The organism is Streptomyces sp. NPDC098101 (genome assembly GCF_044760185.1).
Classification (GTDB): Bacteria; Actinomycetota; Actinomycetes; order Streptomycetales; family Streptomycetaceae; genus Streptomyces.
Genome location: NZ_JBIWAS010000010.1, coordinates 1 through 111,372, shown reverse-complemented (window position 1 = coordinate 111,372; position 111,372 = coordinate 1). Strand labels below are relative to the sequence as shown.

General features: G+C 73.5%; 105 protein-coding genes (1 of these 105 only partly in view). 39 read left to right on the top strand and 66 right to left on the bottom strand.

Translation table 11 applies throughout. From position 1 onward, the window contains the following. From ACIQVI_RS31680 to ACIQVI_RS31665, 4 genes are all read right to left on the bottom strand, one after another. Window positions 1-480 carry the 5' portion of an ABC transporter ATP-binding protein gene (locus ACIQVI_RS31680; protein ID WP_403602207.1) on the bottom strand. It extends 378 nt beyond the left edge of the window, so only the first 480 of its 858 coding nucleotides appear in the window; the start codon lies at window positions 478-480; its stop codon lies beyond the left edge, outside the window. Then, entirely contained in the window at window positions 477-869 is a 393-nt protein-coding gene (locus ACIQVI_RS31675; protein ID WP_403602204.1) for a GntR family transcriptional regulator, read from the bottom strand. Before ACIQVI_RS31675 ends, ACIQVI_RS31680 begins: the two co-directional genes overlap by 4 nt. A gap of 648 nt (window positions 870-1,517) precedes the next feature. After that, window positions 1,518-1,751: a hypothetical protein gene (locus ACIQVI_RS31670; RefSeq protein ID WP_403602201.1), complete on the bottom strand. Its 234-nt coding sequence runs from the start codon at window positions 1,749-1,751 to the stop codon at window positions 1,518-1,520. A 562-nt stretch (window positions 1,752-2,313) separates the two neighbouring features. Continuing rightward, window positions 2,314-3,213 (bottom strand): LysR family transcriptional regulator, encoded by a 900-nt coding sequence (locus tag ACIQVI_RS31665; RefSeq protein ID WP_403602198.1) that lies wholly within the window; start codon window positions 3,211-3,213, stop codon window positions 2,314-2,316. 150 nt (window positions 3,214-3,363) lie between these two features. Here ACIQVI_RS31665 and ACIQVI_RS31660 point away from each other — a divergent pair, with 150 nt between their 5' ends. Together ACIQVI_RS31660 and ACIQVI_RS31655 are read left to right on the top strand one after the other, a co-directional pair. After that, window positions 3,364-4,191, top strand: coding sequence for an inositol monophosphatase family protein (locus ACIQVI_RS31660; RefSeq protein WP_403602195.1), 828 nt, complete (start codon window positions 3,364-3,366; stop codon window positions 4,189-4,191). Window positions 4,192-4,258: 67 nt separating this feature from the next. Beyond that, window positions 4,259-4,855 carry an NADPH-dependent F420 reductase gene (locus ACIQVI_RS31655; RefSeq protein ID WP_403602192.1) on the top strand — a complete coding sequence of 199 codons (597 nt, stop codon included), beginning with the start codon at window positions 4,259-4,261 and terminating at the stop codon, window positions 4,853-4,855. A gap of 189 nt (window positions 4,856-5,044) precedes the next feature. Here ACIQVI_RS31655 and ACIQVI_RS31650 read toward each other — a convergent pair whose 3' ends face one another. Further along, window positions 5,045-5,455, bottom strand: coding sequence for a RidA family protein (locus ACIQVI_RS31650; protein ID WP_403602189.1), 411 nt, complete (start codon window positions 5,453-5,455; stop codon window positions 5,045-5,047). Window positions 5,456-5,532: 77 nt separating this feature from the next. Between ACIQVI_RS31650 and ACIQVI_RS31645 the strand changes: the two genes are divergently transcribed. The 3 genes from ACIQVI_RS31645 (at window position 5,533) to ACIQVI_RS31635 (ending at window position 8,080) form a co-directional block, all read left to right on the top strand. After that, on the top strand, window positions 5,533-5,904 hold the full coding sequence (locus ACIQVI_RS31645) for a winged helix-turn-helix transcriptional regulator (RefSeq protein ID WP_403602186.1): 372 nt from the start codon (window positions 5,533-5,535) through the stop codon (window positions 5,902-5,904). Window positions 5,905-6,741: 837 nt separating this feature from the next. Next, entirely contained in the window at window positions 6,742-6,912 is a 171-nt protein-coding gene (rpmF, locus tag ACIQVI_RS31640) for a 50S ribosomal protein L32 (RefSeq protein ID WP_403602183.1), read from the top strand. Between the two features lie 7 nt (window positions 6,913-6,919). After that, window positions 6,920-8,080, top strand: a complete 1,161-nt coding sequence (locus tag ACIQVI_RS31635) for a GTP-binding protein (RefSeq protein WP_403602180.1) — start codon at window positions 6,920-6,922, stop codon at window positions 8,078-8,080. Window positions 8,081-9,116: 1,036 nt separating this feature from the next. Here ACIQVI_RS31635 and ACIQVI_RS31630 read toward each other — a convergent pair. The 11 genes from ACIQVI_RS31630 to ACIQVI_RS31580 form a co-directional block, all read right to left on the bottom strand. Further along, window positions 9,117-10,913 carry an ABC transporter ATP-binding protein gene (locus tag ACIQVI_RS31630; RefSeq protein ID WP_403602177.1) on the bottom strand — a complete coding sequence of 599 codons (1,797 nt, stop codon included), beginning with the start codon at window positions 10,911-10,913 and terminating at the stop codon, window positions 9,117-9,119. After that, entirely contained in the window at window positions 10,910-12,649 is a 1,740-nt protein-coding gene (locus ACIQVI_RS31625) for an ABC transporter ATP-binding protein/permease (RefSeq protein ID WP_403602174.1), read from the bottom strand. The genes ACIQVI_RS31630 and ACIQVI_RS31625 overlap by 4 nt, the downstream gene beginning before the upstream one ends. Beyond that, complete coding sequence (locus ACIQVI_RS31620; RefSeq protein ID WP_403602171.1) at window positions 12,646-13,953, bottom strand: SagB/ThcOx family dehydrogenase; 1,308 nt, start codon at window positions 13,951-13,953, stop codon at window positions 12,646-12,648. The genes ACIQVI_RS31625 and ACIQVI_RS31620 overlap by 4 nt, the downstream gene beginning before the upstream one ends. An 8-nt stretch (window positions 13,954-13,961) precedes the next feature. Then, window positions 13,962-15,341, bottom strand: coding sequence for a YcaO-like family protein (locus ACIQVI_RS31615; RefSeq protein ID WP_403602168.1), 1,380 nt, complete (start codon window positions 15,339-15,341; stop codon window positions 13,962-13,964). Further along, the gene (locus ACIQVI_RS31610; protein WP_403602164.1) at window positions 15,338-16,819 is read right to left on the bottom strand and encodes a CocE/NonD family hydrolase; all 1,482 of its coding nucleotides are present in this window, start codon (window positions 16,817-16,819) and stop codon (window positions 15,338-15,340) included. The genes ACIQVI_RS31615 and ACIQVI_RS31610 overlap by 4 nt, the downstream gene beginning before the upstream one ends. Further along, window positions 16,816-17,733 carry a hypothetical protein gene (locus ACIQVI_RS31605; RefSeq protein ID WP_403602161.1) on the bottom strand — a complete coding sequence of 306 codons (918 nt, stop codon included), beginning with the start codon at window positions 17,731-17,733 and terminating at the stop codon, window positions 16,816-16,818. Before ACIQVI_RS31605 ends, ACIQVI_RS31610 begins: the two co-directional genes overlap by 4 nt. 92 nt (window positions 17,734-17,825) lie before the next feature. Further along, window positions 17,826-17,939: a streptamidine family RiPP gene (gene amiA, locus ACIQVI_RS31600; protein ID WP_403602158.1), complete on the bottom strand. Its 114-nt coding sequence runs from the start codon at window positions 17,937-17,939 to the stop codon at window positions 17,826-17,828. Window positions 17,940-17,997: 58 nt separating this feature from the next. Then, window positions 17,998-18,819 carry an ABC transporter ATP-binding protein gene (locus ACIQVI_RS31595; protein WP_403602155.1) on the bottom strand — a complete coding sequence of 274 codons (822 nt, stop codon included), beginning with the start codon at window positions 18,817-18,819 and terminating at the stop codon, window positions 17,998-18,000. A 19-nt stretch (window positions 18,820-18,838) separates the two neighbouring features. Further along, complete coding sequence (locus tag ACIQVI_RS31590; protein WP_403602152.1) at window positions 18,839-19,846, bottom strand: FecCD family ABC transporter permease; 1,008 nt, start codon at window positions 19,844-19,846, stop codon at window positions 18,839-18,841. Window positions 19,847-19,857: 11 nt separating this feature from the next. Next, window positions 19,858-20,934 (bottom strand): FecCD family ABC transporter permease, encoded by a 1,077-nt coding sequence (locus ACIQVI_RS31585; RefSeq protein ID WP_403602254.1) that lies wholly within the window; start codon window positions 20,932-20,934, stop codon window positions 19,858-19,860. Between the two features lie 86 nt (window positions 20,935-21,020). Then, the gene (locus tag ACIQVI_RS31580; RefSeq protein WP_403602149.1) at window positions 21,021-21,998 is read right to left on the bottom strand and encodes an ABC transporter substrate-binding protein; all 978 of its coding nucleotides are present in this window, start codon (window positions 21,996-21,998) and stop codon (window positions 21,021-21,023) included. Window positions 21,999-22,080: 82 nt separating this feature from the next. Here ACIQVI_RS31580 and ACIQVI_RS31575 point away from each other — a divergent pair, with 82 nt between their 5' ends. After that, entirely contained in the window at window positions 22,081-23,280 is a 1,200-nt protein-coding gene (locus ACIQVI_RS31575; RefSeq protein WP_403602146.1) for a hypothetical protein, read from the top strand. Between the two features lie 150 nt (window positions 23,281-23,430). On the opposite strand, the gene ACIQVI_RS31570 is transcribed toward ACIQVI_RS31575, so the two are convergent. From ACIQVI_RS31570 to ACIQVI_RS31555, 4 genes are all read right to left on the bottom strand, one after another. After that, window positions 23,431-25,026: a phosphodiester glycosidase family protein gene (locus ACIQVI_RS31570; protein ID WP_403602143.1), complete on the bottom strand. Its 1,596-nt coding sequence runs from the start codon at window positions 25,024-25,026 to the stop codon at window positions 23,431-23,433. Further along, window positions 25,023-25,730 carry a peptidase inhibitor family I36 protein gene (locus ACIQVI_RS31565; RefSeq protein ID WP_403602140.1) on the bottom strand — a complete coding sequence of 236 codons (708 nt, stop codon included), beginning with the start codon at window positions 25,728-25,730 and terminating at the stop codon, window positions 25,023-25,025. The genes ACIQVI_RS31570 and ACIQVI_RS31565 overlap by 4 nt, the downstream gene beginning before the upstream one ends. A gap of 757 nt (window positions 25,731-26,487) precedes the next feature. Continuing rightward, on the bottom strand, window positions 26,488-26,919 hold the full coding sequence (locus ACIQVI_RS31560) for a hypothetical protein (protein WP_403602137.1): 432 nt from the start codon (window positions 26,917-26,919) through the stop codon (window positions 26,488-26,490). 383 nt (window positions 26,920-27,302) lie between these two features. Beyond that, the gene (locus tag ACIQVI_RS31555) at window positions 27,303-27,452 is read right to left on the bottom strand and encodes a hypothetical protein (protein WP_403602134.1); all 150 of its coding nucleotides are present in this window, start codon (window positions 27,450-27,452) and stop codon (window positions 27,303-27,305) included. Between the two features lie 94 nt (window positions 27,453-27,546). Between ACIQVI_RS31555 and ACIQVI_RS31550 the strand changes: the two genes are divergently transcribed. Continuing rightward, entirely contained in the window at window positions 27,547-27,777 is a 231-nt protein-coding gene (locus ACIQVI_RS31550) for a hypothetical protein (protein WP_351972373.1), read from the top strand. A 1,391-nt stretch (window positions 27,778-29,168) separates the two neighbouring features. Here the strand turns inward: ACIQVI_RS31550 and ACIQVI_RS31545 are convergent. The 3 genes from ACIQVI_RS31545 to ACIQVI_RS31535 all read right to left on the bottom strand — a co-directional run bounded on the left by ACIQVI_RS31545 (window position 29,169) and on the right by ACIQVI_RS31535 (window position 31,324). Beyond that, the gene (locus tag ACIQVI_RS31545) at window positions 29,169-29,375 is read right to left on the bottom strand and encodes a hypothetical protein (RefSeq protein ID WP_403602130.1); all 207 of its coding nucleotides are present in this window, start codon (window positions 29,373-29,375) and stop codon (window positions 29,169-29,171) included. Between the two features lie 67 nt (window positions 29,376-29,442). Next, window positions 29,443-30,012 (bottom strand): EF-hand domain-containing protein, encoded by a 570-nt coding sequence (locus ACIQVI_RS31540; protein ID WP_403602127.1) that lies wholly within the window; start codon window positions 30,010-30,012, stop codon window positions 29,443-29,445. A gap of 574 nt (window positions 30,013-30,586) precedes the next feature. Continuing rightward, the gene (locus ACIQVI_RS31535) at window positions 30,587-31,324 is read right to left on the bottom strand and encodes an ATP-grasp domain-containing protein (RefSeq protein WP_403602251.1); all 738 of its coding nucleotides are present in this window, start codon (window positions 31,322-31,324) and stop codon (window positions 30,587-30,589) included. 787 nt (window positions 31,325-32,111) lie between these two features. Between ACIQVI_RS31535 and ACIQVI_RS31530 the strand changes: the two genes are divergently transcribed. Next, window positions 32,112-32,390 carry a hypothetical protein gene (locus ACIQVI_RS31530; RefSeq protein ID WP_403602124.1) on the top strand — a complete coding sequence of 93 codons (279 nt, stop codon included), beginning with the start codon at window positions 32,112-32,114 and terminating at the stop codon, window positions 32,388-32,390. 186 nt (window positions 32,391-32,576) lie between these two features. After that, window positions 32,577-32,846: a GlsB/YeaQ/YmgE family stress response membrane protein gene (locus tag ACIQVI_RS31525; protein ID WP_351972370.1), complete on the top strand. Its 270-nt coding sequence runs from the start codon at window positions 32,577-32,579 to the stop codon at window positions 32,844-32,846. 178 nt (window positions 32,847-33,024) lie between these two features. On the opposite strand, the gene ACIQVI_RS31520 is transcribed toward ACIQVI_RS31525, so the two are convergent. Next, window positions 33,025-34,236, bottom strand: a complete 1,212-nt coding sequence (locus ACIQVI_RS31520; RefSeq protein ID WP_403602120.1) for a saccharopine dehydrogenase family protein — start codon at window positions 34,234-34,236, stop codon at window positions 33,025-33,027. A gap of 117 nt (window positions 34,237-34,353) precedes the next feature. Here ACIQVI_RS31520 and ACIQVI_RS31515 point away from each other — a divergent pair, with 117 nt between their 5' ends. Next, window positions 34,354-35,055, top strand: a complete 702-nt coding sequence (locus ACIQVI_RS31515; protein ID WP_403602117.1) for a TetR/AcrR family transcriptional regulator — start codon at window positions 34,354-34,356, stop codon at window positions 35,053-35,055. A gap of 133 nt (window positions 35,056-35,188) precedes the next feature. Here the strand turns inward: ACIQVI_RS31515 and ACIQVI_RS31510 are convergent, their stop codons facing one another. Continuing rightward, the gene (locus ACIQVI_RS31510) at window positions 35,189-36,664 is read right to left on the bottom strand and encodes a protein kinase (RefSeq protein WP_403602114.1); all 1,476 of its coding nucleotides are present in this window, start codon (window positions 36,662-36,664) and stop codon (window positions 35,189-35,191) included. A 217-nt stretch (window positions 36,665-36,881) separates the two neighbouring features. Here ACIQVI_RS31510 and ACIQVI_RS31505 point away from each other — a divergent pair, with 217 nt between their 5' ends. Further along, window positions 36,882-37,316, top strand: a complete 435-nt coding sequence (locus ACIQVI_RS31505; protein WP_403602111.1) for a DUF6892 domain-containing protein — start codon at window positions 36,882-36,884, stop codon at window positions 37,314-37,316. A 100-nt stretch (window positions 37,317-37,416) separates the two neighbouring features. On the opposite strand, the gene ACIQVI_RS31500 is transcribed toward ACIQVI_RS31505, so the two are convergent. From ACIQVI_RS31500 to ACIQVI_RS31490, 3 genes are all read right to left on the bottom strand, one after another. Continuing rightward, the gene (locus tag ACIQVI_RS31500; protein WP_351974150.1) at window positions 37,417-37,968 is read right to left on the bottom strand and encodes a Clp protease N-terminal domain-containing protein; all 552 of its coding nucleotides are present in this window, start codon (window positions 37,966-37,968) and stop codon (window positions 37,417-37,419) included. After that, a complete protein-coding gene (locus tag ACIQVI_RS31495; protein ID WP_078968169.1) occupies window positions 37,968-38,177 on the bottom strand; it encodes a helix-turn-helix domain-containing protein in 210 nt (69 codons plus the stop codon). The genes ACIQVI_RS31500 and ACIQVI_RS31495 overlap by 1 nt, the downstream gene beginning before the upstream one ends. Window positions 38,178-38,300: 123 nt before the next feature. After that, window positions 38,301-39,212, bottom strand: coding sequence for a S1 family peptidase (locus ACIQVI_RS31490; protein WP_403602107.1), 912 nt, complete (start codon window positions 39,210-39,212; stop codon window positions 38,301-38,303). A 796-nt stretch (window positions 39,213-40,008) separates the two neighbouring features. Here ACIQVI_RS31490 and ACIQVI_RS31485 point away from each other — a divergent pair. Continuing rightward, window positions 40,009-40,812, top strand: a complete 804-nt coding sequence (locus ACIQVI_RS31485; RefSeq protein WP_403602104.1) for an SGNH/GDSL hydrolase family protein — start codon at window positions 40,009-40,011, stop codon at window positions 40,810-40,812. Between the two features lie 152 nt (window positions 40,813-40,964). On the opposite strand, the gene ACIQVI_RS31480 is transcribed toward ACIQVI_RS31485, so the two are convergent. Then, on the bottom strand, window positions 40,965-41,396 hold the full coding sequence (locus ACIQVI_RS31480) for a hypothetical protein (RefSeq protein WP_403602101.1): 432 nt from the start codon (window positions 41,394-41,396) through the stop codon (window positions 40,965-40,967). A gap of 204 nt (window positions 41,397-41,600) precedes the next feature. Beyond that, window positions 41,601-41,723 (bottom strand): hypothetical protein, encoded by a 123-nt coding sequence (locus ACIQVI_RS31475; RefSeq protein WP_403602098.1) that lies wholly within the window; start codon window positions 41,721-41,723, stop codon window positions 41,601-41,603. Window positions 41,724-41,831: 108 nt separating this feature from the next. Here ACIQVI_RS31475 and wecB point away from each other — a divergent pair, with 108 nt between their 5' ends. The 5 genes from wecB to ACIQVI_RS31450 all read left to right on the top strand — a co-directional run bounded on the left by wecB (window position 41,832) and on the right by ACIQVI_RS31450 (window position 46,068). Continuing rightward, a complete protein-coding gene (gene wecB / locus ACIQVI_RS31470) occupies window positions 41,832-42,971 on the top strand; it encodes a non-hydrolyzing UDP-N-acetylglucosamine 2-epimerase (protein WP_403602095.1) in 1,140 nt (379 codons plus the stop codon). Between the two features lie 89 nt (window positions 42,972-43,060). Further along, window positions 43,061-43,234 (top strand): hypothetical protein, encoded by a 174-nt coding sequence (locus tag ACIQVI_RS31465; RefSeq protein WP_403602092.1) that lies wholly within the window; start codon window positions 43,061-43,063, stop codon window positions 43,232-43,234. Between the two features lie 88 nt (window positions 43,235-43,322). Beyond that, on the top strand, window positions 43,323-44,702 hold the full coding sequence (locus tag ACIQVI_RS31460) for a glycosyltransferase (RefSeq protein ID WP_403602089.1): 1,380 nt from the start codon (window positions 43,323-43,325) through the stop codon (window positions 44,700-44,702). A 220-nt stretch (window positions 44,703-44,922) separates the two neighbouring features. After that, window positions 44,923-45,456, top strand: coding sequence for a DoxX family protein (locus ACIQVI_RS31455; RefSeq protein ID WP_351973609.1), 534 nt, complete (start codon window positions 44,923-44,925; stop codon window positions 45,454-45,456). Between the two features lie 135 nt (window positions 45,457-45,591). Further along, window positions 45,592-46,068 carry an NUDIX domain-containing protein gene (locus ACIQVI_RS31450; protein WP_351973610.1) on the top strand — a complete coding sequence of 159 codons (477 nt, stop codon included), beginning with the start codon at window positions 45,592-45,594 and terminating at the stop codon, window positions 46,066-46,068. A 45-nt stretch (window positions 46,069-46,113) separates the two neighbouring features. On the opposite strand, the gene ACIQVI_RS31445 is transcribed toward ACIQVI_RS31450, so the two are convergent. Further along, window positions 46,114-46,995, bottom strand: a complete 882-nt coding sequence (locus tag ACIQVI_RS31445; protein WP_403602084.1) for an aldo/keto reductase — start codon at window positions 46,993-46,995, stop codon at window positions 46,114-46,116. A gap of 208 nt (window positions 46,996-47,203) precedes the next feature. On the opposite strand from ACIQVI_RS31445, the gene ACIQVI_RS31440 reads away from it, so the two are divergent. Further along, window positions 47,204-48,460, top strand: a complete 1,257-nt coding sequence (locus tag ACIQVI_RS31440; protein ID WP_403602081.1) for an extracellular solute-binding protein — start codon at window positions 47,204-47,206, stop codon at window positions 48,458-48,460. 50 nt (window positions 48,461-48,510) lie between these two features. Next, window positions 48,511-48,912, top strand: coding sequence for an NTP pyrophosphohydrolase (locus ACIQVI_RS31435; RefSeq protein WP_121833108.1), 402 nt, complete (start codon window positions 48,511-48,513; stop codon window positions 48,910-48,912). A gap of 16 nt (window positions 48,913-48,928) precedes the next feature. Here ACIQVI_RS31435 and ACIQVI_RS31430 read toward each other — a convergent pair whose 3' ends face one another. Further along, a complete protein-coding gene (locus tag ACIQVI_RS31430; RefSeq protein ID WP_403602077.1) occupies window positions 48,929-49,630 on the bottom strand; it encodes a TetR family transcriptional regulator in 702 nt (233 codons plus the stop codon). Window positions 49,631-49,748: 118 nt separating this feature from the next. Here ACIQVI_RS31430 and ACIQVI_RS31425 point away from each other — a divergent pair, with 118 nt between their 5' ends. Both ACIQVI_RS31425 and ACIQVI_RS31420 read left to right on the top strand, forming a co-directional pair. After that, entirely contained in the window at window positions 49,749-50,942 is a 1,194-nt protein-coding gene (locus ACIQVI_RS31425; protein WP_351973614.1) for a cytochrome P450, read from the top strand. After that, window positions 50,939-51,163, top strand: a complete 225-nt coding sequence (locus ACIQVI_RS31420) for a ferredoxin (RefSeq protein ID WP_389667186.1) — start codon at window positions 50,939-50,941, stop codon at window positions 51,161-51,163. Before ACIQVI_RS31425 ends, ACIQVI_RS31420 begins: the two co-directional genes overlap by 4 nt. Before the next feature lie 208 nt (window positions 51,164-51,371). Here the strand turns inward: ACIQVI_RS31420 and ACIQVI_RS31415 are convergent, their stop codons facing one another. Further along, the gene (locus ACIQVI_RS31415) at window positions 51,372-51,746 is read right to left on the bottom strand and encodes a hypothetical protein (RefSeq protein WP_030207566.1); all 375 of its coding nucleotides are present in this window, start codon (window positions 51,744-51,746) and stop codon (window positions 51,372-51,374) included. Window positions 51,747-51,876: 130 nt separating this feature from the next. Next, complete coding sequence (locus ACIQVI_RS31410) at window positions 51,877-52,212, bottom strand: metalloregulator ArsR/SmtB family transcription factor (protein WP_351972621.1); 336 nt, start codon at window positions 52,210-52,212, stop codon at window positions 51,877-51,879. Between the two features lie 239 nt (window positions 52,213-52,451). On the opposite strand from ACIQVI_RS31410, the gene ACIQVI_RS31405 reads away from it, so the two are divergent. After that, window positions 52,452-53,369: an alpha/beta hydrolase gene (locus ACIQVI_RS31405; RefSeq protein WP_403602072.1), complete on the top strand. Its 918-nt coding sequence runs from the start codon at window positions 52,452-52,454 to the stop codon at window positions 53,367-53,369. 24 nt (window positions 53,370-53,393) lie between these two features. Here ACIQVI_RS31405 and ACIQVI_RS31400 read toward each other — a convergent pair whose 3' ends face one another. After that, window positions 53,394-53,939, bottom strand: coding sequence for an EF-hand domain-containing protein (locus ACIQVI_RS31400; RefSeq protein ID WP_403602069.1), 546 nt, complete (start codon window positions 53,937-53,939; stop codon window positions 53,394-53,396). 248 nt (window positions 53,940-54,187) lie between these two features. On the opposite strand from ACIQVI_RS31400, the gene ACIQVI_RS31395 reads away from it, so the two are divergent. The 3 genes from ACIQVI_RS31395 to ACIQVI_RS31385 all read left to right on the top strand — a co-directional run bounded on the left by ACIQVI_RS31395 (window position 54,188) and on the right by ACIQVI_RS31385 (window position 58,394). Then, a complete protein-coding gene (locus tag ACIQVI_RS31395; RefSeq protein ID WP_403602065.1) occupies window positions 54,188-55,636 on the top strand; it encodes a hypothetical protein in 1,449 nt (482 codons plus the stop codon). Window positions 55,637-55,743: 107 nt separating this feature from the next. Further along, window positions 55,744-57,030, top strand: coding sequence for an AAA family ATPase (locus ACIQVI_RS31390; protein WP_403602062.1), 1,287 nt, complete (start codon window positions 55,744-55,746; stop codon window positions 57,028-57,030). Between the two features lie 158 nt (window positions 57,031-57,188). After that, on the top strand, window positions 57,189-58,394 hold the full coding sequence (locus tag ACIQVI_RS31385) for a VWA-like domain-containing protein (protein WP_403602058.1): 1,206 nt from the start codon (window positions 57,189-57,191) through the stop codon (window positions 58,392-58,394). On the opposite strand, the gene ACIQVI_RS31380 is transcribed toward ACIQVI_RS31385, so the two are convergent. The 7 genes from ACIQVI_RS31380 to ACIQVI_RS31350 form a co-directional block, all read right to left on the bottom strand. Then, on the bottom strand, window positions 58,387-59,001 hold the full coding sequence (locus ACIQVI_RS31380) for a hypothetical protein (protein WP_403602055.1): 615 nt from the start codon (window positions 58,999-59,001) through the stop codon (window positions 58,387-58,389). The genes ACIQVI_RS31385 and ACIQVI_RS31380 overlap by 8 nt on opposite strands. 75 nt (window positions 59,002-59,076) lie before the next feature. Then, window positions 59,077-59,838: a hypothetical protein gene (locus ACIQVI_RS31375; protein WP_403602052.1), complete on the bottom strand. Its 762-nt coding sequence runs from the start codon at window positions 59,836-59,838 to the stop codon at window positions 59,077-59,079. A 52-nt stretch (window positions 59,839-59,890) separates the two neighbouring features. Then, window positions 59,891-60,250: a hypothetical protein gene (locus tag ACIQVI_RS31370; protein WP_403602049.1), complete on the bottom strand. Its 360-nt coding sequence runs from the start codon at window positions 60,248-60,250 to the stop codon at window positions 59,891-59,893. Between the two features lie 568 nt (window positions 60,251-60,818). After that, window positions 60,819-61,631: a universal stress protein gene (locus tag ACIQVI_RS31365; protein WP_351972620.1), complete on the bottom strand. Its 813-nt coding sequence runs from the start codon at window positions 61,629-61,631 to the stop codon at window positions 60,819-60,821. Between the two features lie 131 nt (window positions 61,632-61,762). Next, the gene (gene abc-f, locus ACIQVI_RS31360) at window positions 61,763-63,454 is read right to left on the bottom strand and encodes a ribosomal protection-like ABC-F family protein (RefSeq protein ID WP_403602045.1); all 1,692 of its coding nucleotides are present in this window, start codon (window positions 63,452-63,454) and stop codon (window positions 61,763-61,765) included. Window positions 63,455-63,613: 159 nt separating this feature from the next. Further along, on the bottom strand, window positions 63,614-64,816 hold the full coding sequence (locus ACIQVI_RS31355) for a serine hydrolase domain-containing protein (RefSeq protein ID WP_403602043.1): 1,203 nt from the start codon (window positions 64,814-64,816) through the stop codon (window positions 63,614-63,616). A gap of 180 nt (window positions 64,817-64,996) precedes the next feature. Beyond that, window positions 64,997-65,446: a subtilase-type protease inhibitor gene (locus ACIQVI_RS31350; protein WP_403602040.1), complete on the bottom strand. Its 450-nt coding sequence runs from the start codon at window positions 65,444-65,446 to the stop codon at window positions 64,997-64,999. A 413-nt stretch (window positions 65,447-65,859) separates the two neighbouring features. Between ACIQVI_RS31350 and ACIQVI_RS31345 the strand changes: the two genes are divergently transcribed. Next, entirely contained in the window at window positions 65,860-66,627 is a 768-nt protein-coding gene (locus ACIQVI_RS31345) for a hypothetical protein (protein WP_403602037.1), read from the top strand. A gap of 16 nt (window positions 66,628-66,643) precedes the next feature. Here the strand turns inward: ACIQVI_RS31345 and ACIQVI_RS31340 are convergent, their stop codons facing one another. From ACIQVI_RS31340 to ACIQVI_RS31290, 11 genes are all read right to left on the bottom strand, one after another. Further along, window positions 66,644-67,867, bottom strand: coding sequence for an ATP-grasp domain-containing protein (locus ACIQVI_RS31340; RefSeq protein ID WP_403602034.1), 1,224 nt, complete (start codon window positions 67,865-67,867; stop codon window positions 66,644-66,646). Next, on the bottom strand, window positions 67,864-69,399 hold the full coding sequence (locus tag ACIQVI_RS31335; RefSeq protein ID WP_351973390.1) for an amino acid adenylation domain-containing protein: 1,536 nt from the start codon (window positions 69,397-69,399) through the stop codon (window positions 67,864-67,866). The genes ACIQVI_RS31340 and ACIQVI_RS31335 overlap by 4 nt, the downstream gene beginning before the upstream one ends. Continuing rightward, window positions 69,399-71,123, bottom strand: a complete 1,725-nt coding sequence (locus ACIQVI_RS31330) for an ABC transporter substrate-binding protein (RefSeq protein WP_403602031.1) — start codon at window positions 71,121-71,123, stop codon at window positions 69,399-69,401. Before ACIQVI_RS31330 ends, ACIQVI_RS31335 begins: the two co-directional genes overlap by 1 nt. Window positions 71,124-71,244: 121 nt before the next feature. Continuing rightward, a complete protein-coding gene (locus tag ACIQVI_RS31325) occupies window positions 71,245-72,291 on the bottom strand; it encodes a MupA/Atu3671 family FMN-dependent luciferase-like monooxygenase (RefSeq protein WP_403602028.1) in 1,047 nt (348 codons plus the stop codon). Between the two features lie 28 nt (window positions 72,292-72,319). Continuing rightward, on the bottom strand, window positions 72,320-72,508 hold the full coding sequence (locus tag ACIQVI_RS31320; protein WP_403602025.1) for an MbtH family protein: 189 nt from the start codon (window positions 72,506-72,508) through the stop codon (window positions 72,320-72,322). Window positions 72,509-72,548: 40 nt separating this feature from the next. Next, a complete protein-coding gene (locus tag ACIQVI_RS31315; RefSeq protein WP_351973386.1) occupies window positions 72,549-73,844 on the bottom strand; it encodes an MFS transporter in 1,296 nt (431 codons plus the stop codon). Window positions 73,845-74,021: 177 nt separating this feature from the next. Beyond that, entirely contained in the window at window positions 74,022-77,954 is a 3,933-nt protein-coding gene (locus ACIQVI_RS31310) for an amino acid adenylation domain-containing protein (protein WP_403602021.1), read from the bottom strand. A gap of 33 nt (window positions 77,955-77,987) precedes the next feature. After that, complete coding sequence (locus tag ACIQVI_RS31305; protein ID WP_403602018.1) at window positions 77,988-84,509, bottom strand: amino acid adenylation domain-containing protein; 6,522 nt, start codon at window positions 84,507-84,509, stop codon at window positions 77,988-77,990. Then, window positions 84,506-87,550 carry an amino acid adenylation domain-containing protein gene (locus ACIQVI_RS31300; protein WP_403602015.1) on the bottom strand — a complete coding sequence of 1,015 codons (3,045 nt, stop codon included), beginning with the start codon at window positions 87,548-87,550 and terminating at the stop codon, window positions 84,506-84,508. The genes ACIQVI_RS31305 and ACIQVI_RS31300 overlap by 4 nt, the downstream gene beginning before the upstream one ends. A 35-nt stretch (window positions 87,551-87,585) precedes the next feature. Further along, the gene (locus tag ACIQVI_RS31295) at window positions 87,586-87,810 is read right to left on the bottom strand and encodes an acyl carrier protein (protein ID WP_351971360.1); all 225 of its coding nucleotides are present in this window, start codon (window positions 87,808-87,810) and stop codon (window positions 87,586-87,588) included. A gap of 230 nt (window positions 87,811-88,040) precedes the next feature. Next, the gene (locus ACIQVI_RS31290) at window positions 88,041-88,196 is read right to left on the bottom strand and encodes a hypothetical protein (protein ID WP_403602012.1); all 156 of its coding nucleotides are present in this window, start codon (window positions 88,194-88,196) and stop codon (window positions 88,041-88,043) included. Between the two features lie 176 nt (window positions 88,197-88,372). Between ACIQVI_RS31290 and ACIQVI_RS31285 the strand changes: the two genes are divergently transcribed. Both ACIQVI_RS31285 and ACIQVI_RS31280 read left to right on the top strand, forming a co-directional pair. Then, window positions 88,373-89,398 carry a helix-turn-helix domain-containing protein gene (locus ACIQVI_RS31285; protein WP_403602009.1) on the top strand — a complete coding sequence of 342 codons (1,026 nt, stop codon included), beginning with the start codon at window positions 88,373-88,375 and terminating at the stop codon, window positions 89,396-89,398. Between the two features lie 127 nt (window positions 89,399-89,525). After that, window positions 89,526-89,954 carry an SRPBCC family protein gene (locus ACIQVI_RS31280; protein WP_351971357.1) on the top strand — a complete coding sequence of 143 codons (429 nt, stop codon included), beginning with the start codon at window positions 89,526-89,528 and terminating at the stop codon, window positions 89,952-89,954. Between the two features lie 143 nt (window positions 89,955-90,097). Here ACIQVI_RS31280 and ACIQVI_RS31275 read toward each other — a convergent pair whose 3' ends face one another. Together ACIQVI_RS31275 and ACIQVI_RS31270 are read right to left on the bottom strand one after the other, a co-directional pair. Next, a complete protein-coding gene (locus tag ACIQVI_RS31275) occupies window positions 90,098-90,298 on the bottom strand; it encodes a cold-shock protein (RefSeq protein WP_121829160.1) in 201 nt (66 codons plus the stop codon). 173 nt (window positions 90,299-90,471) lie between these two features. Beyond that, window positions 90,472-90,705, bottom strand: coding sequence for a DUF5133 domain-containing protein (locus ACIQVI_RS31270; protein WP_403602005.1), 234 nt, complete (start codon window positions 90,703-90,705; stop codon window positions 90,472-90,474). Between the two features lie 272 nt (window positions 90,706-90,977). On the opposite strand from ACIQVI_RS31270, the gene ACIQVI_RS31265 reads away from it, so the two are divergent. Continuing rightward, window positions 90,978-91,637, top strand: coding sequence for a DedA family protein (locus ACIQVI_RS31265; RefSeq protein ID WP_403602002.1), 660 nt, complete (start codon window positions 90,978-90,980; stop codon window positions 91,635-91,637). A 111-nt stretch (window positions 91,638-91,748) separates the two neighbouring features. On the opposite strand, the gene ACIQVI_RS31260 is transcribed toward ACIQVI_RS31265, so the two are convergent. The 4 genes from ACIQVI_RS31260 to ACIQVI_RS31245 form a co-directional block, all read right to left on the bottom strand. After that, on the bottom strand, window positions 91,749-93,617 hold the full coding sequence (locus ACIQVI_RS31260) for a glycoside hydrolase family 18 chitinase (RefSeq protein ID WP_351971354.1): 1,869 nt from the start codon (window positions 93,615-93,617) through the stop codon (window positions 91,749-91,751). Between the two features lie 217 nt (window positions 93,618-93,834). Then, window positions 93,835-94,656 carry a response regulator transcription factor gene (locus tag ACIQVI_RS31255; RefSeq protein WP_403601999.1) on the bottom strand — a complete coding sequence of 274 codons (822 nt, stop codon included), beginning with the start codon at window positions 94,654-94,656 and terminating at the stop codon, window positions 93,835-93,837. Window positions 94,657-94,892: 236 nt separating this feature from the next. Next, complete coding sequence (locus ACIQVI_RS31250; RefSeq protein ID WP_403601997.1) at window positions 94,893-95,219, bottom strand: WhiB family transcriptional regulator; 327 nt, start codon at window positions 95,217-95,219, stop codon at window positions 94,893-94,895. Between the two features lie 141 nt (window positions 95,220-95,360). Beyond that, a complete protein-coding gene (locus tag ACIQVI_RS31245; protein ID WP_403601994.1) occupies window positions 95,361-95,960 on the bottom strand; it encodes a lytic transglycosylase domain-containing protein in 600 nt (199 codons plus the stop codon). A gap of 149 nt (window positions 95,961-96,109) precedes the next feature. On the opposite strand from ACIQVI_RS31245, the gene ACIQVI_RS31240 reads away from it, so the two are divergent. Next, window positions 96,110-96,667 carry a TspO/MBR family protein gene (locus tag ACIQVI_RS31240; RefSeq protein WP_403601991.1) on the top strand — a complete coding sequence of 186 codons (558 nt, stop codon included), beginning with the start codon at window positions 96,110-96,112 and terminating at the stop codon, window positions 96,665-96,667. Here the strand turns inward: ACIQVI_RS31240 and ACIQVI_RS31235 are convergent. After that, complete coding sequence (locus ACIQVI_RS31235; protein ID WP_403601989.1) at window positions 96,627-97,451, bottom strand: class I SAM-dependent methyltransferase; 825 nt, start codon at window positions 97,449-97,451, stop codon at window positions 96,627-96,629. The two genes, ACIQVI_RS31240 and ACIQVI_RS31235, sit on opposite strands and share 41 nt — an antisense overlap. 254 nt (window positions 97,452-97,705) lie before the next feature. Here ACIQVI_RS31235 and ACIQVI_RS31230 point away from each other — a divergent pair, with 254 nt between their 5' ends. Beyond that, on the top strand, window positions 97,706-97,930 hold the full coding sequence (locus tag ACIQVI_RS31230; protein ID WP_351973545.1) for an EF-hand domain-containing protein: 225 nt from the start codon (window positions 97,706-97,708) through the stop codon (window positions 97,928-97,930). Between the two features lie 28 nt (window positions 97,931-97,958). Here the strand turns inward: ACIQVI_RS31230 and ACIQVI_RS31225 are convergent, their stop codons facing one another. Both ACIQVI_RS31225 and ACIQVI_RS31220 read right to left on the bottom strand, forming a co-directional pair. Continuing rightward, on the bottom strand, window positions 97,959-98,267 hold the full coding sequence (locus ACIQVI_RS31225) for a hypothetical protein (RefSeq protein WP_121829170.1): 309 nt from the start codon (window positions 98,265-98,267) through the stop codon (window positions 97,959-97,961). Window positions 98,268-98,385: 118 nt separating this feature from the next. After that, entirely contained in the window at window positions 98,386-98,679 is a 294-nt protein-coding gene (locus tag ACIQVI_RS31220; protein WP_121829171.1) for a hypothetical protein, read from the bottom strand. 372 nt (window positions 98,680-99,051) lie between these two features. Here ACIQVI_RS31220 and ACIQVI_RS31215 point away from each other — a divergent pair, with 372 nt between their 5' ends. Beyond that, window positions 99,052-100,092, top strand: a complete 1,041-nt coding sequence (locus ACIQVI_RS31215) for a vWA domain-containing protein (RefSeq protein ID WP_403601984.1) — start codon at window positions 99,052-99,054, stop codon at window positions 100,090-100,092. Window positions 100,093-100,297: 205 nt separating this feature from the next. After that, a complete protein-coding gene (locus ACIQVI_RS31210) occupies window positions 100,298-101,485 on the top strand; it encodes a phosphatidylserine/phosphatidylglycerophosphate/cardiolipin synthase family protein (protein WP_403601981.1) in 1,188 nt (395 codons plus the stop codon). On the opposite strand, the gene ACIQVI_RS31205 is transcribed toward ACIQVI_RS31210, so the two are convergent. Continuing rightward, entirely contained in the window at window positions 101,482-101,877 is a 396-nt protein-coding gene (locus tag ACIQVI_RS31205) for an STAS domain-containing protein (protein WP_403601978.1), read from the bottom strand. The two genes, ACIQVI_RS31210 and ACIQVI_RS31205, sit on opposite strands and share 4 nt — an antisense overlap. Window positions 101,878-101,980: 103 nt before the next feature. Between ACIQVI_RS31205 and ACIQVI_RS31200 the strand changes: the two genes are divergently transcribed. Then, entirely contained in the window at window positions 101,981-102,307 is a 327-nt protein-coding gene (locus ACIQVI_RS31200) for a helix-turn-helix transcriptional regulator (RefSeq protein WP_403601975.1), read from the top strand. A gap of 12 nt (window positions 102,308-102,319) precedes the next feature. On the opposite strand, the gene ppk2 is transcribed toward ACIQVI_RS31200, so the two are convergent. Further along, entirely contained in the window at window positions 102,320-103,315 is a 996-nt protein-coding gene (ppk2, locus tag ACIQVI_RS31195; RefSeq protein WP_403601972.1) for a polyphosphate kinase 2, read from the bottom strand. A 92-nt stretch (window positions 103,316-103,407) separates the two neighbouring features. Continuing rightward, entirely contained in the window at window positions 103,408-104,262 is an 855-nt protein-coding gene (locus ACIQVI_RS31190) for a DMT family transporter (protein WP_403601969.1), read from the bottom strand. 166 nt (window positions 104,263-104,428) lie between these two features. Between ACIQVI_RS31190 and ACIQVI_RS31185 the strand changes: the two genes are divergently transcribed. From ACIQVI_RS31185 to ACIQVI_RS31165, 5 genes are all read left to right on the top strand, one after another. Beyond that, window positions 104,429-105,613 carry an AI-2E family transporter gene (locus ACIQVI_RS31185; protein WP_403601966.1) on the top strand — a complete coding sequence of 395 codons (1,185 nt, stop codon included), beginning with the start codon at window positions 104,429-104,431 and terminating at the stop codon, window positions 105,611-105,613. 391 nt (window positions 105,614-106,004) lie between these two features. After that, entirely contained in the window at window positions 106,005-106,757 is a 753-nt protein-coding gene (locus ACIQVI_RS31180) for a D-Ala-D-Ala carboxypeptidase family metallohydrolase (RefSeq protein ID WP_403601963.1), read from the top strand. 127 nt (window positions 106,758-106,884) lie between these two features. Beyond that, complete coding sequence (locus ACIQVI_RS31175) at window positions 106,885-108,615, top strand: diacylglycerol kinase family protein (RefSeq protein WP_403601961.1); 1,731 nt, start codon at window positions 106,885-106,887, stop codon at window positions 108,613-108,615. Further along, complete coding sequence (locus ACIQVI_RS31170; protein ID WP_351974087.1) at window positions 108,581-109,558, top strand: YihY/virulence factor BrkB family protein; 978 nt, start codon at window positions 108,581-108,583, stop codon at window positions 109,556-109,558. Before ACIQVI_RS31175 ends, ACIQVI_RS31170 begins: the two co-directional genes overlap by 35 nt. Before the next feature lie 48 nt (window positions 109,559-109,606). Next, window positions 109,607-110,401 carry a phosphatase PAP2 family protein gene (locus tag ACIQVI_RS31165; protein ID WP_403601958.1) on the top strand — a complete coding sequence of 265 codons (795 nt, stop codon included), beginning with the start codon at window positions 109,607-109,609 and terminating at the stop codon, window positions 110,399-110,401. On the opposite strand, the gene ACIQVI_RS31160 is transcribed toward ACIQVI_RS31165, so the two are convergent. Beyond that, complete coding sequence (locus ACIQVI_RS31160) at window positions 110,391-111,161, bottom strand: SDR family NAD(P)-dependent oxidoreductase (protein WP_403601955.1); 771 nt, start codon at window positions 111,159-111,161, stop codon at window positions 110,391-110,393. The two genes, ACIQVI_RS31165 and ACIQVI_RS31160, sit on opposite strands and share 11 nt — an antisense overlap. Window positions 111,162-111,372 lie beyond the last annotated feature (211 nt).

Here is a 111,372-nt window from a genome sequence, read left to right as displayed (position 1 = left end):
GACGGGTTCGTCCAGGACGAGCAGGCGGGGCTGTTTGGCCAGGGCGAGGGTGAGGGCGACCTGGGCCTGCTGGCCGCCGGAGAGACGGCCGGTCCTGCGCTCGAGCGGGATGCCGAGGTCGCGCAGCCGGCGCTCCGCGCCCGCCCGGTCGAAGCGGGCGTTCGTCCGGCGGCCGTAGCGCAGCATTTCGGCGACGGTGAACCCCCGGTAGAGGGGGTGGTCCTGGGCGACGAACCCGACCTGGGACAGGGTCTGCGGACGGCCCGGCCGCAGGGGCGTGCCCAGCAGGGAGACGGTGCCCTCGGTGGGCGGCACCAAGCCTATGGCCAGGTGCAGGAGAGTCGTCTTGCCCGCGCCGTTGGCGCCGACGAGGGCGATGACCCGGCCCGCGGGCAGGGAGAGCGTGCAGTCACGCAGCGCCCAGTGCCGGCGGTAGCGCTTGCCCACGCGATCGATCCGGACAGCGACGTCGGAACTCATGCCGTCTCCCTGCGCCGCTCGTCGTCCATGACCGCCTCGACCATCGCGCGCACCTGCTCCGGCGCCAGGCCCGCCCCGCGCGCGTCGGCCAGCCACTGCCGCAGCCTGCCCGACAGCCGGGCGTAAGCCGCGGCGGGCACCTGCTCGATACTCCCGGTCACGAACGTGCCCTGCCCCGCGCGCGCCACGGCCAGCCCCGCGTGCTCCAGCTCGCGGTACGCCTTGGCCACAGTGTTCGGATTGACCACCAGCCCGGCAGCCACCGCCCGCACCGCAGGCAGCTGATCGCCTTCCCGGAGGTGACCCAGCAGAAGGCCGCGGCGCACCTGATCGACCAGTTGCAGATAGGCCGGCACTCCCGACCGGTCGAGCATTCGGAATGCGAACACGGGCAACCTCCACCACACAGTGTCTCAATGTACTAGCGAGATGGTACACAGGTGTGGAGTGTCGTTTACGCGCGGTCGAGAACGGCAACGACGGGGCCCGCGACCGCCACTCCAACCGCAGGAGATCCGCAACGAAGGAGCCGGTGTGCGGCACGGAGGTCCCGGCCGGCGTTTCCCGGGGGTTCAGACCGCCGCCAAGAGCCTCGGCCGGCCTTGCCGTCCCGCCCGCGGTTGCTTGCGTCCGCCCCGGGAAACGGCTGTCCGGCACGGCCGGTGGGGGTGCGCGCAGGGGCGGAGAACAGCAGCGGGCCGGGACAGGGCTGTTCGCGCCCGGACCGGCGGGCGCCAGCCAGGCGATGATGCCCATCGGGCAGATCGCGGCCAACCCGAGGCGCAAGAGTGCGAAGAACGGCCCGGGCAAGGATCCGGAACGGGCCGCCGTACGGGCCACCCAGCCGACGGAGACCGGCCCAGACCCGGTAGTACCCCTGACCGCCGGACCGGCACCGGCACCACCGGCTCCTCACCAGCCCCGCCGACACCGACAGGCACCCGCCCCACGTCACAGGCAGCGCGGCCTACGACAGCGACGGTAACGGTACCGACACGCGGCTATGACGGCAGCAGAAACCGGGCACTCCGACACAACTACCACCCAAACAACCAGACACGGCCCGGGGCCGAACAAAAACGCAGCGCCTGTGCGGGCCAGAGCTTCAGCTCGGCGGCCACAGCGGCCATGAACAGCGCCCCGAACATGGCGGAGAGCCCCAGCGGGACAACGGGGCGGGGACGGCGCCGGACCGGGCACACGGACGCCGTCGGCACGGCGAAGCCGGTGATGAACAGGAGCAGCAGGACCAGGGTGACGGTCCTGGGCACGGAAGCCGCCCCTTGAGGACAGGCACGGGATTGCCCGCCAGCCGACGCGACGGCCCGCACCTAGCCCCGGTGGAGAGCTAGCCGCGCGGCCTTGGCGGACTCACCAACCTCAGACGCCCATTCCATAGGTCGCGGAGGATCCGGAACATGTCGGACGACTCGCGCCACCGGGCGGTGGTGCGAGCCGTCTGGCAACCCGAGAGCCGGCCGGTCAGGGCACGTCGCTCTCCCAGCTCCGGCGGGCCGGGGCCTCGGGGCGCGGTCGTCCACGGCACGCCCACCCGGCCCCCAGGAGCCGACCCCGGCGAACAGGGCGCCACCGCTATCGATCCACCCGCTCGCCCAGCCGGTGATGTCCCGGAGCACCCCGCCCATCGACCGAGCGGGCCCGCGCAGGCCCCTGTGGCGCACGAACGGGCCGCCGGGGGGCGTCTCTGGGGCAGGACAGTGCTCACGGCCGGCTGAAGAGATACGGGGCAATTGCTCTGTCGGCGAGCCCTTTTGGGACGCACAGGCGCTGTGGAGATGGCCAGGGCTCCCCACTTACCGCGAAGGCCCCGGGTCACGCCGAGGACTCCAAGGCGGTCCGGGCCAGGCCGCGCAGCCAGGTGTGCGCGGGGTCGGTGTCGTAGCGCTGATGCCACGACACGTACACGGAAGCCGGAAGCAGTTCGAGGGGCAGCGGAAGCAGGGTCAGACCGAGCGCACCGGCCGTCGCACGTGACGTCGAAACGGGGGCGGTGACGAGGAGGTCGGAGCCGCGCACGAACTCGAAGGCCGTCGCTTCCGTCGGCACGGTCGCCACGACCCGGCGGGTGAGACCCAGCCCCGCCAGGGCGTCGTCGAGGGCGCTGCCGAGATTTCCGCGCCGCGAGACGGCGACGTGCTCGGCCCTGGCATACCGCGCGGCGGTAACGGTCTCGGCCAGAGCGAGCGGATGTCCCTTGCGTACGACGATGACATGCCGCGTTTCCGCCACCCGCTCGGAGCGGATCCCGGGCGCGGCCGGACGGTTCGCGTTCGCCTCCAGGTCGATCTCTCCGCGACGCAACCCGGGGGTGTCACCGCTCGATTCCGCGACGAACCGCAGCCGCACGCCCGGCGCCTGCTCGCGGACGGCCGCGAGGAGGGCGGGGCCGCCGAGGGCGACGAGTCCCTCGTGCCAGCGGAGCGTGAAAGTGCGCTCGAGTGTCGCGAGATCGAGTTCACGGCTCGGTGCCAGAACGCCCCGGACCTGCTGGTGCAGCTCGTGCACCTGCGCCCGGACGGCGACGGCGTACGGCGTCGGGGTCATCGTGCGCCCGGTCCGCACCAGGATCTGATCCCCCGTCGCACGCCGGATCCGGCCGAGGCTCCGGCTCATCGCGGGAGCGGTGACGTGCAGCCGCTCGGCGGCCCCGGCCACACTCCCCTCCTCCAGGAGCGCGTCGAGGGCGGCGAGCAGATTCAAATCCAATTGCATGGCAGTCATGCTAGACGTTCCTGACATGCACTTGTCGTTAATCGTCCGGCTTCCTATCGTCGAGGCACGGAATACGGCCACGAAGGACACCACACCGCCGCCCCCGCCCGGTCCGCCATCCCCTGCGCCCTCTCACCCAGGAGAATCGCCATGCCCGAATCGACCCGGACCACCGCCACCGCCGCCGGTTCCGCGTCCGACGCCGAGTTGCTCGCCGGGACCGTGGAGGCCGTACGCGCCGCCGCCACGGTTCTGCGGGAGCGGCTCGGTGACGTGGTCCCCTACCGGACCCGCGAGGAACTGATGCGGGCACTGGCCGTCAACGACGAAGCGGCCCTCGGCGTTCTGCGCCCCCGCCTCTCCCTCCTGCGCCCGCAGGCACGCTTCGTGGAGGACGAACTCGCGGGCGGGGCTCTGCCGCCGGGCGAGTGGTGGGTCCTGGACCCGGCCGAGGGCAACGTCAATCATCTGCACGCCCTGCCGGAGTGGGCGGTGACCGCCACGCTCGTACGCGACAACCAGCCGGTGTTCACCGCGGTGCACGTGCCGTCGACCGGTGAGACCTACACCGCTCTCGCCGGGGCCGGCGCCGCACTCGACGGCCGCCCGCTGCACGTGTCCGGAGCCGACGACCTCGGTCTCGGCCTCGTGGCCACGAGCCAGGCCCGGCCGGACGAGGCCGACGAGGTCGTACGGCGCATCGGCTCCTCCATCACCGCGATGCTGTTCGACGCGCTCGTGGTGCGGACCTCCGTACCCGCCACCCTGCACCTGTTGCATGTGGCCGCCGGCCGGATCGACGCCTTCTGGCAGTACTCCGGGGCCCGCGCGGACCTGCTCCCCGGAGCACTGCTCGTCAGCGAGGCCGGAGGACGCGTCTCCGACACCGAGGGGCGCCCCTGGACCCCGGAGAGCGAAAGCTTCCTGGCCTCGGCGCCCGGCGTGCACGCCCAAGCCGTCACCACCCTCTCCCGCTGACCCCAAAGCCAGCACTGCCAGCACCAGTTCTCACGGCCATCGCATCCACCGGAAGGACCACATCACCATGACCAGGATCGCCGTTCTCGGAAACGGCCGCGTCGGCGGCAGCCTCGCGAAGGCCCTCACCCAGGCCGGCCACGAGGTGACCGTGGCGGACCGCACACCGGGCGCCGCGTCCTCCGCCGCACAGACGGCGGAGATCGTCATCAACGCCACCCCCGGTGCCGGATCGCTCGAACGGCTCACCGCACTGCGCCCGGAACTGGAGGGCCGCATCCTGGTGGACGTCTCCAACGCCGCCGTCGACGGGCCGGACGGACTGCCGGCCGGCCTGATCCACTCCGGCTCCAGCCTCGCCGAGCAGCTTCAGGACGCCCTCCCCCATACCCGCGTCGTCAAGACGCTCAACACGATGCTCCACACGGTGATGACCGCACCCGCCGCACTCGGCCAGGCCCCGACCGCCTTCCTCTCCGGCGAGGACCCGGAGGCCAAGCAGACGGTGAGCCGGATGCTGGGCGACCTCGGCTGGCAGCGGGAATGGATCACGGACCTCGGCGGGATCGAGACCGCCCGCGCCACCGAGGCCGCGATCCTGTTCGTACCGCACGTGATCCGGACCAGCGGGTTCGCCCCCTTCGCAATATCGATCGCCCGCTGATCCGCGCACGGCACACCCCTGCCGGGCTGACGCCCAGGACGGTCATCGCGGGTCGAGCCAGCCGGTCCGCAGCCAGAGCGCGTCCCCTCTGGTGCGGTCGGCGGAAGCACGTTGACGACGTGCGGCGACCGGTCGACCGGCCCCGTCCCGCCCGAGGCCGGAGGTCGTGCCGCTGTCAGCTGCCGGCTGTCAGTCCAGGAGTGCGGTTGCCTCGACCTCGACGAGCACATCCGGTTCGAAGAGGTAGTCGACGCCGATGAGCGAAGCCGGGGGCAAAGGGGTCGGGAGGCCGATCTCGGCAGCTACGGCTTCCACGCCGGCCATGAAGTCGCCGATCTTCTCCGGGGCCCATTGGGTCACGTAGAACGTCAGGCGCAGGACGTCCGAGAAGGTCGCGTCCGCACCGGCCAGTCCGATGGCGGTATTGCGCAGCGCCTGAGCGACCTGCCCGGTCAGATCACCGGGTGCGACAGGGGTACCGTCGGGTCGGCGCGCGATCTGGCCGCTGACGTGTACGTGCTTGGTCCCGGTGCCCACGGCAACATGGTGATACGGAACCTGCTGGAGCAGGCCTTGCGGAGTGAAGCGGTGAACAGCCATGGATGTCTCTCTTCCGTGCTAGGTATCGTGAAGCTACCTAATGTCAGAAAGACACTTCAACGAGACCAGGTTTCGCCATGGATACCGCCGACGAAGTCCGCATCGACGCCCCGCACCGTGAACTGCTCGACCAGATCCTCGACAAGTGGTCGCTCGCCGTCCTCAGCGAACTCTGCGAGCGGCCGTGCCGCTTCAACGAACTGCGCCGGGCCATCCCCCAGGTCACCCAGAAGTCACTGACCTCGACGCTACGACGCCTCGAACGCAATGGCGTGATCGACCGCGAAGTCGTCTCCACCCGCCCCGTGGCCGTCAGGTATCGCATCACGCCCCTCGGCAAGACCCTCCGGCATCCCATCGACATACTGCTGGCCTGGACCTCTCAGCACATGCCCGCCATCGAGCGCGCCCGCGAAGACTTCGACGACCACGGCGAAGCCCGGATCTGACGTCCCCGTCGATCCTGACGGAACAGCAGTGGACAGCGACCGGGCACGGCTCTGCCACCTCCGGCACCAGGCGGGGTTCAGAAGGATCGGCCGAGGTCAATCCGCGTGACCGGCAGGGCATGTGACTGGGGCGGCGGATCACCGGAGTGCCACGATCGGGACGAGGGCGGCAGTCCAGGCGTCCAGCGGCTCGGCCAAGCGCGGGTGTCGGTCGATCGGACATCGAAACCCACCCCGCATCCGGCCGGCCGGACGGTCCAGGCTGACCGGAGCACCCCTATTGAAAATGGGTACCATAAGCATTTATGGTCGCTCTCGTGCGCGTGCGGCACCCTGCGGGCCCGCGAGGGGGACCACGGGGAGCCGCACGCGGACGTTCCGCCTCCCATCCCGGGGCATCTTCGGCGTGAGACCTGAATCGAGGCGTTGCACGACGAGCGGCAAGGCGGGACCGAAAGGCGTGCCGAGCGCCTTTGTCGGCAAAACCCCTAGGTGCGTGGCGAGTTCACCCGTCGACACCCTCAGGAACGTCACGCTCGGCGCGCCGCGGAGCCGGGGACGCCCCCCGGCCCGCCAACATGCCCGACGCCGCCATTCACTGGCGGTCGGCCGCCCCCGCCTCGGCGCTCGCGCGTCCGGTCGGTGACTGGACGAGCCCGACGCACGCCCCCGGGAAGCCACCTTCACACAGCGTCAAGCCCAGACCAATTGACCGCAGGGCCTCTCGGTCCGGGCCGGGCGGCGTGAGCCTGTTGGCCGGCACATCCAGCCAGATTGATAATGGCATCCATTTTCATGTAGCTTCTTCGTGTCACTACCGCACCGAGGAGTCCCACGATGGCCGTCCCCAAACGGAAGACGTCCCGCAGCAACACCCGCCACCGCCGCGCCCAGTGGAAGGCGACCACCACGCGGCTCGTCCCCCTGACCGTGGACGGCTCGGTGTACCTCATGCCGCAGCGCCTGGTGAAGGCGTACGAGCGCGGCCTGATCCAGCCGGAGGGCTGAGCAACCCATGTCGTCCACCGATCGGCTTCCCGTGACCGTCCTCTCGGGGTTCCTCGGGGCCGGGAAGACCACCCTGCTCAACCACGTGCTCGGCAACCGCGAAGGGCTGCGGGTCGCGGTCATCGTCAACGACATGAGCGAGGTCAACATCGACGCGGCGCTCGTGCGCGGCGGCGGGGCAGCGCTCTCGCGCACCGAGGAGCGCCTGGTCGAGATGACCAATGGGTGCATCTGCTGCACCCTGCGCGACGACCTGCTCGAAGAGGTCGACCGGCTCGCCCGCGAGGGGCGGTTCGACTACCTGCTCATCGAGTCCAGCGGCATCTCCGAGCCGATGCCGGTGGCCGCGACGTTCTCCTTCCCCCGGGACGACGGCGCCACCCTCGGGGACCTCGCCCGCCTGGACACGATGGTGACCGTGGTGGACGCCGTCAACTTCCTGCCGGAACTCGGCGGCGGCGACGAACTCGTCGCCCGCGGCCTCGACCAGTACGAGGAGGACGAGCGCACCGTCAGCGACCTGCTCATGGACCAGGTCGAGTTCGCGGACGTCCTCGTGCTCAACAAGCTCGACCTGGTGGGACCGGACGAGGCACACCGGCTGCGCGCCGCACTGTCCCGGCTCAACCCGCAGGCGCGGATCGTTCCCGCCGTACGGGGCCGGGTCCCCCTCCCGCACGTCCTGGGCACCGGCCTGTTCGACGTGGAGAAAGCACAACAGGCCCCCGGCTGGGTCAAGGAGCTCAACGGCGACCACGTCCCGGAGACCGAGGAGTACGGCATCTCCTCGCTCGTGTTCCGCTCCGGCCGGCCCTTCCACCCCGGACGGCTGTGGACCTTCGTCACCAAGGGCCTCGACAGCGGCACCTTCGGGCGCGTCCTGCGCTCCAAGGGGTTCTTCTGGCTCGCCAGCCGGCCCCGGGTCACCGGCCTGTGGTCCCAGGCCGGCGCCGTCGCCCGCTTCGAGCCGTCCGGTGCACGCGGCCCGGAGACGACGCAGGGCCAGGAACTGGTCTTCATCGGTGCCGGTCTGCGCGCCGACGCCCTCCGTGCAGCCCTCGACGCCTGTCTGCTGACGCCGGACGAGGCCGTTCCCTCCGACGACGCCTTCCCCGTCTGGGAGACGTACGGCATCGAGGACGCCTGCGAACACGAGCGGGCGGCCTGAAACAACGGCTCCGCACACTCCGGGCCGGACGGTGGTCGCAGCCACGGCACCGTCCGGCCCGGCCTTTTTCACAGGCCCTGCGGGAGAGCCGCGTGCGGGCCGACTTCTCTCCGGCGTGGGGGCCACCCTGACGGTGGCTCCGCGCTGACGCCGCGCCCCCGACCCGAGGTCCGCGAGGCGGGCAGCGGGCGAAGCAGGCCGTTGGGCCGACGAGGACGGTGGAGCCCCCGTGTCCAGCAACACCCAGCGGTAGAGGGCAGAGGCAGGGGGCCGACGAGGTTCCAGACCGCCAGGACGGTGTCGGAGTCAGCCTCGCCCATGGCGGGGCCGGTGTGAGCGACGGCCAGTGCGGGGGCGTCGTTGTTCCGGAGTCCGTGGACGGCGGCAACCTTGTCCTGGAGCAGCGGGACGGCCCCGCACGTCGGTGATGCCGACTTCGGGGGCGTCACCGGTGACCAGGACCGGGGTGCAGACGGTCAGTTCGGTCAGTGCCCGTGTGGCGGTGGCGGGGTGGAGGCGGTCTGCGATCCCGAGCAGGCCGACCGGGTACCCGTCTAGGACGACCACCTCCGTACGCCCGCTCCCCTTACAGTCCGGCGGCCAGGATGGCGGCGTCGCCGTGACTCTCCAGGACCTCGCCACGCCGTCGCGGCTGTACGTCCCGGCCCGGCTCCGCGAAGGGCCCTCCCCGGGCGGCGAGCTCGCCGCCGCCGTCGGCCTGCTCCCGCCGGCTCCGTTTGCTCCGCGAACGCCATGGCCAGTCGATGGTTTACGCCCGTTCCGTACGACAATCACGTCGCCGGGCTCCTCGGCTCCTCGGCTCCTCGCTCAGGCGCTCCACCACGTCGAGCACCTGCGCACGTGCGTGCACGATCTGTCCGCCGGGCAGGTACCCGGGTGAGGCGGGCTCGTGCGGTGGGCCACGGGGCCTTCGCCGCCGAGGCGCACTCAGGGCAGCGGCGGGATCCCGTTCCCGTCCCGGGCGAGGATCACGTCGCCCGGGACGCCGGGTCCGCCGCCTCGTCAGCCGTACCGGTCAGACTCCGTCCTCGGGTGCGAGGTCGGCCAGGTTGCGGTTCAGGGCGCTGTCGGGGCGGCCGGTGAGTTCTTCCCAGGTGCCCTCCTCCGCGATGTGTCCGGCTTCGAGGACGGCGATGCGGTCGGCGCGGCGGATGGTGGCGCGGCGGTGGGCGACGACGACGGTCGTACGGCCTTCCTGGCGGAGGGCGGTGGCGAGTTGGGCGTCACCGGTGTTGTCGACGTGGGCGGTGGACTCGTCCAGTATCAGGACCCTCGGCTGCGCCAGCAGGGCGCGGGCGAGGGCGATGCGGGCCCGCTGGCCTCCGGAGACGGTGGATCCGCGCTCGCCGACCGGGGTGTCCAGGGGCCCGATCCGGTCGACGCCGCACAGGCGGGCCGTCGCGGTGAGCAGTTCGTCGTCGGCCTCGGGGGCGGCGAGCCGCAGGTTGTCGGCGAGGGTGCCGTGGAAGAGGGGCGTCTCCTGTCCGACCAGTGCGACGGCGTCCCGGAGTTCGGCGTCGTCGATCTGGCGTATGTCGATGGGCTCCCCGTCGGCGGGTAGCAGTTGAACCGCGCCCTCGGAGGGGTCCCAGAGGCGTGCCAGGAGGTGTGCGCAGGTCGACTTGCCGGCGCCCGAGGTGCCCACCAGGGCGAGCGTCTGCCCGGCGGGGACGTTCAGTTCGACGGCGGCGAGGACCGGGCCTGCGCCGTAGTCGAAGCTCACGCCGTGCAGCCGGACGCCCAGCGGGCCGGGGGGAAGCGTACGGGGGGCGGCGGGTGGCGGGGCGAGTGCGGGCGCCCGGACGGCGGCTCCGACGCGGGCGGCGGCGGCGCGAAGGGACACGGCCTGGCTCAGGGACCGGGCCGACTCGGCGACGGGGACGAGAACGGCCAGAGCCAGCGCCGTCGCCGCCGGGGCCCACGCGTCCTCAAGACGTCCCGCGGCCATGGACCGCGCGGCCGCGACCACCACGCCGAGGACGGCCAGGACGATGAGGAGATCGCGGAGCGCGGCAGTGGCGGCTTCCCACGTGGCTTCGGCCCGCTGGGCCCCGCCGACCTGCCGCCCGCGTCCGGCCAGCTGCCGCCGCCGTTCCGCGAGGGTGCCGAAGGCGAGCAGTTCGCGCAGTCCGTCCACGGTCTCCACCGCGTCCGCGGACAGTGCGGCGACGGCCGTACGGGTGCGTGCGCCGCGTACGGCCCGTCCGCGCGCGTCGACGAAGGGGGCCGCCGCGAGGAGGACCGCGACCGGCAGGACGGCCGCGAGCAGCCAGGGCTCCACCGCGGCGAGGACCACAGCGCCGCCGGTGAAGGCCGTCGTCGCCGCGAGGAGTTGGGCGGTGGTGTGGGCGTAGAAGAACTCCAGTGCCTCCACGTCGGCCATGGCGGTGGCCGCGAGGTCCCCGCTGCGCCGCCCGGCGACCCGGGCGGGCGCGCTGCGGGCGAGGCCGTCGAAGACCCGCACTCGCAGGGCGGCGAGGACCCGGTAGGCCAGGTCGTGGGAGAGGTCCATCTCGCGCCAGGTCGCCAGGGCCCGTACGAGGACCAGGGCGACGAGGACGGTGACGGTGCCGGACGACGGGGCCTTCGCCTCGATGACGGCGGTGCCGACGGTGTGGGCGGCCAGCGTGACCAGGGCGACGAGGGAGCCCTGCTCCAGGAGGGCGGCGGCGCAGGTACGGATCGTCATGGCCCGGTGGCCGGCGAGGGCGGGCAGCAGGGCGCGCAACGCACCCCGTTCGTGCCCGCCCGTCCCGGCGGTGACGGCGGTGACGGCGTCGTTGGTGGTGACGGCGTCGTTGGCGTGGCTCATGCGGCGAGTTCTCCTCGGTGGGTGCGGCCCGCCTCGACGAGCCGGGCATAGACGCCGCCGGCCTCGACCAGACGGGTGTGGTCGCCGGCGTCCTCCACCCGGCCCGCGTCGAGGACCACGATGTGGTCGGCGTGCCGGACGGCGGCGAGCCGGTGGGCGATCACCAGGACGGTGCGGTCGCCCGCGGCGTTCAGCAGCTCACGGACGATGCCCGCCTCGCGGCGTTCGTCGACCGAGCTCGTCGCCTCGTCCAGGACGAGCACGGGGGCGTCGGCCAGCAGGGCGCGGGCGAGGGCGAGCCGCTGCCGCTGTCCGCCGGACAGGGTGGCGCCGCGTTCGCCGAGGACGGTGGCGTAGCCGTCGGGGAGGGCGGCGATCTCGTCGTGGACGCCGGCGGTGCGCGCCGCCGCCGTCAGGTCGTCGTCCGTGGCGTCCGGCCGGGCCATGCGCAGGTTGTCGGCGATGGTGGCGTGGAAGAGGTAGGTGTGCTGCGAGACCACCGCGACGCCCTGCCTGAGGGCGTCGAGGGAGTACTCGGCGGTGCGGCGCCCGCCGAGGACGACGCGGCCCGCGTCCGGGTCGTGGTGGCGCAGGAGCAGGGCGAGCAGGGTCGACTTGCCGGCGCCGGAGGGGCCGACGATCGCGGTCGTGCGCCCCGCCGACACGGTGAAGGAGACGCCGTGGAGGGCCGGCGCCGGCGCGCCGGGATAGGTGAACCGGACGTCCTCGAAACGCAGTTCGGGCGGTGCGGGCCAGTCGGCGCGGGCCGTCCCGGTGTCGTGGACGGCGGGTTCGGCGGTGCGCAGCGCCGCGATCCCGTCCGCCGCCGACACGCCCAGGTATCCGGCGTGCCACTCGCGCGCGAGGTCGCGGACCGGCCGGAAGCATTCGGAGGCCAGCAGCAGGACCAGGTAGGTTCCGGTCGCCGTGGTGGAGCCGCTGACGGCGGACCAGCAGGCGAGGACGGCGGCCGCCGCGGTGCCGCCCTGGATGGCGAGATCGGTGATGCCGGTGTCGACCAGGGAGACGCGCAGTTTCGCCACGGTCGACCGGTGCAGCGCCGCCGAGCGCTCCTCCAGACGCGCGCGGGTGCGTCCGACGGCGCCGGCGGCCCGCAGGGCCGGCATCCCTTGCAACGCTTCCAGGTAGTCGGCGCCCAGCTCCTCGTACGTGTCCCAGTGCTCCTTCCCCCGGGCGGCGAGGAGGCGGTCCCAGGCACGCGGGCCGAAGAGCGCCAGGAGCAGGGCGGGGACGAGGCCGAGCAGCACCATTGTTTCCACCGCGGCCAGGGCGGTGAGCACCAGGGGCGGCACGGTCAGGGTGATCAGGAGCTGGGGCAGGTAGCGGGAGACGTAGGCGTCGACGCCCTCCACGCCGTCGACCAGAGTGGTGCGGACGGCTCCGGCGCGCGCGCCCGTCAGGTGCGCGGGGCCCAGGCGCCCGAGGTGGGCGAGGAGTTCGTCCCGCAACGCCACCCTGACCTCGGCTCCGGCGCGGGCGGCCGTGCGCCGCTGCCAGGTGCCGAGTGCGGCGCGGGCGGCGACGGCGGCGAGGACCCCGCTGAGCAGCCAGGAGAGCCGCGCCGTCCCGCCGCCGGCGAGATCGGCGAGGGCGAGGGCCAGCAGGGCCGCCTGTGCCAGATGGGTGAGGGTGACGGCGCCTTGCAGGACGGTGGCGGTGAGCAGGGGGCGCCGGGCGCGTCGCGCGGCCCGGCGCAGCTCGGGGTGGACGGTCATGGGGTGTTCTCCTCTTCGACGTGGAGGGTGCCGAGGGCCAGTGCGTGGACGATCCAGTCCCGGCCGGGCGGGGCACCGAGGGCGGCGCCGAGGTCCGCCTGCTGCCAGGAGCCCACGGGCCGGGCGGCCAGACCGTGGCGGCGGGCCGTGACGTGGGCGAGGTGGACGGCGAATCCGGCCCGCAGGTGGGTGCGGCGGATGTGGGGCGCGTCGGAGTCCGCGGGGCAGCCGTGGGCGAGCAGTACGGCGCCCGCGTCGGCGATCCAGGACTGACCCGCTGCCCAGGCGGCCAGCGTCGGCCGGGCCTCGCCGGCCGCACACCGGCGCAGTGCCGTGCCGTCCGGTGTCAGCTCCATGAGGCCGGGCCGTGGGCGGCCGACGGCGGCGCACCACCGCAGGTCGCCGGCACCCGCCCGCGTGGCGGTGGCGAGGACCGCCCGCAGGACGTCCGGGTCCGGAGTGCCCGGCAGCGGCGGCGGGGCGCTGCGCCGGGCCAGCAACTCCCCGGACGTGGGCGCGCTCTCCGGCCGGGTGCTCCGGGAGGCATCGAGGGGGCGCGCCGGGCCGGGTGGAGGAATCCGTACGGCGGCGAGCGGGCTCCCGGCGGCTCCGTCGAGCCGGAGTCCGGGCTCGCCGTGACCCAGCACACGGGCCGCCAGGAACAGCGCCGCTGCGGCGTGTCCGGTGTCGAGGAGGAGCAGCGGCCAGGCGCGGTGGCCGTAGTGGGAGACGGTGCGCCGGGCGGTGACGGAGAGTTCGGCGGTCAGGCCCGGGGGCGTCCCGGCGGGCTGCCGGCCGAGGCGGTGGACGCGGTGACGCAGGGGGTCGTAGCCGTAGCGGCCGGGCGGCAGGGAGCATCCGGTGCCGACGACGAGTTCGGTGTCCACCGGGTGCAGCGCCCCGGCGGAAGGGACCGGGCGCAGCCGTCCCGAGCCGTCCGATGCGGCCAGGGAGAGGCGCAGCAGGGCTCGTAGGTCGAGCCGGGTCGGGCCGGCCTGGGGAATCGGCAGCGGTGGTCCCGGCCAGGCCCGGACCGCCGGGCCCGCCGGGGTGTCGGGGCCGGGGTGCCGCGCGGAGCGGGCGTGCCGCAGAGCGGTGACGAGGTCCGCGGGAAGGCCTTCCCCCGGGCGGTACGTGTCTCCCGGGCGGCCCATGTCCGTCGGGTGGCCCGTGTCCGTCGGGCGGCTGTCACCGGGGTGTTTCGTGTCCGCCGGACGGCTGTCACCGAGGTGTTCGATGTCCGCCGGGCAGTCCTCGAAGCGGTGGTCTCCGCTTCTCTGGCGGTGGTGGTCGAGAGGCTCCATGGCGGTCCTCACATGTGGGGCGGAGGCGCCAGGGTGAAGTCCTCGGGGGCGCTCGGAGCCGTCGTCCGCCAGCCCCGTCGCACGGCAGCGTCGGCGAGCCGGGGGCAGCCGAAGTAGCCGAAGGCGGCGGGGGCGTTCGGCAGGAGGCCGGACACGAGGACCCGGGCCACCCGCAGGGACGTCTCGGCCACGTCCTCCGTGGTCAGGTCGAAGGTCATGAGGCGGTGGCCGCCCGCGTGCAGGGCCTGCTCCAGCCGTTCGCGGCTGCCGGGCTCGACGGCGTCGACGGGGACGGTCCCGAGGGCGGGGTCGGTGAAGCGCCGTGCCTCGCCCGCCATCCGTTCGTCCAGCCACACCTGCACGTGCGCGCCCAGGTCCCGCACGTGCTCGAACCGCTCGCCGCACGCGTCCAGGTACCGGCCGTCGGCGCGGTGCTCCAGGTAGAGCCCGCGGGCGAGCAGGCCGGCCTCGACGGCCTGGAAGACCCAGCCGTCGGGACCGGTCAGTCCCTGGGTGAAGACCCAGGTGTGGACGGCTTCGAGGACCGCCTTGCGGGCGGCTTCGGCCGGGTCGTACTTGCAGGCGAACCCGGCCGCGTACAGGCCCAGGCGCGGGTCGTGGACGAGGGCGGCCACGCACGGGGCGAACTCCGAGGGCATCTCGACGAGGTGGACGTCGAGCGCGGATCCGGCCAGGTCGTCCATGAGGCCGGGCACGCTGGCCGGGTCGATGCCGCGGGCCGGTCCGTCGAGGTGCCACCACAGTTCCAGGGCGTCGCGCTCGACGGTCTCCAGGAGGCCGCGTTCGACGGCGTCGTCGAAGCCCTGCCCCGTGGCGATGCCCGCGTAGTTGAGGTGGTGGGTGCGGGGCAGTCGGCGCAGGTCGCCCTGGCGCCAGTTGAGGTGGGTGAGGGCGACGGGCGCCCAGACCTCCGTGGTGCCCCCGGTGGGCAACCGCTCGGTACCGCGCGTCCACAGGGACGGGGTGTCGGCGGTGAGGCGGCGGTAGGGGAATCCGTCCCGGTCGTACTGCCACGGCGCGTACGCGGGGAGGTCGCCGGGGCCGTGGAGCCGCAGGCCCTTCTCGGTCAGTTCGGCGGCGGTGGCGCGCAGGGGTGCGTCGGGGTGGCCGGGCGGGGGGACGCGGTTGCCGCAGTACCGCTCTATCCCCTCGGCCACCGCGGCGAGGCGGGCCTGCCCGGGGTCGCCGAAGGTGGTGCCGAGGGAGACCCGGTCGGCCGGCCACAGGCCGAGTCTGCGGGCATCGGACACCTCGGCGGTGTACGCGGTGTAGCGGGGCGGGGCACCGGTGGGGTGTTCCACGGGCTCGACCTTGCGGACGATGCCGCAGACGGGGTCGACGAGTGCGTCGAGCGGCAGCGCCGTCATCGCAGGATCTCCTTGGCGGGGTCGATGGAATGGGGGCGGGAGGGCAGTACGTGCAGGGTCAGGGTCACGCTCGCCGGGTCGACTCTCCGCCGGGAGGCGAGCAGCCGGCCGGCCGTGACCGGGTCCTCACCGGTGTGGGGGTTGCGGGCGTGGGCCGGAAAATGGTGTCCGGCGATCTCGAGTCGCAGTCGCGTGCCGGCCGGCAGCCGACGTGTGAGCCGGCCCATTTCGACGGTGAACTCGTCGTCCGCCGGCTCCTCGCGCCGCAGGACGCCGAGGGCCAGCCGCTCGGCGGTCCCGTCGGGGGCGAGGGCGACGAGGCGGGCGGCCCAGTCGGCGGACGGGGTGTCGGCGGTGGCCCGCAGCCGTAGCCGTACGGGGCCGACGGCGTCGACCGGGCGCGGGAGCGGCGGGGTGGCCAGCAGGCAGCGGTCGGGTACTCCCCCGGTGGGGACGCCGAGGTCGTCGGAGCGGACGGGACGGTCGGGGTCGGCGGTGAACGCGGTGCCGTGCAGCAGCCGAAGCCGCCGCGTGTGCGGTTCCCCTTCGGTGCCCGCGGGCAGCCACAGGTCGCCGCTGCCGAGGGCGGACGCGCCGCGCCGACCGGGCGAGAGGCCGCCGGCCAGCGCCCGGTGGGCCCATCGCGCGTACAGCTCGCCGAGGACCAGCCGGTGGGCGGGGCCGGCGTCGGGGCCGGGCGTGGCGACGAGACCGTGCGCCCAGGGGCCGAGGAGGAGGCGGACCGAGGGCCCGCCCCAGGCGCGCCACAGGGCGAGGGTGTCTCCGGCGAAGTGGTCGTGGTGTCCCCCGACCGCGAGCAGGGGCACGTCGGCGTGCGCCGCCCGGGAGACGAGCCGGCCGCGCTCCCGCTGCTTCCACAGTCCGGTCCAGGAGGGGAGGCCGCGCCCCAGCCGCCCGGGGAGGCCGGTGAGGGGCAGCCGGGTGAGCAGGCCGGGATCCGCGGCGAGGGCCTTCTCCAGCGCGCCCTCTTCGCTGTCGCGTCGGTCGCCGTGGGCGGCCCACCAACCGGCGCGGGCCAGCAGCCGTTCCGCGCCGGAGGGTTCGCGGGCGGTGTCGGCGGCGCCGAGTGCGGGAACGGCGGCGATGACGGCGTCCGGCCGTGCCTCCGCCCCGCCCTCCGCCTCCAGGGCGAGGACGAGGGCGCAGTGGGCGGCGTAGGAGGCACCGACGGCGACGTACCGTCCGTCGCTCCACGGCTGTCGCCGGATCCAGCGGGCGGTCACCGCCCCGTCGGCGGCCTCGTTCTCGTACGGGCGCCACTCCCCCGCCGAGGCGAACCGGCCCCGCACGTCCTGGACGACGGCGGCGAAGCCCCGGCGGGCCCAGCCGCGCGCCTCGGCCGCGTGCCGGGTGCGGTCGTAGGGGGTGCGGATCAGGACGGCGGGGAAGGGGCCGGCCCCGTCGGGCAGGTACGCGTCCGTGGCCAGGCCTTTCACCGCTGTGGCGAAGGACGTCATCCGTCCTTCCTCGGTATCGGCGCGGCGGCGGGCACCGGAAGGACGGGGTGTTCGGTGACGCACGAGGTGCGCAGGTCCACGTGCCGGAGCCGGCGCCGGGCCGGGAAGCCGGCCGTGTCGGGGGTCCCGGTGGCCCACCGGCTGAGATCGTCGGCGAGGAGGGCCGCGAGGAGCGCGGCGGCGGGGACGGTGAGCCGGACCGGTTCGCCCGAGGTACGGGGCCCGTTCCAGTAGGCGGTCAGTTCGCGGTGGGCGGGGGTCGCCGCGAGCCGACGGGCGCGTACGTGAGCGGAGGTGACGTCGCCGGGGAGTGCGGCGAGGGGCTCGACGTACGCCTGCCAGCCCTCGCGGTGACAGCGCAGCCAGGCGACCCCGTGGTCGGGGAGTCGGTCGGCGGCGTCCCACAGTCCGTCGGGTACGGGGCCGTCGAGGCACCACACGACGGCGGCGGGGTTCCCGTCGAGGAGGTCCTCTATTCGCGTCGTCGCCCCGTCGGGTGCGGTCGCGGCGGGTGCGGTCACCGCGGGCGCGGTCCGGGGCTCGGCGCCCAGGGCGGCCAGGTGAGCGGCCAGCGGACGGGTCAGGACCGGGGTGCCGAGGAGACGGATGTCCCGGCGCTCTGCGGGCCACTGCGGACTCCGCGGCTCGGCCGCCAGGTAGCCCGCCTTCTCGAAAGCCGCCACGAGGCGGTGCAGTTCCTCCCCCGGACGGCCCTCCAGCCGGTCTTCCGGCAGGGCATCCGGCCGGTCCTCCGGCAAGTCGGAGTCTGCCCCGGTCAGCGCGGAGAGGAGGGTGTCGCCGTCCGTGTCGCGCGTCCTGATGCTGAGGAACTCTCCGTCGGCGGTACGGACGGCGAGACCCCGCCCGGGCACGTCGACGACTTCGACACCTGGTGCGAGCCGGCTGCGGGACACGGTGATCCTCCTGAGGGAAAGGGCTGTCACGGGCGTGGGCCCGCCCGTAAGGCAACGGGCGGGCCCACGGTCGAAGGCGGTGGGGCCTTCGCTTACTCCTCGGTGTCCTCGAAGGGGTTCTCGACGAGGGCGTTGGAGTGGGTGGCCGAGGCGTGGGCCAGCTGACCCGGGTCGGCGATCGGGGTGAAGATCTGCTCGTTCTCCATGAACTCTCCTTGTTTCAAAGGGAGATGAGGCGTTCGGTCGAGCGCCACAACTCGAACACTAATGGAACTGATTTTCATTTTCCAATGCCGGGAGAGGGTGATCTGGGTAACACACCGGCCAGCCGCCCTCGGGATCGACGCCGACGCGGCCGGCCACCTTCAGCACGTCTGCGAGCAGGCCCGGCGTGACCACGTCCTTCGGCGTTCCGTCCGCCACGACGAGGCCTTCGCGCAGGGCGACGATCCGTTCGGCGAAACGGGCGGCGTGCGCCAGGTCGTGCAGCACCATCACCACCGTGAGTCCGCGTTCTTCGCGCAGGCGGACCACCGTCCGGAGCACGTCGAGCTGGTGGTGCAGGTCCAGGTAGGTGGTCGGCTCGTCGAGCAGCAGGACGCGGGTGTCCTGGGCCAGCGCCATCGCCAGCCGCACTCGCTGCCGCTCGCCCCCGGACAGGTCGTCCACGTCCCGGTCGACCCACTGCTCCACCCCGACGTCGCGCAGCGCCCGGTGCACCACGGGATCGTCGCCCTCGCGCAACATGCCCAGGGGGCCGCGTGCCGCGTAGCGCCCCTGCCGCACCAGGTGCCGGACCGTCATTCCCGGTACGGCGGGCGCCGCCTGGTGCAGCAGCGCCACCCTGGCCGCCGTGGCGCGCCGGGACAGGGCGGCCAGGTCGTCCCCGCCGAGCAGCACCCGCCCCCGGTCGGGCCTCAGCAGTCCGGCGGCCAGGCGCAGCAGGGTCGACTTGCCGCACCCGTTGAGGCCGATGAGCGCGGTCAGCTCGCCCGGCCGGACCGTCAGGTCGACACCCCGCAGCACCGGTCGGGCGGGGTATCCGAAATGGACCCCCTGGACGTGTATCCCCATGGAGTCGGTCATGCTCGTGTCCTCCGTCGATTCAGAACGTGCGGCCCGGCGCGCGGCGCACGACGGCCAGCAGCAGGGCGGCGCCGAGACAGGCGGTGAGGGCTCCGACCGGGAGCGTGAGCCGGTCGGCGTCCAGCACCAGGGGCAGCAGCCGCGAAGACAGCTGCGCCGCGGCGTCCGCCCCGCAGACGACGACCGCTCCCAGCAGGGCGGTACCGGGAAGGCCGACCCGCAGGTCCGCGCCGAAGAGGGCCGTGGCGAGGTGCGGGACGAGCAGTCCCACGAAGCCGAGCGCCCCGACCGCCGCCACGGCCCCCGCGGTCAGCGCCACCGCGCACAGCAGGGCGAGGGTGCGGGCCGGACGGGCGGAGAGGCCCGCGGCCCGGGCGATGTCGTCACCGCAGCGCAGCAGGGTCAGCGGCCCCGCGAGGAGCCAGGCCGCCGTCCCCCAGGCCAGCGCCCACGGCCACAGGAGGTGCCAGTGTTCCCAGACCCTCCCCTCGGTGGTGCCGACCAGCCACTGCACGACGCTGCCGAGTTCTCCCGGCTCCACGAGCAGCACCATGGCGGTGAGTCCACCGAGCACCGCCGACACCAGGACTCCGTACACGGCCGTCTGCGCCGGGTCGCCGCCCGCCCGGCCGACGAGCAGCCACAGCAGCAGCGCTCCGGCGCAGCCGCCCGCGCAGGCGGCGAGCACCACGGCCAACGGAGAGTCCCACCCGGCGAGCCCCAGAGCCGTCGCGGTGACGGCCCCCAGTACCGCTCCGGGGGTCACACCGGTCACCTCCGGGCCGGCGAGCGGATTGCGCAGCGCGGATTGGAGGATCAGCCCCGCCACGGCGAGGGACGCGCCCGCCCCCAGGGCCACCAGCGTTCTGGGCAGCCTCAGTTGCCAGAAGATGTGGCGTTGCGTCGGGTCACCGCCGCCGCCCAGCACCTCCCAGACGGCGCTCGGGGACATGCCGCGCCCGGCCACCAGTTCCACCGCCGCGCAGACGACGGCCAGGGCCGCGAGGGCCGCGAAACGCCGGCTCACCACGCGTCCTCTCACCGTGCGTCCTCCGTTCCGTTGCTCCTCGCGGGAGGCGGGACGGCACCGGGAGTACCGGGTTCGTCGCGCCGGTCCGGCCCCGGCGCCGGGCCGCCGGAGCCGCGCCGGCCGCTCCGGCCACCAGGACCCGACCTCATCAGGGCGACCCCCGCCGGGACCCCCAACAGGGCCGTCCAGGCTCCGGCCGGGGTCTCCACCGGTGCCAGCGCCAGCCGGGCGGGGACGTCGGCGACCGCCACGACGACGGCGCCCCAGGCGGCGGACCACGGGAGCCAGCGCACCGCTCCCGCAGCCGGGTCGAACCACCGGGCGAGGTGCGGGGCGAGGAACCCCACCCAGGCGACGGGGCCGCACACGGCCGTGACCGGTCCGATCAGCACGACGGCGATGGCGAGCGCCGCCAGCCTGGCCCGGTGGACGCGCACGCCCAGCGCCTCGGCGTCCTCGTCGCCCAGCCGCATGACCGAAAGCACCGGAGCGCAGAGCACGAGGGCGGGCACCACGACGAGCAGCCACGGCCACAGCCCGGCGACGTCGTCCCAGGTGCGGGCGGAGAGGGACCCCAACAGGTAGCGGTAGATGAGCTGGAGGTCGAGCTGGTCCGCCATGACCATCAGTACGAGCAGTGCGGCCTGCAAAGCGGCGGCGACCGCCGCGCCCGTCAGCAGCACCGCGGACGGGCCGCGCCCGAGCCCGGCGGCGAGCAGGGTGAGCCCGCCGCCGAGCGCGGCGCCGCCGAGGGCCAGCGCGGGCTGCGCGGCGGCGGGCAGTGACAGGCTCAGCACCAGCGGCGCCGCCACGCCGAGCGCCGCCCCCGAGGACACGCCCAGCATTTCGGGCACCGCCAGGGGATTGCGCAGGGATTCCTGGAGCACGAGGCCCGCCGCGCCCAGACAGGCTCCGGCGATCAGGGCCAGCAGCAGTCGCGGGACGCGGAGTTCGGTGAGGACGATGCCGGCGAGCGTGGTGTCCCCGTCCATCATCGCGCCGGCAAGCCGGTGCGGCGGGAGATAGGGAGTACCGAGGCACAGCGTGCACACCGATGCGACGATCAGTGCCCCCGTCACCAGCAGGGGCTGCCATCCCCTCGCATCCGGCCGGGATCTCCGCGCCCTTCCGCCCGGGCCGTTGGCCGCGCCGGGCGTCGAGAAGGCCGCCTTCACCGCAGCGCGGCCGTGGCCTCGTCGAGGACGAGGCCCATGGAACGGGTGCCGCGTCCCTTGGCCCACACCTCCGGGTCCACCTCGTGGACGTCACCGTTCCTGACGGCCGGGATCTTGTTCCAGAGGGGGTTCTTCGTCAGCTTCTCCGACAGCTTTCCGTCCGGGCCGCCGAAGCTCATCGTCTCGACGAACAGGACGTCGACGTCCTTGGCGAGGATCTCTTCGAGGCTGTAGGCGCCCTCGACGCCGCGGGACTTCCAGGGGTAGTCGGTGATCCGGGGAAACAGGCTGGCCGTCACGTCGGCCTCCGGTGCGGCGACGCCGAAGTTCTCGTCGCTGCCGTAGATGATCAGGGCGGTCTTGTCGCTCGGAGCCTTCTCCGCCTTCGCGAGCTTGGTCCGGAAGGCCCGTTCGGCCTTCTCCCCTTCGGCGGTGCGGCCGGTGAGGGCCGCGGTGTCGCGCAGGTAGCCGACGCTGTCCTGCCACGTCTCGGGCTGCATGGCCCAGAAGGTGGTGGCGCCCTTCAGCGCGGGTGCCAGCTTGCCGTGGGTGTCCCCCAGGCCGATGACGAGGTCCGGCTTGTGGGAGAGGATCGCCTCGACTTCCGGGGCGATGAATCCACCGGGGACGACGCCGACCTTCTCGGCCCGCTCCTCCCCGAGGAAGGCGGGGTGGGCGAGCAGCGCGCTGTTGGTGGCGGCCGGGACGATGCCGAGTTCGGTCAGGATGTCGTCGCAGAGCGCGAACAGGCAGACGATGCGCTCCGGTCGCTTCCGCAGGGAGACCTCGACGCCGTTCACGTCGGTGATCTCCGTGGCCGCCTCGATGGGTTCGACGGTGACCCCGGTCTTCGCGTCCGGCCGCGCCTTGCCGGTCGCCGGCTCCTCCGCGGGTGAGCCGCAGCCGACCAGGACGGAGCCCACCACCGCCGCGGCAAGCCAACTACGAACGTACTTCGACGGTGCGCGCAGCATCGACGCCTCGCTTCTTCTCGAAAACTGGAACGCACCGAACATACATGATAATCGTTTTCACTAAACAGGCCTTGGAGGACCCATGACGGCTACCGCTTCCACACTCCTCGTGTCCGACCACGTGGACGGGTCCGTGTACGCGGCGAGCGTGCCGGACGGCACCGTCACGGCGCGCTTGACCGGGCGCCATCTCTCGGAGCACGCGGGGTTCCTGGCGCTGCCGGGAGGGCGGGCGGCATGTGTGGACGACCGTCGCGGGGAGCTGCTGATACTCGACCCGTTCGGTGACGAGCTCGTGGAGAACGCGATTCCGGTCGCGGTGCCGGCCGAGCACCTGGCCTGCGATCCGTCCGGTCGCCGGCTGGTCGTCACGACCGGCCTGGGCGAGAACGCGGAACCGTGGTCGGACCTCTTGACCGTCGTGGATCTGGCCACCGGGGAGGCCGCGCGGGTACGCACACGGGTCGGCGAACCGGGCGTGACGGTACTGGGCGGCGGCGATCCGCTCGTCGTACTGCGGCACAGGGAACCGGGCGCGCTGGCGGTCCACCGGTTCGCGGATCTCCTCGCGGCTCCGCCCGGCTGCCCCGTGGTCACGCCCCACGCGATCCTGGCGCTGCCGGGCGACGGGCACGGTGACGCGCAAGACCCCGGCTCGGGAAGGGTGTTCGCGGCCACGGGTGCGGGAGTGCACTCGGCCCGAAGGCGGGGGGACGCGCTCGTGGCCGGGCCGGTGATTCCCTGGGAGTCGCCCGCCCGGGGCTGGTACCTCCGTCTCGACACCCGTCGGCCGGCGCTGTGGACCACCCTGCGCGGGGGCGATCCGGACCCGCTGCGGTGGCCGGACTGGACCAACCGAGCATGGCGCCACGACCTGGAGACGGGCCGTACGTCCCTCACCGAGCTCGGTCCCGGCCTGGTGTTCCGGCTGGCTCTCGCCCGGAACGACACCGTCTTCACCCGCGTCCATCCCGACGGGGACGAACTGATCCTTCTGGGCTCCGACAACGCCCTCCGCCGCGTCCCGCTCCCCGCCATGAACGGCGCGCCGAGGCACGGCGGCACCCCCTGGGAGGGTGTGGAACGCCGTGCGGTCGCGGCGTCACCGGGGTCCGACTGGGCGGCCGTCACCCGGGGCGGTCACGGCGAAGTGCACCTGGTCGACGTGAGGACGGGACACGAGGCGACCCGGCTGCGGCTGAGCACCCCGCTGCACCACGGCGGCCACATGCTGCTGCTCAGCCGCGATGACGGCGCCGACGGTGATCCGGTGGGCCGTTGACGCGGCGCCGGTAGCCGACGTCGTCCGGACCCCTTTCCGGGACGCCCCCGACGACCGTGAACCGCACGTTCCGCGGCGAAAGCCCCCACCGGTGATCCGGTGGGGGCTGCACGCTGCTGAAAGGAGCAGGAAGGACGGAGGAAGAGGGCTTCAGCCGCCCGGGGTGACGACCTCTCCCCCGAGGCCCACGTACACGGTGTCGAAGACCGGACGGTGCTTGAGGTCCGTCAGGCCGCTGTAGCGGCGGTAGTTCGCCGCCGTGTCGGCCGGATTGTCGTTCTTCTGCCGGATGAGCAGGGTGGTGGAGCCGCCGCCGTCCAGGTTGATCGCGTCCATCACGCCCAGCTGCGTCAGCGGCTTGGTGACGTCCGCGAAGAAACCTCCGTCGAAGACCGCGATGTCGGCCTCGCCCGTCACGGGGTTCTCGTCACGGGGTCCGGTGAGGGTCGCGAGCACGGTGCGGCCCTGGGCGTCCACACCCACGACCGTCCGGGAGTCCTTGCAGATGATCTGCTCGCCCTGGCTCACCAGGCGCGCGCACGACGTCGGGTTGCCCTGGCCGTCACGGTCGCTCGGGAACTTGTTCACCCCGTTCATGATCAGGCGGTGACCGCCGGAGACGATGTCCACGGACTCGTCGAGCGGTATGTCACGGCCCTCGAACGTGTCGGTGACCTTCTGCTCCAGCGTGAGCTTGGCACCCGCGGCGTACATCTCCTTCAGCCACGCGGTCGGCTGTGTACCGACGACCTGGAGGACGTGCTTGCCCTTGGGAACGTCCTTGCCGCCGCGGACGGTGCTCCAGGTGGAGGGCCGGGTCAGACTGCCGTCCGGCTCGATGACGACCTCGAAGCCCTCGGAGTTGTCCGAGCCGATCGCGGGGTTCAGGTCCGGCTTCGGGGTCTTCATCCCGTACCGGTCGTTGAAGAGGACGAACTCCGTCGGGTCCTGGTAGGCGGTCATCGACCGGCCCTCGGAGTCCGTGTACTTGCGTCCCTCCGCGTCGTTCGGGTCGTTGGGGTCCTTGTCGCCGACCCCGTCCGTCTCGTCGCGCGGGCAGGCCAGTGCGCCGCCGGGGTTGCGGTTGACGTCGTCGACGACCTGCCGGACGGGTCCCCCGGCCGCCGGGGCCCGGTCGCTGGTGACGGCCATGCTCGTCGACACCTCCGTGATGTACGGGATGCCGTACTGGAGGACGAGGGACCGGCGGCTGGCCTTGTCGGGGTTGCAGGCCGCGCCCAGCAGGACTCCGTCCCGGACCGTCGCGCCGTAGCTCTGCACCGATTCCTCCTCCCCCGCGGCGGCTTGGGCGTGGCGGCCCTCGGGGGAGAAGAAGCTGCCGTTGATCCCGGCGACGGGGAGGTTCTTGTTGAGGTTGAGCTGGTCGCGGACGATCTCGGCATCGCCGGCGGCGCGTCCGTACGAGCTCTCGATCCGCAGGGCGCCCTTGGCGGGGTCGACGCGCAGGACGTTGAGTTCGCGGCGCGGCTTTCCGTGGCGGAGGTCGCCCGGCGGCGGGGTGGCCTCCCGGTAGCGGAAGTGCTCGACACCGGGGGCGAGGATCTTGTTGCCGTCCGTGTCGGTGATCGCTTCCCAGCCGACCAGCGGCGGTGCGGCCGTGGTGGCGACGGCGGCGAGCGGGCCGGGGAGGGTCACGACGAGCAGGGCGGTCGCCAGGGCGGTGGCACCGGCTAGCGCGGTACGGCGGGTGGCGCTCTGGGCGGTGCGGTGGAGGGCCGTGCTCACGAGCAGTCCTCCTTGGTGCTGAATCGGTGGGAGTTGAAGGTGTTGGCGTGGCTCCCGCTGATCGAGGTCGCGTCGCCCGGCAGCACGCGGAAGGGCCGGTCCGCCGCGGTGAGCTGGTCGAGGTGCTTGGTGTAGAAGCACGCCGTCTTGTCGGTACGGTTGACGACCGATTCGACCTGGTTGCCCCAGACGTCGGGGTGGTAGGCGCGGTAGTCCTGGGTGACGCCGGTCGTCCGGCCCCGGCCGGACGGCTCCTGGAAGAGGCACAGCGTGTCGTCGGCGCAGCGCTCGAACCCGGTGAAGCAGTGGCCCTGCGAGGGGGCCAGCTTGTGCGAGTTCACCTTGCCGCCGAGGTTCGGGGCGAGGGCCGCCAGGTTGCCCTTGGCCCCGGGCGCCACGGCCTTCACCTCGCCGCCGGAGCGGGAGTCGGCGTAGAGGCAGGCCCAGTAGGGCGAGTTGTTGTACAGGGACTCGGCGCGGTTGCTCCACGCGCCGTAGGACTGGGCATCGGCGTTCGCGGTCACTCCGTACGGGTGCACCGCATCGCCCTCGTCACTGACGCCGTCAGCGGCGCTGTAGAGGCAGAGGGAAGCGGTCGGGCAGGCTTCGTACCCGGCAGCACTCGCGGGCCAGGCCACGAGCGCCGATCCGAACAGCGCCAGGACGCTCGCCGTCAGGGCGGCGCGCAGTGTGGTGATCTTCAAGGTTCTCCTACGTGGGTTCCAAGGCGTTCGCACGGGCCGGGTCCGGCAGGACCCATGACGGGTCCCGGCGGCACTGCGGTGAGCCCCCAGCCACACTGGGGTGAGCAGCACGCGACATGTGGTCGCAGCGCACGTGGCAGGAACTGTGCGTACGCGGCCGGCGAAGCTGTGACATCGGCGACGAGGCGCGGCGCGGGCCGTGTGAACAGGCACATTGTCGTTCGCCCGGGCACCCGGAACAAGTGGCTTTGTCAAGGAGCGCTGCGCAGGGCCCAACGGGTCTGCCCGGGCGCGAGGGGCCTTTCGGAGGAGCTTGGCGATCCCGTACCGGTCCTGGCGGACTGCGCAACAGAAGAAGTCCCGCAGCAGGCGGGCCACTCGGATCTGTGCGGCCGTCTTCGGCCAGGTGGTCTCGGCCGCGTCAGGCAGGCTCTTCAGTCCGTCACAGACCGACGGCAGGACGTCGCCCGCGCCGCGGTTGCCGATCTATGCGAGGGCGTGTGTCCCGGGGGCCGTCGGCCAGGACCACCCGTCCGCCCCGCTTGGCGACGTCCCTCAGGTCGCGGTCCGGGGACAGGGCCCGAGCGGCGAGCAGTCCGACCAGCGTGTCGCGCCAGTGGCTGGCGGAGGGCTCGGGCACGTTGTCGCCGCCGGTCGTGTCGGCCGGGCGCCGATCGTGGCGCAGTGCGTCCCGGGAGGACCACTGCGATCCTTCCGGGCGGCAGAATCCGTCACCTGGACCGGATCGGCCCCGTCGCTAAAGCTCGTAGTCCTGCGCCAGTTCCTCCCAGCGAATACTGCGCAGCCCGAGGTCGGCGTTCTCGCCCGACGGGACGTCCAAGCCGGTCTGGAACCAGATCACGATGAGAGCGGAACGGTACAGCACCGGGTCGAGTTCGGAGGCGACCTCTGTCGAGTGGAAGGCCCCGACGCAGGCCACGGAAGGAAGTACCTCAACGGGGCCGAAGGCGCCGGCAGGCTGGTCGGGGTACTCGCGGGAAGGTGGAACCAGATGAGCCGGCGTGGAGGGAAAAGCACGCTCGGCCTGTAGCTGGAGACTCCTGACCTTCATGTCATTGATGAGCTTGCACGGGTAGCCCTCCAGCATCCCTCCGTAGGTCGAAGACATTCGCAGCTCGGTGAGCGCGATCGAACGTCCAGACAAGAGGTCTATGCGGCTCAATGACATGCCGACACCCTATGTCCAAGATTCACTTCCGATACACGTCCTGGCCGGTGATGTGCTGTTTCCGCAGGCGCGGTCAAGGAGCTCGTGGTTCAACAAGCAGTGCGACTGGGGTGTTCGTCAGATCTTTGGAGCCCGCAGACAGCGGCTTCGGCCGGCGCGGGTCGGTGGCCGCTTCCCGTCCGGCGGCAAGGGCGATCAGTGCGGTGGCGTTGCCCGTGTACGCGCGCGGTGGACGACGCCGTCGACCAGGCACTCGGCGAGTCGCACGGGTCACCGTTCAGGTAAGCGGCCAGGTCGTGATCGGCGAGGCTCGTAGCCGCCGTCGGAGGCGAGCAGCAGCCACTCCCCACGGTCGTCATGCCCGTGGCGGCACGACGACCGGTCTACGCACCGCCCCAGGTGTCACCGGAGTCCCCACCACCGCCGTGCCGCCACGGTTCCTCCGTCCCGAAGCGGACCCACAACAAGTAGGCACCGGTGCCCAGCGCCAGGAGACCGACCGGGATGGCAACTGCCAGCAATACGGTGACCACCACGTCCGCCTCCTTGACCGCGTCTCGGTAGTCCGCAGGGCGCACAATGGCCCTGCTGCCAACTTAACGGCACTGATCGGAGGTTGACCCGCTGATGCAATTCCTCATCGTCATCGGCGCGTTCGCAGGACTCCTGCTCATATCCCTCCTCCCGATGCTCGTCATCGGGGCACCCAAGGAGTGGTGCCGCACCTGCAAGCACCAGAGCTACGACCACAGGGACGGCACTGGAGAGTGCACGGGAGACGACTTCCCCGTAGGTGAGTTCACGCCGAGCGGCACCTGTCCGTGCGGGGAGTACGTGCCGAACAGAAAGCCTCGCTGACCGCGCTCAGCACAGTCGGCGCACACGCGTCATGAGATCGTCGGCGTGGTGCGCGCCGGCTCCGCCGTGGAGCGTGATGTGTGGCCGCCGTTCGTCCGCCTTCGCCTGTCAGTCGTCGTCGTCAGGGAACCCTACGGCTACGGCAGGCTGGAGGTAGTCCGCCGGGTCGAAGCCGCTGTCGTTCGGCTCCCGGGCGTTCATCCCCTCGTGGTGAACGAGCAGCAGCACACAATCGGCCGTGACAGCCGGGGGCAGTGCGTGCCCAGCCGTGGTACCGGAGGCGCAGCAGCGCCGGATACCGCGCGGAGACCAGGCCGGAGGGGGCGGCAGGTCTGTTCTGGAGGAGGGGGTGGTGCGGTCGAGGATGTCCCTCAGGTCGTGGGCGGATGCGGACAGCAGTATCGACTGGCACGGGTCGGTGTCCGTCTCCCATCCTGCGGTGAAAACTGGCGGGGTGTCCGTGAGTGGGAGCCTTCCCCGCGCGGACGGGGGCAACTGACGAAGGACAGTGGTGAGCCGGGCCCTGCCCAGTGAACAGGACGAGGCGATATCCGCGATCGTCGAGGCTTTCGGCACGACCGAGAAGAAGGCCGCCCGTACCCACCCCCCTCTGCTACGAACACCTCACCTGGAGCCGACCCTCCGGTTCTTCGGTCCGGTCCGGCTCGGCACAGGGGCGGTTCGCGACGACCGTGCCATCGGTATGCAACCTGCAATTGTCAGAAGTACCTGATGCTCGCGCATGTGCGTGAGATCCAACTCACCCGCCTGGCCGTCGGATCGAACCGGTCGGAGACCGCTTGCGGCAACCTGTTCCTGCCCGTACGGCGCGGCCTTGGCAGGGTCCTCCTGCCGAGGCCGGGCGTTCGTGCGGTGGGCGGCCGAGGCGGTCTGCGGCGTCATCACCGGCCCGGATGCGTTCGGCGTGCTCGGGTGGCATTGACGGTGCGAAGTGGCCTCGGATTTTCGGTCTCGAAGGGGCTGGCCATTGTGGATTGCGGGACTGCTGAGGTGGGGTCATGGGTCATGAGAGAGAATGCTGCGCATGACGACTTGAAGAGCACGAGCCGGTCGGCAGCAGTGGGCCAAGGTCGCGATCTGGGACACGGTCAGGGACGGTGATCGCCGAATCTGTGCTGCCTGCAGGACAGAAGTCCACTCCTACCAGTTTCGTCTCCATCCGCCCGAGTCTTCGATGTTTGAGCGGTGTATCGGCTTGGCATGGTGCTCCGGGTGCCGGATCTACTCCAGTGCGATGGTCCACATTCCCCGAGCACACGTCCTCGTCGACGCACTAGGGCCCCTGCCCGAGGACGAGTCTGCTCGACTGCGTCGCAGTGAGATCAGACTGGTCGATTACTTGGATCGCCAAGATCGCCAGCAGCCGTGATTCACATCCAGAAGGTGACGGTCATCCGTGAGGGCTGCTTCTTCGCCTCCTTCCCGGTCAGAACCTGGAACAACACCTCAGCGCCCCTCCGGTCAGACCTGAGACAGCCCGGCTCATCAACGCGGAGAAGATCGACACGCCCGTGACGGGCGATCGCCCTGGACAGCTGCTTCTCGTCCGCGACCTCGATGAACTTGGTGGCCAGCACATAGATGACATCCGGCCATGGCCGTGGTCGTCCCGATACCGATCAGAGGGGCGAGGTGGTCCGGTCGTCAGGTGAGGTCGGTTCCCGGGAGGCCGCCCGTCCACCAGTTTCCGGGAGCCTGCGGATCGCGGCTGCTCCAGTACTCGATCGTCGCCGTGATGAACTCCTCGGGCGAGAGCGTCCCGTCGCCGTCGCGGTCGAGGTGGCGGAAGGCCCTGTCCGAGGCCGCGCGGTCGAGACCGGGGAAGTGGCCGCGCTGGAAGGCGAAGAACTCGTCGGGGTCGACGCGCCCGTCGCCGTCCGCGTCCGCGAGGGACAGGAACGCCTCGGCGAGGGCTCCGACGGTGGCCCGCGCGGCGGCCGGGTCGTCGGCCAGCGCGGCGGTGGCGGTGATGAAGTCCGCGCGGTTGATCGCCTCGGCCCCCGGCGGAAGCGTGGGCAGGTGCAGGTCCCGCCAGATGGCGACGTACGCGGCGACGAGCCGGGCTTCCTCGGCCGATCCCTCCGGATGTCCGAGGGCACGCGCCGACGAACGGCCCATGAGGACGTGGTCGTCCTCGGTGAGCCGGCCGTCCCCGTCGACGTCGAGCCGGTCGAAGCCGTGGGCGATCTTGGTGATCAGCAGATCGTCGGACATCGGTTCCTCCTGAAGAGCGGGACAGTCGTCGGCATGGGTCTGCCACCGGTGCAACGAGCCATTGGGACGAACGGACACCGTCGGGCACGGTCCTCTTCTGCTTCGGACTCGGCCAGGCGGGCGGGCGGAACCAGCGTCCTTTGCCGGCCGCTCCGGGACGCGGTGGAGTTCTGTCACCTGTCACTTGCCACCTGTCCCGTGGCTCGCGGTCTGTCGGGGCGGACCGCGAGGGAGCCGTGCTTGTCGGGCAGTACCAGGAACTCCTCGTTCTGCCGCTCTTCACGGCTCTGCGTGGTCACAGGTGCCGGTACGGGGGTGGAGGGGCCGCTGCCGCAGCCCGGGACGGCCGCGCTCCCCGGCGGCGAGAGCACTCCAGATCCCTATCGACCAGTACGACGACGACGGCGAGCGTCAGGACGGCTCGAGCCGTACGCCGTCACCGCCTCGAACGAGATGCCGAGCGTGGTCGCCGCCCACTCTGCGGGGCGTCCCCCTCCCGTTCCTCCCCCAAGTTGCCGATACACCCCACGCCAGTGGCCGGGCCGTCCGCCGGGGCCTGGTTCGCGCGGGCCGATCAGTGTCGTTCGAACGGCAGATCTCGCGGCCGCACGTGTTCGCGTGGTCCCGCCGCCCGCAGGACCACGTCCAGTACCCGTGCCGGGTCGGCCGCGTAGGAGTGCGAGAACCACGCCATGTTCGCCTCCACCACGGCCCAGCGGTGGCCCGGGCGGTACGGGTCCAGGAGTTGTCCGACGTCCACGACGACGGCGCTCGGCAGCGTGTGGCCGACTGCGGCGGTCAGCCGGTCGGCGAACTCCGCGATCTGCGCCGCGGTGGCCCGGTCGGCTCGGTCCGTACCGAGCGGGCGGGGGTCGAGCCGGCCGAACACCGCGTACCGGCTCGCCGTGGCGATCCGGCCGTCCAGCAGGAACAGCCGGTACTCGGACGCGAAGGTCACCACGTCGGACAGGAGCACCGGTGCCGCCGGGTCCAGGGCGGAGGACAGCCGGGAGCCGTCGGTGTGGACATCGGGCGGGAAGGACTTGTCACGGGGCGGCTTGACGAACGTCGGCCGGTCGATCGCCCATGCGTCCGCGACGGTCCCCATCCGTATCCGGCGGCCGGTGAACTCCTCCGGCAGCTCGGCGAGCCAGTCGTCCGCCGGCTCCAGCAACGCGAACCCGAGCCGGCCGGCCAGCCGCGCACCCGCGACCGGTCCGCCGTACCAGTGCGCGGGGCCTGCCAGGCCGGGCTCCTCCGCCGCTCCGACCGGCATCCCTCGGCCCATCGCCTCGACGGCCAGCAGTTCCATCGTCGACGTCCGCCGTCCGGGCATGACCAGCACCGCGATTCCCTCCCGCACTCCGCAGAACCGTCACGCTAGCCCTACCGTGTCCGCTGCCGCAGCCGAGAATTCCCCGTGGCGGGTCCAGGGCAGGCCGGGTTACGACGAGCCGCGACTCAAGGTCTGGTTCACGCCCCGCACGTGTGACGGTGGCGGCGATGCGGCAAAGGGGCGCGCTGTTCCTGGTGGCGGCGGGGCCCGGCGGATGCCAGGCCGTGCAGCTCCCGCAGACTCGCTGCCGCCGGACGCTCGCTCGTACAGACGCCGGGTCGGAACATGTCGAACGGCCCGCACCATCACCCAGTGGTGCGGGCCGTTCGTTCACCCAAGGGCCTGTCGGAGGGGGAAAACCGGCAGGCCCTGCCCTTTTCGGAGCGGTCCCATGCGCTCCACCCCCGCCTGCCCCCGAACCCGGCTCCCACACCCCCTGATTTTCCAGGGGTCTGTCAGGGCAGGTCGCCGTCCCGCTCCCAGCGGCCGGAAGCACCGGCGCGGAGCGTACGGAGCACGTCCACCCGGCCCGAAGGAGCCGGGCTCGGTGACCAGCGCGACGCCGTCGTCGGTCCGCTCGCCCTCCCAGCCGGTGATGGGGCGAGGCGCACATCCGGGGCCGGCGCGGTGATGGGCCAGGAGGAATGGATCAGCTGCGTCTGAGCTGCGCTGATGCGGGTAGGCAGGGAAAACCGCCGCCCTTCAACGCGTGGAGTGCGGGAACCTACGGCCTCGCACCCAGCCGCACGAGGAGATGTACGTCATGAGCCCCAGCACGGTCCTGTCCCTCTCCCCCCGGCCGGTGCGTACGGCCGCCCGTGCGTCCGGCGCTCTTCCGGCCTCGGCGCTCGAGGCGATGCTGGACGCCGCCTATGAGACGCACCGGCGTTTTCGGCACGGCGCTTTCGCCGAGCCCTGTCCGACCTGCCACGTCCCGGCGGGCGAGCTCTGTCTGACGCGTCGCAGTGTGCACGCCGCCCGTCGGCTGGCGCACCGCGTTCGGGTGGCGTCGGCCAAGCCGTTTCCCCATGCGGTGGCATAGCCCTGCTGAACGCGTGGGCGGGCGGCGGCGGGGCGGCGTCACGTGCCGGGCGAGGGGTGGAGAGGCCGGGCGGGCAGGGGCGCAACGACGCCACGGTTGCGGGGTGTGTGAGGGGGTTTGAAAGTCGTCCGAGTGCGTATACGCCGTGTTGACACAGATTTTATATCAGCAGGTAGGAGACGCATCATGGGCATCATCGCGTGGATTCTCATCGGCCTCGTCGCCGGTTTCATCGCCAAGGCGATCATGCCGGGCAAGGACCCGGGCGGCGTCGTCATCACGATCCTGATCGGCATCGCGGGCGGTCTGCTGGGCGGCTTCCTGGGCAAGGTCATATTCGGCGTCGACTCCATCGACGGTTTCTTCGACCTTTCCACCTGGGTCGCGGCCGTCATCGGCTCCGTCATCCTGCTGGCCGTCTACCGTCTCGTCACCGGCAACCGACGACACGCCTGAGTCGCCTCGGCGAAACCGCGTCACCCGTGAAACGGCTCCCCCCTTTGCTTCCAGGGGCGGAGCCGTTCGCCGTGTCCCGGTCCTTCCGTGTCCGGCGGTACGGAGGCGGAGTGGGCCGCCCGTCTGCGCCCCCGCTGCTCACCGAGGTGCGGCTCGGCGCGGAAAGGCGCGCGTCGGGTCACTGCTCGCGCATACCCCAGGGGGACCCGTACGCGGTCAGCAGGTCGAGGAAGGGCCGGGGGGTGAAGGCCTCGGGGCCGAGGACGCCGGTGCCGGTCCAGGTGCCGTTCGCGACGAGTTCCAGGGCGATGACCGGGTTGATCGCGGTCTGCCAGACCACCGCCTGGGAGCCGTACTCCTTCATCGACCACTGGTTGTCGACGACGTGGTAGAGGTACACCTCCCGCGCCCGGCCGTCCTTCGTGGCCTTCACCCATGTGCCGGCGCACGTCTTGCCGTGCATACGCTCGCCGAGCGTCGCCGGGTCGGGCAGGCAGGCGGCGACGACGTCACGCGGCGAGACCTCGGCGCCGCCGGGCAGGGTCACCTTCTCGGTGCGGTCCAGGCCCAGTTTGCGCAGCGTCTTGAGGGTGTCGATGAACTCGTCGCCGAGGCCGTACTTGAAGGTGACGCGCCGGGCGTCGACCCAGCGCGGGATCAGCAGGACCTCCTCGTGCTCGACGTTGACGCACTCGACGGGGCCGATGCCCTCGGGGAAGTCGAAGACCTCCGGCTCGCTGAAGGGGGCGGTGGTGAACCAGCCGCGGTCCTTCTCCCAGATCACCGGCGGGTTCAGACACTCCTCGATCGTCGTCCAGATGGAGAACGACGGGGCGAAGTCGTAGCCGTCGACCGTCAGGTTCGCGCCGTCCCGTACGCCGATCTCCTCGATCTCGTCGAACAGCTCGTCCGCGGCGTAGCGGGCGAAGACGTCGGAGAGGCCGGGCTCCACACCGAACCCGACGAGCGCCAGCCTCCCGGCCTCCTCCCAGGCGGCGGCCCGTTCGAACTGGCCGTCGCCGAGCTTGGTCCCGCACTCCTCGTACGGGCGCTCCGGGTGCGGGGACGACAGCGACATCGCCATGTCCAGGTAGTGCGCGTCGGCCGCCAGGGCGGCTTCGAACAGCGGCATCACGAATCGCGGGTCGGTGGCGTTGAGCAGTACGTCGCACCGCTCCCGCCGGAGCAGGCCGGTGACCGCCTCCCGGTCGGACGCGTCGACGCGCGCGGCGCTGAACCGGGTGTCGTCCGCGCCCAGCGCGGCCACGGCCGCTTCGGCGCGGGAGACGTCGTAGTCGGCGACGACCATGTGGTCGAAGAAGGAGCGGCGGGCGGCGATCTTGGTGATCGCGGTGCCCACGCCGCCCGCGCCCACAAGGAGTACTCGCATGACAAGGGTGCCTTTCGACGGGGAGGCCAAAGCCTTGGATGCGTCATGGAACGGGGAGGGGCGAGAAAGCGTCAACGGTGTTGGCATAAGGTCGCGGCAGAGGAGACGGAGGTACGCATGGCTAAGGAAGTGGTGTCGGAGACGGACCGGCGCCGCAGAAGGCCCACGAAGCAGGGTGTCGTCCTCACTCAGAAGCTAATCGTGGAGACCGCTCTGCGCATGTTGCGCGAGCACGGCAGGGAGGGGATGACCGTGCGGCGGCTGGGCGTGGCGCTCGGCGCCGATCCCAGCACCCTGTACCGCTACTTCCGCGGCACCGACGACCTGACGCTGGCCATCGCCGACGAGCTGATCGGTCGGGCGATGCGGGACTGGCGAGCCACCGGCGACTGGCGTCGCGACCTGCGGGACATCGGCCTTCGCATCCACACGGCCTACCTCGACCATCCGGAGGCCGCCGTCCTGACCGCCAGCCGGGTCAGCGGCCGGGCGAACGAGATCGCCACCGACGAGGTCGTCCTGGGCATCCTGCGCGCCACCGGCCTGTCCGATTCCGACGTCGTCCGCATCTACCAGGCGTTCATCGACCAGACCCTCGCCTTCGCCGCCCTCGACGCCGCCGGTCTCGCCCTGCCCGCCGCGGCCCGCGCCGCCGACGAGGAGGTCTGGCGCGCCACCTACGCCCGTCTCTCCCCCGACACCCATCCGCACATCGCGGCCACCGCGCCCCTGCTGGTGGCCCGTATGAACCACAGCGCCTACCCGACCGCCCTGGAGATGCTGCTCGACAGCGCGGCGGCGACGCTCCGGGCGGGCTGAGCGGGCTGAGCCGGCTGAGCCGGCTGTCGCGCTCGGGGGCGGTCCTTACGGGTCGGGGTTCGTCGCACGATCTGGTCGATCGGCATGGGTGTCCCCGGTCGTGGAGGCGTCGGAAGCAGTACCGTGCGGGCCGTCAGCGAGCGTGGAAGCCGGTGCAGCCCAGGCGGCGCCAGCGGCTCCGGTCGTCGCTCTCGGCGTGGTAGACGACGACGGTCCAGTCGCCGGCCGCCGTCACCGCCGGTGCCCCGGCGAAGTCGGCGGGGTAGGCGAGCGCCGTACGGTCCGACGCGACGCGCACGGGTGCGGACGTGTGACCGAACCCTTCGGTCCCCGGCGGTTTCACGCCGACCACGACCCGGTACGGCCCGGCGCCCTCCGCCGACAGCCGTACGTCCGCCGTCCTCGCGCCGGCGCGGTACGAGACGGAGGTCGACGTCGAGCCCCGGGCGGGTCCTTGGGGCGGACGGTCGCAGTTGCCGATGCCCATCCGCGCCTCCTCGGTGTCGGCGGAGAGCTTCCAGCGCACGTCTTCGGCGGCGCCGTCCCGCGCCGGGCCCGGCTCGACGTCCAGGCTCCAGCTCCCCTCCAGGGTCCAGCCATCCGCGCTCGGACCGGCCGTCCCGCCGCCGGGACCCGGGGCCCGGGCGTCGTCCTCGCCGCCGTTCTGCGCCCACCACCGCGTCACGGTGACGCCGGCGGTGGCGACCACCGCCGACAGGAGCGCCGCGGCCATCGCCCTCCGCAGGGGGAAGCGCCGTTGCGGTGCCCCTGCGAGCAGGGTCTTGGGCAGGGTGCCGTCCGGGGTTTCGCAGCGGGTGGCGACGCGGGCCGGTGTCGGCCGTGCGGCCGGGTCCTTGGCCACGCAGGCCCGCACCAGGGCGAGGAGTTCCGGGTCGTCACCGGCCGCTCCCCCGAGGTCGACGTCCTCGTGGACGGCGCGGTAGGAGACCGCCTCGGCGGCGCCGCCGCCGAAAGGGGGCCGTCCGGTCAGCGCGTACGCCATCGTCGCCCCGAGCGCGAACACGTCGGCCGCGGGAGAGACCTCGTTGCGCAGCAGGACCTCCGGTGCGGTGAAGCCGGGGGTGCCGGGCGCCGTGCCGGTCGCGGTGAGCCGGGTGTCGTCCGCGCCCCGGGCGATGCCGAAGTCGATCAGCCGCGGGCCGTCGGGCCCCAGGATCACGTTCTGCGGCTTCAGGTCCCGATGGGTGACGCCGTGCGCGTGGACGCCCGCCAGGGCGCGGGCCAGCTCCGCGCCCAGCGCCCGGACCCGTACCGCCGGGAAGGGGCCTTCCGCGCCGACCGCCTGGCGAAGCGTGGGCCCCGGCACGTACTCGGTGGCCAGCCAGTACGGCGGTGCGTCCAGCGACGCGTCGACCAGGCGTGCGGTGCGGGGGTCGCGGATCGTCCGGACGGTGGCCACCTCGCGCCGGAACCGGGGCAGGGCCTCCGGGTGTCCGGTGATCTCCTCGCGGATCACCTTGACCGCCACCAGTCCGCCCCACGCCGACCGGGCCAGGTACACCTGGCCCATGCCGCCGGCTCCGAGGCGGCCGACGAGTTCGTAGCCGCCTATGTGCGAGGGGTCCTGACCGGCCTGCAGTGGGTTCACACCGCCGTACTGTAACGATGGACGGGCCGGGCGGGGCCGCTCGTCGGAAACGGTCGCGGATCGCCTGCCGGATCGGGGGCGGCGTTCTCGGCGCCCGGTCCTCGCGCCCTCCGTGCCCCGGCTCCCGTCCGACTCGCCCCGTGTCCCGAGCTCGTCGAGGACCACGCCGTACGGCCCGGCCCGGATCCGTGTCGTACCTCCGTGGTACCCATGTGCCATGAGCCAGTTCCGCGACTTCAACCTCAAGCTGCTCGTCATCGAGGAGCTCATGTACGGCCCCGAGCCGCTCCTCCCGGTCTACGACCTGCCCGCGCAGCTGGCCGAGCGCGGGATCGGCGACCCGGCGTCCTACGTCCTGGAGAACGGCCTCCACGCGGAGGTACTGCCGGAGGCCCGGGCCCATTTCGAGGCCCTGGAGATCCCGGCCGAGCTGCTCGCCCGCGTCGAGGAGCTGTGCTTCGACGCCGGGGCGGACGTCTTCCGGCACTGCGCCCCCGCCTGGGACGGCGAGGACGACCTGTTCGACGTCCGCTCGCTCGACGACCTCGCCCTGCTGCCCCGTCTGCGGGAGGTCACCTTCGTGGAAGACGGCGTCCTGGCCGTTCCGGACGCGGCGGAGGTCTTCGCCGCGCGCGGCATCGACACCGACTGATCCTCCGACACCCGTTCGTCACCCGGGTACCCGGCGGGGCCCTCGGGAGCCCCCGACGGGGAAGCCGCTCGCGTCGCCGTGCCCCGCGTCTGTCCGGCGCTCAGCCCTGGGGCCGGTCGAGTGCGTGCTCCACCGTCGTGTAGGTGACCCCGTGGTCGGCCAGGGTTTCGGAGACGACTCCCGGGCGGGCCGTCAGGGCCAGGAGGAGGTGTTCGTCGCCGATCTCCTTTTCTCGTCGGCCCAGGCAGACGCGGAGGGACTGCTCCAGGGCCTTCTTGCTTTCGCGGGTGAAGGGGCGGCGTTTCGAGCCTCGGGCCCGGCGGTCGGGTCCGGCGGTGAGGGCGCCGGGGCCGTGTGCCTGTTCGACCCGGGTGACGATCTGCGTCACGTCGATGCCGAGGTCCGCCAGCGCGTCCACCTCGACCGACGAGAGGCCGCCCCTGCGGCGGGCCGCCGCGAGCGCGGCCTCCAGGGACGGGCGCCGCTCCGTCGCTCCCAGGGCCCGCAGTACGGAGGCCGCCCTGGTGTCCTGTGCGTCGAGCAGCGCCAGGAGGAGGTGTTCCTCCGTGACCGCGGGGGCGCCCTCGCGTTCGGCCACCGCCACCGCTCCGGTCACCACCGCCCGGGCGCCCTTCGTGAACCTCTCGAACATCAATGCCTCCCGTGCTTCTTGTGGACGGCCTGGCGGCTCACGCCCAGTTCGGCCGCGATCTCCTGCCACGACCAGCCCTGGGCGCGCGCGCTGCGCACCTGGACGGCCTCCAGCTGTTCCAGGAGACGGCGCAGCGCGGAGACGGCACGCAGTCCGATCCGTGGGTCGCGGTCACCCGCCCGCTCGGCGAGGTCGGTCGCATCACTCATGCCGTCAACTTACGTTGACGCGCGACGCATGTCAACCATAGTTGACACGAAGGGTGTGCGACGCACACGGCCGAGGGGCACCTCCGTCTGCGGAGGCGCCCCTCGGACACGGTGGATCGGGGATCAGAAGACGCTGACGCCGTAGGCGCTGAGGGCTTCGGTGACGGGCTGGAAGAAGGTGGTGCCGCCGCTGGAGCAGTTGCCGCTGCCGCCGGAGGTGAGGCCGAGGGCCGTCGTCCCGGAGAACATGGCGCCGCCGCTGTCGCCGGGCTCGGCGCAGACGTTGGTCTGGATGAGGCCGTAGACGACGTCGCCGCCGCCGTAGTTGACGGTGGCGTTGAGCCCGGTGACGGTGCCGCTGCGCAGGCCGGTGGTGCTGCCGCTGCGCTGGACGGACTGTCCGACGTAGGCGTTGCCGGCGCCGGTGATGTCGCGGTAGCTGCCGTTGTAGAGGTAGACGCGCCCGTCCGCGGCGGAGGCGTTGGAGTGGCGGATGATGCCGTAGTCGTTCGTCGGGAAGCTGGTTCCGGCCCGGGTGCCGAGGACGGCGGTGTTGGCGGAGTTGGTGTACCAGGTGCTGCCGCCGTTGGTGCAGTGGCCGGCCGTCAGCGCGTAGTAGGTGCTTCCGCTGCGGACGTTGAAGCCGAGGGAGCACCGGCCTCCCCCGCCGTAGATGGCCTGGCCGCCCGCGATGAGCTTGTTGATCTTCCCCGCGGTCCGCTCGATCTTCAGGTTCGCGGCGTTGTCGCCGGCCGCCTCGCGCAGGGTCGCGATCTCGGCCTGGGAGACCGTGGAGTCGACGGTGACGACGACCTTCCCGGTGGCCCGGTCGGTGTACCAGGCGGAGCCGGCCACGTCGGCACGGAGGACGGCGTCGCTGGTGGAGGCCAGCGCGACGGCCGAGGCCTGCGCGGTGCCGGCCTGCTGCGCAGAGGAGGTGGGGGCGGTCAGGGCCGAGGCGGCCACGAAGGCGCCGAGCACGGCGATCAGCCGGCTGCCCCGGACGATCCTGCCACGACGGGACGAACGGTTCACTGCATCCTCCGGTGGGGGTGGTCGGGCCGCTGGGGTGAGCGGCCCGGTGGAGCACGAATCGGCGACGGTGGCCGCCATGAACCTGTCAACTGCTTGGGGGAATCATTGACTCCGCGCCGGGCCGCCACAAGGTGCCCTTTCAGCCGCTCTACGCGCGTCCGCACCGCGAGGCGAACTCGACAGGATCGAACAAATAACGACCGAGGGTTCACTCGTACCTGAGAGGCGTCAGTAAGTTGCAGAAGGCTTTTGCGATCCAGAACTCCGGCCCGACCTCCGGAACCGGCCCGCCGGAGCGGGAAGAGGCGGAAGGCGCAGCTCCACTCGGACGCGGCTTCGTCGGCCTCGCGCTTCAGGGCCGGGAAGCAATCGGACACTGCCGCAACGTCCGCGGGGCGCAAGGAGCCGTGGACGCGGCCGCGCGAGCCCCCTTCCCGTCGCCTCGAACTTCCAGGTCCGGACGTCGAGAACGGAGAAGCGATCACGCCGGCCGCGCGCGTACACGGCAATGATGGGCATTCACCCGTTCTGCCGGATGGCTGAATTCGTACGCCCGAAGGCGCGACAGGGGGCGGTCCGGTCCGGGGCCGTCCGTTCCGTACGCGGGACGATCGACGCCTCTCCTGCGCGGGGCGCGCCGAGCCGTACGGCAGGTCCCGTCGGGCGATCCAGGGGCGAACGCCGCGTGCCCCGACGCGTGATGCGAACAGAAGAAAACCACTTCACACATCTATTCCGTGAGCCACGGGGCCTGCTAGAAGAGTGACTCCCCCTCACCTCCAAGGAGCTCCTTGTCATGCGCGCAACCAAATTGAGATGGGTTCTGTCCGCGCTTCTGGCCGTGTCGGCCGTCACCGTGGGCCTCGCCCAGCCCGCCTCCGCCGCCGCGTCGGCCGGGGAGCGCTACGTCGCGCTCGGCGACTCCTACTCCTCGGGGGTGGGCGCCGGCAGCTACACGTCCGACAGCGGCAGCTGCCAGCGCAGCAGCAAGGCCTACCCGTCCCTGTGGGCGGCGACCAACGCCCCGGCCTCGTTCTCCTTCACCGCCTGCTCGGGAGCGACGACCGGCACGGTCAAGAGCGGTCAGCTGGCTCCGCTGAACAGCTCCACCACGCTCGTCAGCGTCACCGCGGGCGGCAACGACGTCGGTTTCGCCGACGTCATGCAGACCTGTGTGCTGCAGAGCGAGGCGACCTGCGTCAACGCGGTGAACAACGCCATCGCGCAGGTCAACGGGACCCTTCCCGGCAGCCTCTCGTCGCTCTACTCCACGATCCGCGGCCGCGCGCCCCAGGCCCGCGTGGTGGTCCTCGGCTATCCGCGCTTCTACCAGCTGAACGGCAACTGCGTCGTCGGTCTGAGCGAGACCGAGCGCGCCGCGATCAACCGGGGCAGCGACGCCCTCAACGCCGTGCTCGCCAAGCAGGCCGCCAACGCGGGCTTCGTGTACTCCAGCGTCGTGGACGAGTTCACCGGCCACGAGATCTGCTCCGGCAACGCCTGGATCCACAGCGTCACGGTGCCCGTCTCCAACAGCTACCACCCCACCGCGACCGGTCACTCCGGCGGCTACCTGCCGGCCTTCCGCTCCGTCGCCTGACCCCTCGTACGCGATCCAGCGGGGTGCGGCCTCGTCGGCGGAACCGCTCACCGGGTGCCGGTGAGCGGTTCCGCCGGTACTCCGGCGGGGCGGGGTTCATCCCCGGAGCGGGGTCTCGGGGTCGTCCGGCCCGCCCCGCTCCCCCGTAGCCGTCACGGGCAGTTCGCGCCGTTCGGGTTCACGACGCAGCTCACCTGCCAGCCGGTCCAGGAGCCGTCGGAGTGGCGGATCCGGAACCAGTAGTTGCCGTCGCTGCCTATGGCCGCGATGGAGAAGTTCAGGGGGCTGTCCTGGAAGTAGTCGATCTCGACCCGGCTCTTCACCCAGCCGCCCATGGACGTCCAGCCGTTCCAGGAGCCGTCGGTGCGGGTCCAGTTCGTCCACACACCGTGATCGGCGCCGACGACGAACTCCTGCTTCGTCCCGTCGGGGAACTTGGTGGTCGTGACGCCGTACTCGCAGAAGTACTTCTGTCCCTTGGTCGTGCAGTGGGTCGCCGCCTGTGCCGGTGCCGCCGCGACACCCACTCCGGCGAAGGCGGCCAGGGCCGCGACCGCCGCGAGGGCACTCTTGAGTCTGCGCATGTGCTTGTTCCTTTGCCGAGTGGCGTGGTCGTGCCGGGGAGGGGGCGGGCCGGCACCTCCGGCGTGACCCGGTGTCCTCGGCATTCCCCGGCATCCCCCGGCGAGTCAACATCCTCGGCCCCTCCCCTAACGTCCCGCTGACGATCCGCTTGCGTCCGCCCGGGACGGGTCTCCCCTGCGAGCCGACCAGGTGAACAGATGGGGTCATTCGCCTTTTTCCGGCGATTCGCGCAATCGGCCCGCCGAGAACCCATCCGACGGCGAGCCAAAAATCCTCAGGTTGAACACAATTCCATCACAAACGCCGAAGGTGGCATTTTCGGCCATCCGGTGGCTCATAGGCTTCGTTCGGCTGCCACGTCGACCGCGTGCGGCTCCGGGTACCAGGCCGCGCGCGCGTGCACCGGTCGCTCGGCGTGCGCGGCAGGACCAGACATGAGTGGGATTCCGTCCGGCGGGCGCGACGTGGCCGTGGTGCTCGGCACCCGCCCGGAGATCATCAAGCTCGCGCCGCTGATCCGACTCCTCGGGGAGCGGGCGCGCGTCGTGCACACCGGTCAGCACTACGACAGCTCCCTGTCGGGCACGTTCTTCGCCAACTTCGGTCTGCCGCGCCCCCACCTCCTGCTCGACGGCGCCACCGGGCCGTGGGGGCGCGGGGACCAGATCGGCTCGCTGACGTCCGAACTCGCGCGGGCCTTCGTCGCCGACCCGCCGCGCGCGGTCGTCGTCCAGGGCGACACCAACAGCACCTCCGCCGGGGCGCAGGCCGCGCACTACTGCGGCATACCCGTCGTGCACGTCGAAGCGGGCCTCCGCTCGGGGGACAGGGCGATGCCGGAGGAGATCAACCGGCTCGTCGTCGGCGTGCTCGCCGACGTCCACTGCGCCGCCACCGACCGGGCCGCCGCCAACCTCCTGGCGACCGGAACGGCACCCGAGCGGATCCGGGTCACCGGCAACACGGTCGTCGAAGCCACCCTGATGTCCTTGCCCGCGCCCGGGGAACGCGACCGCATCGCCCGCGAGCACGGCGCCCACGGGCCGTTCGTCCTCGCGACCGTCCACCGCCCCGAGAACACCGACGGTCCCGACCGCCTCCGGGCGCTGCTCACCGCCCTCGCCGGGATCGGCGAGCGGGTCGTGATGCCGCTGCACCCCCGGACCCGCGCCAAGGCCAAGCAGTTCGGCCTGGACGGCCTCCTGGACCCGCTCGACGTCATCGACCCGGTCGACCATCCCACCTTCCTGACCCTGGCCGACCGCGCCCGGCTGCTCGTCTCGGACTCCGGGGGCGTGCAGGAGGAGGCCACCGTGCTCAAGAAGCCGCTGCTGGTCGTCCGCACCAGCACCGAACGGCCCGAGGCGGTCGCCGCCGGGTTCAGCCGTCTGGTCGAGCCGGGCCGCCCGCTCCTGGACGCCGCCCGCGCCGCGCTCGACGACCCGGACCTGCACGTCCGGCTGGCCGGCACCGCGTCCCCGTACGGCGACGGCAGCGCCTCCCGGCAGATCCACGCCCTGGCGACGGCCCTCGCCGACCGCGCGCCCCTGCCCGGCGCGGCGCCGGTCCGCTGACCCCGCAGCAGCCGACGCGTACCGCGCGCCGGTGACCAGCGGAGCCCCGCCGGATCGGCCGGCCGGGCTCCCCGACGAAAGGAGGACCCGTGTACGGGTCGGTAGGAAAGGGCGCCGTGGGCGCCGGAGTGGTGGTCGGCGGAGGACAGCTCGCCGTGACCGGCGGAATGCCCGGCCTCGTCGTGACCCTGTTCGCCGCCGCCCTCGTGGTCGGCGGGGCCCTGATGATGCGCTCCGCCCGCCTCAAGGCCGCCAGGGCCTGACCCGGGCCCGGCCGGTCCGGCCGTCGCTCACCCGCCGGCCGGACCGGCCCTCTCCGCAGCACCCGCCCCTCTGGAACCAGGAACCTCCGTGACGTCCTCCGAGCCCTCCGGCCTGCTGGGCCTCCTGGCCGACTTCAGCCTCGTCCTGAGTCTCTTCTTCCCCCTCTACCTCCTCGGCCTGGTGCTGCCGCTCCTCGTGCGCCGCAAGCGCAGGCGCGGCAAGGCGAGCGACTACCAGTGGCACCTGTTCGTACCGTGCCGCGACGAGGAGGCCGTCATCGGAGACACCCTCACGTATCTGCGGGCCTCCTGCCCCGAGGCGCACATCTGGGTCATCGACGACGACTCCGAGGACCGCACCGGCGACATCGTCCGGCGGGCGGCGGCCGTCGACCCGGGCGTCCACCTCGTCCAGCGGCGCCGGCCCAACGCCCGCCTGGGCAAGGGCGAGGCGCTCAACGCCGCGTACGACACGCTCAGCTCGCTGCTTCCGCCCGGCACCGACCGCGACCGCGTCGTCGTCGGTGTCTTCGACGCCGACGGCCGGCCCGCGCCGGGCTGCCTGGACCACGTGGCCGCGCGCAGGTTCTTCGGGCGTCCGGGCATCGGCGGCGTCCAGATCGAGGTGCGGATGATGAATCGCGGCGAGCGCCGGCCCGCCCGGGGCAAGGGCGCCGGCCGCAACTTCTACAGCCGTCTGCTCATCCGGATGCAGGACCTGGAGTTCCGCGCCCCGGTGGCCGCGCTCCAGCACGCCCGCAAGTCCTCCCGTACCGTCTGCCTCGGCGGCAACGGGCAGTTCGTCCGCCTCTCGGCGCTCGACGACCTCGACGCCGAGCGCGGCCGTCCCTGGACCGGCCGGCTCCTGGAGGACTTCGAGCTCGGCATCCACCTCATGCTCGCGGGCTGGATCAACGCCTTCTGCGCCGACACCCACGTCGAGCAGGAGGCCCTGTTCGACACCAAGCGCTTCCTGACGCAGCGCACCCGCTGGGCCCAGGGGGTCATGCAGTGCGTCGGCTACATCCCCGCCATCTGGCGCAGCAACAAGATCCCGAACGTCGGCTTCCTGGAGCTCACCTTCTTCCTCAGCCAGCCCTGGCTCCAGCTCGTCGGCGCCCTGCTCTACCCGATCCCGCTGATCGCCCTCGTCGCCTCCTACAGCCGTCACCCCGAGGCGGCCGCCGCGTACCTCGCCGACGGCGGATGGCGCGGGATCGTCCTCTACGCCGTCATGGCCCTCGGCCAGTTCGTGATCTGGGGCCCGATCTACCGGCGCAAATGCGAGCCCGGCACCGGCTTCTGGCGCTCCCTGGGCTGGGGCCTGGCCTACCCCTTCTACCTGCTGTTCCTCTACGTCGTCTCCTGGCGCGCCGTCGGCCGCATGATCAGCGGCCGCAACGGCTGGGCCAAGACCCGCCGCAACGCCGAGGCCCCCACCAGCGGTCCCGTCGCCAAGGAGGCCTGAGCGCGGTACTGCCCGGCCGGTTCACCCGCCCGGCCGGTTCACCCGCTCGGCCGGTTCACCCGCTCGGCGGAGACCGGCGGGGCGGGGCCCGGGTTCGGGAGGCCGGTTCGGGTGGTCGTCGTGGTTCCGCCGGATGCCGACGGGCGAATGGCGGTGGTTCGGCGGGGCACCTGATACTTCCAGCAGATACCGCGTCCCTTGTCGTTCCGGAGGCATCGTCATGAGTCTTCTCCGTGTCATCGGCCGTCCGATGCTCGCCTCGATGTTCGTCGTCGGCGGTCTGAGCTCTCTACGGGATCCCCGGCGGGTGGCCCCGGTGGCCGAGTCCGTCGTGCGGCCCTTGGCCGAACGGATCTCCGTGCTGCCGGACGACACCGAGCGGGTCGTCCGGCTCAACGGTGCCGTGCAGGTGGTGAGCGGCGTCCTGCTCGGGCTCGGCCGCTGCCCCCGGCTGTCGGCGCTGGCCCTCGCCGCGACGCTGGTGCCCACCACGCTGGCGGCGCACCGGTACTGGGAGGTCGAGGACCCCGCCGACCGGGCCCAGCAGCGCGTCCACTTCTTCAAGAACGTGTCCATGCTGGGCGGCCTGCTGATCACCGCCGACGACACCGGCAGCGCCCCCTCGCTCCTGTGGCGCGGCCGTCACGCCGCCCGGGACCTGCGGCACGACGCCCGTCTGGTGCGCCGCTCGGTCCGGGCCACCGCGCCCACGGCGGCGGCGGTCGGCAGCGGCCGGGCCAAGCTGGGCATCTGAGCCCCGGCGGCGTCGGCGGTGTTCCGGCGGGTACGGGGCCGGTCTCCCACCGGAGGGTCCGGAAGGTTCGGAGGGTCCGGAGTCGGCCGACTTGGGGCTTGATGGTCGTTCCGGGTGCCCCATAGCGTCGGGGCGATGGAGACGCCGCACCGGCCCGCCGCCCGGGTCATCTGTCTGGACGCCGCCCACCGCCTGCTCCTTCTGCGCTGGCGGGATCCGCTCGACGGCACGTGGCTGTGGGAGCCGCCCGGCGGCGGCATCGAGCCCGGTGAGACGCCGCTGGCGGCGGCACGGCGCGAGCTGTTCGAGGAGACCGGGCTCGATCCGGCCGCCGTCCTCGACCGGTCGGTGCTCGTCGACCGCGACGGGTGGTGGAACGGCAAGCGGCACGTCGGGACGGAGCACTTCTTCGTCGCCCGGTTCGCCGTCGAGCGCCCCTCTCCGGTGCGCACCGGCCTGCTCCCCCACGAAGAGGCCAGTCTGGACACGCACGCCTGGATCGCGTGGTCCGATCTGGGCGCGCTGCCCGACCCGGTCGAGCCGCCGCAGTTGCCGAGCGTGCTCGACGCCCTGGCGCCGGACGGACCGTGGCACGGCCGGGGATCCGCGTGAGGCGCGGTCGCGGTGTCGGCCGTACGGGGGTGAGCGGGGCCGCGGTCAGGGGTGGTCGGTGGGCGCGGCCGTCCGGTCGAGCAGTTCCCGCTGGGAGTCGGTGAGCCGGAGGTCCGCCGCGGCGAGGTTCTCCTCCAGGTGGGCGAGCGAGGCGGTGCCGGGGATCGGCAGGACGACCGGGGAGCGGGCGAGCAGCCAGGCGAGGAGGACCTGGGCGGCGGTGGCGCCGAGGTCGGCGGCGACGGTGGTGAGCGCGGAGGGCCGGTCGGGTTCGGCCGCCGCGGCGACGGGGCGCCAGGGGAGGAAGGCGATGCCGGCGGCCTCGCACGCCTCCAGGACCTGCTCGTGCTCCCGGTCGAAGAGGTTGTAGCGGTTCTGCACGCTCGCGATCTCGGCGGTCCGCCGGGCCTCGGCGAGCTGCGCGGTGGTGACCTCGGACAGGCCGATGTGCCCGATCTTTCCCTCTTCCTGGAGTTCGCGGAGCGCGCCGACCTGTTCGGCGACCGGGACCTCCGGATCGATCCGGTGCAGTTGCAGGAGGCCGACGCGCTCGATCCGGAGGCGGCGCAGGCCCTGCTCGACCTGTTCGCGCAGGCTCTCGGGCCGCGCGTCGTACGCCCACCCTTCCGGGCCGGTCCGGAGGATCCCGACCTTGGTGGTGATCAGCAGCCCGTCCGGGTACGGGTACAGGGCCTCGGCCAGGAGTTCCTCGTTGGCGCCCCATCCGTACAGGTGGGCGGTGTCGATCAGGGTGACGCCCCGTTCGACGGCGCGCCGGGCGACCGCGAGGGCGGCCTTCCGTTCGGGGGCCGGTTCGGTCGGCAGGCGCATGGCGCCGAACCCGAGCCGGTTCACGCGGTGTTCGCCTCCGATGGAGAACGTGCTCGGAGTGCTCGATGTACTCGGCGTACCCGGTTTTCCGCTCATCGGCCCGACGATACCCAATCCCCTCTCGCGAGGGGTTCGAACGCGACGCCGCCGCATATTCGAAAGCACCATGCGAAATCATTCCGCTTGGAGATATGGCACAACCGTTCGGTAAGGGGGCGCGATATACGGCCTGACCAGGAGAGAATTCCGGTCGCACCACCCCAAAGACCAAGAGGAAGAACCCGTGCGCCCAAGACTCTTCGGCATGACCGCCTCCCTGGCCGCGTTCGGACTGCTGGGGTCCCTCGTCACCGCCTGCGGCTCCCCCGGGAGCGGCGGGACGACGCTGCGCCTGGTGGTCCCCGAGTACGGCGACGGCCCGGCGACCAGTTCCAAGACGTACTGGGACAGGCTGGCCACCGCCTTCGCCGCCACCCACCCCGGCAAGAAGGTCGAGGTGACGCTCTACCCGTGGGCCGAGGTCGACCGCGAGGTCACCCGCATGGTGGAGGAGGGCGACGCCCCGGACGTGGCCCTCCTGGGCGCGTACTCCGACTTCGCCGCGCAGGGCCGCCTCCACCCGGCCGGCGAGGTGCTGTCGATCAGGACGGAGGCGAACTTCCTGCCGCCGCTGGTGAAGGCCGGTTCGGTCGACGACACCCTCTACGGCCTGCCCTTCGTGGCCAGCAGCCGGCTGCTCTTCTACAACGAGGAGCTGTTCGACGGGGCCGGGGCGAAGCCGCCGAAGACCTGGTCGGAGCTGAAGGGAGCGGCCCAGGCGCTGAAGAGGGAGGGCGTGGTCTACCCGTACGCGCTGCCGCTCGGCCCCGAGGAGGCCCATGCCGAGGCCCTGATCTGGGAGCTCAGCAACGGCGGCGGGTACACCGACGTCCGCGGGGAGTACAGCCTCGCCTCCGAGCGGAACACGCAGACGTTCCGCTGGCTCAAGGACAACCTGGTCGAGCCGGGTCTGACCGGCCCGGTTCCGCCGGGCCGGCTCAACCGGCAGGACGCCTTCGACGCCTTCCTGCGCGGCGACGTCGGAATGCTCAACGGCTACCCCTCGCTCCTCCACCAGGCGCGGAAGAAGGGCATGAAGGTCGGCACGCTCCGTATGCCGGTGTCGGACACGCTGGACAGCGAGGAGACCCCGCCGGCGGCGGGCGTCGCCGACTGGATGATGGCCTTCAAGCGCGAGGGGAACCGCGAACTGGTGGGCTCGTTCCTCGACTTCGTGTACGAGGACAAGAACCTCAACGAGTTCGCCGAGCGCTACCGGCTGCTGCCGTCGACGGTGTCCGCCACCCAGGCGTCCCGGGCCGCGGCGGCCGACCCCAGCGCCGAGCAGTTCCTGAGCGCCCTGCGCGGTGCCCGGCTCTACCCGGTCAACGAACCGTCCTGGCTGCAGGTCAGCAACACCATCAAGCGGAACATCGGCAAGGCGGTCGAGCCGTCCGCCGACCCGAGGGCCGTACTGGAGCAGATCGCCCGGCAGGCCGAGGAAGCAGCGCGGCCGGAGTAGCGGCGCGGCAGGCAGCGCGGCCTGAGCAGCGGCCTGGCATCCTGGGGGCCATGCGTCCTGAGGATCCGGCCCTCCGTCCCCTGCTGGTGGTGGACGGGGCCAATGTCGTGGGTTCGGTGCCCGACGGCTGGTGGCGCGACCGGCGCGGGGCCGCCGAGCGGTTGCGCGACCGGCTCGCCGCCACCGGCGGTCCGGCCGACGGCCCGTACCCGGGGCCGTACGAGATCGTCCTGGTCGTCGAGGGCCGCGCCCGGGGCGTCGCCTCCGTGCCCGGGGTGCGGGTCGAGGAGGCTCCCGGCAGCGGTGACGACCTGATCGTCGAGCTGGCCCGGAGCGCGGCCGGCCGGCCGTGCCTGGTCGTCACGGCCGACCGGGAGCTGCGCCGCCGGGTGGAGGAGGAAGGCGCCCGCTGTACGGGTCCCCGCGGCCTCCCTCCGGCGCCCGCCCCCTGATCGTTCGGCAAGGGGCTCACTTCCCGGGCGTTCCGCCTTCGGGGAGGCCGTCCAGGAGGTGGCCGAGCGTCCCGAGGACCAGGCGGCAGACCTCGTCCGGGTCCGCGTCCGCCAGTGGCCGCTTGCCCGCGACCACCCGGGTCAGGCCGATGCCCAGGAGCCAGGACAGGGCGAGGTCCGCCCGCAGCGCCGCGTCGTGCCGGGTGCTCAGCTCCGCCAGGGCCTTGGCGTACGCCTCGCCCAGCCCGGCCACCGCCGTGGAGACCTCGTCGCCGCCACCCACCGAGCGCAGCATCGTCTTGAGCGACCGGCTCGCCCCCGGGGCCCCGGCCGGGTCCGCCGGGGAATGGAGCAGGCTGCGCAGCACCGCCTCCACCAGACGCTCCGGCGGAGTGCTCCGCAACTGGTCGTACCCGCCCTGTGCGACCACTTCGCCGAACAGCGCCTGCTTGGAGCCGAAGTGCCGGAACAGCAGGGCCTGGTTCACCCCGGCGCGGGCGGCGATCTCCCGTACCGTCGCCCGGTCGTACCCCCGCTCGGCGAAGAGGGCCGACGCCGCGGCGAGCAGCCGCTCCCGGGTGCCGCCGCCCCGTGCGCCGCCGTCCGGTACGGACCGCTCCCCCGCGCCCTCCCGCCGTACGGACCGCTCCCCCGCACCGTCCCGCCGTACGGGCACCCGCCCCGCCGTCTCGGCTCCGTCGGCCCTCGTCCGTGTCATCCCCGCCCCCTCCGCACCCCCGCCGTCGGCCACCCGAACGGCGCGAACGGCCCCATTGACCGCCTCCGGCGACCAGCCTAGGTTCTGTAAGCACCCGCTTACACAACGGAGGCGTTCCATGACCGCGACGGCGGACCACACCCCCCTGGACTATCCGTTCAACGAGCCCGAAGGACTCGGCCTCGCCGAGGCGTACGGCGAAGCACTGGAGCGGCCCGGACTGTTACGCGTCCGGATGCCGTACGGCGAACCCGCCTGGCTCGCCACCCGCTACGCCGACGCCCGTCTGGTCCTCGGCGACCGGCGCTTCAGCCGCGCCGAGGCCATCAAGCACGACGAGCCCCGCCAGTCCGAGGCCCAGCAGGACACCGGCATCCTCGGCATGGACCCGCCCGGCCACACCCGGCTGCGCACCCTGGTCGCCAAGGCGTTCACGGTCCACCAGGTCGAGAAGCTGCGGCCCCAGGTGCGCGAGCTGGCGCACGGGTTCCTGGACGAGATGGAGGCCGCGGGGCCGCCGGCCGACCTCGTGGAGTCGTACGCGCTGCCCATCCCGGTCGCGGTCATCTGCCGGATGCTCGGCGTGCCGGAGGAGGACCGCCCGAAGTTCCGGGTGTGGAGCGACGCGGCCCTGTCGACGAGTTCGCTGACCGCCGAGGAGTTCTGGCGCAGCCGGGAGGAGCTGCGCGCCTACATGGCGGCGCTCGTCGAGGACCACCGCGCCCGTCCGCGCCCCGATCTGATGACTGGTCTGATCGAGGCCCGCGACACCGGTGACCGGCTCACCGAGCTGGAGCTGATCGACCTGTGCGTGGGCATCCTCGTCGCGGGGCACGAGACGACGGCCAGCCAGATCCCCAACTTCGTGCACGCCCTGCTCGACCATCCGGAGCAGCTCGCCCTGCTGCGCGAGAGGCCCGATCTGATCAAGGGCGCCGTCGAGGAGCTGCTGCGGTTCGTCCCGCTCGGCAGCGGCGCCGCCTTCCCCCGGTACGCCACCGAGGACGTCGAGGTGGGCGGCACGCTGGTCCGGGCGGGGGAGCCGGTGCTCGTGGCGATCGGCGCCGCCAACCGCGACGCCCTGAAGTTCACCGGCCCCGGGCGGCTCGACGTCACCCGCACCGGGGTCCAGCACCTCGGCTTCGGGCACGGCGTCCACCACTGCCTGGGGGCGCCGCTCGCCCGGCTGGAGCTCCAGGAGGCGGTCCTGGCCCTCCTCACCCGCTTCCCGGACCTGCGTCTGGCGGGGGACGTCCGCTGGAAGGACCAGATGCTGGTGCGGGGTCCGCGCGAGATGCCGGTGGGCTGGTGAGCGCGGTGCGCTGGACCACCGCCGTCGACCGGGAGATGTGCATGGGCTCGGGCATGTGCGCCGGGCTCGCCCCGGACCTGTACCGGCTGGAGGGTGACGTCGCCGAGCCGGTGCGCCCGGAGATCGCCGAGGACGAACGGGCCCTGGACGCGGCCGACTCCTGTCCCGCGCTCGCCATCACCGTCCGCGCGGGCGCCCGGACGGTGGGCCCCCGGCGCTGACGGAACAGGACGCGGAAGAGGGGCGACGCGCGTCCTTCCCGCCGGCCGCCGCGAGGCGGGCCGGCGGGAAGGACGCGCGGGCCGTCCGGCCGGACTGCGCGCCGTCGCGGGCGGACGCGCGTCGCCCGGGCGTTCAGACTTCAGAAAATCCCTTCGTAGAGAATTTCAAATTTCTGCAAGTCTCGGGCACGCGAAAGGAGGGAGGGGGTCAGACCTCCATCTCCTCTTCGACACGGCGCAGTTGGTGCCGGGCCATGGCGAGGTTGGCCTTGTGCTTGTCGAGGACGAGGTAGAGGAAGAGGTTGGTCTTGCCCCGGCCCTTCCCGAGGGTGATGAGGTGGTACTGGTTGCCCAGGGTGATGAGGATGTCGTCGATCTGCTCCTGGAGGCCGAGGAGTTCCATGGTGTGGAGCTTGGCCCGGATCACGTCGGTGTTCCCCGCGACCGCGACGTGGACGTCGAAGTCGCGCCCGCCGCCGAGGGATCCCAGGGCCATGCCGCTGGTGTAGTCGCCCACAGCGGCGGCGAGGCTGCCTTCCACCCGGGTCATGATCTCTTTGAGAGAGACTTCCACGTTCGCCATGGGCTGCCGCCTTCCGTAGTGGATATGCCGGGCGCCTTTGCGGACCCGGTCGGTGCGACGCTACCCATCCCGCCCGCCCGGCGGGGGCGGTTTGCCCGAACACGTGGGTGCGGCGGACTCGTTCGGCCGGTCAGCGACGGGTCGAGGCGTCGAGGTCCGCGAGGAGCGCGGCCTGGCCCTGGAGCACTCCGGTGAGGATGCCGCGCGCGACCCGCAGGAGCTCCGCGACCTCGTCGTTCACCAGGCGGTAGTACACGCTGACGCCCTCGCGGCGCGTCAGGACGAGGTTCGACCTCCGCAGCACGGCGAGCTGCTGGGACAGCGCGGCCGGCTCCACGCCCACTTCCGTAAGCAGCTCGGAGACGGCGTGCTCGCGGACGCTGAGCAGTTCCAGGACCCGGATGCGGACCGGGTGCCCGAGGGTCTTGAAGAACTCGGCCTTCAGTTGGTAGAGCGGTGTGCTCACCTCGGTGGCCGGTTCGCCGCCCGCCGCCCTGGGTGCGCGTGTTGGCACGGTGGGCCCCTCCTTGGCTACGGGCGGCCGTCGTCGATCCGCCGGTGTGTTGCCCCCACGATCCCAGACTCCCGCACCACGGCACACCCGTCTTCGCACATCGGAGCCGCTCCGGCCCCCTCCGGCGGATCCGGCGGGGCGGGGACGGGGATAGCGTGGGGCCGGGATCCGGACGACGACGAGGAGGCCGTGTGCGGTTCGCGCTGGACGCACTGTACGCCGACGTGCCCGCGGAGCAGGTCGACGAGGCCCGCGCCTTCTACCGGTCGCGGAAGGCGGGTCGCGGGCCCGGCACGCCGGAGGAGCTGAGGGAGGCGCGGGCGAGGAGGTCCGTTCCGGCCGTCGTCGATCCGGCCGCCGTCGAAGAGACGGTCGAGGCCGCGGGGAGGCGCGTCCCCGTCAGGATCCTCACCCCTGCCGGCGGTCCCCCTCGGGGCGTTCACCTGGACGTGCACGGCGGCGGCTTCTTCATGGACTCCGCGGCGCACGGAGACCGGCGCAACCGCGCGCTCGCGGACGCCCTGCGCGTCGCCGTCGTCGGTGTCGACTACCGGCTGGCCCCCGAGCACCCCTGGCCGGCGGCCCCCGACGACTGCGAAGCGGCGGCGCTCTGGCTCGCCGAGGAGGCCGGGGCCCGCTTCGGCACGTCCCGGCTCACGATCGGCGGAAGCTCGGCGGGGGCCACCCTGGCCCTGGTGACCCTGCTCCGGCTGAGGGACGGGGGCGCCGCCGGCCGGTTCGCCGGGGCCGCCCTCCAGTTCGGCGCCTACGACCTGAGCGCGCGGACCCCGGCCGGGCGCCGCATCGCGGACGAGTACTTCCTCCGGGCGTACGCCGGCCACGTGGAGGACCGCACCGTTCCCGACGTCTCCCCCGTCTACGGGGCCCTCGACGGGCTTCCGCCGGTCCTGCTGGTCGTCGGGAGCGAGGACGTGCTCCTGGAGGACAACCTGGCGCTGGCGGGCCGGCTGTCCTCGGCGGGCAACGACGTCGAGCTCCGGATCTATCCCGGAGCGCCCCACGGCTTCACGGGCCACCCCACGGCCATGGCCGGGACGGCGCTCGACGGCGTCGACTCCTGGCTGCGGGACCGGATCGCGCGGCCGTAGGGCCCCGGGGCCGGGGGACGGTCGTCAGGTGCGGGTCGGGACGGGGCCGCACAGGTGGTTGCCCGGTTCGGACGGGTCGTCGCTGATCCAGAACTGGACCCACAGCTCGGTGAACTCGGGGCGGTCGAGGTAACCGTCCCCGTCCTGGTCGAGGCGGTCGAAGACGTCGGCGACGTCGACGCGCTCGCCGTGCCACGTGTCGACCAGTCGCCGGTGCTCGGCGGGAGAGATGCGGCCGTCGCCGTTCTCGTCGACGGCGTCGAAGACGGTCTCGGCGGTCGCGGCGACGGTCTCGCGCATCGTGGGAAGCAGGTCCACCATGGCGAGGAGCTCGTCCAGGTCGACCCTGCCGTCCCCGTCGGTGTCCACGTGGGTCGCGAGGTGGTCCCACCAGCCCAGCATGACCGCGTCCACGCGTGCGGCCAGTTCGGATCCCGGCCGCACGCGGGGCAGGTTCCTCCAGCGTTCCGCGAGGGCCTGGAAGTCGCGCCGGTCGAGGTAGCCGTTGTCGTCGGCGTCGAACGCGCGGAACATATTGACCAGCTTGTCGCGCTGGAACTCACTTGCCACGGTCGGCCTTTCTGTCGCTGTTCCCGGCGATCCTGCCCGCGAGCGGCCGTGCCCCAACGGCGCCCGGTGGCGCGCGGGGGCGTGCGCGCTGCCGTTCGCACCCCTGACGCCTCGTGCGCCCCGCACCTCCCTTCCCCCTCCCGCCACGAAATCGTCTGGGCGATCGAACAACGGTGGGTTACGATCACGGAGATGATGAACTTCTCCTCGTACCGATTGGGGGACTCGTTCGCACAAGGTGAGTGCTGATGGCACATCACCTCGTGAACGAGATTCCGACCCACCTGTCGATGTGGCGGCGCGTACGCGAGTACGCCGTGCCACCGTCCATGATCGAGACCGCGACCGCACGGCGTGCGGTCGGTGACTGGGCGGGGGCCTGCGCCGCCGCCCGGATCGACGTCGACCTCGATCTGCGCGCCGTGGCCGACCGCCGCGGCACTTCTCCCGCCGCCCGGCTCCGCGCCGACCTGCGCCGCCTGGCGCCGGATCTGCTCCGCTGGCACATGCCCCGCATCGCCCCCGACGGGCGGCTCCGGCCCGGCCTCACCCTGACGCTGGCCCGTTACGGGGATCCCGGCGCCGTACCGCTGAGCCTGGTGGTGCGGACGCCACCGGTCCGGGCGGACGCCGGGCAGCGGATGTCGCTCGCCGTGTGGGAGGGGACCGGGAACGACGTCCCCGGCGGCCCTCCGTACGTCCATCCGCATCCGCATCCCGAACGGCGTTTCCGGTTCGACCTGCACCGGCACCTCTGGGACGCGGAGCGGAGCGGCGACCTCGCGTCGCGGAGCGGCGCGCTCGGCCCGTCCGTCCCGCCCGACCGACCGGACGGGGCCTCCCCGTGGGCGGTCGCGAGGTGGGCGGCCGAGGCGGAGGCGCTGCTGCGGGCCGAGGGGCTCCCTCCGCGCGGGGCCTTCACCGTACGGCTCGGTGCGGGGCGGCGGGCCGTCTTCGAGCTCGTCGCTCCCGACGACAGCCACGCACCCGCCTTCCGACCGCTGCGGGAGCCGCTGCCGCCGCAGGAGGAGGCGGCGCTTCCCGTGCTGCCCGAAGCGGCGGCCCGGATCCTTCCCGACCTGGAGCTGCTGCGCGCGGGGCTGGTCACGGCGGAGCGGCTGCATCCCCTCGTCGCCGGGTCCCTGGCGGCGTGCGTGCCCGCCGCCCCCACCCCGGTGTCCGGGCCCTCCCACGACCCCGGTGATCCGCACCGGGTGGAGTGCGGGGGCGAGGTCCACCGGATCGCGCTGCGGGACGGGGTGCTGTCGGCGATCGACCACGACCCGGTCACCCTGCGCCGGGAGGAACTGCTGGTGGCCCTCGGCGGGCCGGCGCTGCCCTGCCTGCGGGTGATCGACACGGCGCACCGCAGTCCGGAGGCCCTGCCCGCGGTCCGGGAACGGCTCGGCCACGGCGACGTCTCCGGGGCACTGGCCGTCGTGGAGCGACTCCTCGGCCCCGGCGCGGTCCTGCGCGACGGTCCGCTCCGGGAGGAACTGGTGACCGCCGCGACCCGCCGCGTCGACCACGGCCTCTTCCGGGCGGGGCTGGTCGCCGAGCATCCCGCCGCCGCAGTGCCCGCCGGTACGGGGGCCGTGGGAACGAACCACCGTCCCCGGCTCGACCGCCGCACGCCCGTCGCGATGCGCCTCAAGCGCGGCGGTCCGGCCCGGCCCCGGACCGGCCTGCTCCCGTGACCCGCCCGGCCTTCTGAACTCTCCTCCCCACTCGGCACCTCGCGCTCCTTCACACCTCACGACATCCGGGACGGGTCGCCCGTCCCCCATTCCCCCAGGTGATGCCCATGACGTTCAGCACCCTCGTGCCCGCCCCCGCCCCCGTCTCCCCCGCCGCGTCCGATGCCGGCGGCCGCCTCGCCCTGGCCGACGACCTCCTCGGGCTGCTGCGGACGACGACCACCGAGCCGCGCCCCGACGAGCAGCTCGAAGCGCTCGCCCTGGCCGTCGCCGCCGACCTGCCCGTACTGCTCTGGGGCGAGCCGGGCATCGGCAAGACCGCGGCCCTGACGCAGCTCGCCGCCTCCCTCGACCTGCCCCTGACCACCGTCATCGCCAGCGTCCACGAGCCGTCCGACTTCTCCGGGCTGCCGATCGTGGGCGACGACCCCGCCGTGCGGGGGGTGCCGATGGCGCCCCCGCAGTGGGCCGTGGAGCTCGTACGCGCCGGGCGGGGCCTGCTCTTCCTGGACGAGCTCTCCACCGCCACCCCCGCCGTGCAGGCCGCGCTGCTCCGGGTCGTCCTGGAGCGGCGGGTCGGCACGCTGCGACTGCCGCCGGGCGTGCGGATCGTGGCCGCCGCCAACCCCCGGGCTTCGGCGGCGGACGGGTGGGAGCTGAGCCCTCCGCTGGCCAACCGGTTCGTGCACCTGCACTGGGTGCACGACCGGGAGGTCGTGGTGCGCGGCCTCGGCGGGGTCTGGCCCCGGGCGGAGCTGCCCCGGCTCGCCCCGGAACGGCTTCCGGAGGCGGTGGTCCTCGCCCGGCGCGCGGTCTGCGGCTTCCTGAAGGCCCGGCCGACGCTGATCCACCGGCTGCCGACCACCGAGACGCAGCGCGGGGGCGCCTGGCCCTCGCCCCGGAGCTGGGAGGCCGCGCTGACCCTGCTCGCCTTCGGGACGGCGGCCTCCGTCTCGCGGGAGGTGCTGGCGCTGCTGGTGCGGGGAGCGGTGGGTGACGGCCCCGGGCTCGAACTCATGGCCCACCTGGACCGGATGGACTTGCCCGACCCCGAGTCGCTGCTCGCCGATCCGGCCTCCGCCGAACTGCCGGAGCGGGGCGATCTGCGCCAGGCGGCCCTCGAAGCGGTGGTGGCGGCCGTCGGGGCGCGCCCGGAGCGGGAGCGGTGGGAGGCGGGCTGGGCCGTACTGGTCCGGGCCCTGGAGACCGGCGCCCCGGACCTGCTCGTCGCCCCGGCGACGACGCTGGCCGCGCTGCGCCGGGACGGCTGGGCGGTTCCCGAGTCGGTGGAACGGCTGGCCGGGGTGATCGGCCTCGCCCGGCGCGCGGACCGGTCGGTGGAACGCGCCACGGCCGCGGCCGGCACCGGGCGCACGGCGGGGGCGCGCCGATGACGGGGTCCGCGCGGCCCCGCGCGCCGCACCGGAAGGTCCCGCCGCCGCTCCCCCGCCCGATGGCCCCGCCACCGCCGCCGCGCCCGGTGCGCGCCACCGTACCGGCGGCACCGGGTCCTTCCGGCAGGCCGGCCGGCGCGCGCGAAGTCCCGCTGGACATGGAGAAGTTGATGGCGGCTCGGCTGCACGCGGTCACGGTGCGCCCCTATCTGGCGGGGGCGCTCTTCGCCCTGCACGTGGTGGAGGACGGGTCGGTGCCGACGATGGCGGTGGACGCGTACTGGCGCTGCTACGCCTCTCCGGCCTTCGTGGCGTCCACTCCGGTGGAGGAGCTGGCGGGCGTCTGGGTGCACGAGGTCTCCCACCTGCTCCGGGACCACCACGGGCGGGGCGAGCGGTACGCGAAGGAGTACGGCGAGCACGGGCCGGGAGAACGGCTGCGGCGCAACATCGCCGCCGACTTCGAGATCAACGACGACATCTACGGCGACGGCCTGTCCCGGCCGGCCGGGGCGGTGCTGCCGTCGATGCTGCGGCTTCCCGAGGGCCAGTTGATGGAGGAGTACCTGCGGACGGCGTCGATGTCCGGGCTCGCCGCCGGCCTGGCCTGGCTGGACTGCGGCAGCGGCGCCGACGGCCACGAACGGGCGTGGGAGCTGGGGCCCGACGGGGCCCACGGGCTGAGCAGGCAGCAACAGGACGCGGTCCGCTTCCGGGTCGCGGAGGGCATCAAGGGCCGGCCGGGCGACGCGCCGGAGGGGTGGCGCCGGTGGGCGGAGGAGGCGTTCCACCCGCCGCAGCCGTGGCGGCGCCTGCTGGGGGCGGCGATCCGTTCGGCGGCGGGCGGGCCGGGGGCGGGCGAGAACCACAGCTACCGGCGTCCGTCCCGGCGCTCGGCGAGCCTTCCCGGGGTGGTGCTGCCGAGTCTGCGCCGTACGCCCCCGAAGGTCTGCGTGGTGATCGACACCTCCGGGTCGGTGAGCGACGCCGAACTGGGCAGCGCGCTCCTGGAGGTGGCGGCGATCTCGCGGGCGGTGGGCGGGCGGCGCGACCTGGTCTCGGTGATCTCCTGCGACGCGGCGGCCGGTGTCGCCGTGCCGCTCTGCCGCGCGGAGAACATCGAGCTGATCGGTGGCGGCGGGACGGACCTGCGCTCCGGTTTCGCCCGGGCGCTCCGCTCCCGGCCGCGCCCGGACGTCGTCGTCGCCCTGACGGACGGCCAGACGCCCTGGCCGTCCGCGCAGCCGTCCTGCCGCACCGTCGTCGGTCTCTTCCCCCGCCCCGCCCGCGCCGTGGACGAGAGGGATCCCGACTACGTCCCCGACGCGCCGCCCGCCTGGGCGCGGGTCGTCTCCCTCACCTGAGCGGGTCCTCTCCCCGGCCCGCCGGCCGCACCAGTCCGCGGAACGGGCGGAACCACAGGTCGGCGCCGCCGGGTTCGTCCTCGAACCCGGCGAGCACGAGGAGCTGCCGTCCGTTCTCGGCGACGTAGAAGTACTCCGCCGGGGCGGCGGTGTCGCGCCCGGCCAGCTCGTCGGCGAGCGATCGGGCCGCTCCGGCGTCCTCGGTGTCGTGCCACGTCGCGGTGAAGCCGCGGGCGGTCCCCTCGCGACGGGCCGCGAGGCGGTGGGGCGCGTAACGGCCCGGCGGGCCGGCCGAGTAGAGCGCCTGGACGGCGCTGCCGAGGGTCTGCTGGTTGCGGGGGTCGGCGGCGAAGGCCCGGTGCTCCTCGGAGGCCGTCCACTGGGCGAAGTTGAGGATGGTCCGGCCGTCGGACCCCTCCAGGCAGTGTCGGGCGAGGTACGCGGCCGGCAGCCGGGTCGCCTCCCAGGCGTCCATGACGCCGGACATGACCTTCCGTTGCTGCTCGGGCCCCTCGGTGTGCCAGAGGGAGGCCAGGACGAGGCCCGCGTCGGGGCGGGCGGGATCGGGCGGTGCGACCGGCCGGAGGCCGGAGACGATGGCGTTCATGGCACCAGCCTCCGACCTCGACCGCGGTTGAGGTCAAGTCCCCTTCCGGATCATGGCCGTTGGCCCCGGAGAAGGTCAGGCGGTCGGGGTGATCAGGTCGCTCAGGGGACGGGCGGAGTCGGTGCCGGAGTGGCCGAAGGGGGCGTCGAAGCTCCAGACGAGGAAGAGCAGGAAGACCACCAGGGCGCTGAAGGTGGTGGCCAGCAGCAGTTCGCGGGCGGAGCGGCGGATCTGCAGGGTGTAGAGCAGGCCGAGGGTGACCACGGCACCGGCGACGAGGCCGAACCAGAGCGCGCCGGGCAGGGTGGTGCCGGCGCTGTCCAGACGCTGGTGGCGGGCGTTGTCCGCGGCGGCGACCTGGTCGAGGAGGGGCTGGTAGGCCTGGGCCTGGAGCTCGTCGGCCGGGGTGTGGTGGGCGATGTCGCTGCGGATGCGGCCGAGCAGGTCGGCGCCGGTGGAGTCGACGGGCGCGTCGTCCTTCATGGCGGGCCATTCGGTGGTGACGGCGTGCCGGGCGTAGGCGTCGATGTGTTCCTTGACCTTGGCGCGGAAGGCGACCGGGTAGACGTCCAGGCGCTGGTCGATCTCGTACAGGGCCTGGGCCTCGCGCTGGACGGTGTCCTCGGCCGCGCCGCGGGCCTCCCAGACTCCGGCGATCGCCAGGCCGAGCACGATGGCGTAGACGACGCCGACCATCATGACCATGTACTCCAGCACGTCCGGGGTCTCCGAAGTGTCCTCGTCCACGTCCGCCCGGCGGTGCCGCATGACGGTGGTCGTGATGACGAGCAGGCAGACCAGGACCGAGGCGAGGGTGTAGACGAGCCATTCCGGCACAGCACAACTCCAGTACGTGTGAAGGGGGAAAGAAAAAAGAAGGGGCGGGGCGTCAGCCGCGGTTGCGGCGGCGGGAGCCGGGGCGCAGGGCGGCGGCGGCCAGGACGCCCGGGAGGGTGACGACGACCGTGGCCATGGTCGTCGACAGTCCGGCCGGGGCCGGGCGGGTGGGGCCGCCGGTGTAGTGCGGGCGCGGTACCCAGCGGAAGGCCTGCCGGGCCTTCGCCGGAGCCGCGACCGGGATCGAGGCCGGTTCCGGGACCGGGGCCTGGGCCGAAGCCGGGATCGGGGTGCCGGGCTCCGGGTCGGCCGGTGGCGCGAGTTCCCCGGGGCGCTCGGCGGTCTTCGGCGCGGGGGCCCGGAGTGCCGCGTGACGGGCGGGCGGCGGGGCCGGCCGGTGCGGGGACGTCACGGGCGGTACGGACTCCGGCGCGGGCTCCGGCGCGGACTCCGCTGCGGGCGAAGGCGGTGCCGGGGGGTGCGGTGTGGGAGGGGGCGGAGACGGTGACGGTGCGGGAGGGGGCGGAGACGGTGACGGTGCGGGCGGAGGCACCGGCGACGGCGGTGCCGGGGGCCGGCATTCGGCCGGAGGGGTGGACGGGGGCCCTGGGGGTTCCGGGTCGCCGTAACCCATGTCGACCCACACGTCCGGGGCGCACACCACCAGGCGGTCGGCGGTCGGGGCGTGCTCCATGACGACCGTGGCGCCGCCGTGCTGAGGCAGCGGGCACAGGGCCGCCGCGGCTCCCAGGCCGACACCGATCCAGCTGCCCACACGCAGTCCTTTCCCCGCTACGACCTGTTCCCGTACGCCCCTCGGCAGGTGCGGGAGGGGCGGAGGCGTCGCCGCCGTGAAGCGGCGACACAGCGGGTAACGATCATGGACGGGGCAGGTCACGGGCCGTGTTTCACCAACCGGCGCTTCCCGGGTCGCTCACGCGGTTCCGCGCACGTCGCTCACGCGGTTCCGCGCGCGTCGCTCATCCCGTCCCGCGCACGGTGACGACGGGGCAGTGGGCGTACGTCATCGCGGCCTGGCTCACCGACCCCAGGAGCAGCCCGGCGATGCCGCTGCGGCCGCGGGCGCCGACGACGAGCAGCCGGGCCGTCCCGCTCGCCTCGATCAGGACCTCGTGCGGCTTGCCGTCCACCAGCTCGCGCCGGACGGTGACGTCCGGATGGGCGTCCGCGCGGCCGGCGACCGCCCGGGCCAGGGACCGCGCCTCGGACTCGGGGGTCGCGCCGGGCGGGGCCTTGTCCGGCTGCCAGGCGTGCACCGCGACGAGTTCGGCCCGGCGCCGCGCGGCCTCGGCGAAGGCGACGTCGACGGCCTCCTCGCCGTCCGGGGAGCCGTCGACCCCCAGGAGGACGGGCCCCGTTCCGGCGGACGTCGCGTGTTCTTCGCGGACGGTCATCACGGGGCAGTGGCTGCGGGCGGCCAGGGACACCGGGGTGGAGCCGAGGAGCAGGCCCGTGATGCCGCCCAGTCCCCTGGAGCCGACGACGATCAGGTCCGCGGCCTGCGACTCGGCCTCCAGGACGTGCACCACGTCGCCCGTCACCACGGCCTTGGTCACCGCGAGGTCGGGGGCCGTGCCGAGAGCGTGGGCCGCCGCCTCCTGGACCAGGGTCGCGGAGGCGGGGTCCGGCACCACGTACCGGGGCTTGATCGGGACCTCCACGTGGACCACGCGCAGCTTCGCACCGCGCCGTGCCGCCTCCGCGGCGGCCGCTTCCACGGCGGTGAGGCTCGTCGGCGAGCCGTCCACCCCGACCACGACCAGATTGCTCATAGCTGGCTGCTCCCCTTCACGGTGCGGGTTCCCAGCCTCGCCCCGTCGCCGGGCCGCTGCAATTCCTGCGCCGCCGTGGAGGGCGCGGGACCGGTGGGGCGGGGCCGGTGGGGCGGGGCCGGTGGGGCGGGTCAGCTCCTGCGGCCGGCGCGCAGCTCCAGCCGTTCCCCCTCGAAGCGTGCGCGGAAGCCCCGGTCGTGCGAGACCGCGACCACCGCTCCCGGGTACGCCGCGAGCGCGGTCCGCAGGTCCTCGACCAGGTCGAGGGCGAGGTGGTTGGTCGGCTCGTCGAGGACGAGGAGGTCCGCGGGCCGGGTCACCAGGGTCGCGATCTGCAGCCGCCGCCGTTGTCCCACGGAGAGGAGGCCGACCGGAACGTGCAGGTCCTCCTCGCGGAACAGACCCAGGGACAGGAGCCGTCCGGCGTGCTCGTCCGGCGGTCCGGGCCGGCCGGCGGCGAACGCGGCGAGCAGCGGGAGCCGTGGGGAGCGCGCGGGCGGTTCCTGCGGGAGGTAGCCGATCCGGGCGGGGCGGCGGACGGTGCCCGCGTCCGGTTCCAGGTCGCCCGCCAGGACGCGCAGCAGCGTCGTCTTGCCCGCCCCGTTCCCGCCCGTGACGAGGAGCCGCTGTCCGGGCGCGAGCGTCAGGAGGCCGTCCAGACGCAGCCGCTCCCCGACCCGTACGCCGTCGAGCTCGGTGAGGGGGCCCGGGGCCGGACCGTCCACCGACGTCTCCGTCGCCGTCGTCGGCGTCGTCGTGAAGCGGAGTGGTGCCGGGGGCTCCGGCACCGGGTCGCGCCGCAGCCGGGCCAGGTGCTCCCGGACGGAGCGCACCTGCCCGCCGAGTTTCGCCTCGCTGGACCTGCGGTGCTTGCCGAAGCCCTGTTGGGGGTCGCGGCCGGTGGTGGAGAGCCGCCTCGTCGCGGCGTCGAGCAGTTCCTCCGTACGGGTCACCTCTTCCGTCCAGTCCGCGTACCGCTGCTCCGCGCCGCGCCGGGCGGCGGCCTTCGCGGCGCGGTAGCCGGTCCAGCCGTCGCCGTAGCGGCGCACGGTGTGCTCGTCCCGGTCGACCTCCAGGATCGTGGTGGCGACGCGCTCCAGGAAATCGTGGTCGTGGGTGACGGCGACGACGGTGCCGCGGTGGGCGCGCAGGTGCGCCGCAAGCCAGTGCGCGGCCGCCGCGTCGAGGTGGTTCGTCGGTTCGTCCAGGAGCAGCAGTTCGGGGGCTGCGGCCAGGACGCAGGCGAGCGCGAGCCGGGCCCGCTCGCCGCCGGACAGGGAGCCGAGCGGGCGGTCGCGGGTGATCCGGGTGAGGCCGAGGGCGTGCGCCGTGGCGTCGACCCGGGCGTCCGCCTCGTATCCGCCGCGTTCCTCGTAGGCGATCAGGAGTTCGCCGTAGGCGGCGAGTTCCCCGTCCGACGCGTTCCCGAGGGTCTCCTCCGCCGCGCGGAGCCTTCGCTCCATGGCGCGCAGGTCGGTCAGGGCGAGGTCGACGGCGTCCTGCACGGTGCGGGACGGGTCGAGGTCGAGGGTCTGGGCGAGGTGGCCGGTGCCGCCGGGGAAGCCGACGGTGACCTCCCCGGTGTCGGGCGTCTCGGCTCCGGCGAGCAGCCGCAGCAGGGTGGACTTGCCGGAGCCGTTCTCGCCGACGACGGCGGCCTTCTCGCCCGGCCGGACGGTGAGGGAGACCTGGTCGAGGACGGTGCGGGTGCCGTAGGACTTGGTGACGTTCTTGACGGACAGCTGCGCCACGGCGGCGGAAGCGGTGCCTGAGGCCGTGGCGGTGGCGGTGGTGGGCAGGACGGTACGGGCGCGGTCGCGCATGGGCTTTCCCCGGGCGTGCGAAGGGTCTACGGGCGGCAGAGACGGCGGCGTCGGCCGTGCCCGGACTCAGACGAAGAAGAGGAAAGCCATGCCCCCACCATAACAAGACGTACCGTCTCGCCCCCAGTCGTTTTCTCCCGCCCCGGGTGGGGCCGGGTCTCAGCGCCGCAGGAGGGCGCAGACGAAGTCCTCCTGGACGGCCCGGACCTTGGTCAGCAGCTCCGGCTTGAGGGTCTTGCTGGTCTGGGTGTTGATCGTGAACGTCAGGGACCGCTTGCCGTCCGCCGTCGCGGCGGCCAACTGGGTGTAGCCGGGGAAGTTGCCGGTGTGGCCGTAGACCGTGCCGCACCGGGTCGTGTAGCGGAAGATCGCCAGTCCACCCGCGTTGGCCCCGGGCCCGGCGGGCTCCGACGCGGCGCCCGGGATGAAGCGCCGCTGCTGGTTCCGGACCTCCGGGGAGAGGTAGTCGCGGCCGCCCGCCCAGGCCCGGACGAACGCGTTCAGGTCCTTGGGCGTGGCCACGATGCCGCCGGAGGCCCACACGCCGGAGGCGCCGAGGGCCTCGCTGATGTCCTCGGGCGGGGCGGGCGGCGTGACGTCGTAGCCGTGCAGGTACGGCCTCGGCATCCGGTAGCCCTGCGGCAGGACGGTCTGCCGCAGGTCGAGGGGCCGGTACACGAGCTGTTCGAGCAGTCGCTCGTACGGTCGGCCGGTGACCGCCTCGGCCATGAGGGCGACGGCGATGTTGTCGGAGTTGGAGTAGGCGTAGCGCGATCCGGGCGGGAAGAGCAGTTTCCGGTCGGCGACGAAGTCGAGGAGCCGGCGCGAGTCGAAGCGGTGCCTCGGGTCCGCGGTCAGGATCTCCAGGAACGCCGGGGCGGTCGAGAAGTCGGGCAGCCCGCTGGTGTGGCCGAGCAGCTGCCGGAGGGTCACCTTGTGCCAGGCCTTCGGCAGGGCGGGGAGGCGCCGGCCGATCGTGTCGTCCAGGCCGAGGCGGTGCCGGTCGACCAGGCGCAGGGCGACCGCCCCGCTGTACGCCTTGGAGACGCTCGCGAGGCGCGTGTACTCGTCGGCCCGGGGCGGTCTGCCGGTCCTCGTGTCGGCCACGCCGGCCCAGTGGACCGTCGTCCGGTCGCCCACCTGCATGAGGGCGATCGCGCCGGGCGGTCCGCCGGGCGTCCGGACGAGGTCGTCCAGCCGCTTCTGCAGGGCCTCGGCCGAGGAAGGGGAGGGAGGCGGGGGCGTTCCGGCCGCCCGCGCGGACTGGCCGGCGCCGCCCAGCGCCAGGGCGCCGACGAGGGTGGCGACGGACAGGCGCAGACGTGCGCGCGAGCGGGAACGGCCTCCAGGGCGTGCCGACACGGGGGCTCCTTCTGGGGGTGACGCGGGGCGGACGGGCGCCCGGTGAGGGGGGTCCGCCCCAGCATCGGGCGCGCGGCCGCTCCGCGCCTTTCCGCTGCTCCATCCGGCCGAGATCCCCCACGGGCCCCGGGCCGGGCGTCCCCGGCCCGGTTCCGCCGCGCGTCACGGCCCGACGCGGGCTCAGAACGCGAAGGCCTCTCCGCCGTTCAGGGTGGCGCCCATGACACAGGCGTTGGAGAAGGTGTGCTGCCAGGAGGTGCGGGTCCCCGCCCAGACGCCGTCCACGGTGACGGTGACGGGGTCGAAGTGCAGCGGGCACGCCCGGTCGGGATCGGGGGAGGCGAGGAGTCCGTCGAACCCGTCGCCCGCGAACCGCGACGCGAGTTCGGCGCAGGCGGCCTCGGGGGCGGGGTGCGTTCCGCCGGGTCCGGGCATACAGCTGAGCGTGGTGGCGCGGAGGACGGTGACCGGACCGGCGTCGGCGCCCCTGCCGATCGAGAGGACGACGGCGGAAGGGGGGTAGAGGCTGGTGGCTCCGGTTTCCGCGGCGACGGCGGTGCCGGCCGTACCGGCGGTGCCGACGAGACAGAGGAGGGTGGCCGCGAAAGTTGCGGCAGAACGACGAAGCACGGGAAGATTCTCTTTCACATCGAAGGAAATGAGCGGTCTTTCTCCTGCGATTCCCGCTCATCTTGCGCTTCGGAGTGTGTCTGACACGCAGAGCTACCGCACCTTCATGACCGTTATTCGGACACGGGGGCACGATTACCGGTGGCCCGAGGGGTGTCGCGGCAGCTCAGACGCGGTACGGAGGGCCTTCGGGAGGCCCCCGTACGGGCTCCGCGCCGGGCCGCTCCCCTCCCCCACCGGCCGCCCACCTGCTCGAAGACGCGTCCGATTTACCGAACGGCCATTCAGTACGGCCGGTTACCGACGTACCACCGCCGGGTCCGCGCGGCGTCGGGCACGCGCCCGTCACGGAAAGCCGGGAACGGCGTTCTACTCCGTGAACGGCCCGATCCCGTGCGAGCAGAGGAGCCCCCGTGGGCAGGAAGAAGCCCGGCAAGCCCCGCCGGACCCGCGTTCACCGCGTCCCCCGCCAGTACACCCTCCGGGAGCTCGCCCCTCCCGGCGCCGCCTACCGCGAGTGGTACCAGGTCCGGCCCGGCACGGACGTCGGCCCGGTCGACGATCCCCGCCTCCGGGACGAGGACCTGGACCTGCTGCGCCGGACGGCCAGGCTCGGCCCGCTCTACGAGAACGCCGTGCCCCGCGCCGCGATCGGCCTGGACCTGCTGATCGACACCGGCGCCCTGCCCGTCGTCGGCCCGGACGGCACCGGCACGTCGTTCCCCGTGGAGAACCTGGTGAGCCGCTGCCGGGGAGAGGGTCCGGAGGAGATCCGCGAGGCCGTGCACCGGCTGCACTCGGCCGGCGTCCTCCTGGTCGAGGAGGGCGGGGAACACGACGCCCTCCACGTCCGGATGGTCGCCGAGCGCCCCGGCGCCCCCGGAGGGACCTGGCGCTTCGAGGGCGAGGGGGGCGTCTCGCGCGCGGCCACCTGCGTCCCCGAGGACATGTGGGACGAGATCCCCCTCGACGTCGCGGCCACCGTCGCCTTCCTGCGCTCCTACCGATCCCAGCTCGAGACCCCGGATCCGGAGGAGTACGGCAGGCACTCGGGGGTGAACGGCCCCGACCACGCCCGCGAACTGTTCGCGGCCGCCGAGGCGTCCGGGTACGTCGACGAGAAGGGTTGCGACGCCTGCCCCGCCGCCCACCTCTGCACCCGCCGGGACGCGGACGCCTGAGGCGTGTCCCTGCGGATCAGGGCCGCTGGACCGCCTCACCGGCGAGGGCCGGGCGCACCGCTCCCAGCCGGGTGACCAGCTCCTCCCGTTCCTCCGGCGTCGCGCAGTCGAGCAGGGCCCAGGCCAGGCGGTCCGCCGAGGAGCGCGGAGGGCGCACCGGAGTGCCCGGCGCCGCGTCGAGGCCGTGCCGGACCACCCCCGGCCACGCCGACCAGCGCGTCTCGTGCGCCGATTCCAGGACGCCTTCCCGGTCCGCGACCACGAAGGCGCTGCCGGTGCAACGGGGGGCGGGGTCGGACGGCGGTTCGTGGGGGGTGCCCGTGGCGAGGGCGAGGGCGTGGGCGAAGAGGTCCGTGCCGTAGGCGAGGGACATGGCGTCCATGCAGTGGTCCCCGGGGGCCCGGACCGCGACCTCCATGATGACCAGGTCGTCGCCGCGGGTGCGGAACTCCACGAACATGATCCCGGTGCGCATCCCGATCGCGTCCGTGACCGCCTGGCCCAGCGCGTCCGCGGCCTTGCCCAGGAGCGGGTCGGTCCGTTCGTGGGCGCTGAAGTGGGCCAGCTCCACGAAGTGCGGCGCGCCGGTGGTGAGTTTGCGGGTGAGGCTGCCGAAACGGACCCGCCCGTCGGAGACCAGGCCCTCCCAGGAGTACTCCTGGCCCTCCACGTACTCCTCGACGAGGAGCCGGCCCTCGGCGTCGCGGCGGGCGACCGCGTCCGCCCACTGCTCCGGGGTGGCGACGCGCTCCACTCCGTCGCTGCCCGCCCGGTTCAGCGGCTTCACCACCACCGGGAGGTGCGCGAGGGCCCAGTCCGAGGCCGCGGACAGGCGCGGGGCCTTGACGTGCAAGGGCTGGGCCAGGCCCGCGCGGGCGAAGCGGAAGCGCTGCTGGGCCTTGTCGCGCGAGACGGCGGCCGCGTCCAGGCCGGGGCCGGGGAGGCGGTGGCGTTCCTGGGCCATCGCGCCGGCCAAGACGTGGATCTCCGAGGAGGCGAGGACGCCGTCCGGGCCCAGCCGGGCCACCAGGGTCTCGGTGGGGCGGATCCAGGCGTCGTCCCGGCCCGTGAGCGCCGCGTCCACCTCCTGCGCGTCCACCACCCAGGGGTACGCGTCCCGGAGGGCGGCGACGCGTTCGGCGGTCTCCACCAGGCCCACGAGCAGGCCGAGTTGACCGGCGGCCTTCAGATAGCCCTCCGCGATCGGGGCGGCGCCGATCAGTACCACCGTGCGGGTCATCGCGGTCTCCGGTCGGTCAGCAGGGCGCCCAGGGCGCGGCGGTCGGTCTTGCCGTTGGGGCTCAGCGGGAGGGTGTCCAGGTGGGTGAAGCCGCGCGGCACCATGTAGCCGGGGAGCCGGCGTCCCAGACCGGTGCGCAGGGCCACCGGGTCCTGCGGGTCGCCGGTGTAGCAGGCCTCCAGGCCCACCTCGCCCAGGTCGTTGGGGAGCGCCAGGACCACGGCCTCGGTCACTCCCGGCAGGGCGCGCAGTCCCGCCTCGACCTCGCCCAGCTCGATGCGGTGGCCGCGGATCTTGACCTGCTGGTCGAGGCGGCCGAGGTGGACCAGGGTGTCGCCGGTGCGCGAGACGCGGTCGCCGGTGCGGTAGTACAGCTCGGGGCCGGGCAGTCCCGAGCAGGCGTGGACCACGGCGCGGCCGTCCTCGAAGCGGACGAACCGGCCCGCGTTGTTGGCGGGTTCGAGGTAGCCGGGGAAGCGCTGCGGGCCCCGGACGCACAGTTCGCCCTCCTGGGCGGGGAGTCCGTCCTCGTCCAGGACCAGGAAGTCCAGGTGCGGGTAGGGGGTGCCGATGGGCACGGTGCCGTTGGCGGACGCCGGCCAGTCCTCGGGGCGGGTGGGCAGCCGGTACTGGGTACAGGCGACGGTCACCTCGGTAGGCCCGTACAGGTTCTCCAGGACGCTCTGCGGCGCGGCGGCCCGCCAGAGCCGGATCTGCTCCAGGGTCAGCTGCTCGCCGCCGAACAGGCTCCAGCGCAGGCTGGGCATCCCGGACGGCGCCAGGTCCCGCAGCCGGTCGGCGTAGGAGATCACCGAGGGCACGGAGAACCAGTGGGTGACGGCCTTGCGCGCGATGAAGCGGGCCGGGCGGACCAGTTCGCCGCGGGTGGGCACCACGAGGGCCGCGCCGGAGGCCCAGGCGGAGAACATGTCCCAGACCGTCGGGTCGAAGGTCAGGTCGAAGGTCTGCGAGATGCGGCAGTCGGGGCCCAGGTCGTAGCGCGGGATGACGTAGTCGAGCAGCGCGGCCACGTTGCGGTGCAGCACGGGGACGCCCTTGGGCGTGCCGGTGGAGCCGGAGGTGAAGACGATGTACGCGATGTCGTCCGGGCCCGGCAGGCGCACCGGTCCGCCGTCCGCCCAGGCGTCGTCCAGGGGCGCGTCGGCGGCCACCACGGGCACCGGAAGGGCGGCGGTGGGCGAGTCGGTGAGCACCACGTCCAGCTCCGCGAGCCGGGCCGTGGCCGCCAGGCGCTCGGGCGAGAAGCCGGGGTTGAGGGGGACGGCGGCGCTGCCGAGGCGGTTGGCGGCGAGGTAGCCGGCGTAGGCGGCGAGCGAGCGGTTGGCGAGGACGCCGACGCGGCGCGGGCGCCGGCCGTCCAGGGCGGCGAGCAGCCGGCCGGCCATGCGCGCGGCCTGGTCGGCGAGCTGGGCGTACGTCAGGTGCTCGTCGCCCAGTTCGAGGGCGGTCAGCTCCGGGTGGCGGGCGGCGGTGTCGGCGAAGCGCTCGTAGAGGGTGGGCCGGTCGGCCATCACGCACCGTCCTCGACGTGGGCGTTGTAGTAGACGGGGGTGCCGAGGAAGGAGGAGGTGAACACCCCGCGCACCCGGGAGCCGGAGAGCGCGACGTGCAGGTAGGAGAAGAGCGGCACCAGGGGCACGTGGTCGCGCTGGAGCCGCTCGTCGAGCGCGGCCCACGGGGCGGCGGACTCGTGGGCGGGCAGCCGGCCGAGGCGGTCGATCTCGGCGTTGATCCCGGGATCGTCCAGGTAGACGAAGTTGTCGTTGCCGCTCTCGCCGATGGTGCGGCCGTCGAACATGCCGAGGAGCGTGGAGGCGCCCGGCCAGTCGGCGGCCATGCCCATCAGGTACAGGTCGTAGGCGTGGCCGCGGGTCTTGAGGACGGCGTTGTGCGAGGGGCGGTCGATCTCGACGACCTCGATCTCGAACCCGGCCCTCTCCAGGCTCGCGGCGAGGACCTTCGCCGGGGCGGTGAAGTACTCGCCCTCCCGGCTGAGGAGCCGCAGCTTGGGCCGGGCGCCCTTGAGGAGGGCGGCGGCGGCCTCGGGGTCGCCGTGCTCGCCCGCCGGGTACGGGTCGGGGTAGGCGCGGTGTCCGATGGTGGCCGAGGGCAGCAGGGTGTGCGTCAGGACGCCCTGGTCGGCGCCCATCGTGTCGCGGAACCCGGCCTTGTCCACGGCGTGGGCGATCGCGCGGCGCACGTCCACGTCGGTGACCCGGGCGGTGTTGATCGCCAGGTACCAGACGAGCGGGGTGGGGTCGCGGCGGAGCCGGCCGGCGAGGGACGGGTCGGCGATCAGCTCGGCGGCGACCCGCCGCGGCGCGTTGTTCTCGGCGACGGCCCACGCGTCGGTGCCCTCGTCCGCCCGCACCCGCAGGTTCTGCTCGCCCGCCTCCGGGCCCATCTCGACCTCGACCCGGTCGACGTGGTCGTGGCGCACCGGGTCGGTGGCCGCGTCCCAGTGCGGGTTGCGCACCAGGACGAGCCGCTCGCCGGGGACGTGCTCCTCGATGCGGTACGGGCCGGTGGCGACCGGCGCGCGGCCGTAGTCGGCGCCCGTGTCGGCGTCGCGCGGGACGGGGGCGGTGACCGGCTGGGAGACGGCGAACGGCAGGTCGGGGCGGGGCTGCCGGAAGCGGAGGCGCAGGGTGTGGGCGTCGGGGACCTCCAGACCGGGCACGTCGGTCGAGCCGGTCGCGTACGGGCCCTCGTAACTCCCGTTCTCGCCGAGCCAGTTCTTCAGGTGGGTGGGGCCGTCGGAGATCTCCGGGGCGAAGCCGCGGGCGATGCCGTAGGCGACGTCGGCGGCGGTGACCTCGCGGCCGTCCTCGTACCGTACGTCCCGCTTGAGGGTGAACTCCCAGGTGCGTCCGTCGCCGTCGACGTCGCGGCCCGGCGTCTCGGCCAGGTCGCCGACCAGGACGCGCCCGCCCCGGCCGTCCTCGCGGAACATCGTCAGGGTGCGGAACAGCAGGTGTCCGATCGCGAGCGACTGGAGGGTGTAGCTGCGCTGCGGGTCGAGGTGGTCGTAGGCGGCGTCGCGCAGGATGCGCAGGGTGCCGCCCCGGCGGGCCCCGGGCTGCTCGGGGGCGGGGCCGCGCGAGGCGGCCGGGTCGAGGAGGATCACGTCGTCGGCGGCCGGGACGTCCGGGGCGGGGACGGTCACGCCGTCGGCGGCCGGAGCCTGGGCGGCGGGGTCCTGGGTGGTCGGGTCCTGGGTGGTCGGGGCGGTCATGCGGGCACCTCCGGGGTGGGGCGGGTGGCAGCGGGGAACGGGGCGTCCGCGCGCCGGAAGGACCGGGCGCCGGTGTCGGACCCGGTGCCGGTACCTGCTGCGGTACCGGTCTCGGCGGTGTTCACTCCACCGACCGCTTCAGCTCGTCGAGGACCTCGAGGCCCGCGAGGACCCGCTCGTGCGGGACGCCGAAGTCGATCAGGCAGGCCAGCTCGTCGACCCCGGCCTCGCGCGCCCGGGCGACGACCGCCTTCCCCTGCTCGACCGTGCCGAACAGACCGCTGGAGTGGTAGTACGTGTCGAAGGAGCGCCGTACCAGGAAGTCGATGTCCGACTCGCGCAGCTTGTCGACGTCGAAGCCCTGCAGGATGCTGCCGGCCGAGCGGGCGATCAGCCGGAAGGAGCTCTTGAGGTACGCGGTGAACGGCTCGCGGACCGTCTCGCGGACCTCGGCCGGGTCCTCGCCCAGGAAGGTGTGCAGCATCAGGGCGACGTGCCCGGGCCGCCCGTCGTGGCCGGGGCGGTCGGCCAGCGCCTTGCGGTACAGGGCGATCTTCTCGGCGAGCTGGTCGAAGTCCTGGCCGAGCAGGTGCGTGAGCACGCCCGCGCCGGCCCGCCCGGCGGCCTCGAAGGTCGCCGGGCCGCCCGCGCTGGTCACCCAGGCGGGCAGTTCGGCCTGGACCGGCGGCGGGAAGACCTTCACCTCGGCGGGCTTGCCCGCGCCGTCGGTGACGGCCAGCGGCTCGCCGCGCCACAGCGCGCGCACGGCGTCGAGGGTCTCGACGACGGCGTCCTTGCGGCCCGCGTAGCCCTCGGGGCGGAGCGCGAAGTCGACCGCGTTCCAGCCGGAGGCCAGCGAGATCCCGGCGCGGCCGTTCGAGAGGTTGTCGACGACCGACCACTCCTCGGCGATGCGCACCGGGTGGTGCAGGGGGGCGACGACGCTGCCGGCCCGGATGCCGATGTGCTCGGTGACGGCCGCGACGGCGGCCGCGGTGACCGACGGGTTGGGGTAGAGCCCGCCGAACTCGTGGAAGTGCCGCTCGGGCGTCCACACGGCGGAGAAGCCGCGGGCGTCGGCGAAGCGGGCGCCGTCCAGGAGCAGGTCGTAGCGGCCGCGCGGGCCGCCGGCCGAGCCGTCGGCGAAGTAGAACAGGCTGAAGTCCATGGGAGTGCCTCGGGTTGGCGCGGGCGGGTCAGCGGACGCTGAGCGGGCGGAGGTCGGTCCAAACGGACTCGATGTGGGCCAGGCACTCGGCACGGGTGCCCCGGTGGCCGGTCTCGGTCCAGCCGGCCGGGACGGGCGTGGCGACGGGCCAGAGGGAGTACTGCTCCTCGGCGTTGACGACGACGGTGTGCACGGCCTGGGACTCCTGCTCGGACATGGCGGAACGGTGCCTTTCGGTGGGGTGGAAGGGGTTCGGGCTACTCGGCGATCGGGTCCGGCAGCGTGTGCTTGATGCGCACCAGGGAGGAGGCGGCCAGCGGGATCAGGGCGAGGCAGAAGCCGAGCGTGGTGATCAGGATGGCGCCGCGCAGTCCGGCGGCGGAGCCGAGGAAACCGCCGGCGAGGGCGCCGAGCGGGGCGATGCCCATCGCGACGAAGCGGTTGGTGGCGGCCACGCGGCCCTGGAGGCTGTCGGGGGTGATGGACTGGCGGATCGTCAGCATGGTGACGTTGTTGGCCACGCCGAAGGAGGCGAAGAGGAAGTTGATGACCATGAGCGAGCCGACGGCCAGCCAGCTTCCGCCGTGGACCACGGCGATCAGCGGCATCACCAGGTTGGCGACGCAGGCGGTGAGGATGATGGTGCGGCCGTAGCCGAACCGCTTGGGGAGCTTGCCCGCGAAGAGCGCGCCGATCAGGAAGCCGGGCCCGAGCGCCGCCATCACCAGGCCGATCTCACCGGCCGACAGGCCCAGGGTGTGCGGCATGTACTGGACGAAGACGACCTCGAACGCGGTGAAGGACAGGTTGAAGACCGACGCCATGATCGTCATGGTGCGCAGCTGCTCGTTGCGGAAGACCAGGACGAGGCCGTCCTTGACCTGCTTCAGCGTTCCGGCCGCGCCGGTGCTCTCCGTGGGTTCGACGTGCTCGCGGTGGCGGATCAGCCAGATGTTGACGACCGAGACCAGGTACGAGACGGAGGCCGCGAGCACCGCGACGGGGGCGGTCAGCCACTGCACGAGCACGCCGCCGAGCGCCGGGCCGCCGATCGTCGCGGCCGACTGGCTGGAGCCGAGGGCCGAGTTGCCCGCGGCCAGGTCCTCGCGCTCCACCAGGCGCGGCAGGTAGGCCTGCGCGGCCACGTCGAACAGCACGGTGCAGCAGCCGGCCAGGAAGCCGAGCAGGTACAGCCAGCTGATGCCCAGCTCGTGCATCCAGTACAGGACCGGCACCGCGCCGAGGAGCACGGCCCGGCCGAGGTCGGCGGCCGCCATCAGGTTGCGCCGGTACATCCGGTCCACGAGCACCCCGGCGAACAGCGACACCAGGAGGTACGGCAGCCGGATGAAGGACGCGAGGAGGCCGACCTGCTCGGAGCTGGCGGCCAGGGCGAGGACGGCGGTCAGCGGCAGGGCGAAGTCGCTGATCTGGGCGGCGAACTGGGAGGCCGTCTGGCCGAGCCAGAGCTTGGTGAAGTCGGCGTTGCGCCACACGCTGGGGCGGGGCGCGGGGCCGCCGCCCGCCGGCGTCTCGGTGGTGGCGGTGGACATGGAGGGGCTCCTGGAAGGGGTCGGGGGGCGCGGCCGGCCGCGTGCTGCGCGGCCGGTCCGCGCCGGGGGCGTGGGGGGTGCGGATGGAACGGGAGGGGCGGGCGGACGGGGGACGTGCGGGCGTACGGGAGCGGGGGCGGGGGCGGGGGCTGTCTACCGGGCTACTGGGCTACTGGGCTACTGGGCGGGGACGCCGCTCGGGCGGCCCGCGGCGGCGGCCTCGATGCGGGCGGCGACCTTCGGGACGTTGGGCCGCTCCAGCATCGAGAAGTGGTTGCCGGGCGACTCGTCGATGAGCAGGGTGCCGTCGACGCGGTCCTTCCAGCCGAAGTCCCAGCCGGTGAACAGCTCGGTCTCGGCGCGGATGAGGAGCGCGTCCCCGTGGAACGGCTCGCGCGGGGTGTCCCGGTAGGTGATCAGCGCCCGGGCGTGCCGCTGGTACAGGCTCACCAGGCGGCGCAGGTCGTCGACCGTGGCCGCGTCGGCCCGCTCGTCGTCGGTGCCCCGGGTGAGCCGGATGACGTGCCGCAGGCGGCTCTCCTCGTCGAGCGCCTCCAGCTCCGCCTCGGTGGTCGGCAGCTTGTGGCCGAAGGCGCCGAGGATCGCGGCCGCCTCGGAGGTCACGTACCGGGGCGGTACGGGGTCGTCGATGCTGGCGCTGACGATGGTGAGCATCCCGACCTCCTCGCCCGCGGCCTGGAGCTGGCGGGCCATCTCGTACGAGACCATGCCGCCCATGCACCAGCCGCCCAGGTGGTAGGGGCCCTCGGGCTGGATCGCCCTGACCTCGGAGAGGTAGAGGGCGGCGATCTCCTCGACGCTCTCGGGCCGCGGCACGTCCGGGCCCGCGTACTCGGGGGCCTGGACCGCGAGGAACGGCTGGTCCGGGTGGAGCACCTCGACCAGTTCGGAGTAGCTGAAGACGCTGCCGCCCAGCGGGTGCACGAAGAAGATCGGCGGGCGGTCGCCGCCGGCCCGCAGCGGCACCACCACGCTCGCCCGCGCCTCCTGCTCGCCGTCGACGATCCGGGCGAGCTTCTCCACGGTGCCGCCCTCGATGAGGGTCGCCACCGGCACCTCCACGTCGGTGAGGTCCGGCAGGCGCATGATCACGCGCAGGGCGGAGATGGAGTCGCCGCCCAGGTCCATGAAGGCGTCGGTGACGCCGACGCGTTCGAGGCCGAGCACGTCGCGGAAGACCTCCGCGAGCGCCTCCTCCGTCGGGGTGCGGGGCTCCACGAACTCCCCCGCGCCGGTCTCCTCGCGGCCGGGCGCGGGCAGCCGGTTGCGGTCGACCTTGCCGTTGGGGGTGAGCGGGAAGGCGTCGAGGACCACGAACGCGGACGGCACCATGTACTCGGGCAGCGCGGCGGCGACCGCCGCGCGCAGGTCGGCCGAGGCCGGGGCCTCGCCCTCCGGGGTCAGGTAGGCGGCCAGGCGCTTGACGCCCGGCCGGTCCTCGCGGGCCACCACCACGACCCGGCCGACGCCGGGCTGCCGGGCGAGGACCGACTCGATCTCGCCCAGCTCGATGCGGAAGCCGCGCACCTTGACCTGGTGGTCGGAGCGGCCCAGGAACTCCAGCTCCCCGGAGGGCAGCCGACGGGCCACGTCGCCGGTGCGGTACATGCGGGCGCCGGGCGCGGCCGCGAAGGGGTCCGGCAGGAAGCGGTCGGCGGTGAGGTCCGCGCGGCCCAGGTAGCCGCGGGCCAGGCCGTCCCCGGCGATGTACAGGTCGCCCGCGACGCCGTCGGGGACCAGGGCGAAGGAGGCGTCGAGGACGTACACCCGCGTGTTGTCGATCGGCCGGCCGAGGGTGACGGGCGCCCCGGGCAGCACGCGCTGGAGGCAGGACCAGATGGTGGTCTCGGTGGGGCCGTAGGCGTTCCACACGACGGGGAAGCGCGCGGTCAGCTCGGCCGCCAGGTCGTCGGGGAGCGCCTCGCCGCCGGAGACGACCCGCAGGCCGGGGTCGGCGCCGAGGCCGGCCTCCACCAGGAGCCGCCAGCTGGAGGGGGTGGCCTGCACGAGGGTGGCGCCGCTGTCCTCCAGGAAGGCGCGCAGCCGGGGGCCGTCGACGGCGATGTCCGGCGCGAGCACCAGTTCGGCGCCGGTGATCAGCGGCAGGTACACCTCCAGGCCGGCGATGTCGAAGGAGAGGGAGGTGACCGCGAGCAGCCGGTCCCTCTCGCCGATCTCCAGGTCCCGTCCGAAGGAGAGGAGCAGGTTCAGCAGGGCGCCGTGCGGGATCTGCACGCCCTTGGGGCGTCCGGTGGAGCCCGAGGTGTAGATGACGTACGCGAGGTGGTCGGGGGTCACCTCGACCGGCGGGTCCTCGTCGGGGTGGCCGCTCACGGTGGACGCGTCGACGGCGAGGACGTGCGCGCCCGCCGGGTCAAGGGTCCCGGCCAGGCCGGGGTCGGTCAGGAGCACCGGGACGCGGGCGTCCGCCAGCATGTACTCCAGGCGGTCGGCCGGGTAGCCCGGGTCGAGGGGCACGTACGCGCCGCCCGCCTTGAGGACCGCGAGGAGGCTGACGACCAGTTCGGTCGAGCGGGCGAGGTGGACGCCGACCAGGGTGTCGGGTCCGACGCCGAGCTCGCGGAGGAGGTGGGCGAGGCGGTTGGAGCGGGCGCGCAGTTCGGCGAAGGTCAGCACGTCGTCGCCGCTGCGCAGGGCCACCGCGTCCGGGGTGTGCTCGGCCCGGCGGGCGAGGAGTTCGGGCAGGGTCCGTCCCGGCTCGCGCTCCACGGCCGTGGCCTGCCACTCGGCGGCCAGGCGCTCCAGCTGTCCGGCGTCGAGGAGCCGCGCGGCCTGGGCCGGGGCGTCGGGGTCGGCGACCAGGGCGGCGAGGGCGGCCGTGTAGTAGCCGCCGATCTCGGTGATCCGGGCGGCGGAGAACTGCGCGGCGTCGTAGTTGACGCGCAGGTTGACCTCGCCGGTGGCCGGGTCGGTGCCGAAGTTGGCCGTGAAGGGGAAGTTGGTCTGCTCGAAGAACGCGCCGCCGGTGACCGCGGTGTGGTCGAGGGCCATGTCGTAGCTGCGGAAGCTGCGGTGGTCGACGACCGTCTCGAACAGTTCGGGCCGCTGGAGGTCCTGGAGGAGCTGCGCCATCGGGTAGCGGCGGTGCGCGAGGGCGTCGCTCTCCTGGCGGTGGATCTGCCGGGCGAGGTCGGTCCAGCTGGCTCCGGCCACGTCCGCCACGAGCGGCAGCGTGTTGAGGAACAGGCCGACCACCTGGTCGCCGTCGGCGGTCTCGGGGCGGCCGTTGCTGACCCGGCCGGTGACCACGCGGGTGGCGCCGGACAGCAGGGACAGGACGCGGGCGTGGGCCGCGAACATCACGGCCTTGACCGGCACCTTGGCGCGGGCGGCGGCGGCGCGCAGACCGGCCGTCAGGTCCGGGGGCAGCGGCACCTCGTACACCCGGGCGGTGCGCCGGGGCTCCAGGCCCTCCTCCGCGAGCCGCGGCAGGCCGGTGAACTCGGTGCCGGCCAGGGTGCGGGCCCAGAAGTCGCGGGACGCGTCGCTGCCCAGGGCCTCCTGCTCCAGGGCCAGGTAGTCGCGGAAGCGGGTGACCGGCGCGACGGCTTCCCCGGTGCGGCCGTCGAGCCGGGCGTCGTACCCGGTCAGGAGCTGTGAGGTGACCAGGGACAGGCTCCAGCCGTCCAGGATGGCGTGGTGGAAGCTCAGGTTGAGCTGGAAGTCGTCGTCGGCGAAGACGTGGACGTGCAGTCTGAGCAGCGGGGCGAGCGCGAGGTCGAAGGCGGTGGCCTTCTCCCGGGCCGTCCAGCTGGCGGTGCGCTCCGTCTGCTCCGCGTCGGTCAGGCCGCGCAGGTCCTCGACGGTCAGCGGGGTGGGGACGGAGTCGTACACCAGCTGGACGGGGGCGCTGAAGTTGCTGATGTCGAAGGCGCTGCGCAGGACGTCGGAGCGTTCCACGATCCCGGCGAACACCGTGCGCAGCGCGTCCTCGTCGAAACGGCCGGCGATCCGGATGGTGGAGATGTCGTGGTAGGTGGGCGTCTTGCCGTCCAGCAGGCTGTGGTACAGCATCCCGGACTGCAGGCGGGTCAGGGGGTAGGCGTCGACGATGTCGCCGTGGCTCATTGCGGTCCTCTCAGGGACGGTCGGGAGAAGGGGTCACTTGGCGCGCAGCTTGGCCAGGTCCGCCGGGGAGAGCAGGCCGAAGGCGGCGACCTGCCGCGGCTCGGCGGGCCGCCCGGTGGCTTGCCCGGGGGTCCGTCCGGCGTTTTGCCCGGCGTTTCGCTCGGTGCGCGAGGCCAGCCACGCGGCGATCGCCTCGACCGTCTGGTGCGCGAACAGTTCGGTCAGCGGGATGTCGAGGCCCTGTTCCCGGGCGAGGCCGACGACCCGGACGGCGTGCATGGAGTCGCCGCCGATCTCGAAGAAGTTGTCGGTGGCGCCGACCCGGTCGAGCCGCAGCACCCGCTGCCACAGCTCGGCGAGCGTGCGCTCGGTGTCGTCGCGCGGGGCGACCCGGTCGGTTCCGGCGGGCCGCTCGGGCACGGGGAGCGCCGTGCGGTCGACCTTGCCGTTGGGGCTCAGCGGCAGACGGTCCAGGACGACGAACGCGCTCGGCAGCATGTGCTCGGGCAGCAGCCGGGCCAGACCGGCGCGCAGGGCGGTGCGGTCCGGGACGGGGACGGCGATGTCGGGGGTGTCAGAGGTGCGGTCCGGTGCGGTACCGGGGACGTCCGGGGTGCGGTCCGGTACGGCGCCGGTGGTGTCCGGGGTGAGGTACGCGACGATCCGGCGGTCGCCCGGGGAGTCCTCGCGGACGATCGCCACGGCCTGTCCGACGCCCGGCTGCCGCATCAACGCCGCCTCGATCTCGCCGAGTTCGATGCGGAAGCCGCGCACCTTGACCTGGTGGTCGATGCGGCCCAGGTACTCGACGACGCCGTCCGGGCGCCAGCGGGCCAGGTCTCCGGTGCGGTAGAGGCGGGCGCCGGGCGGGCCGAACGGGTCGGGCACGAACCGGTCGGCGGTCAGGCCGGGCCTGTCGCCGTAGCCGCGCGCCACCTGCACGCCGCCCAGGAAGAGTTCGCCCGCGACGCCGATCGGCACCGGGGCCAGGAGCCGGTCCAGGACGTACACCCGGGTGTTGGCGATGGGCGCGCCGATCGGCACGCTCGACCGGTCCTCGCCGGGGCGGCTGGACCAGCGGGTGACGTCCACCGACGCCTCCGTGGGCCCGTACAGGTTCTCCAGGGCGGTGTCCGGCAGGGTGCGGTGCAGGCGCCGGGTCAGTTCGAGGGGCAGGGCCTCGCCGCTGCACACCACGAGCCGTAGCGAGGTGCACCGCTCGGCCGGCGCGGCCGACAGGAAGGTGTCCAGCATCGGCGGTACGAAGTGGCAGACCGTGACCCGTTCGTCCTGGATCAGTCGGGCCAGGTACTCGGGGTCGCGGTGGCCGCCGGGCCGGGCGAGCACCTGCCGGGCTCCGGTGAGCAGCGGCCAGAACAGCTCCCACACGGACACGTCGAAGCTGATCGGCGTCTTCTGCAGCACCGTGTCGGAGGCGTCGATCCGGTAGGCGTCCTGCATCCAGAGGAGCCGGTTGACGATCCCCCGGTGCGGCACCTGCACGCCCTTGGGGCGGCCGGTGGAGCCCGAGGTGTAGATGACGTACGCGAGGTGGTCGGGGCCCGCGGTCGGTTCGGGCGCGTGGTCGGGCCGTCCGGCCGCCGGGTCCCCGTCCACGACCAGGACCTCGACGCCCTCGCCCGCGAGGGAGGCGGCGTCCGTGCCGGGTCCGGTGAGCAGCACCGGCACCCGGGCGTCGGCCAGCATGAACTCCAGCCGCTCGGCGGGGTAGCCGGGGTCGAGCGGCAGGTAGGCGCCGCCCGCCTTGAGCACCGCGAGCAGGGCCACCATCAGCGCGGCCGAGCGCTCCAGGTGCACGCCGACCACCACGTCCGGGCCGACGCCCAGGTCGCGCAGGTGCCAGGCGAGCCGGTTGGCGCGGCGGTGCAGTTCGGCGTAGGTCAGCCGCTCGTCGCCGCAGCGCACGGCGGTCCGTCCGGGGGTGCGCGGGGCCTGCTCCTCCAGGAGGGAGGTCAGGGTGCGCTCCGGGTCCCGGTCGGTGTCGGTGGCGTTCCACTCCTCCACCACCCGGCGGCGCTCGTCCGTGCCGAGCAGGTCCAGGGCGGTCACGGCCGCGTCCGGGTCGGCCGTCACGGCCGTGAGGCAGGTGACCAGGTGTCCGGCGAGCCGTTCGACCGTCTCCGCGTCGAAGAGGTCGGTGTCGTAGTCGAGCCAGCCCAGGATCCGGTCGCCGTCGTCCAGCATCCGGAGGTTCAGGTCGAACTGGCTGTTCGCCTCGGAGACCTCGACCAGTTCGCCGGTCACCCCCGGTGCGTCGAAGGTGCCGAGGCGGACGTTCTGCAGGGCGAACAGGACCTGGACCAGGGGGCTGCGCGACAGGTCGCGCTCGGGGGCCAGCTCGGTCACGAGCCTGCCGAACGGCACGCCCTGGTGCTCGAACGCCGTGAGGGCGTGGTCGGTGACCCGGCCGAGGAGTTCGCCGAAGCCCGGTGCGCCGCGCAGGTCGAGGGCGAGCGGCACGGTGTTGAGGAAGCAGCCGACGAGGTCCTCGAACTCGGCGCGCTCCCGGTTGGCGACCGGGGTGCCCACGAGCAGTCGTTCCTGGCCGGTGTGGCGGGAGAGCACCACGCCGAAGGCGGACAGCAGCGTCATGAAGAGGGTGCTGTCGCGCTCGCGGGACAACTCCCTGAGCTTCCGGGACAGTTCCGTGTCCAGGGCCAGGCGGTGGCGGGCGCCGCGGTGGGCCTGGACGGCGGGGCGGGGCCGGTCGGTGGGCAGTTCGAGCACGGTCGGCACGCCGGCCAGCCGCTCCGTCCACCGGCCGACCAGGTCCTCCAGCGGCCGTCCGTCGAGGGTCTCGCGCTGCCAGCGGGCCACGTCGGCGAACTGCAGCCCGGTGCCCGGGTCCGGGGTGCCGCCCTCGACGGCCGTGCGGTAGGCGGCCGACAGGTCGTCGAGCAGGACGGCGAACGACCAGCCGTCGAAGGCGATGTGGTGGGCCGTCAGGACGAGGAGTCGCTCCTCGTCGCCCGACCGCAGCACCAGGACGCGCAGCAGCGGGCCCGTCGCCAGGTCGAACGGCTCCTTGGTCTCCGCCATCGCCCGCGCGAGGGCGTCGGCGGCCGGGTCCGGCGCGTCGCGCAGGTCCCGCTCGCGCACCGTCACCCGCGCGTCCGCGTCCACCCGCTGGACCGGTACGCCGTCCTCCAGGGCGAAGCCGGTGCGCAGCACGGCGTGGCGGCGCACCACGGCGTCCACCGCCGTCCGGAGCGCGGCCGTGTCCAGGGGTCCGCGCAGCCGCAGGACGAGCGGCATGTTGTACGCGGCGTCGCCGGGCCGCAGCTGTTCCTCCAGCCAGAGCCGTTCCTGCGTCCACGACAGCGGCGCCGGCGCGTCCAGGGGGCCGCGCGGCACGCCCGGTTCGGGCACGGAGCGCGCGGTGGCGCCGGCTTCCCCGATCAGCGCGGCCTGCGCGGCGACCGTCGGGTGCCGGAACAGGTCCCGCAGCGTCAGCTCCACGTCCAGCGCCCGGCGCACCCGTACGAGGACCCGGCTCAGGAGCAGGGAGTGCGCGCCCAGGGCGAAGACATCGTCGCGGGCGCCGACCCGCTCCGCGCCGAGCACCTCGCGCCAGATTCCGGCGAGCCGCTCCTCCAGGGGTCCTTCGGGGGCGGCGTACCCGCCGACGGCGCTCTCCCGGCGGTCGGCCCCGAGCGCGCGCAGGGCGGCCCGGTCCGGCTTGCCGTGGGGGGTCAGGGGCAGCGCGTCGAGCACCACGAACGCGGACGGCACCTTGTAGTCCGGGAGCCGCGCGGCCAGCGCCGTGCGCAGCGCGGTCAGGTCGGGCCGGGCGCCGCCGGTCGCGAGGTGGCCGACCAGGCGGTGGCCGCCGTCCGGGTCGGGCTCGGCCAGGACGACGGCCTGGCGCACGCCTTCGAGGCCGGTCAGGGCGGTCTCGATCTCGGCGGGCTCGACGCGGAAGCCGCGCACCTTCACCTGGTGGTCGGCGCGTCCGAGGTGGTCGAAGAGGCCGTCCGGGCGGAGCCGGGCGAGGTCGCCGGTGCGGTAGACGGGGCCGGGGGCGAAGTCCAGGGTGCCGAATCCGGAGCCGTCCACCACGTCGGCGTACCGTGCGAGGTGGGGGGTGCGGACGACGAGTTCGCCGACCTCGCCGAGTGCGGCGGGCCGGTCCCCGGCCGCCACGAGGAGCTGCACCTGGTCGATGCCCCGGCCCAGTGGCACCGGGCCCTCGCCCTCGGGCGCGTCCTCGCCGCCGCGCCGGACCACGTGCACCGACACGGCCTGCGGGGTCTCGGTCGCCCCGTAGAGGTTGAGCAGGTCGGCGTCCGGGGCGAGGGCGGCCCAGGCGCGGACCGTGCGGTACGTCAGGACGTCGCCGCCGAAGCCCGCGAGCCGCAGTTCGGGCCAGCCCTCGGGGGCGGAGGCGGCGAGGGCGGAGGCCAGTGCCGGGGTCAGGTGCGTGACGGTGATCCCGTCCCGGCGCAGGGAGGCGGCGAGCGCCTCGGTGTCGCGCGGGTCGGCGCCGGGGAAGACGGCGGTGGCCCCGGCCCACAGCGGGGCGAGCACGTCCCGCAGGAACGGGTCGTGGCCCAGGCCCGAGAGCACCGAGAAGCGGTCCCCGGCGGTGACGCGGAACTCCTCGGTGTACCAGGCGAGGAAGTGCGCCAGCGGGCCGTGGGTGCCCAGGATCCGGCGCGGGCGGCCGGTGGTGCCGGAGGTGAACGCGACGTAGGCGGGGTCGCCCGCGGCGGGCGGGGCGGGGGTGTGCGAGGGCTTGCCGGCCGCCTCGTCCGTGTCGTCCGTGTCGTCCTTGTCGAGCGGGACGACCGGGGCCGAGGCGAACGGTGCGACGGTCCGGCCGGGGGCGGCCTCGATCCACGCGGCGGGCTTCGCCTCGGCCGCGCGCAGCTCCGACTCGGCCCGCGGGTGGGAGGCGTCCAGGATCGTGAACGCCGCCCCGGCCCGCAGTGCCGCGAGCAGTGCCACCACGGTCCGGGGGTCCCGGTCCGCGTGCACGGCGACCACGTCGCCGGGGCCCACGCCCACGGCGCGCAGCCGGGCGGCCGTGCGGGCGGCGGTCCGGGCGAGTTCTCCGTACGTCCAGACGCGTCCGGCGCCTTCGAGGGCGGGCCGTCCCGGGTGCAGTCGGGCGTGCTCGTCCAGCCGTTCCAGGACGGATCCCGGGTAGTCGGCGGGCAGTTCGGCGGCCAGGCCGGGGACGAGGGCGGCGGCGCGTCCGGTGGCCAGGGCGAGGTCGGCGACCGGGCGGTCCGGGTCGGCGGCGGCCTGGGCGAGCACCAGTTCCAGCTGTTCCAGGAGGTCGGCGACGCGCTCGGGCAGGAAGAGGCCGGAGTCGTACACCGCCTCCAGGGCGAGGCGTCCGCCCTCGGTGGAGACGTACAGCGTCAGGTCGAACTTGCCGTCGATCTCCGGGAACGGCAGCTGTTCCACCGTGCAGCCCGCCAGGGCGAGGGGGGTCGCGGGCGGCAGCACGTTGAAGAAGACCTGGACCGGTCCGCCGCGCCCGCCGTCGCCGGGCGTCCGGCCGGACGCGAGGCGGTGCAGCGGTGCCCGCTGGTGCGCGAAGGCCTCCAGGGCGCTGCGCTTGACCCGCTCGACGAGTTCGGCGAACGACGGCCCGCCGGTCAGGTCCAGGCGTACGGGAAGGGAGTTGAGGAAGCAGCCGAGCGCCCGGTGCTCCCCGGCGCGGCGGCTGGAGACGGGGGTGCCGACCAGCAGGTCGTGGCGGCCGGTCTGCCGGGCGAGGACCACGCCGAAGGCGGCGAGCGCGGTCATGAAGGGGGTGGCCCGGTGGGTGCGGCCGAGGTCGCGCACCGAGGCGCTCAGCTCCGGGGAGAGCAGCAGGCGCCGCTGGGCTCCGGCGCGGTGGCCGCCCTCCGCGCGGGGCCGGTCGGCGGGCAGGTCGAGGGTGCGCGGCGCGCCGTCGAGGTAGTCGCCCCACCAGTCGAGCAGGCCGTCCACCGCCTCGTCCGTCAGCCGCTCCCGCTCGGCGCGCACGGCGTCGTCGAACTGGCCGACGGGAGCGGCCGGTTCGGCGGGGTCCCGGCCGTACAGCTCCGACAGTTCGGCGAAGAGCAGTCCGAACGACGTGCCGTCGAACACGAGGTGGTGGGCCGTCACCACCAGCAGGTGCGCGTCGTCGGCGGTGCGCACGGCGAGGACGCGCAGCAGGGGTCCCGCCGCCAGGTCGAAGGGGCGGTGGGCCTCCTCCAGGGCGGCGGTCCGGGCGGCCCCTTCGGCGTCGGTCGCGGCGCGCAGGTCCAGGAGGGCCACGCGGACGCCTGCGGTCGGCAGCACCCGCTGCACGGGGGTGCCGTCCACGTCCGTGAAGACGGTGCGCAGGGCGGAGTGCTGGGCGACGACGGTGTCCACGGCGCGCTGGAGGGCGGCGAGGTCGAGGGGGCCGGAGACCCGGGAGATCACCGGCATGTGGTAGGCGCTGCCGCCGGGCCGCAACTGCTCCTCGACCCAAATCCGTTCCTGGGTGTACGTGAGCGGGAACGGGTCGGCCGCTCCGGCGACGGCGGTTCCGTCGACGAACGTGTCGGTCATGTCAGGTCCTTGGTGAGCAGCAGGTCCAGCTCGGAGGCGAACAGGTCGGTCAGCAGGGCGTGGGCGGCGGGCGGCAGCAGTCCCTCGGGCGCGTGGAGGGCGCCGGTCAGCTCCTCGCCGTCCTCCCACAGTTCGCAGACGAGTTCCGCCTGCGGGCCGAGCGGGGGCGCGGGACGGGGACGCAGGACGGTTTCGCCCAGGCGCACCGGGGCGTTGACCCGCTGGAGCGCGAGCACCGTCTGGTAGAGCGGCATCCGTCCGCCGGTGGGCCGGGGGGCCAGGGCGGCGATCTCGTCGGTGGGCAGCGCGGCGTGCGCGAGGGCCCGCAGCAGCCGTGTGCCGACCAGGTCGACGAGTTCCGCGCCGCCGGTGCCGGGCTGTCCCGTGACGCGTACGGGGATGCCGTTGGCGAGGTAGCCGACGGTCCGTTCGTGTGCAGGGGCGCGGTCGGCGACGACGGTGCCCACGGTGAGGTCGAGCTGTCCGGTCCAGGTGGACAGGGCCCGCCACCAGGCGGCGAGCAGCAGGGTCAGGGCGGGGGTGCGGTGGCGGGCGGCGGCCGCGTGGAGCCGGGGGGCGGTTCCGGCGGGCAGGGGGACGGCGCGGCCGGTGACCGGGGTGGTCCACAGGGTCCGCATGGCGGGGGCCGGGACGGGCAGGGCCAGGGGTTCCTGGCCGGCCAGCTCGGCGCGCCAGAAGTCCCGTTCGGTTCCGGTGGCGCGGCCGGTCGCCGGGGGCGCCGGGGCGGGGGCGGGCGCTGTGCCCGACCAGGCGGTGGCGAGGTCGGCGAGCAGCACCTGCTCGGAGTGGGCGTCGTAGACCGCGTGGTGGACGGCGATCAGGAGGGTGTGCCGGTCGGCGGAGCGGGAGAGCAGTCCGGCCGCGAGCAGCGGCCCGTGGGCCAGGTCGTGGACGGCGGAGGCGAGTTCGGCGGTCAGGGCCTCCTCGGTGGTCCCGGTCGCCGACGCGCGGACGAGCGGGACGGGCGCGGGGGCCGGGGACACGGCGCGCCGGGGGCGCCCCCGGTCCGGGGGGAACGTGGTGCGCAGCGCGGGGTGGGCCGCCGCGACGGCGGTGAGGGCCGCTTCGAGCCGGTCCGGGTCGACCGGTCCGGTGACCTCGACGCGGCTCGTCGCCACGTGGCCGGGCGCGCCGGGTGCCAGCCGTTCCGCGATCCAGAACCGCCTTTCGCCGGGAGAGAGCCGATCGCCGGGTTCGCCCCGCTCTTCGGCGGTCCGCTCCCCGGCGGTCCGGCGGGGGCGGTGCGCGGCGAGTTCCTCCAGGGCGCGGACGGTGGCGTGCCGGTAGACGTCGAGCGCCGAGAGTTCGACGTCGAGGAGGCCGGACAGGCGGGCGGCGATCCGGAGCACCTGGAGGGAGTGGGCGCCGAGGGCGAGCAGGTCCTCGTCCTCGGTGAGCGCGGGCGCGTCGAGGATGCCGCGCACCGCGCGCAGGGCCGGGGAGCCGTCCGTGACGGCGGCGGGCGTCGTCGGCAGGGGGCGTACGAGGGCTTCGACGGCCCGCAGGTCGGCCTTGCCGGTCGGGCCGAGCGGCAGCGCGTCGAGCCGGACGAACCGGTCGGGCCGCAGGTAGCCGGCGAGCAGTCCGCGCGCCGCCCGCGCGAGCTCCTCGGGGGCGGGGCCGTGTCCGGGTTCGGTGGTGTAGGCGCACACGGTGCCGGTGACGGTGCCCCCGGCGTCGCGCCGAGGGATCAGGAAGCACTCCTTGACGCCCGTGGTCCGGCCGAGCACGCGCTCGACCTCGCCGGGTTCGACGCGGAAGCCCCGGATCTTGAACTGGCGGTCGGCGCGTCCCACGTACGACAGGCGGCCGCCGGGGGTCATCCGGACGAGGTCGCCCGTGCGGTAGACGCGCACGGGGCCCCGGCCGGGGACGTCCAGGGCGGTGAAGCGCCGCGCGTCCTCCTCGGGACGGTTCAGGTAGCCGAGCGCGAGGCCGCCGCCGCCGACGAGGAGTTCGCCGGTCTCCCCGTACGGGACGGGGGCGCCGTCGGCGTCGACCACGGCGAGCAGGGTGTCGCGGATCGCGGTGCCGACCGGGATCCCGTCCGCCTCGTCCAGGTCGGCGGGGGTGACGGGGTGGGTGGAGACGAAGACCATCGACTCGACCGGGCCGTAGCCGTTGGTGAGACGTACGGCGGGGTGGGCGGCCAGGAACCGCGCCACGTGGGCGGGCGAGAGGCGTTCGCCGCCGGTCATGACGTGGCGGAGGCCCGTGAAGGCGCCGGGGTCCTCGTCGACGATCAGGTTGAGCAGGGAGCTGGTGAGCCACAGGGTGTTCACGCCCCGCTCGCGCACGAGGCGGCGCAGCGCGGCCGGGTCGAGGGGCCCCCGCGGCACCTCGACGGCGCAGCCGCCGTTGAGCAGCGGGCCGAAGACCTCCAGGGCGCCGCCGTCCCAGTAGGGGGCGGCGACCATGGGCATCACGGTGTCCGGGCCCAGCTCGCCGTACCCGCCGTGCAGGAAGGTGCGCACGAGGGCGCGGTGCGGCACGGCGACGCCCTTGGGGCGGCCGGTGGAGCCGGAGGTGAAGAAGACGCAGGCGAGCGCGTCGGCCCCGACGTCCGCCGCCGCCGCTCCGGTGGGGTCCTCTTCTCCGGTCGGCAGCGGTACGACGGGCAGTTCGCCCGGCACCGCGTCGGGCCGGCCGGTGCCCGCCGCGTCGAGCACGAGCCGGGCGTCCAGGTCGTCGAGGACGCCGGCCAGCCGCTCGGCGGGCCACTCGGGGTCGACGGCCGCGTAGGCCGCGCCCGCGAGCAGCACGCCGAGGGCGGCCACCGCGAAGGCCCCGCCGGGACGGGCGAGCACGGGCACGCGGTCGCCGGGGCGGACGCCGTGCCGCAGCAGCTCCGCGCGTACCGCCCCGGCCGAGGCGACCAGTCGGCGGTAGGTGACGGTTCCGCCGCCGGTCCGCAGGGCGGGGGCGTCGGGGGTGCGCGCGGCCACGTCGAGCAGCGCGCGGTGGGCGGTGGCGTCGTCGGGGACGGGGGCGCCCGGCCCGTGGGACAGTGATCGTTTCATGGTTACGGCGGCGGTGCCGCTCACGTCCGTTCCGCCTAGTCCCGGGCCCGCGCGCCGCGTGCGGTGTTCACGGCGGCGGCGAGCGTGTCGGGCGTGGAGTCGAGCACGGCGAGGAAGTCGACCTCGACGCCCCACCGCTCCTCGATCCGGGCCACGATCACGACCGCGTGGAACGAGTCGCCGCCGTGGCCGATGAACGAGCCGTCGCCGGGCACGTCGGTGCCGAGCACCTCGTTGACCAGGGCGCGTATCTCGGCCACGTCGACGTGCTCTGCGAATGCGTCAAGCACAGACACCTGTGGTACTCCGAATTCTCTACGAAAGGTATAGGCATGGACATGCCACGATTGCTTTCATGTGTCGCCGCGTGAACGCGTGCGAAGCGACCATGAAGAGTGTGTGAAATCTCGACCCGAGAGCAGGGCGAGCCCTGGTGAATTCCTTTTTACCGGCGTACTCGCCGAACCCCGGCCCGGGGAGGGGAATTCGATTAGCTCCAGCCGGTGTCGTCCAGGCGCGGCGTGATCGAGCCGCTGGTCACGGACGTACCCTTGCTCAGGTCGGTCACCGTGGAGGCCAGAGTGACGGCGAGAACCGTCGCGATTCCGGCGACGAATATCGTGAACTTCTTACGCATGGTGCTCATGGTTGCCCCCCGCAACGAGACGAGTGAATTCCGGAAACCGGCTCGACGGCCGCTCCTTCACTCCTCAAGTTTCTTCATTCGGGGGGCTCGTGGTCCAGTCCGGAAGGCCGCATCATGATGCCCTACACCAAGATGCAGGGCAGGCAAGAGTGACTAACGCTCCAAAAGCGGACATCATGGCTCGGCTGGAAACCCTCAGGGCCGAGGACATCCAGGTTTACGGGTGGGCCGTGGACCACGGCACGCTGGTGGCCCCGGACGCCGCCGTCGGTCTCGGGCTCTCCCCGGAGAGGGTCGCGCGCGCGGTGGAACTGCTGTCCGCCGTACCGCTGATCAGACCCGTCGGCGGCGCGGCGGACGGGCCGCCCGGCGCGTGGAGGCCGATGGACCCGCAGGTGGCCAGTGCGGAGGTGGCGGCCGCCGAGTCCCGCTTCCGGCGGGGCCTGGCCGGAATCTTCACCCTCTGGGACACCGTCGACTCGCTCAACGCGCTGTACGCCTCCGGGGCCCGCGACGGCATCCGCACGGTGCCGCTGGAACTGGTGGAGTCCCTGGGCGAGGTCATCGAGCTCCTGGAGGAGGCCAGCAGCGGCTGCCGGCTGGAGGTGATGACCTCCCAGCCCGGCGGCGGCCGGCCGGCGGCCGAACTGGAGCAGTCGATCGTCCGCGACCTGGCGATGATCGAGCGCGGCATCCGGATGCGGACGCTCTACCAGCACACCGCGCGCCACCACGCGCCCACCCAGGCGTACGTGGAGCGCGCCACGGCGGCCGGTGCCCAGGTGCGGACGCTCACCGAGCTGTTCGGGCGGATGATCGCCTTCGACCGCCAGGTGGTGTTCCTGCCCCACGCGCAGGTGAAGGGGGGAGCCGCGGTGATCCGCGATCCCTCCACCGTGGCGTTCCTGTGCGCGGCCTTCGACCGCAACTGGCAGATGGGCAGCCCCTACAGCCCGGCCCTGCCCGACGGGGAGGTCCGCGAGGACATCAAACTGGCCATCCTCACCATGCTCAGCCAGGGCCTGCGGGACGAGACGATCGCCCGCCGGCTCGGCGTCTCCCTGCGCACCTGCCGCAAGTACATCGCCGACCTCTTCGACCTGCTGGGCGCCGAGAGCCGCTTCCAGGCGGGCTATCTGACCCGGGCCGGGAACCTCCTGGAGAACACCGGGGACACGCCGCCGGGCGGCATCGGCGGGTGACGGACCGGTGGTGGCGATCGGCCGTCGCCCTCCGCGCGGAGGGAAGCCGGGAGCACGGACGGTGAAACGCGTCTTCGGGGGTACGGGCGGAGAAACCCGTCCTTTCCCACAGGAGGAGGAGACGTCCGTGGCGTCCTCGTTGCTGGAAGCGATCGACATCAAGGCACCGGTGGCCGTGAGCTGGTCCCTCTGGGCCGACGTCGAGCGCTGGCCCACGTTCCTGAGCCACGTCAAGCGCGTCGACCGGATCGACGCCGGAACGTTCGCCTGGCAGGTCTCCCTGCCGGGCGCCGACAAGGCCTTCGTGGCCGAACTGACCGAGGTGGTCCCGGAGAAGCGGATCGCCTGGCGGACGACGGAGGGGGTCCACCACGCGGGGGTCGTCACCTTCCACCGGCTCGGCGACACGGAGAGCCGGGTGACGCTCCAGGTCGAGTACGAGCCGAAGGGCTTCGTCGAGCACCTGGGTGCCGTGACGAACCTCGACGCGACCCTGGCCAACTACGACCTGGGCGAGTTCCGGCGGATGGCCGAACACGAGGCCGGCCACCGCTGAGGGCGGCCGAGGGCGGGGGCGGTCACGGCCGGGGGCGGTCGCCTCACGCGCGGGAGGGGCCCGGCGAAACCGGACCCCTCCCCCGTACACCGGCGGGCACCGCCCCGTGGGGCGCCCCGCCGGTTCCTCGCGGCCGGTGCTCGTCAGCCGCGGACGATGTTCTCGGCCTGGGGCCCCTTCTGGCCCTGCGTCACGTCGAAGGTGACCACCTCGCCCTCCACCAGCTCCCGGTAGCCGTTGCCGGAGATGTTGGAGTAGTGGGCGAAGACGTCCGGGCCGCCGTCCTGGGCGATGAAACCGAAGCCCTTCTCGGCGTTGAACCACTTCACGGTACCGCTGGCCATGCTGCATCCTTCGATCGCGCCGGGACTCCCGGCCGGGGTGAAAAGAACGGTGCCGCCCACCGGGGGAAGGCACCCGTCACCGCCCTACCCCGATCTTGGCCCCGTCAATCGATCTTGCGCCCTTCGGGTAACGGAAAAGCCGCCCACCGGCCGGCGACGGGGCCGAGGACGTCTCAGGCGGCCAGCTTCGGTGCCGTCCGGACGCCCCGCGCGCGGGCGGCCGCGAGCAGGGCGTCGGCGGCCGCCAGGGCGTCCTCGACGCGGGTCGTGCCGGTGGCCGCGCACAGGGCGCGGGAGATGTCTTCCAGCGGCTGCCCGTCCCTCTTCTCGCCACGCGCCTCGGCGATGCGCAGGTCCGCGTAACGGGTGAGCAGGGAACGGAGGGTGCGGGGGTCGGGAGTCAGCACGGGCCGGCCTTTCACGGTCCAACAAGTGGTGTCCGTCTTCCCCGGACGCGCCCGGCCATGCCCCCTCCGGACAGGAATCCCGTGGTGCCCGGGCCGGGCCGCGCGGGCTGTCGTCGTCGATTCCGGATCCGCGCGTGGGGATCGCGGCGGAGCGGGTAGCAGGGAAGGCACTCCCGGGCCTCGGACCGTCACCGGTCCGTGCGGGCCCGCCGCGGCGGTGGCGGGGCGCGGCCCCGGGTGACCGATCGGCCCGGCGGCTTGGAGAGACCACCATGCACCTCACGTACTCGGCTGCGCAGCGGCCCTCCGGCGGTCTCGCGGGCTGGGCGATCGGCCTCGTCGAGACCCTGGGCGGTCCCGGGGCCGGTCTGGCCGTCGCGCTGGAGAACCTCTTCCCGCCCCTGCCGAGCGAGGTGATCCTGCCGCTGACCGGGTTCGCGGCCGGGCAGGGCGTCCTCACGCTGTTCTCGGCGCTGTTCTGGACCACGCTCGGCTCGGTCGTGGGGGCCCTGGTCCTCTACTGGCTCGGGGCGCTGCTCGGCCGGGAGCGCGTGCACGCCCTCTGGGCGAGGCTGCCGCTGGTGAAGTCCTCCGACCTGGAGCGTACGGAGGAGTGGTTCGCCCGGCACGGCACCAAGGCGGTCTTCCTCGGCCGCATGGTGCCCGTCATCCGCAGCCTCGTCTCCGCCCCGGCGGGGGTGGAGCGCATGTCGCTGCCCCTGTTCGTCGCGCTGACCGCGCTCGGCAGCCTGATCTGGAACGCCGCCCTGATCCTGGCCGGTTACTGGCTGGGGGACCAGTGGGACGTGGTGGGGAGGTACGTCGGCTTCGTCTCCAAGGCCGTCCTGGTCCTGGGCGCCCTCGCCCTCGTGGTCTACGTGACCGTACGGGTGCGCGGCCGCGACCGGGACGGCGGGCGGCGCACCCCCTGACCCGGGCCCCGGGGAGGCGGCCTGGACGGAAAACGGTCCCGCCCGCCCCCTTCCGGGGGCGGGCGGGACCTCTTCGGTGGTGCGGTGCGGCGCGAAGGCGGCCGCCGGGCCCTACTTCAGGCCGTTGCTGATCGCGTTCACCAGTTCGCCGTCGACGGTGTCGCCGTTGAACTCCCAGAAGAACGCGCCGCCCAGGCCCTGACCCTTGGCCCAGGACATCTTGGTCGCGACCGTGGCCGGGGTGTCGTAGCTCCACCAGTCGGTGCCGCAGTGGGCGTAGGCCGTGCCGGCGATGGTGCCGGTGGCCGGGCAGGTGGTCTTGAGGACCTTGTAGTACTGGTTGCCCGGCTCGACGCCGGCCGCCGGGCCGGTGGCCGTGCCGCCGGGGGCGGACTGGGTGACGCCGGTCCAGCCGCGTCCGTAGAAGCCGATGCCGAGCAGCAGCTTGGAGGCGGGGACGCCCTTGGCCTTCAGCTTGGCGATCGCGTCCGCCGAGTTGAAGCCCTGGGCGGGGATGCCGGGGTACGAGGTCAGCGGGGAGTGCGGGGCGGTCGGGCCCTGCGCGGCCCAGGTGCCGAAGTAGTCGTAGGTCATCACGTCGTACCAGTTGATGTACTGGGCGGCGCCGCCGTAGTCGGCCGCGTCGATCTTGCCGCCGCTGGAGCCGTCGGCGGTGATGGCCGCGGTGATCAGGTTGTTGGCGCCGAACTTGGCGCGCATGGCCTGCATCATGTTCTTGATCGAGGCCGGGCCGCTGGTGTCACAGGTCAGACCGCAGGCGTTGGGGTACTCCCAGTCCAGGTCGATGCCGTCGAAGACGTCGGCCCAGCGCGGGTCCTCGACCAGGTCGTAGCAGGACTGGGCGAAGGCGGTCGGGTTCTGCACGGCCTGGCCGAAGCCGCCGGACCAGGTCCAGCCGCCGAACGACCACAGGACCTTGATGTGCGGGTACTGCGCCTTCAGCTTGCGCAGCTGGTTGAAGTGGCCGCGCAGCGGCTGGTCCCACACGTCGGCCTTGCCGTCCACCGACTGGTCGGCGGTGAAGGACTTCTCGTAGTCGGCGTAGGCGTCGCCGACGGTGCACTTGCCGTTCTGCACGTTGCCGAAGGCGTAGTTGATGTGGGTGATCTTCGACGCGGAGCCGGAGGTCACCAGGTTCTTCACCGTGTAGGGGCCCCAGTTGGTGAAGTAGCCCAGGTTGATCTTCCCGTTGCCGCCGGGGTTCTCGCCGCCGCCACCGCCGCCGGTGGTGCGGACCGGCGTGGCGGCGGAGGCCGGGCCGGTCTGGTCGGCGGTGTCGCGGGCGACGACCGTGTAGCTGTAGTCGGTGCCGGCGGTCAGGCCGGTGTTGGTGTACGTGGTGCCGGTGACCGTGGCGACGGTGGCGCCGTCGCGCTTGACGTCGTAGTTCTTGACGCCCTTGTCGTCGGTGGCGGCCGCCCAGGTGAGCTTCACCGAGGTGTCGGTGATGTCGCTGGCGGTGGGCTTGCCGGGGGCGGAGGGGGCGTTGTCACCGGGGTTGGTGGTACCGCCGTCGCAGGAGGCGCCGTTGAGCTTGCAGCCGGAGGGGGCGCCGGTGCCGGTGCCGTTGAACCCGAAGGAGATGGAGGCGCCGGGGGCGAGGGTGCCGTTCCAGCCCAGGTTCTTCGCGGTCCAGTGGTTCACGGAGTTGGTGACGGTGGCGTCCCACGCGGAGGTGACCTTGGTGCCGGTGGGGAAGTCCCACTCGACGGTCCAGGAGGAGAGCGTGGTGGTGCCGGTGTTCTTCACCGTCCACTGGCCCTCGAAGCCGGAGCCCCAGTCGGACTTCTTGGTGTAGGTCGCGGTGGCGGAGGCGGCCGCCTCCGCGGGGGCCGCGAGTCCGACCATGGCGGCCAGGGGAAGGACCAGCGCGGTGACGCCGGCGACGGCCCTGGCCCGGCCGGACCGGGTGACGCTCCGCGGCGACCGGAGTCGGCGGCGGGGTGTTTCGGTGCTCAACGATGCTCCTCGGATGGGATCCGGTGCGCGGGGGACGATCCGTGACCCGCACGCCCTGCATGGCCCTGAGTACGTGGTGCCCTGCCCTGCGATCACCGCAGTGCGTTGCGGCGACATTAAGAAGGTCTGGACCAATCGTCAAGAGGTCTGGACCAGTTTTCCGATCGGCGGGCAATCCCAAGTGCCCCGCGTGAGGAGCGGTTTGAACGGTGGCGGGTCACCGGTCCCGGAAGGGCCGGGCGCCCGGCTCCCGGGGGCCGCCGACCTCGGCGAGCAGACCGGCGCGCTGGGCGCGCAGCACCGCGTCGAGCCGGTCGGCGGCTCCCAGCTTGCGGTAGAGGGCCTGCAGGTGCTTGTGCACGGTGCGCGGCGAGATGCCGAGGCGGCGCGCCATCGAGTCGGCCGACAGGCCGGCGGCGAGCAGGTGCAGGACGGTCAGCTCGCGGGGGGTCGGCGGCTCGACCGGCGACCGGTCGGCCCGTCCCCCGTGGTCGCCGCCCGACGCCTCCCGCAGCGCGTTCAGGAGGGACCGGTGGTTCGCCGCCGCCTTGAGCAGCGGCTGTACGCGCGCGGCGTACCGCACGTCGTGGACGGAGAAGTCCCCGCCCGGGCGGTGCACCATGAACCCGCTGACGTGCGGGCCCGTGCCGGGGAACGGTATGCCGAGCGTGTGCCGCGTCCCGAAGGCCCGGTGGAGGGCGTCGGCCGTCGCGCTGTGCCGCCAGACGCGCCCTCCCGCGAGGCGCGCGGCGCTCTGCGGGATCCGCTCCCCGTGCCCTTCGTAGTACCCGGCGAAGGGGTAGCCCTCCCGGATGCGGCGCCGGACCGACTCGTCGAGGGGGCCTTCCGTCTCCGTCCCGTACGACCGGAGTTCGACGCGGCCCCGCTCCCGCGTCCAGGGCTCCTCCTTGACCACGACCAGCGTCGCGTCGAGCGCCGTGAGCAGCTCCTCGGTGAGCAGGGACCAGACGCGCTCCGGGTCGTCGGCGTCCATCACCCCGACCGCCAGGTCCAGCATCCGCGCGTACCGATCCCTCATGGCCTCTTCTCCCGGAGCCCCGGCGAACCGTGCCGGTCCACGGTAACGGGCCGCTGTCCATACGTACTTCTCCCCATGGCCCGGCCGCCGGGCCCGGGCCATGATCGGTCACCGGCGCACCGCGCCACCGCGCTGGACGGGGCTGAGCACGGTGGGCGGGAGCCGACGGACCGGTCGCGCGCCTGCTCCGCCGAGCAGGACGCGAACGGCCGCGCTCGCGCCCTCCGTACCGGTGGTCAGCGGGCCGCGCGCAGGGGCGGGGCGTCCGTGCGGCGCGCCCGTCGTTCGTGCTCCGCCCGTGCCGCGTCCAGCAGACGCCGCCAGGACGTCACGGCGGGGCGCCGGCGCAGCAGGGCACGCCGCTCCCGGTCGGTCATACCGCCCCACACGCCGTGCTCGATGCGCCGGTCGAGGGCGTGGGCCAGGCATTCGGTCCGCACGGGGCAGGCCGAGCAGAGCGCCTTGGCCTGCTTCTGGGCGGCGCCGTCGGCGAAGAGCTCGTCGGGGTCCGCCGTCCGGCACACCGCTCGCCCGCTCCAGCTCTCCCGGTCGTGTCCGTCCATCCCGTCCCCGCCCTCTCCCTGTTCGGCACGCCTCGCGGCACCGTCCGTATGACCGGTGCGGGGACATCGATGCGGACGAATCGCGCCGGGGCCTCCGGGTCGCGGGACAGAACACGGCGGAGCCCGCCTACGGCCCCGGGGTCAGCCGGTGGCGCTGTCGTACGGCTCGTGGTGGTCCGCCAGGATCTCGGCCGCCCTGGTCCGGTGGTCGCGGAAGCGGCGCAGGTACGAGCGGGCCATGGGGCCGGGCGGGACGCCCCGGGCGAAGAGGCGCATGTTGCGCGCGCCCGTGTTGTAGCCGAGGGCGAGCAGTTCGTCGCGGGTGTAGCGGCGCGCGTGGCGCTCCGGAAGGCTCCGGTCGAGGTCCTTCAGGTGCAGGGCGGCCGCGTGGACGGCGAAGGCGGGGTCGTCGCGGAGGTCCTGCCACCGCTCGGCCAGGCCGTGCGTCCGGCGGACCTGTTCGAAGGCCGCGCGGTGCATGTTGGCGAGGCCGAAGGACGCCCCGGGCTTCCACCACTGCCAGAGCCGTTCCAGCAGCGGGTGGTGCGGCTTGTACGCCTCGTTGTGGAGCACGGTCATCACCAGCAGGGGCGAGACGCCCGTCTCCTCCGCGCTGCGCAGGACGCACGCGGCGTAGGCGGCCGGATCGTAACCGCCCGGCCGCAGCGGCGGTGTCGGGACGTCGCCGCGATCCACCGGCCTCAGCCGTCGTTCCCGTCCCGGCACGGTCCGTCCGGTCATACGCGCTCTCCCTCGTTCCCTGTTCCGTCCTCGGCCGCGCCCGGGAGACCGGGCGACATGCCGTCACGGGGTTCACGTGCCCTCCGGATCCGCGCCCATTCCCGCACGCGGGGGCGTCGGGAGGGGAGAACGCGGGCACACGCCACGGTGTGAGGATCACCGGTGAGAAGACGAAGCCCGCCGTCGGCGGATGGAAGCCCTACGCGGCCTCGGCCGTGGCGGTCGCCGCGACCGCCGTGGTCGGCGCCCGCGCCGTGGACGCGGACGGCCCGTGGTACGCGTCGCTCGACAAGCCGCCGTGGCAGCCGCCGCCCTGGGCGTTCGGGGCCGTCTGGACCCCCTTGTACGTGTCGCTCGCCTGGGCCGGCGGACGGGGGCTCGCCCGGGCGCGCGGCGCGCGGCGCACCGCGCTGGCCGCCTCCCTGGGGGCGGACCTGGTGCTGAACGCGGCCTGGAACCACCTGTTCTTCCGCAGGCGCAGCCCGTGGGCGGGGGTGGTCGGCACCGTGCTCCTGGACGTCGGCAACGTCCGGCTCCTCCGGAGGACGTACGCCGTGGACCGCACCGCCGGCCGCGCGCTCCTCCCCTACGCGGCCTGGTGCCTGTTCGCCACCGCCTTGAACCTGTCCCTCGCACGGCGCAACCCCTCCCCCGGGCCGGGAGGCGTCAGCGCGGCGTCTCCGGGGGCCTTCTCCCCCAGGCGGTGAGCATCCCGGCCGAGAGCGCGGCGCAGTCGCCGGAGTCCAGGTACCGGACCGCCGCGTCGACGGCCTCGTCGTCGACCAGGCCAGTGGCGGTCATGGCCGCCCTGCTCCGCTCCCAGGTGTCGGCCCAGAAACGGCAGAGGGGGCTGCCGGGCAGCAGCGGCGGCACGTGGATCTCGGCCGCGACGGCTTCGAGCCCCGCCTCCCGCAGCAGGTGCGGGTAGGACGGCACCCAGGAGACGTCGGTGCCGATGGTGTCCCGCAGGCCCTGCCACATCGCCCGCATGGCCGTGGTGTACGGCGTACGGGGTGCCCGGTCGCTCGTCAGGTCCACGGCGTCGGCCAGCACCAGCACTCCCCCGGGTTCCAGCAGCTCGGCCAGCTTCCCGATCAGCCGGTCGTGCCCGGGCAGGTGCATCAGGACGAAGCGCGCGTGGACGAGCCGGAACCGGCCGGGGGCGAAGTCCGGGGCGGTGACGTCGGCCTCCAGGAGGTCGAGCCCGGGCGCGGGACGTTCCGCGAGGAACCGTACGTCACGGTCCACGGCGAGCACGCTCGTCACCCCGGCCTCGTCCAGCAGCCGCCGGGCGATCGTGCCCGTGCCGGCGCCCACGTCGAGGCAGCGCCACCCCGGGCCCGCTCCCAACGCCCGCAGCCGGTGCACGGTGAGGTCGTCGTAGGCGAGCGCGCCGTGGTCGATGCGCGCGTCCTCGCCGGTCCGGTCGGGCCGGAAGGCGGCTTCGCCGTAGCGGCCGCCCCCGGGCTCTCCCTCCGGCACGGCGGTCACGCCGTCGCCTCCCCGGCGCAGGGGAGGCCTCCTTGCCGGTCGGGTTCCGACCGATCGGGCCGGTCCATGGCAGCTCCTTCTCACGCGCCGGGGGAGCGCCGGCCGGGCCGTCGCGGGCCGTCGCCCCGCCATCGTCCACCGCCCTGGTCCCGTCCGGCCGAGGCGCGCCGTGCCGGGCCGTTTGCGCACCCGGAGGGCGGGCAGGCGGACGGTCCCTCCCCGGCGGAGGTCCGGGGACGACGAGGGGGTGTCACATGGTCGAGGCGAACGCGCCGGACGGGACCAGGGCGGTGTTCGGGGAGTTCGACACCGACGACGACTGGCTGCTCGACGTCCACGAGTTCGGCGGTGCCGTGAAACGGCTGACGGGGCGGGACCTCGACGCCGACGCGTTGCGGCGGCTCTTCCGCAGGGCGGACGTCGACGGCGACGGCCTGGTCTCCCTCCCCGAGTTCGAGGGAAGCCTGAAGGAGTTGTGACCCGCCGGGAAGGGCGGGCCGGTGCGGATCAGAGGTCGCTGTCGATGCCGGTGACGGTCGGCGGCCCGAGAGGGGCGTCGGCCTCCGCGACTCCCGCCTTCCCCAGCGCCCGCGAGACGATCCGGACGGCGTCCAGCTCGGCCTCGTAGCGGTCCGGGGCCTCCACTTCGAGACGGATCGAGAAGGTGCCCCCCTCGTTCAGCGTGAGGAGGTCCAGGCCCTCGCTCTCGCTCACGTCGGTGTGCTGGGGGGACAGCTCCCTTTCGAGGGCCGAACGGGCCGAGTCGCTGATGCCCGAGGTGAACGTACCGGGGACGGTGATGACGAACGTGGTCATGGCTGCTCCTCAACGGGACCCGGCCCGACCGTCGGGCCGGGTCCTCCTCATTCTCCTGACGAAGCCGTACCGGAGGGTTCCCGCGACATGCCGGGGAACGGCTCCGCGCGGGCCGGCCTCAGGCGTTCGCGTGACGGGGGGCGGACGCCCGTCGCGGTGCGGCGTGGTGCGCCGGACGGTGTCCGGCGGCGGCCCGCAGGCCGCGCAGCCACAGGGCGACGGTGCCCAGCAGGGCGACGAAGACCGCCAGCAGGGCCACGGAGACCCACATCTGCCGGGACCCGGGGTGCGTCCACGCCGTCCAGGTCGCCGCGACGGCCCACAGCAGGGCGGCCGCCGCGTAGAAGGTGCGGATCCGGCGCAACTGACGCGTGGCCCGCAAGGGGGTGAGGTGATCGGTCTTCGCTGCCATGCGGCCCCGTGTACCCCGTGCCGTGCGATTCACCGGGGTTCCGCGCGGCCCTTTTCGGGCGCGGCCGGGAAGCGGGGGCGCGGCTTCCGTCGCAGGATGGTGCGGAACCGAAGGGAGCCGGTGCCGATGACGTCGGGGTCCGGTCCGGAGCGCACGCCCGACGGGCGGTACGTCGTCGTCGGCGGCCGACGGTGGCCCTCGGGGAGCGCGGGGAGCCGTGGTGGGAGCGGAACGCGGCGGAGCGGAAGGCCCGTTGGAGCCGGGGCCTGGAAGCCCTGGACGGGTGACGGGATCGCGCGGAGCCCGATTGTCAGTGGTGGGTGGGACGGTAGGAGCATCCGGTCGGAGACTTGGGAACGAGGGGGAACCGTCATGTCCGGGAACCAGAACTACATCAATCACGTCGCGCTCGTGCTGGACGCCAGCTCGTCGATGCACCACCTGAGCGGCAAGGTCGTGGAGGTCGCCGACCAGCAGATCGCGTACCTCGCCCGCCGGTCGGAGGAGCTGGACCAGGAGACCCGGGTCACGGTGTACGTCTTCGCGGACAAGGTGGAGTGCGTCATCTACGACAAGGACGTGCTGCGGATGCCGTCCCTGAAGCAGCTGTACCGGGTCGGCGGGATGACGTCCCTGCTGGCGGCCACGCTGAAGTCGCAGGCGGAGCTGGCGCGGACGGCCCAGCTGTACGGCGACCACAGCTTCCTGACGTTCGTGCTGACGGACGGCCAGGAGAACGCGAGCCACCGCTGCCCGGACGCCCCGTCGAGGGATCCGCGCGAGCTGGTGAAGGCCGTGGCCGGGATGATCGAGACGCAGCAGGACAACTGGACGCTGGCCGTCCTCGTGCCGGACCAGGTGGGGAAGCGCGAGGCCGTGCAGTGCGGCTTCCCGAAGGAGAACGTCGCGGTCTGGGACGCCACGAGCACACGGGGCCTGGAGGAGGCCGGGCAGGTCATCCAGGAGGCCACCGAGAAGTTCATGGTGGGCCGCACCAAGGGCATCCGGGGGTCGCGGGCGGTGTTCTCCACGGGCGCGGAGGCCGTCAACAAGGACACGGTGGCGGCGGCCGGCCTCACCCCCGCGGACCCGTCGGCGTACCGGCTGGTGCCGGTGGTCCAGGACACGGCGATCCGGGACCGGGTCGTGGAGTCCGGGCACGCCTACCGCACGGGCTGCGCGTTCTACCAGCTGAGCAAGTCGGAGAAGGTCCAGGCGCGGAAGCGGATCGCGGTGCTGGAGAAGAAGACGGACCGGGTGTACACGGGGCCCGAGGCCCGGGCCCTGCTCGGTCTGCCGGACGTGGAGGTGCGCGTCAGGCCGGACCACAACGACGACTTCACCATCTTCGTGCAGAGCACCAGCGTGAACCGGAAGCTCGTGCCGAACACGCGGCTCCTGGTGATGGTCTGACGCGGGGCGCCGGGCGGGGTCGCGGGCCGGTCGGTGAGATCTTGCCCGCACATCCGGATACGGTTCCGGCTGCCGGGCATGTGGACTGCATGGAAACGGAAGCCAGTTCGACCGGGGGCCTGAGAGGCCTGCCGTTCACCGCGCCCGGGCCGGTCGGGCCCGGGCGTGCGCCACAGGCTTTCCGAACGGCTCGAAGGGGAACCGAATGACCTCCGTGGACCAGCGTCCCAGACCCGCCGAGGCCCGCATACGGCATCTGCGCCGGCGGCTGGAACGGCTGATGGGCGTCGCCGCGACCGAGGGGAACGAGCTGGTCGCGCTGCGCAACGGCGATCAGATCTTTCCGGCCATGCTGGACGCCATCAAGGCGGCCGAGCACACCATCGACATGATGACCTTCGTCTACTGGCGCGGGCAGATCGCCCGGGACTTCGCCGAGGCCCTGGCCGAACGGGCCGCCGCCGGGGTGCGGGTGCGGCTGCTCCTCGACGGCTTCGGCGCCATGCGGATCGAGCAGGACCTCCTCGACCGGATGGGCGAGGCCGGCGTGCGGGTCGCCTGGTTCCGCAAGCCGCTGTGGCTCTCGCCGCTCAAGCAGAACCACCGCTGCCACCGCAAGGCGCTGATCGTCGACGAGCACACGGCGTTCACGGGCGGCGTGGGCATCGCCGAGGAATGGTGCGGCGACGCCCGGAATCCCGGCGAGTGGCGCGACACCCACGTCAAGGTCCGCGGTCCGGCGGTGGACGGCATCGCCGCGGCCTTCTCGCAGAACTGGGCCGAGTGCCACGACGAGCTGTACGACGACCGGGACCTGTTCACCGAGCACGAGCAGTCCGGGGACTGCGTGGTGCAGGTGATCCGCGGCTCGGCGAGCATCGGCTGGCAGGACATGCAGACCCTGATCCGGGTCATGCTCACCAGCGCCGAGCAGCGCTTCCGGCTGGCCACCGCCTACTTCGCGCCGGACACCTACTTCGTGGACCTGCTGTGCGCGACCGCGCGGCGCGGCGTGACCGTGGAGATCCTGCTGCCCGGGCCCCACACCGATCAGCGGGCCTGCCGCCTGGCGGGCCAGTACCACTACGAGCGGCTGCTGGAGGCGGGGGTGACCATCCACCAGTTCCAGCCGACGATGATGCACGCCAAGATCATGACGATCGACGGCGTGGCCTCGCTGACCGGCTCGACCAACTTCAACCGGCGTTCCATGAGCCATGACGAGGAGGTGATGCTGGCCGTCCTCGACGAGGAGTTCACCGCCGGTCTGGACCGGGACTTCGACGAGGACCTGCGGCGCAGCACCCCCGTCGATCCGGCCCGCTGGCGGCGCCGTGCCGCGCTCCAGCGGCTGGGGGAGAAGGCCGTGCTGCCCATCCGCCGGTTCCTCTAGCAGGTGGCCGCTTCCTCCACCGTCCGCCGCACCTTCAGGACGGTGTCGACCCCGGTGAGCTCCAGGATCCGGCGCACCGGTGTCGTCGGTCCGGCCAGGCGCAGGTCCGTCGTCCGGTGGGTGAGGATCAGCAGGTTCAGGAAGGCCGAGTCCGCGAAGGTGACGGCGGAGACGTCCAGGACCACTCTCGGGTGGTGCCCGGCCGCGGCGCGCAGGGCGGTCGCCAGGGGGGCGACCGTCTGCATGTCGTAGGAACCGCGCGCGACGACGACCGGGGCTCCGTGCGCCTCGTACCGCTCAGGAGTCCCCGCGTCGCGCGGTCCGGTCCCCCGGTCCCCGCTCCCGTCGAGATCGCTCTCGCGCCCTGTCATGACGGCCTCGCCCAAGGACATCTCCGGACCCTTCCTGTGACTTCCACGGGAACACGTCATCTGTGACACGAAAATTATGTCACGTATTTGCCGTCCGACAATGCCGTTCCCTAGGATGCCGACCATGGCGGGAGTGCCCGGATCACACAGCGGCTGGACGTTCGTCACCAACCACGCGCGCGTGCTGGCGGCGATCGCCGACGACCCGAACGTCCGCATCCGCGACATCGCCGCCCACTGCAGGCTCACGGAGCGGGCCGTCCAGCGGATCATCTCCGACCTCGAACAGGACGGTTACCTCTCCCACACCCGCGACGGGCGCGGCAACACGTACCGCATCGAGCCGGACAGGGTGCTGCGCCACCCGGCGGAGGCGGGCCTGTCGGTCGCTTCCCTGCTCTCCCTGCTCGTCCAGGACGAGACGGCCCGCGCCGGACGGCCGGAGGAGTAGGGGGCGGGGAGTTCAGCGGGCCGGGGGGTGCTCCCCCGGGCCCTGCCGGGCGGGGGCCAGGGGCGTGGGGGAGAGGACGGTCGTCTCCTCCCCCGGTTCCAGCAGGGTGTCCGCCGCTCCGACGATGAGCGGGTCGGGCGTGCCGACGGCCTCCTCGTCCTTGTTCGCGTAGTCGACGCGGGACAGGAGGCTGCGCATGGCTTCGAGGCGGCCCCGGCGTTTGTCGTTGTTCTTGACCACGGTCCAGGGCGCGTGCTCGGTGTCCGTCGCCCTGAACATGGCGACCTTCGCGGTGGTGTAGTCGTCCCAGCGGTCGAGGGAGGAGAGGTCCGTGGGCGAGAGCTTCCACTGCCGCACCGGGTCGACCTGGCGGATGGCGAAGCGGGTGCGCTGTTCGGACCGGGAGACGGAGAACCAGAGCTTCACGAGGTGGATCCCGTCCTCGACCAACATGCGCTCGAACAGCGGGCACTGGTGGAGGAACAGCTCGTACTCGTCGTCGGTGCAGAATCCCATCACCCGCTCGACCCCGGCCCGGTTGTACCAGGAGCGGTCGAAGAAGACGATCTCGCCCGGGCCCGGGAGGTGGGCCACGTAGCGCTGGAAGTACCACTGTCCGGCCTCGCGCTCGGTCGGCTTGTCGAGGGCGACGATCCGGGCGCCGCGCGGGTTGAGCCGCTCGGTGAACCGCTGGATGGTGCCGCCCTTGCCCGCGGCGTCCCGTCCCTCGCACAGCACGGTGATCCGGGCGCCGGTCTCCTTGGCCCAGCGCTGCATCTTGAGCAGTTCGATCTGCAGGATCCGCTTCTCCCGCTCGTACGCGGCGCGGCGCACCTTGCGGGGGTACGGGTAGTTCTCCCGCCACGTGCGGATGGGCTCGCCCCCGGCGCCGAGCAGGAGCGGCTGCTCGGGCCGGCTGGTGTCCACGCTGAGGCCTTCGAGGAGGTCCGGTCCGGCGTCCCGGTCCTCTCCGCGGTCCTCGCCACCGGTGCCGTTCACGCCGGTCATCGGGTACTCCGTTTCCTCCGCGCGTTCTTTCGGACCCTGCCCCTACCCGCTGGTGCCGGTCTCACCCGGTCGGCCCCGTTCCGCGCCCGGGGTCAGGAGGTACTGGCCCCGCCGCGGGCCAGCGCGAACACTCCGAGGACGACGAGCGCCACCCCGGCCAGCTGGGGCAGCAGCCACCAGCCCGTGCGGACGTGCTCCTCGTACAGCAGGACGCCCAGGCTCAGGCTGACCGTGGCGTCGCCGAGGGTGAGGGCGGGTTGCGAGGCCACGAGCGGGCCGCCCTGCATGGCGTGTTCGAGCAGCAGGAGGGCCGCGATCCCCGCCGCGCAGAAGGCGTAGGTCTGCCAGGCCGTCAGGAAGGCGCCGAGTCCGCCGTCGTCGAGGATGTGCATGGACGTCTTCATGAGGGCGGCGGTGAGGGCGTAGCAGATCGCGGTGGCGGCGCCGAGGCAGGCCGCCCTGGCCCGGCCGGGCGGCCGGCGCAGTCCGGTGGCGGCGAGCGCCACCACGGCGACGGCGCAGGCCACCAGGACCGGCACCCAGCGGTCCAGGGCGACGTGGGTGCGGTTGCCGGCGGGCGAGGCGGCGACGAGGGCCACTCCGAGTCCGGCCACGACCGCCGCCACGGCCGCCCAGAGGCGGCCGGGCAGCCGTTCGCGCGCCATGAGGGAGGCGATGAGGAGGGCGAGGGGCAGTTCGAGCACGAACAGGGGCTGGACGAGGGCCAGCGGTCCGGTCGCGAGGGCCGCCGCCTGTCCGACGCCGGCGGCGATGACGGCGAGGATGCCCGCCAGCCAGAGCGGGCGGCGCAGCAGGTCGAGGATCAGTCCGGGCCGGAAGGAGTCGGACTGGGGGACGGTGAGCGCGGCACGCCGCTGGAGCACCGTGGCCAGCGCGTTGCTGAACGCGGCGAAGAGGGAGAAGAGGACCGGCAGGACGACGCCCATGCACCGATCCTGACCGGGCGGCGGCCGTACGGGGGCGGCGACACCGGCCGGACGCCCGTACGGGGGAACCGGCCGGGGACCCGGTCGGGCCAATGCCGGGTCCTGGTCGGGCGAATGCGGGCCCGCCGGTGTGGTCCGGCGCCGCCGCGGTGGTACGTCGTCGGTCATGCAGCCAGGCTCCCCACCGCAGGTGGCCCCGTTCCTCCGCACGGCCGCCGCGTACGCGTGGCGGCTGCTGGTCGTCGGCACCCTCGTCTACGCCCTGTTCGCCCTGCTCGGGCGGTTCCACGAGATCGGGGTGGCGCTGTTCCTCGGTCTGGTCGTCACCGCGCTGCTGCGGCCGGTCGCGGACCTCGTCGCCCGGGGGCTCCCCCGGTCGGCGGCGGTCGCCCTCACCCTGCTGGGCGGCATCGCGCTGGTCCTGGGCGTGCTCACGCTGGTCGGCGAGGCGGTGGCGGGGCAGCGGACGACGCTGGTGCGGGAGTTCCGGGACGGCGTCGGGCGGATCGAGCGGTGGCTGGAGCGGCCGCCGTTCCGGCTGAACCCCGAGGCGCTGTCGGACGCGCAGGAGAGAATCGGGCGGTTCCTCTCCGACCACCGTTCGACGCTGGTCAGCGACGCGGTGAGCGGGGCGCACCACTTGGTGGCGGTGCTGGCCACGCTGGCGCTCGCCCTGTTCTCCTCGGTGTTCTTCCTGCACTCGGGCGACCGCCAGTGGGCGTGGTTCCGGGAGCAGCTGCCGGCGTCCCTGCGGGGGCGGGTGGAGACCGGCGGGCGGGCGGCGTGGCGCACGTTCACCGGCTACACGCACGGGATCGTGCTCGTGGCCGCGACGAACGCGGTGCTCGTGGGGATCGCGCTGTGGCTGCTGGGGGTGCCGCTCGCGGTCCCGCTGGCGCTCCTGGAGTTCGCGGCCGCGTTCGTCCCGCTGATCGGTTCGCCGGTCGCCCTCGCGGTCGCCGCGGTCGTCGCCCTGGCGGCGAAGGGGCCGTTCGTCGCGGCGGTCGTGATCGCCCTGATCGTGGTGATCGGCCAGATCGAGGGACATCTGCTGCACCCGCTGGTGATGAGCTGGGCCGTACGGCTGCATCCGCTGGTGGTCGCGGTCTCGGTCCTCGCGGGCTCGATCGCGGCCGGCATCGTGGGCGCGGTGGTGGCGGTGCCGCTGGTGTCGGTGGTCTGGTCGGTGATCACGGCCCTGCGGGAGGCCCGCGCGACGGAACGGCTCTTGGGCGGGACCGATGCGTCTTCGGAGACGGGGACGGGGACCGGGACCGGGACGGGGACGGGGCTGGGTACGACGCCGGAGACGGGTCCGGGGCCGGGCGGAGGAGGGGGCCCGACGGTCTGAGACGAGGCCGGGACGGGAGGGAAGCGGAGGCCGACGGCCTGAGAGACGGGGCCGGGGCCGGAGGGAAGCGGAGGCCGACGGCCTGAGACAGGGACGGGGCCGGACGAAAGCGGGAGCCCAACGATGTGAGACAGGGACGGGCGGAGGCGGAGACCCGGCGGGGACGGGCGGAGGCCCAGCGAGGACGGGTGGAGGCGGGCGGAGGCAGAGGCCCGGCGGAGGCGGAGGCCCGGCGGGGTCCGGTGGGGTCCGGCGGGGGCGTCGTTCCCCCACCGCCATTGGGCCGACAAATGGCGGCGGCCAGGGCGGGTTGACGCGCGTCACACGGCCCGCCACTCTCTGAGTGCCCGCACCTGGGATCACATCCGATTCGTGAGGCACTGGAGGCCCGATGGCCGGACGCACCGCACGTTCCCTGCCCCTGCGCTTTCTTCTTTCCCTTGTCATGCTCCTGTCCGCCTCATTGGCCGGGGTGGTGGCCACCGCGGGCACCGCCCGGGCCGACGGCTGCTACACCTGGTCGCGCACCCTCTCCCAGGGGGCGTCCGGCGCCGACGTCACGGCCCTGCAGATCCGCGTCGCCGGCTACCCCGGCTACGGCGCGGTGCTCGGCATCGACGGCTCCTACGGCCCGGCGACCGCCGCCGCCGTCAAACGCTTCCAGGCCGCGTACGGACTGGCCGCCGACGGCGTCGCGGGCCCCGCGACGTTCAGCAAGATCTACGCGCTCCAGGACGACGACTGCACCCCCGTCCACTTCTCCTACGCGGAGCTGAACAACTGCAACAGCACCTGGGCCGGGGGCGCGGTGAGCGCGGCCACCGCCAAGTCCAACGCGCTGCGGACGATGTGGAAGCTGGAGGCCCTGCGGCACGCCCTCGGCGACCAGTCCATCCGCGTCACCAGCGGCTTCCGGAGCCAGGCCTGCAACAGCGCGGTCGGCGGCGCCTCCTCCAGCCGCCATCTGTACGGTGACGCAGCCGACCTCGGCGCCGGTCCCCACTCGCTGTGCCGGCTCGCCCAGCAGGCCCGCAACCACGGCTTCAACGGCATCCTCGGGCCCGGCTACCCGGGCCACGGCGACCACGCCCACGTCGACCACCGGCCCAGCCGCTTCTGGTCCGCCTCCGGCTGCGGCATCTGACCCGCGAACGGCCCGCGTTCCCCCGGGGGACGCGGGCCACGGCGTGCGCGAACGCCCCGGCAACCGGTCCCGCGACGGGCCGCGAAGGCCCGCGCATGACCCGGGCCCGGCGGGTAACACGGCGTCAATGACGAACGCACACGACGTGGGAGCGAGACCCGGCCGCACGCTCCTGCTGCTGCCCGTGCAGGCGGCCCTGGTGGCCGCCCTGGGACTGCTCGCGACCGGGCCCCTGACGCACCACTGGCCGCTGTCGGCCGAGGACGGCGTCAACCGCGCCCTGGCCGACCACCGCGACCCCTCCGCGACCGCGCTCACCGACTGGATGTCGCTGGTGGCGAACACCCAGACCGTGATCGCCCTGACCCTGCTCTGCGTGCTGGGTCTGCTCCTCGTGCCCCGGGCGCCCCGGTGGTGGGAGGCGGGGTTCCTGGCCGTGTCCGTGGCCGCGCAGTCCGCGATCTTCCTGCTCGTCACCCTCGTCGTGAACCGCGACCGTCCCGACGTGCCGCGCCTGGACGGGGCGCCGCCGACGTCCAGCTTCCCCTCCGGTCATGTCGGGGCCTCCATGGCGCTCTACGGAGGCCTGGCCGTGCTCGCGTTCCGGCACCTGCGGGGCGTCCGGCGGAACCTCGTCGTGGGGCTCCTCCTGCTGATCCCCCCGGCCGTGGCGTTCTCCCGCCTGTACCGGGGGATGCACCACCCCTCCGACGTGGTGGTGGGGCTCCTGAACGGCGCCTGCACGCTGCTGCTCGTGGGGGCCGCGCTGCTGCCCGGCGCCCGGAAGGACGAGGCGGCCCCGGAGCCGGAGCCGGCCGCCCCCGGCACGCGGCGGGCCGTCGTGGTCCGCCACCCGCACGCGTGCGGCGACGAGACCGCCGCCCGGGTAAGGGCCGTACTGCGCCGGCACGGGTACGCGGAGCAGCGGTGGACGGAGACGACGCCCGAGGAGCCGTCCGGCGCCCTGGCCGCACATCCGACCGGGACGGACGCGGATCCGCTCGGCCCGGTCGACCTGGTCGTCGTCTGCGGCGGCGACGGCACCGTGCGCGCCTGCGCCGACGTGGCGGCCGGGACCGGGGTCCCCCTCGCGATCGTCCCCTGCGGCACCGGCAACCTCCTCGCCCGCAACCTGGGGCTGCCGGTCGAACCGGTGGCCGCCCTGCGGGAGGCCCTGTCCGGGCGGGCCGCCGGGCTCGACGTGGCGCGCGTAGAGGGCGACGGGCTCGCACCGACCCGGTTCGCGGTCATGGCGGGCGCCGGGTTCGACGCCGCCATGGTCCGCGACGCCTCGCCGCGGCTCAAGGAGCGCCTGGGCTGGGCCGCGTACGTCCTCTCGGCCGCGCGGCACCTGCGGGACCCCCGGATGCGGTTGTCGATCCGGCTCGACGGGGGCGCCCCGCTGGAACGGCGGGCCCGCATGGTCGTCATCGGCAACGTCGGCTCCCTCCAGGGCGGGCTGCCGCTGCTGCCGGACGCCCGGCCCGACAGCGGCCGCCTGGAGGTCGTCCTGCTCGACCCGCGCGGGGTGACCGGCTGGCTCGCCACCGCCGGATACCTGGTCTCCCGCCTGCCGGGCGGACGGACCTCCCCCACCTCCGGCACGCGGGAGCGGACCGCCGCGCACGGCGCGCTGGAGTACTTCGGCGCGGCCCGCGTCGACCTCCGCTTCGTCCGTCCCCAGCCGCGCGAGCTCGACGGCGACGTCCTCCCGGCAGGCACGCGGCTGACGGCGGAGGTCGAGCCGGGGGCGCTGCGGGTGTGCCTGCCCGCGCCCGCGCGGACCGGCATACCGGCCGGGACGGGGAAGGAGGTGGCGGAGCATGGGCACCGCGACGCGCGTACCGCGGCTCAGTGAGGTCAGGGCCGTGGAGGCCGAGCTGCGCCTCCAGGGCGAGACCCTGTCCGGAGAGGACGCCTGGGCCACGCTCCGCCGCTACGGCGGCTGGGCGCTCGTACGGGACTCCTTCGTGCGGTTCCGCTACGCCGACGGGTTCAGCCACTCCCGGGCCCTCGCCCTGCAGACCGTCCTGGCGATCCTCCCCTTCGCCATCGCGGTCATAGGGCTCTCCGGGGTGCTGCACACCGAGGACGTCGGGCGGATCGCCGAGCTGCTGATCCGCCGGATCAGCGGCCCCAGCCAGGACGTCGTGGACGACGCCCTGCGGGCGAGCCGGCGGCACGCCGGGGACGGCGGCGCGGTGGCCCTCTGGTTCGGCCTGCTGTTCTCGATCTCCAACGTCACCACCGGCATGTGCCAGGTGGAGCGCGGCGCCAACCGGATCTACGGCGTCGAGCGCGACCGCCCGTTCCTCCACAAGTACGCGCGCGGGCTCGTGATGTCGGTACTGGCCGGGCTGCCCCTCGGGCTGAGCTTCTGCGTCACCGTCCTGGGGTCCGACCTGAGCCACGCCCTCATCGAGGTCTACCACCTCGGCCCGGGCACCCGCCTCGCGTGGGACCTGCTGCGCTGGCCCGTCGGGATCCTGCTGGCCGTCCTCGCCACCAGCGTCGTCTTCCGCCGCTCGCCCCGGCGCCCCCAGCCGGGCCACACCTGGCTGGCCTTCGGCGCCACCGTCCACCTGCTGCTGTGGCTGGGCGCGACCTGGGCCCTGAGCCTGTACGTCGGCTCCGGCGGCTCGTTCACCACCGTGTACGGCCCGCTGAGCGCGTTCGTGGCGCTGCTGCTGTGGTCGTACCTCACGTCGCTCTCGCTCTTCCTGGGCCTGTCCTTCGCGGCCCAGCTGGAGGCCGTACGGGCGGGGGTGGACGCCCCGATCAGCGAGGATCCCGGGGTCTGAACCGCTCCCCGCCCCCTCCGCGCACCAAGGAAAGGAACCGTACCGACCATGACAGAGCGTTCCTCCCGCATCCGGCGCCTCCTCGGGAGGCTCGTGACCGGGCACGGCGGGCCCGACGCCCGGTTCGGCGCGAGGCTGCTGGCGGGCACGGCCCTCACGGCCCTGGCGGCCGTTCCGTTCTCCCTCGCGCTGGTCCTGGTGGAGTCGCACTGGGCCCCGCTGCACCGGCTCGACCAGGGCGTGGCCGAGCGGCTGCACCGCTCCGCGCTCGACCATCCCGCCTGGGTCCGGGTCCTCGACCTCCTCACGCACGTCGCGTGGGGACCGGCGACCATGCGGATCCTGGTGGCCGGGGTGGTGGTGTGGCTCCTGTGGCGGCGGGCCTTCCGGCTGGCCGCCTGGGCGGCCGTCACGGCGATCGCCGGCGGGCTCGTGGGCCTGCTGGTGAAGAACGTGGTCGAGCGCGCCCGGCCGCACCTGCCGGATCCGGTCTCCCACGCGCCGGGCTTCTCCTTCCCCTCCGGGCACTCCATGACGGCCGTGACCTCCTGCGCCGTCCTGCTGCTCGTCCTGCTGCCGCTGGTCCCGCGCGCGTGGCGGCCGCTGCCGTGGGTCCTGGCCGCGGTGGCGGTGGTCGGCGTGGGCTACACGCGCGTCGCGCTCGGCGTGCACTGGGTGAGCGACGTGATCGGGGGCTGGCTGCTCGGCCTCGCCGTGGTCACCGCGACCACCCTCGCCTTCGAGGCGTGGCGCGGCGACGTCGGCCGCTCCCGCACCACGCCCGCCGAGGGCCTGGAGCCCGAGATCACGACGGACGACCCGGAGCCGGCCGTCAACTCCTGAGGTGGGAAGCTCCGTTGAGGTCGAGGATCGAACCGGACGCCCATTCCGCGTCGGGCGAGGCGAGCCACAGGACGGCCGCCGCGATCTCGGCGGGGTCGGCCACCCGGCCGAAGGGGCTCTGGGCGCGGATCGCGGCCCCCTCGGGTCCCTCCAGGCGCGGTGCGACCCGCTCGGTGGCGAAGAAGCCGGGCGCGACCGAGGCGACGCCGATCCCGTGGGGGGCGAGGGAGACCGCGAGCGACTGGCCGAGCGCGTGGACGGCCGCCTTGGTCGCACCGTAGGCCGGGTGGTCGGGCTCGCCCCGGAAGGCGCCCCGGGAGCCGATGTTGACGATCCGGCCGCCCGTGCCCTGGTCGATCATCCGCCGGGCCGCGAGGTGGCTGAGGTGCGCGGTCGCGAGCAGGTTCACCGACACGTGCCGCCGCCAGACCTCCACCCACTCCTCGTACGGGGTCTCGGCGAGGGGGTGGCGGAGGTTCACCGCCGCGTTGTTGACCAGCACGTCGATCCCGCCGAGCGCCCCGGCCGCCGTGTCGGCCACGGTCGCGGCCGCCTCCGGGTCCGCGAGGTCGCCCCCGACGAGGACGTGGCCCGTCCCTTCGAGGGAGTCCAGGGTCGCCCGGGCCTCTTCGGCGCGGGTGGCGAAGTGGACGGCGACCCGGTCGCCGTTGGCCGCGAACTTCCGTGCGACCTCGGCGCCGAGGCCCCGGGAGGCGCCGCTGACGAGGACGCGGCGGCCCGTTGCGGGCAGGGGGTTCATGGAGGTGCCTTCCGGTCGGGGACGTGCCGTCCGGCATTCTGCACGCCGGGCCCGGCGGCGGGGGGGGGGGGGGGGGGGGGGGGGGGGGGGGGGGGGGCCCCCCCCCCCGGGGGGGGGGGGTCGGTGTCGGTGCCCGGGGTCCCTCTCCGTACCGTTCCCGCCCGGACCGTGAGGTTCCGGACCGCCGGGCCGAGGGCCGCCGGGAGTCCGG

Coding starts and splice junctions, on each gene's coding strand:
- ACIQVI_RS31170 (WP_351974087.1), top strand. CDS start 108,581: ATGGGCACCGCGACGCGCGTACCGCGGCTCAGTGAGGTCAGGGCCGTG.
- ACIQVI_RS31250 (WP_403601997.1), bottom strand. CDS start 95,219: ATGGACGGACACGACCGGGAGAGCTGGAGCGGGCGAGCGGTGTGCCGG.
- ACIQVI_RS31300 (WP_403602015.1), bottom strand. CDS start 87,550: ATGAAACGATCACTGTCCCACGGGCCGGGCGCCCCCGTCCCCGACGAC.
- ACIQVI_RS31425 (WP_351973614.1), top strand. CDS start 49,749: ATGACCGCGACGGCGGACCACACCCCCCTGGACTATCCGTTCAACGAG.
- ACIQVI_RS31540 (WP_403602127.1), bottom strand. CDS start 30,012: ATGTCCGACGATCTGCTGATCACCAAGATCGCCCACGGCTTCGACCGG.
- ACIQVI_RS31275 (WP_121829160.1), bottom strand. CDS start 90,298: ATGGCCAGCGGTACCGTGAAGTGGTTCAACGCCGAGAAGGGCTTCGGT.
- ACIQVI_RS31495 (WP_078968169.1), bottom strand. CDS start 38,177: ATGAGTGATGCGACCGACCTCGCCGAGCGGGCGGGTGACCGCGACCCA.
- ACIQVI_RS31440 (WP_403602081.1), top strand. CDS start 47,204: ATGACCGCCTCCCTGGCCGCGTTCGGACTGCTGGGGTCCCTCGTCACC.
- ACIQVI_RS31180 (WP_403601963.1), top strand. CDS start 106,005: ATGGCCGGACGCACCGCACGTTCCCTGCCCCTGCGCTTTCTTCTTTCC.
- ACIQVI_RS31485 (WP_403602104.1), top strand. CDS start 40,009: ATGCGCGCAACCAAATTGAGATGGGTTCTGTCCGCGCTTCTGGCCGTG.
- ACIQVI_RS31190 (WP_403601969.1), bottom strand. CDS start 104,262: ATGGGCGTCGTCCTGCCGGTCCTCTTCTCCCTCTTCGCCGCGTTCAGC.
- ACIQVI_RS31535 (WP_403602251.1), bottom strand. CDS start 31,324: ATGGAACTGCTGGCCGTCGAGGCGATGGGCCGAGGGATGCCGGTCGGA.
- wecB (WP_403602095.1), top strand. CDS start 41,832: ATGAGTGGGATTCCGTCCGGCGGGCGCGACGTGGCCGTGGTGCTCGGC.
- ACIQVI_RS31655 (WP_403602192.1), top strand. CDS start 4,259: ATGACCAGGATCGCCGTTCTCGGAAACGGCCGCGTCGGCGGCAGCCTC.
- ACIQVI_RS31525 (WP_351972370.1), top strand. CDS start 32,577: ATGGGCATCATCGCGTGGATTCTCATCGGCCTCGTCGCCGGTTTCATC.
- ACIQVI_RS31455 (WP_351973609.1), top strand. CDS start 44,923: ATGAGTCTTCTCCGTGTCATCGGCCGTCCGATGCTCGCCTCGATGTTC.
- ACIQVI_RS31220 (WP_121829171.1), bottom strand. CDS start 98,679: ATGGCAGCGAAGACCGATCACCTCACCCCCTTGCGGGCCACGCGTCAG.
- ACIQVI_RS31320 (WP_403602025.1), bottom strand. CDS start 72,508: ATGTCCGAGCAGGAGTCCCAGGCCGTGCACACCGTCGTCGTCAACGCC.
- ACIQVI_RS31230 (WP_351973545.1), top strand. CDS start 97,706: ATGGTCGAGGCGAACGCGCCGGACGGGACCAGGGCGGTGTTCGGGGAG.
- ACIQVI_RS31610 (WP_403602164.1), bottom strand. CDS start 16,819: ATGACGTCCTTCGCCACAGCGGTGAAAGGCCTGGCCACGGACGCGTAC.
- ACIQVI_RS31395 (WP_403602065.1), top strand. CDS start 54,188: ATGGCACATCACCTCGTGAACGAGATTCCGACCCACCTGTCGATGTGG.
- ACIQVI_RS31205 (WP_403601978.1), bottom strand. CDS start 101,877: ATGTCCTTGGGCGAGGCCGTCATGACAGGGCGCGAGAGCGATCTCGAC.
- ACIQVI_RS31520 (WP_403602120.1), bottom strand. CDS start 34,236: ATGCGAGTACTCCTTGTGGGCGCGGGCGGCGTGGGCACCGCGATCACC.
- ACIQVI_RS31215 (WP_403601984.1), top strand. CDS start 99,052: ATGTCCGGGAACCAGAACTACATCAATCACGTCGCGCTCGTGCTGGAC.
- ACIQVI_RS31385 (WP_403602058.1), top strand. CDS start 57,189: ATGGAGAAGTTGATGGCGGCTCGGCTGCACGCGGTCACGGTGCGCCCC.
- ACIQVI_RS31450 (WP_351973610.1), top strand. CDS start 45,592: ATGGAGACGCCGCACCGGCCCGCCGCCCGGGTCATCTGTCTGGACGCC.
- ACIQVI_RS31660 (WP_403602195.1), top strand. CDS start 3,364: ATGCCCGAATCGACCCGGACCACCGCCACCGCCGCCGGTTCCGCGTCC.
- ACIQVI_RS31415 (WP_030207566.1), bottom strand. CDS start 51,746: ATGGCGAACGTGGAAGTCTCTCTCAAAGAGATCATGACCCGGGTGGAA.
- ACIQVI_RS31445 (WP_403602084.1), bottom strand. CDS start 46,995: ATGAGCGGAAAACCGGGTACGCCGAGTACATCGAGCACTCCGAGCACG.
- ACIQVI_RS31500 (WP_351974150.1), bottom strand. CDS start 37,968: ATGTTCGAGAGGTTCACGAAGGGCGCCCGGGCGGTGGTGACCGGAGCG.
- ACIQVI_RS31255 (WP_403601999.1), bottom strand. CDS start 94,656: ATGAGGGATCGGTACGCGCGGATGCTGGACCTGGCGGTCGGGGTGATG.
- ACIQVI_RS31650 (WP_403602189.1), bottom strand. CDS start 5,455: ATGGCTGTTCACCGCTTCACTCCGCAAGGCCTGCTCCAGCAGGTTCCG.
- ACIQVI_RS31340 (WP_403602034.1), bottom strand. CDS start 67,867: ATGACCCGCACGGTGGTACTGATCGGCGCCGCCCCGATCGCGGAGGGC.
- ACIQVI_RS31390 (WP_403602062.1), top strand. CDS start 55,744: ATGACGTTCAGCACCCTCGTGCCCGCCCCCGCCCCCGTCTCCCCCGCC.
- ACIQVI_RS31210 (WP_403601981.1), top strand. CDS start 100,298: ATGACCTCCGTGGACCAGCGTCCCAGACCCGCCGAGGCCCGCATACGG.
- ACIQVI_RS31665 (WP_403602198.1), bottom strand. CDS start 3,213: ATGCAATTGGATTTGAATCTGCTCGCCGCCCTCGACGCGCTCCTGGAG.
- ACIQVI_RS31380 (WP_403602055.1), bottom strand. CDS start 59,001: ATGAACGCCATCGTCTCCGGCCTCCGGCCGGTCGCACCGCCCGATCCC.
- ACIQVI_RS31315 (WP_351973386.1), bottom strand. CDS start 73,844: ATGTCCACCGCCACCACCGAGACGCCGGCGGGCGGCGGCCCCGCGCCC.
- ACIQVI_RS31480 (WP_403602101.1), bottom strand. CDS start 41,396: ATGCGCAGACTCAAGAGTGCCCTCGCGGCGGTCGCGGCCCTGGCCGCC.
- ACIQVI_RS31310 (WP_403602021.1), bottom strand. CDS start 77,954: ATGAGCCACGGCGACATCGTCGACGCCTACCCCCTGACCCGCCTGCAG.
- ACIQVI_RS31365 (WP_351972620.1), bottom strand. CDS start 61,631: ATGAGCAATCTGGTCGTGGTCGGGGTGGACGGCTCGCCGACGAGCCTC.
- ppk2 (WP_403601972.1), bottom strand. CDS start 103,315: ATGACCGGCGTGAACGGCACCGGTGGCGAGGACCGCGGAGAGGACCGG.
- ACIQVI_RS31505 (WP_403602111.1), top strand. CDS start 36,882: ATGAGCCAGTTCCGCGACTTCAACCTCAAGCTGCTCGTCATCGAGGAG.
- rpmF (WP_403602183.1), top strand. CDS start 6,742: ATGGCCGTCCCCAAACGGAAGACGTCCCGCAGCAACACCCGCCACCGC.
- ACIQVI_RS31200 (WP_403601975.1), top strand. CDS start 101,981: ATGGCGGGAGTGCCCGGATCACACAGCGGCTGGACGTTCGTCACCAAC.
- ACIQVI_RS31325 (WP_403602028.1), bottom strand. CDS start 72,291: ATGGACTTCAGCCTGTTCTACTTCGCCGACGGCTCGGCCGGCGGCCCG.
- ACIQVI_RS31530 (WP_403602124.1), top strand. CDS start 32,112: ATGAGCCCCAGCACGGTCCTGTCCCTCTCCCCCCGGCCGGTGCGTACG.
- ACIQVI_RS31185 (WP_403601966.1), top strand. CDS start 104,429: ATGCAGCCAGGCTCCCCACCGCAGGTGGCCCCGTTCCTCCGCACGGCC.
- ACIQVI_RS31335 (WP_351973390.1), bottom strand. CDS start 69,399: ATGGCCGACCGGCCCACCCTCTACGAGCGCTTCGCCGACACCGCCGCC.
- ACIQVI_RS31595 (WP_403602155.1), bottom strand. CDS start 18,819: ATGACCGACTCCATGGGGATACACGTCCAGGGGGTCCATTTCGGATAC.
- ACIQVI_RS31580 (WP_403602149.1), bottom strand. CDS start 21,998: ATGCTGCGCGCACCGTCGAAGTACGTTCGTAGTTGGCTTGCCGCGGCG.
- ACIQVI_RS31620 (WP_403602171.1), bottom strand. CDS start 13,953: ATGGAGCCTCTCGACCACCACCGCCAGAGAAGCGGAGACCACCGCTTC.
- ACIQVI_RS31330 (WP_403602031.1), bottom strand. CDS start 71,123: ATGACCGCCCCGACCACCCAGGACCCGACCACCCAGGACCCCGCCGCC.
- ACIQVI_RS31550 (WP_351972373.1), top strand. CDS start 27,547: ATGCAATTCCTCATCGTCATCGGCGCGTTCGCAGGACTCCTGCTCATA.
- ACIQVI_RS31225 (WP_121829170.1), bottom strand. CDS start 98,267: ATGACCACGTTCGTCATCACCGTCCCCGGTACGTTCACCTCGGGCATC.
- ACIQVI_RS31560 (WP_403602137.1), bottom strand. CDS start 26,919: ATGTCATTGAGCCGCATAGACCTCTTGTCTGGACGTTCGATCGCGCTC.
- ACIQVI_RS31475 (WP_403602098.1), bottom strand. CDS start 41,723: ATGGCCGAAAATGCCACCTTCGGCGTTTGTGATGGAATTGTGTTCAAC.
- ACIQVI_RS31165 (WP_403601958.1), top strand. CDS start 109,607: ATGACAGAGCGTTCCTCCCGCATCCGGCGCCTCCTCGGGAGGCTCGTG.
- ACIQVI_RS31290 (WP_403602012.1), bottom strand. CDS start 88,196: ATGAGCACCATGCGTAAGAAGTTCACGATATTCGTCGCCGGAATCGCG.
- ACIQVI_RS31175 (WP_403601961.1), top strand. CDS start 106,885: ATGACGAACGCACACGACGTGGGAGCGAGACCCGGCCGCACGCTCCTG.
- ACIQVI_RS31645 (WP_403602186.1), top strand. CDS start 5,533: ATGGATACCGCCGACGAAGTCCGCATCGACGCCCCGCACCGTGAACTG.
- ACIQVI_RS31245 (WP_403601994.1), bottom strand. CDS start 95,960: ATGACCGGACGGACCGTGCCGGGACGGGAACGACGGCTGAGGCCGGTG.
- ACIQVI_RS31265 (WP_403602002.1), top strand. CDS start 90,978: ATGCACCTCACGTACTCGGCTGCGCAGCGGCCCTCCGGCGGTCTCGCG.
- ACIQVI_RS31160 (WP_403601955.1), bottom strand. CDS start 111,161: ATGAACCCCCTGCCCGCAACGGGCCGCCGCGTCCTCGTCAGCGGCGCC.
- ACIQVI_RS31575 (WP_403602146.1), top strand. CDS start 22,081: ATGACGGCTACCGCTTCCACACTCCTCGTGTCCGACCACGTGGACGGG.
- ACIQVI_RS31305 (WP_403602018.1), bottom strand. CDS start 84,509: ATGACCGACACGTTCGTCGACGGAACCGCCGTCGCCGGAGCGGCCGAC.
- ACIQVI_RS31630 (WP_403602177.1), bottom strand. CDS start 10,913: ATGAGCCACGCCAACGACGCCGTCACCACCAACGACGCCGTCACCGCC.
- abc-f (WP_403602045.1), bottom strand. CDS start 63,454: ATGCGCGACCGCGCCCGTACCGTCCTGCCCACCACCGCCACCGCCACG.
- ACIQVI_RS31285 (WP_403602009.1), top strand. CDS start 88,373: ATGGCTCGGCTGGAAACCCTCAGGGCCGAGGACATCCAGGTTTACGGG.
- ACIQVI_RS31635 (WP_403602180.1), top strand. CDS start 6,920: ATGTCGTCCACCGATCGGCTTCCCGTGACCGTCCTCTCGGGGTTCCTC.
- ACIQVI_RS31435 (WP_121833108.1), top strand. CDS start 48,511: ATGCGTCCTGAGGATCCGGCCCTCCGTCCCCTGCTGGTGGTGGACGGG.
- ACIQVI_RS31625 (WP_403602174.1), bottom strand. CDS start 12,649: ATGACCGTCCACCCCGAGCTGCGCCGGGCCGCGCGACGCGCCCGGCGC.
- ACIQVI_RS31430 (WP_403602077.1), bottom strand. CDS start 49,630: ATGACACGGACGAGGGCCGACGGAGCCGAGACGGCGGGGCGGGTGCCC.
- ACIQVI_RS31615 (WP_403602168.1), bottom strand. CDS start 15,341: ATGACGGCGCTGCCGCTCGACGCACTCGTCGACCCCGTCTGCGGCATC.
- amiA (WP_403602158.1), bottom strand. CDS start 17,939: ATGGAGAACGAGCAGATCTTCACCCCGATCGCCGACCCGGGTCAGCTG.
- ACIQVI_RS31515 (WP_403602117.1), top strand. CDS start 34,354: ATGGCTAAGGAAGTGGTGTCGGAGACGGACCGGCGCCGCAGAAGGCCC.